The organism is Bacteroides stercorirosoris (assembly GCF_900142015.1).
GTDB lineage: Bacteria > Bacteroidota > Bacteroidia > Bacteroidales > Bacteroidaceae > Bacteroides > Bacteroides stercorirosoris.
On the sequence record NZ_FQZN01000018.1, the window covers coordinates 1 to 115343 of the forward strand.

A 115343-nucleotide genomic window follows, 5' to 3' on the forward strand; every position below is an offset into this window, starting at 1 on the left:
TTTCTTTTGTTTTCAGTGATCCGCCTGGGGCTCGAACCCAGGACCCCAACATTAAAAGTGTTGTGCTCTACCTGCTGAGCTAGCGAATCAAACCTCTGTTGCTGTTAAGCGGGTGCAAAGATAGATACATTTTTTGTAAATGCAAAAAGATTTCTCTTTTTTTGTTATCTTTGCCCAAGATTCGACTATTTGGGATGGAATATACATTATTAATATAATACACTTAAAAACTTTATGGCAACAGTTGACGATAAAAAGATTATCTTTTCTATGGTAGGGCTGAACAAGACCATTCAGCAGAACAACAAGCAGGTATTGAAGAACATCTACCTCTCGTTCTTTTATGGTGCAAAGATTGGCATCATCGGTCTGAATGGTTCGGGTAAATCCACCTTGCTGAAGATTATCGCCGGGTTGGACAAATCTTATCAGGGCGAAGTCGTGTTTTCACCGGGTTACTCAGTGGGCTATCTGGCTCAGGAACCTTATCTTGATCCTGCGAAGACCGTAAAAGAGATCGTAATGGAAGGCGTACAGCCCATTGTGGACGCACTCAACGAGTATGAGGAAATCAACCAGAAGTTCGGTTTGCCCGAATACTATGAAGATTCCGATAAGATGGATAAACTCTTTGCCCGTCAGGGAGAACTTCAGGACATTATTGACGCAACCGATGCCTGGAACCTCGACAGTAAATTGGAGCGTGCAATGGATGCTCTTCGTTGTCCGCCCGAAGATCAGCTTGTGGAACATCTTTCGGGAGGTGAACGCCGCCGTGTGGCTCTTTGCCGCTTGCTGTTGCAGAAACCCGACGTACTGTTGCTGGACGAACCTACCAACCACCTCGATGCAGAGTCCATCGACTGGCTGGAACAGCATTTGCAGCAATATGAGGGTACAGTAATCGCCGTAACCCACGACCGATACTTCCTTGATCATGTGGCAGGTTGGATTCTCGAACTTGACCGTGGCGAAGGTATTCCCTGGAAAGGCAACTATTCCAGCTGGTTGGAACAGAAGACCAAGCGCATGGAAATGGAAGAGAAAACAGCCAGCAAACGTCGCAAAACTCTGGAACGTGAGTTGGAGTGGGTTCGTATGGCTCCCAAAGCTCGCCAGGCAAAGGGTAAGGCACGTCTGAACTCTTACGATAAGTTGATGAACGAAGACATCAAGGAGAAAGAAGAGAAATTGGAAATCTTCATCCCCAATGGTCCGCGCCTCGGTAATAAGGTTATTGAAGCCAAGCATGTGGCGAAAGCCTATGGTGACAAACTTCTGTTTGATGATCTCAACTTCATGCTTCCGCCAAACGGCATTGTTGGTGTTATCGGTCCTAATGGTGCCGGTAAAACTACACTGTTCCGCTTGATTATGGGTCTGGAAACTGTAGATAAAGGCGAGTTCGAAGTAGGGGAGACTGTAAAAGTGGCTTATGTAGACCAGCAGCATAGTGACATTGATCCGAACAAGAGTGTTTATCAGGTAATCTCCGGTGGTACGGAGCTGATTCGTATGGGCGGTCGCGATATTAATGCCCGTGCTTATCTTTCGCGTTTCAATTTCTCTGGTGGCGATCAGGAAAAACTCTGCGGTGTGCTTTCCGGTGGTGAACGCAACCGTCTGCACCTTGCTATGGCATTGAAGGAAGAAGGCAATGTCCTGTTATTGGATGAGCCCACCAATGATATCGACGTTAACACTCTCCGTGCTCTTGAAGAAGGTCTTGAAGATTTTGCCGGATGTGCCGTAATTATCAGCCATGACCGTTGGTTCCTCGACCGTATCTGTACGCACATCCTTGCGTTCGAAGGTGACTCTAATGTCTTCTATTTCGAAGGCTCTTATTCAGAATATGAGGAAAATAAACAGAAACGTTTAGGAAAAGAAGAACCTACCCGCGTACGTTATAGAAAGCTGATGAATGACTGATAACAGTGAGAATCTGATAGCATAAATTATATTTTGATGACAAATAGAAAGCCCTGCAAAAAACTTGTAGGGCTTTTTTGTTATAAAAAGTTTCAATAACTCCTACTTACTCTGAAATTTTGTAGCAGAAATGTAATACAAATCTAAATCTTATTAATTATATTTGCGTCTTAAAACAGTATTTAATACTTAATTAACATTCGTAATTAACACATTTAATTAACAAAAAGCAGAATTATGAAAAAACATCTAATTCATTTCCTGTTGGTGGCTGTGCTGTCTGTATTCAGTGCTGCGGCATTTGCCCAGACTACAGTGAGGGGGCAGCTTGTTGACGCTGAGACAGGCGAACCGTTAGTGGGCGCTGCCATTATGGTGGAAGGCACTTCACAAGGTACTGTGACCGACATTGATGGTTATTTTAAGCAAGATGTTGCTCAGGGTGGAACCTTGGTGTTCAAGTATGTGGGTTTCAAAGACCTCAAGAAGAAAATAACGCAGAAGGGCGCTTCTGTTGATTTGGGGGCTATTAAGATGGAACCTGATGCAGTGATGCTGAAGGACGTGGTGATTACCTCCTCTGTAGCTGTGGCTCGTAAAACTCCGGTAGCGGTATCTACTATTAATCCTGTGTCTATTGAAGATAAAATAGGTTCTCAGGAGTTACCGCAACTTTTGAAGTCTACACCGGGAGTTTATGCTTCCAATGAGGGTGGTGGTTATGGTGATTCTAACATAAAGATTCGTGGCTTTAAATCAGAATATGTAGCTATGATGATTAATGGTGTGCCTATGAATGGTATGGAGAATCAGAAGGTCTATATGAGTAACTGGGGCGGACTGGTTGATGTCGCTAGCAGCATTCAGATTCAGCGCGGACTTGGTGCCAGCAAGGTGTCTACTCCTTCGGTAGGTGGCTCACAAAATATCGTCACTAAGACCACTGATGCCAAGAAGGGTGGATTCGTGTCTTATGGTATGGGTAATGATGGTTATAATAAGGTGATGTTTGGTGTGTCTTCCGGTCTTACAAAGGATGGTTGGGCTTTTACTTTGTTAGGAGCTAGGGATACACGTGATGGTTATATTCAAGGTACAGAATCTGAGGCTTATACTTGGTTTATCAGTGTGGCAAAACGTTTCAACGATAACCATCAGCTTTCATTTACTGCTTTTGGTGCTCCCCAATGGCATAATCAGCGTAATATGGCAAACGGTTTAAATATTAAGGAATATCAACGCGTGAAACAATGGATGGGCGAGGAAAGTCCTTATCGTTACAACTCTACTTTCGGTTATCGCAACGGACAAGTGATGAATTCTTCACGTAATGCGTATCATAAACCGCAGATGTCACTCAACCACCTGTGGCAGATTGACCATAAATCAAGTCTTAGTACGGCCGCTTATATGTCTATAGGTACGGGTGCAGGCTATAGTGGTACGGGTGTGACGGGCTACAGTAGTTCTTGGTATGGTACAGCTACCGATGGTACGGTGAACACTCAGTTCCGTTGTCCTGACGGTACATTTGATTATGATGCAGTAGACAAACTCAATGCTGATAATTATAAAAATCCTGTGTCTGTGAGTGGAATGCCTAATTATAACGGTTCGTTGATGATTATGAATAAAGCTTCCAATGATCACTTTTGGGCAGGTTTGATTTCTACCTATACTACTAAGTTTGGTGATGATTTTGATTTTTATGGTGGTATTGATTATCGTTATTATAAGGGACTGCACCAAAATGTGATTACTGACCTTTTCGGTGGAAAATACTATATAGACTCTTATAACCGTAAGAACGTTTTGGCTACGAATAGTGTGAATGGTGGAAATCCTGCCTGGGTAAATCAAAAACTGGGCGTAGGTGATGTGATTCGTCGCGACTATGACGGATTTGTAATGTATGAAGGCGGTTTTGCGCAGTTGGAATATAATAAGGATGCTGTGAGTGCTTTCGTGTCGGGCGGTCTGACCAACACTAGCTATTGGCGTCATGACCGTATGTACTACAGCGGTGATAAGCAAGATTCTTCTAAGAAACACTATTTGGGTGGAAATGTGAAAGCTGGTTTGAACTATAACCTTGATGAGCATAATAACGTATTTGTCAATGCCGGTTTTATCAGTCGTGCACCTATTTTCGACAATACGTTTATCAATTCTCAAAGTTCACACGAGCGCAATGCCGATGCTAAGAATGAAAAAGTTTATTCTTTCGAATTGGGTTATGGTTACCGTAGTCATTATATCAGCGCCAATGTGAATGCTTACTACACTATCTGGAAAGATAAGGCGTTGTATGATACCGGTTCATATGATGATGAAGACGGCAATTCTCAACGTTGGACCATGAACATGACTGGTGCGCAGGCAAACCATATGGGTGTGGAGTTCGACTTTTTAGCAAAACCTTTCCGCTGGATGGAAGTTACCGGTATGTTCTCTTGGGGTGACTGGCGCTGGAATGGGACTGCTACAGGCTTTATGATGAACACTCAAGGACAGATTATTAAGAGTACGCAAGGAGGTGTTCTGACTGATATGTCACAGGCCGACCAATACAAATACCGCATTAAGATGGACGATGTACATGTGGGTGGCTCTGCACAGACCACAGCTGCTTTGGGCTTAATACTTCGTCCGATGAAAGGGTTGCGTCTTAGTGCAGACTGGAATTTTTACGCTCGTAATTATGCTGACTATGACATTGATGCAAGCGATGCTAAGCAAGATACTCCTTACGTGGTTTCTGACCCTTGGGAAATTCCTTCATGGAGTACCTTTGACGTAAGTGCTGGTTATACTTTTGATTTCGGCAAGCTTCGTGCTACGTTGAGTGGCAATGTATACAACTTGTTTAATCAGGAGTATATTGCTGATGCACGCGATGGAAGCAATCATGACTGGGAAACAGCAACGCGTGTACTCTATGGTTTTGGCCGTACTTATAGTGTAAGATTGAAGTTTAATTTCTAAGCGAACAAATTTATGAAGAAACATATATTATTAGGAACCGCATTGTCTTCGTTGCTGATGCTCGGGGCATGTGATTATAATGAGGATAATTTCCCAGGATATGATGAACTTGCAACAATTACCAATGTTCAATCAGATACCCTTGATCTTACTGCTGCTGATTATAAAAAGATAGCAGGACTGAAAGCAAACGAAGAGTTGGCTCTTTCTAAAGATCCTGAAGGAGAAACTTATGTGACTGCATTAAAGCAGTTGGAAAAAGATTGCTTTTTTACGGAAATCATTACTCCGCAGGAGTTTTTGCCTGCCTATTTGGAAGATGTTTATCCCTATGTTACAGATAACTCTAAGTTTATAATCAATTATCGCATGGCGGAAAGTCTTCCTGAATATCTTACTGCTATTGCTGCCGCAAAAGAGTTTGATTTGGGCAGTGATAATTATAAAACGGTATGGGGAGAAAACCGAGTGGTGAAATATCTAACTCCTTCCACGTTAAAAGAAATTCCTACCTTACTGAAAGAGGGTGTAAAAAGTCCCAAAGAGGGCGATGTGATGCAGGTGAACTACGCTTATTCAGAAACTGAGCCTAGCACAGGAGGTGACGATGGGGGAGATGAACCTGTAGAACCTACTTATACCCCTCTTTCTGAGGTTATGGCTCAGAAGTCAGGTAACTATACTTCTAAAGGTGAGGTTGTGGGTGCCAGTGCTACATCATTGCTCATCAGTGATGGAACAGGTATTATTCGTATCCTTCGTAATACCTTGCCTACTTTTGCAGTGGGTGATGTGGTGGAAGTGAGTGGAGAGATTGAATTCAAGCAAGAATTAACTCGCTTTAGATCGGCTTCTGTCGTGAGATTCCTGGAACGTAAGTCAAGTTTCGCATATCCTACTCCTAAAACGATTGATGCTGCTGGGTTTGCTGATTATGTAAAAGCTCCTAAGGTGGAATACGTCAGCTATGAAGGCAAACTTACGATGAGTGGTACAAATTATAACATTGTGATAGGTGATGAGACTATTCAGCCTGGGTTGACCAATACTCTTTATGTAAATCCAGATTTGATAGATAAGGATGTGGTAGTTACCGGCTATCTTACAGGTGTAAGTGGTTCATCTACCAAGTATCCCAATACTTTTGTGACCTCTGTAGTCGCTAAAGAGGCTACCAATACTGTTACTCCCGCAGGTGTGCTTCAGTATATTGATGCCGGTAATTACGAGGCAGAAGGAGTTGTTTCGGCTATCTATACTCGTGGATTTATGCTTTCCGACTGTAGTGGAAGTATCTTGGTATACAAAAATGAACTTCCTACCGAGAAGGTGGGACAAATCGTTCGCGTAAAGGGTACTACTTCTATTCGTAACGGTGTAAAGCAGTTTGGAAATAAGGATCTTCAAGTCACAGTGCTTATGGAAGAACCCACTGACATTCCTACAAAAATGGTTCCACAAGTGTTGACGGCTGCTGAGTTTGATGCTTTGGCCGTTACTCCCCGTGTGGTGTATGCTACCATCGAAGGTCAGCTTAGCATTGAGGATAGTGGTAAAGGATTTAACTATTTTAACTTGTTGGTTAGCGGAGCTTCCACCACTGTGTCTATTTCTTATGTAGATGAGAAATCGTTTGATATGTCGCTTAAGGGTAAGACTGTGAAAATTACCGGTTTCTTGCTTGATTATAATAACGGTCGTGTGGCCATGATGTACTCGAAAGTGGAGGAAGCTGCTGCTACTGCCACCGTTCGTGCTATAACCCGCGCATCTGATGTAGAACCAAACGCTTCTGCTCTCTATCGGTATAATGGTTCAGTTTGGACTGTTTACAATGAGGAAGGTGGTGCGGAGATTGTAGTAATGCAACCCTCTGATTATGTTTCTCTAGGTTCTTCTTCATTAAGCAAGCCTGATGAAGTACTTCCTGTATACTTGAAAAATTCGTTCCCCTACGCACAGGTAGGAAACATCAGGACAGTGACTTATCGTTATAATACATCAGTGGCTGCCGATGAATATACATACGATGGTACTGCTTGGGTGAAAACAGTAAACTCTGTGCCTGGTACTATTGTATTTATGATGGCAAACGGTAAGTGGATTGAAGCAGTGGAATATTATTTCAATGACTTTGACGGATTGCTTCATGGAGGTGCTCATATTGTGGATGTAGATATTCCAGAATCTTTGAAAGAGAAAAAAGTATGGCGCGCTACTGATGGTTTCAATACAATCCTGGGTTCAAGTCATGATGGTAGCAAGGCATGTAAGGCGGAATCTTGGCTCATTACTGGAGAGGTTGACTTGAGTAAAGCGGTTTCTCCTAAGATTATGGTGACTGCAAAATGCAAATATCTCCCCTCTGGTAAGGTGATGACCGATTTTGTTAATGTGTATATTTCAGCTGTTTATAAGGAAGGTGATGAAATTATCAAAGAGGATAAAGATGTGAAGGATTGGGTGAAACTGGAGTTCCCCAAATGGCCGGTTAATGACACTTATGTGGATATGGAGACTATGGTGCCAGCTGGGCTTATTGGAAAGAAAGTATATATAGGTTTCCAATATGTAGGCGATGATGGTGGAGTTCCCAATATTCAGATGAAGAATTTCGTAGTGAAGGAATAGTTTTGGATAAATTCTGAGATTATATATTAGGCAATGTGGTAATGAACTTCAATGCTCATTACCACATTTGCATCTTATCCATTTCATTAATTTAAAAAGAAAAACAAAGATGAAACAACTATCTTACTTATTTCTTTTGCTGGCAGGTTTTTGGCTGGCAGCTTGTGATGATTCTTCAGATGCTTCGCTCATTCCCGAAATAATACCTACTGAGCAAGGTTCTGACACTTACGTGATGAAGGGCTATGAGCCGACTGGCAATGGTTTCAACGTTTATAAACCTAAGGCAATCGGTGCTCCTTTTTATATCAAGTCCCAGTCTTTTACCGGTCGTAACTACGCGTTTGCTCCTGTTAGTGGCGAGTCGCTCGAAGGGCTTACCTCCGTTCCATCTGCCAATGCTTTTAGCGAAAAAGTTGAGGTTAAACCTGCCACTTGTTATTGGGTACGTTTCAACCGTTACAATCATTATCAGATGGGTAAGCTTCGCGTGGCCTACATTAAGGGTAACGAAGTGGGTATAGAGTATGTGGCTTCTGATGACGTGGATGTGGACAATACTAATCCTGTCAACAGCAATAAAGCCGACAATCTCGAAATTCCCGCTCTCAATGCTACCAATCAGTATATCGAGTACTATGCTGGCATGTCTGATGAGGAGGGTGCCGAGCAGGTGCTAAATTTCTCTTTGGAATATATTGCTTCAAAAAAGCATTCGGCTTGGGTAGCATTTAGCTTTGACCCTGTCACTTCACAAGACAATATCAAACGTACCAACGAATGGAATCAAGACGATCCTAATATTGACAACAGCGTGGAGGTGACCGAATCAATGCACAAAAGTGACGGCTATGACAAGGGACATATTTGTGCCAGTGAGGACCGCGTGTACAGCGTGAGTGCCAATAAGCAGACGTTCTATTATAGTAACATTTCACCGCAGATAGGAAGTTTCAATCAGAAATATTGGGCGGCTCTTGAGAAACAGGTGCAGACTTGGGGACGTTCTACCATCAATGGGACGTATGATAAACTTTATGTGGTGAAAGGGGGGACTACCAATCGTTTGCTTACCAACTTCACAGGTGTGAAGAAAGCAAACGATGGACTTTATCCTACCACTAATGCTGCCGGACTGACTCCCGGTGGTCTTATTTGCCCCAGTTATTATTATATGGCTCTGTTAAGTGAGAAGGCAGGTGTTTATCATGCCATCGCCTTTTTGGTACCTCATTCGGAGCTGTTGCCTGAGAAACCGGATAAAGATGAGTTTATGGCTTATGCTGTTTCTATAGAGAATTTGGAGTATGAAACTGGCATTGACTTCTTCTGTAATCTACCCAATGAAGTAGAGAAAAAAGTAGAGGCTGTTTATAGTGAAGAAGACTGGGCTTGGTAAGAAGGCTTATTCGATTTTATAATATCTGAAAAAAGAGAGAGAATGCAATGGTTGTTTAAACTATGCATTCTTTCTCTTTTTTATAGCTGTCTGATAAGATTCGGTATGAGTAAAAATGTATGCCCAACTTCAGGTAAATCTTTAGATGACTGCTTTTTTATTTCTTTATTTTCATCTCCATCAGCACCGGATTATGGTCGCTGCACAGGTCCAAGTTGGGCGAATAGTAGCGGTATCCCTGAATGCTGGAAGAATGGAAGACATAATCGATACGTAGCAAGCGTTTAAAGTAGCGGTAAGTATACATATAGCCGCGACCGCAAGTCTTGAAGCCATCTTTGAGGATGTCGCTCAGTTCGGTATAAGTGTAGGATGAAGGCAGGGAATTGAAGTCCCCACAGGCCACTACGGGGTATGGGCTTGCAAGGGCAAGCTGGCGGATGCTGTCTGTTTGCTCGGCGCGTTTCACGAAATTATCGTGCAGGGAGGTGATGGCACCTTGCACAACTTCCGCTTCACGACGTGTGTCACTGGTGCTGGCAAGTCCACGTTCCCATTTACGGCGGTTTTGGCTGACGCTCGTAGTCTGTAAGTGGTTGTTAAGCAAGCGGACGGTGTCTCGTCCCAGAACGATGTCGCATTGCATACTACAGTTGGCGCTTTGGGCATAGGAAATGAATTGCGGATTGATAAGCGGATAGCGGCTGAACACGGCAATGGGGAGTACTCCACGGATGGAATCTTCGGTGGGTATTATGGCGTAACGCCAGTGTGAAAACACTTTGCGGATGCTGTCCATCGGAAAGTACTTGTTATCGCCGCACTCTTGGAAACAGAGGACATCGACTTTCTGTTCTTTCATATAGTTAGCTATTTCTTTGCAGGAATAACCGGTGATTTCACCACCGAAATTACCAACATTGTAAGTGGCTATTTTCAGGTAACCGTCGGCATAGTTGCTGCTGTAATGGCCTTCGGGAATCTGTCTGGTAAAGCTGTACTGAAAGATGGCAAGGATATAACTGTAGTTGAAGATTAAAGCTGCAAGGGGAACAAAAATCCAACGCCTGCGGGCAAAGGCCCAACAGATGGCAATTAACAGGTTGCATAGCAATAATGCGGGAAGTGCTAACCCAAGCACGGGCATATACCTTGAGTTGGCAGGGTCGAAGTTGCCTGAAAAAGCGGCAATCATTGTAATGAGAGCCAGGGCGATGGTTAGGAGGACCGGAATGCTGCGGAAGAGGCTTTGGATTTCTGATTTTCCCATGATGATAAAGTTACGAGCTAATTTATTTCACTACGTTTACCGGTTTCCCGTCAATATATGCTTTTAAGTTACTAACTGTGATATGTATCAGTCTTTGACGCGCTTCGAAGTTGGCCCAGGCTATGTGTGGGGTGATGAAGCAGTTCCGGGCGGTCAGCAGTGGATTGTCGGAGCGGGGCGGTTCTTCGGAGAGGACATCCAGTCCGGCAGCATAGATTTTTCCGGTGTTAAGGGCATCGGCAAGGTCTTGCTCGTTGACGAGAGGTCCGCGTCCGGTGTTGATGAGGATGGAGGTGGGTTTCATCAGTGAGAGGCGGTTGGCGTTTACCAGATTGCGGGTGCTGTCCGTCAGGGGGCAGTGCAAACTGATGATGTCACACTCGTGGAATACCTGGTCGAGGTCTGCTTTCCTGATTTCCGGTGGGAGTTGCAGACGCGATTTGGAGGTTACGGCCCAGACTTTCATGCCGAAACCGATAGCTATACGGGCGGTATTGTATCCGGTCTGTCCCAATCCGACGATACCGATTTTTTTTCCGAGCAGTTCGATGAGCGGGGTGTCGTAGAAGCAGAAGTCTGAACTTTTGCTCCAGTCTCCCTGAGTGACTTTCTCGGAGTAGTGGCGTACTTGTTGGGTGATGTTCAGGATATGGGCGAAAACCATTTGTCCGACGGAAGGAGTACTGTATGCGGGGATATTAGTCACGATGATGCCCCGCTCGCGGGCGGCGGCGATGTCAACTACATTGTAACCTGTGGCTAACACACCGATATATTTCAGATCGGGCAGGGCGGCTATCGTTTCGCTGTTGAGCACTACCTTATTGGTAAGGAGTACTTCGGCACCAGCGGCACGTTCAAGAACTTCGTCGGGAGCGGTGCGCTCGTAGATTGTGCACTTGCCTAACTCTTGCAATTTATCCCAGTTCAGATCGCCGGGATTGGCTGTGTAACCGTCTAATACAACAATGTTCATAATTAATATTTAATGATTAAAAATTATTTTCTTTCTCCCCACAGTGCCTTCATTCTTTCGGCATGTTTCTGTTCTGCAGCATTCTCCTGCGGTTCCCACAGACGACGATCTTTCAGTTCATCGGGTAGAAACTGCTGTTTGACAAAGTGGCCGGGATAATCGTGTGCATACTTATAATTATCGCCGTAACCTAACTGTTTCATCAGTTTGGTAGGGGCATTGCGCAGGTGGAGGGGGACGGGCAGGTTTCCGGTTTGCCGCACAAGTTCCAGAGCATTATTGATAGCCATATAAGCAGAATTGCTCTTGGGACTTGTGGCGAGGTAGACGGTGGCTTCTGCCAAAGGGATACGTCCTTCGGGCCAGCCCACTTTCATTACGGCATCGAAACAAGCGTTGGCGATGAGCAAGGCATTCGGGTTTGCCAGTCCGATGTCTTCCGAAGCGGAGATGACAAGGCGGCGGGCGATGAAGGCAGGATCTTCTCCGGCTTCCACCATGCGGGCAAGCCAGTAGATAGCGCCGTCCGGATCGCTACCACGGATGGACTTGATAAAGGCAGAGATGATGTCGTAGTGCATTTCTCCATCTTTATCATAGGCGAGGGGATTTTGTTGCAGACGCTCGGTGACGGTTTCATCAGTAATGACAACGGGGTCATTGGCTTCGGAAGAAACTACGAGATCCAGTATGTTGAGTAACTTACGCGCATCTCCACCACTGTAGCGGAGCATGGCTGTGGTCTCCTTCAGTTCAATTCTACGTTCCTTCAGGATGTGGTCGGTGGTGATGGCGCGTTGCAGCAATTCCATGAGGTCTTCTTTTTCAAGAGACTTCAAGACATAGAGTTGGCAACGGGACAATAACGGGCGGATGACTTCGAACGAAGGATTCTCGGTAGTAGCGCCTATCAGCGTCACCGTTCCCTGTTCCACAGCACCAAGCAGCGAGTCTTGTTGTGACTTGCTGAAGCGGTGGATTTCATCAATGAACAGGATAGGGCTGCCTTGTGAGAAGAAACGGTTACTCTTGGCACGCTCTATCACTTCGCGCACATCCTTCACGCCGCTGGTCACAGCGCTCAACGTGTAGAACGGAGTTTCCAGTTTATTGGCGATAATCTGCGCTAAAGTAGTCTTGCCTACTCCCGGAGGACCCCACAGGATGAATGAAGAAATACGTCCTGCGTCAATCATTTTGCGCAACACAGCACTCGGTCCCACTAAATGTTTCTGACCGATATACTCGTCTAATGTCTTAGGGCGAAGCCTTTCTGCTAATGGGGTCATGTGAATTTAAAATATCATTAATATCATGAAACGGATACCACCTTTCTTTACTCCCGGAATATCGGTGTAGGTGAGGCGGCGGACATATTCGATGTGCAACAACTTGAAGATGTTGTAAATGCCTACACTGGCTTCCAGGTAAGGAGTACTACCCATTACGTGACTGGTGGGCACACCGTCGCGCATCGGGAAGAGGAACAGTTCATCGTTGTGGCTCTTATACGGATTGTTCTTGTCGGTAAGTGTGCCGTACATACCGCGGATGCGGAACGTTTCACGCCATTTCAGCTTTTTCAGAAGCGGGATGCGATTGAAAAGCTTTCCGTTCATGTCATACGTCAGGGCAAGCGAGGCGTAACGGTCGTTCAGGAACTCCATGTTGTTGATAAGGCTGAATGACTCGTTGTGCTGGGTGATGTATGACAGGTTCGCCATAGGCAGGTTCAGCAAGGGGAACGGTACGGTGTTCCACTGCGCACCGGCACGGGCGGTGATGTCCAGTTTACCCCATGAGCCGAACCAGAAGCGTTTGCGGATGCTGGCTTCGGTGAGGTTGAAGTTATATTCGCCGCCCAGCACACCTTTCAGACCGATGGTGTGGGAGAGGGAGAATATCGGAGCATCCAACGATACGGGCACACGGCGTTGCTTGGTGTTTACGTACGTTTCACCGGGGGCGTAACGCAGGGTGACACCCAGCTCGGTGGTGGTGATGTCCTTGATGAAAGTATTTGTATCATCCCATGAACCGGCAATATTACCGTCATTTTTCCAATATTGCAGTACACCTCCGGCAGGTTCGTCATTGCGGTGGCGGGCCATGGCTTTGATGGAGAAACCGGCATTGGTTTCCAGTTCATAGGTCAGGGTAGCATCGCGCATATACGACATTTGGTCTACTTTGGTCCACTTCCAGCCGACGAACATATTATCCTTGTCGGTAGAGAGATACTTGTCCATAGGAGACATGACGTCGTAGCTGTAATCGAAGGCAATATAGTGTTTGGGGAATTCCCACAACACATATTCACGTTTGTTGAATGAGTAGGCGGCCTGTCCTTTGTAGAACCATTTCTTGTCCTTTGTACCGTAAGCGCCGTAACCGCTGAAGCTCCAGTGAGGGTCGAGGTTACCGGTGGTCATACCGCTGAGACGGAAACGGGTACCGTTCACAAAGTTGCTTGTGATGGTGGTATTGATGGGACCGAAGTCAAACTTACTTGGATGCTTTTTGGTTCCGGTCTCCACGAAGTTCTCAATCAGGGCTTTTGCGCCGAAAATGACGTATTTGAAGCCGGGAATCTGTTCGATGCGGTTCATGAACACATCCATGTTGCTCTCTTTCTTGGTGAGGGGAACCTGGCGGACTTGCGCCCAGTATTCATCGCTCTTGTTGAGCATGTTGGCTTCTTTGATAACGTTTCCTTTCAGGCGGAAAAGCCGTTGCTCTATCTCATCGAACTTGTAATCACTGTATTTTGTGGTACGTTGCACTTCAAGACCTTGCAAGCCTTTTACGAATTGCAGTTCCACGGTCATATCGTCGTCGGTCAGTACCCAGTTGCCGTCCGGCATCTGTTCGAATTGCTGCACGATGTCGAGGTTGTCTACGAAGTTGACCCCTGTCTTCTTGGGCAGGTTCATGGTACACTTCTTTACGGCGTAGGTGGAATCCTTCACTACGTAGAGGTGTCCCGTGAAACCGAAGTCCTGCGAATTTTGCGGGACGAAAGTGAGGTGTACACATTCCTGGCGGTCTACCATGATGGTATCCATGAGGTAGTATTTGTAGAAACTGATGGCACCGCGTCCAATGGGGCTGACGAAACGGCGTTGTAACAGGCGGATGTCGTCATCGTAGATGTTGACGTCGGAGAAGACATCGGTGAGGATGGTTCCCAGCATGTCGCCGGTATTGAAAAATTCTTCGATACCGCTGGAGTTCATACCTTCGATGATAGTCTTCTCGCTCTTGGGACTCTTGCGATAGATGGTGCGGGAGGCCGTCTCCTTGATGGAGATGGGGAGAATCATCTTGTTGGTCTTGGGAGATACTTCCACCTGGTCTTTGAAGAATGAGAATTTCTTGTAGATGCCTTTCTCCATCTTTTCAGGAGTGACGTCGTTCATGGACATCTTCATCTTCTCATACTTCTTATACTCGTAGTAATCATTGGTTTCCAGCTTCAGTTGCTTCTTGTTTTCAATGACTTTCTTCATGAACTCCACGGCAGGGTTGTTCTTGCGGGAGTATTTCTCTTTCTGTGGTTTCACCACTACTTCCGAGAGCATGACGTCGGCAGGCGCCATTTTCACGTTCAGCACTTTGGTGGTGGGTTGCAACCTGACCTTTTTGGTCACATATCCTATGGCCGAGAATGTAAGCTCATTCCAGCCTTTGCGGGTTTCTACTACGTATTCTCCCTCGGCATTGGTGATGGCACCCACGCCTTTCCCTTCGTATTGAACGGTGATGTACATTAACGGTTCGTTGGTCAGGGAGTCCGTAACGACGCCTTTTATCTGTGCGGATGCGCTGTGCGCGACGAGTAATGACAACAGAAAAAGGATAAAAGTTATATATCGTTGTTTCATATTTAAGTCAGTATGAGGCTGCAAAGGTAGCAAATTACAGCTAAATAAGAAGTAAATATACTCTAAAGAAATAAGAGGAATGTTTATTGCACTTTTCTTTTACCTTGATTCAATGGTTATTGTTTATGTAATGATTGCAGATAGATGCTCATTAGGATTCTTTGTATTTTGTATTATCTTTGCAGGAATGAATTAAATAAAGTCATGTGATGAAGCTTCATGTCGTTAGTTTTCAAGTTCCTTTTCCGCCGGATTACGGTGGGCTGATAGATGTGTATTATAAATTGAAAGCGTTGAAAAAGGCTGGATGTTCAATCGTTTTGCATACCTATAGATATGGGGTAGAGGAACAACCGGCTTTGTATGAAGTTGCTGATTCTGTGTATTATTATGAACGTTATACAGGGTGGCGTTCTATGTTTACTATTTTGCCTTATATTGTATATAGCCGAAGGGATGAGCTACTGTTGAAGCGTTTGTGTGCGGATGATTATCCTATTTTGTTTGAAGGATTGCATACTTGCTATTTTCTTCCGAACCAGCTTTTGAGGAACAGGCAGAAATGGGTACGGATGCATAATGTGGAGCATGAGTATTATCGTTTTTTGGGAAAATCAACTGTTTCTTGGTGGAAGAAATGCTACTATTATTTAGAGGCTTGGAGATTACGACAGTATGAGAGGGTGCTATTGCATGCCGATAAAATATTTGCAATCACAAACACAGATGCGGCATACTTTATTCGGAAGTATCCTCCGGTACTGACTTATTGTTTACCTTGTTTCTTCGACGATGCAGGATTGAAAGAAAATAATATTGAAAAATTAGATAAAGGGGGGTACATATTATATCATGGAAATCTTTCTGTTCTTGAGAATGTTCGGGTAGTCGATTATATTTTGGATAATCTGGTGGTTGGATTGGAGGCTGGCGTGCAAGTTCTTATTGCAGGGAAAAATCCTGATAAAAATATGCAAGAGAAGATTGCACGTATTCAGGGGGTGTCCCTTGTGGCAAATCCTTCACAGGAGGAAATGGAAACTTTGATAGCGTCCGCTCGTATCAATTTATTATTTACTTTTCAGAATACAGGGATTAAATTGAAATTGATTTATTCCTTAATGAAAGGGCGTGGACATTGTCTTGTAAACTCTATGATGATTCCGGATCGGAGATTTGCAGAATTATGTGTGATTGTTGATACGAAAGAAGCGCAAATAGCTGCCATTCGCGAATTATATGACAAACCCCTCTTGCCTGAAGCGTTGCAATGGCGGCAACAGGCTTTGAGGGGAATGGGATATAGTAATCAGGTTACTTCGATTCTCCGTTAATCAAAGTCTGCACAATACGTTCCGCCGTCCGTCCGTCCCAACGGTCGGGCAGGGTGGTATGTTTCCATTCGCCGTGCATCAACTTTTCCAGCATAGAGGCAAAGGCAACGGGGTCTTCGTTCACCAGTTCGTTGGTACCTGTACGCCAGGTTTCGGGGTGTTCGGCATACGAGTTGAGCGTGATGCAAGGCACATCGAGGAAAGTGGCTTCTTCAGCTATATTTCCGGAGTCGGTGATAATGCCTTTGGCGTTGTTGATGAGAAAGCCGAAGTGGAGATAACTTTGCGGTGGAAGAATGTGCAGGTTAGGCGCATTGATTTCCAGTGCCTTGATAGCTTTCTGCACGTAGGGATGCAGAGGGGCGATGATGGGCATACCTTCGGATTTCTCTATCAAGGTTTGCATCAGCGCATTGAGCACTTGCTTCTTTGTCAACAAGTCGTGGCGGTTGAGGGTCAGCAACAGGTAACCGCGCTTTTCCAACCCCATCGTGGAGAACCATACGGGTTGCAACAGGCGGTGACGGTTGTAGCGGACGGTATCTATCAATATATTGCCTACATAATGGATGTATTCGGGAATCATACCTTCCTGATTCAGGTTGCGGTTGGCAACCATGCCTGCTGTGAACAGATAATCGGAGATGGCGTCTACGATGGTGCGGTTCACTTCCCGGGGCATATTCATATCGAAGGAACGGGTACCGGCTATGAGATGGGCCACTTTCAAGCCACGTTTCTTGGCGACGATGGAACAGCTCATGGTGGCGGTGAGGTCGTCTACTACAAGGACCACCTGCGCTGGATGATTGTTCAGTTCCTTCTCGAAAGCGAGCATGATGGCGGCTGCCACTTCAGAGTGATCGTGGCCGCTGATGCCCAGGTAACCGTCGGGTTGCTTCATGTCCAGGTCGGAGAATAGGGAAGCGTCCAGGCTGGTGTCATCCTGACGTCCGGTGTAGACCAGGCGGTAAGAGATTCGCTTTCCTGCTTCCTGTGCGGCTTTGATGGCACGGGTGATAGGCGCTATTTTCATGAAGTTGGGGCGTGCTCCCGCCACAATTGTTATTTTCATCTTTGCTGTTTTTTTTAATTTCCAAGAGACAAATGTACGTTTTCTTAGGGAAATTATTCGTTACTTTGCCGATAATTTTGAGTGCTTCTTGAAAATAGCGATATTTTAATTATTCATTCTTTAATTTTAAATTTCAGTATGACGATGCCAACATTTGTTCAAATACTCGATTTTATAGGTACGTTCGCGTTTGCTATCAGTGGTATCCGCCTGGCGTCGGCAAAGCGTTTCGACTGGTTTGGGGCGTATGTGGTGGGATTCGTAACAGCCATCGGAGGCGGTACGATACGCGATGTACTGCTGGGGGTGACACCGGGGTGGATGACTGATCCTATCTATCTGATATGTACGGGACTGGCTTTGCTTTGGGTGATTCTTTTCGGTAAACATCTTATTCATTTGCATAATACATTCTTTATATTCGATAGCGTCGGTCTGGCACTGTTTACGGTGGTTGGTGTGGGAAAGAGTATAGCGTTGGGATATCCGTTTTGGGTAGCCATCATTATGGGTAGCATTACGGGTGCTGCGGGCGGTGTGATCCGTGATGTGTTTATCAATGAGATTCCGCTGATTTTCAGAAAAGAGATTTATGCGATGGCGTGCGTGGTAGGCGGTACGGCTTACTGGTTGTGTCATGCATTGGGGATGCAGTCTTACGGTTGTCAGGTGGTAGGTGGTGTGTCGGTGTTTGTGACGCGCATTCTGGCGGTGAAATATAATATATGTCTGCCTATTCTTTCGGGAAGCGGAGAGGAGGACAGTTCAATTAAAAATTAAAGAATTAAAAATCAAAGAATGGAGGGAGCGGCCGCTTTCAGTGCCTTTGCGCCTGCTGTCTTCGCGCACCTTTACATCCTTTGATTTTTAATTCTTTAATTTGTTTTGATTTCAGCGGCCTTTGCCGCTAAAGTCAGAACATTGCGTCTTTCGTGTTGAACAGTTTTCTTTCGTTCAATTTCACTACTTTGCCATATTTCTCAAGTTTCTTCAGATCAATATCTTTCGGGTTACCCATGATACCGATGCAGTAGGGTTTGCCTTTGACATGTTCTTCGTAATACTTCACGATATCATCGAAAGTCAAAGCATCAACTTTAGGCAGATTCTGCTTGGTGGGGTCATCGTTGTAACCTACACGTTGCAGTGATCTCATATATTCGGCTTTGTTGCGGAAAGAAGGATGAGTGGTTAGCATTTCCTGGCGCATATAACTCTTGATGTTATCTATACGGTCAGCATTTTTCGGCATGTTTGTAATCAGACCCATGAATACATCCAGTGCATCGTTGGCCTTGTCATTCTGCGTACCGATATTACCGAAGAGGTAAGTAGGGTTACCCGGCAATGTCGGTGTACCGATGTATGCACCGGCCGAATAAGCCATAGAACGTTTACCACGGATTTCGTCAAGTACCAGACCATTGAAACCGCCGGAGAAATATTGGTTGAATGCGTCACGAATCACGTCATCTTTCGTATCATACTTTTCCATTGGCATATAGAAGTAGATCTGTGCCTGTTCTGCCTCAGAGTTCGGCAGGAAGTAAACAGTGTTTTCCGTTACGGTAGCCATAGGCTTGTCTTGCGGTGAGGCAGACGGCTTTTCGTTGGCAACTAGCGGCAGGTTTTTACTGAGGATATCATAAGCATTGTTGAAAGGCATTGTTCCGCAATAGAAGATTTCAGCTTCATAATTGGCAGCACGGTTGATGTCGCCTGTCAGTTCGGAAATCTGCAATTCATAAACCTCCTTGTCGGTTAACTCGTCGATGTAGGCTGATTTATTCTGGTAAATCATGTATTGCATAAGTGCGCTAGACAAAGCGTTTACATTTTCTTTGCGTTGCTGGCGGCTACCTAACATAGAACCTTTGATACGGCTCAACTGTTTGTCATCCAGTTTCGGCATCAGGATCTGACGGGCAAGAAGTTGGCAAGCCTGCGGCAAAGTTTCTTCATACCCTTCCATTGTAATATAAAGGTAGTTGCTGTTGGCACTGACTTCGCAGGTTGCGTTCAGCTTACCGAGTTCTTCTTTCAACTGTTGTGGTTCGTATGCTCCCATGATACCGGCATTGTTCATCAGGTCTGCCGCAATACCCAGTTTGCGGAATTCACGTTCGCCGACGCCGTAGCGCAGGGTCAAGCTGAATACGTTGTTTTCCGGGTTTTGTGTGTAGTACATCTTAGAACGGTCGTTCAACTTCTTGCTTTGTACGTCGCTGAAGTTGATGAATTTTTCATCTACCTGTCCGATAGGCATGTTTTTGAATTGTGTGGCATACAATGATTGTTTGCCGACAGGAGGTTCGATGGGTTTATATCCCGGCTTTTTGATTTTAGCACTCTTGTCCAGCTTGCCTTTTTCAATGTAGATGGCAAGGTAATCGTTGGTAAGATATTGTTTGGCAACACGTTTAATGTCATCTGTAGTGATAGCCATCACCTCATCCTTGTAGTTGAGTACCTGTCCCAGGTCTTCTTCATTGATGAAAGCATTCATCAGCATGTGTGCCTTGTATGTGTTAGACTCCATGCTGCGGTCGAAATCACGGCACATATTGTTTTTGATAGAGTTGATCTGCCACTCTTCAAATTCACCGTTTGCCACTTTCTCAATAGCTTTCAATGCTTTCTTTTCAGCACTTTTGTTTGATTCGAAGCGGCGTTGGTTTTCATCGTAAAGAGGAACGCAGCGTACGATGTTACGGCCTTGTTCGCGACGACTGTCGGAATAGGCGAAACCCTGAGTCAGTTCACCGTCGATGGTCAGTTTGTCCAGTGTACCAGTATTGCTATTATTACTCAGCAAAGACATGGCGATGTCCAAAGGCTTTTCATCGGGATGTCCGGCAGGTACGCCTTTGTATACGAGGCATACATTGGGATAATAACCGACCTTGGCGTTATATTGCTTACGGCCTTTGATTTCCAGGTCGGGATAAGTCTTGCGTTCGGGAGTGGCTTTGGCTTTCAAGCGTCCGAATGTAGCATTGATACGGCCACTGATTTGTTTGGCATCAACATTACCTACAAGGATGAGCACCATGTTTTCGGGAGTGTACCAGTCGTTGTAGTAGTCGATAAGCTTGCTCAGACGCGGGTTCTTCAAGTGTTCGGGCAGACCGATGATGGGGCGTGCGTAGGGGTGCCCTTCGTATGCCTTGCTTGAGATGAACTCTTGTTGTACGCTGCTCGGATTGTCTTGATACATATTATATTCCTCATATACACTTTCCAACTCTGTCTGGAAGGTACGGAATATCGGGTTAATCATACGTTGTGAGTAGATTTCCAGCCATTTGTTGATCTGGTAGGGAGGGAATGAATTGTGATAGTAAGTCACGTCAAAGCTGGTTCCGGCGTTCAGTCCTTTGCCACCCATGCTTTCTATCAGGTTCATGAATTCGGTAGAAACACTCACTTTTGCGGCTTCTATGGTCAGCTCGTTGATTTCTTTTGCGATAGCCTCTTTCTTTGCGGGATCGGCTTCGTCGGCCATTTCGTCGTACTTGGCGATGATTTTCTCGTAAAGCGGTTTTTCTGTAGCCCAGTCCAGTGCACCGATCTTATCGGTACCTTTGAACATCACATGCTCCAGATAGTGCGCCAATCCGGTGTATTCTGCCGGATCATTGACCGAGCCTGTCCGGCAGGCTACGATACCGTACACATCCGATTTTGTGTTGTCTTCCCATATATATACGGAAAGGCCATTCTTCAGCTTGAATGCTTTTAACCCTTGACCGAAAGACGGCAAAGAGATAGCCACGGCAGCCAGAAGAATGAATAGTTTAAAAATTCGTCTCATAAAATTAAAGTGTTTTTTAAATAAAGTGTTTTTGCTATATGTAGGCAAAACTATAAAAAAATCACAAACACTTTACGAAATCTTCGGAAAAATATACGCTTTTTATCGAAAATAGGACCAGAAAACTCTCAATAAGGGGGTGAAAACTATCAAATGATAGTTTTTGCCCTAAAGAAAAACAAAACTCAACCCACAAAAAATTGGAAACTTCCCTATACTTGCAATCGTGAATTTAAAATATTTATTAACCATTTAAAAGAGCAAAGTATGAATACCTACAGTTTTAGGAAGGATTTGATTAGTGTGCAAGAAGAACTGCTTCGCTTTGCATATAAGTTGACAGCCGATAAAGAGGAAGCCAATGATTTATTGCAGGAAACCTCACTCAAAGCGTTGGACAACGAAGACAAGTACATGCCCGACACCAATTTCAAAGGGTGGATGTACACCATCATGCGTAATATTTTTATTAATAATTACCGCAGAATCGTTCGCGAACAGACTTTCGTGGACCAGACAGATAACCTTTATCATCTGAATTTACCGCAGAACTCCGGTTTTGCAAGCACCGAAGGAACTTATGACTTGAAAGAGATGCACCGCATCGTCAACTCTTTACCGCGTGATTATAAAGTACCTTTCTCCATGCATGTATCCGGTTTCAAGTACCGTGAAATAGCCGACCGGCTCGGATTACCTTTAGGAACTGTAAAAAGCCGCATCTTCTTCACCCGTCAGCGGCTACAACAAGAATTAAAAGACTTTGTTTGAAAACAGACGATGTAGATTGAAGATATTGAAAGATTCTAATCTTATAGCCCAGGGCAGTGCTCTGGGCATATTTTTGTGTGGGGGAATCTTAAGGTTAAGGTTGAACGGTGTAAAGGTGAGGTTGAACAACGTAAAGGTGAGGTTGAGCAACGTAAAGCTGAGGTTGGTACACTTGGTACAGATGTTCACCCCTTTCCTAAAACTCACACACACACGTGAGCGTACATAATTAATACGTGTACATTATTAATATACGTGCACATTATTAATATACGTGTGTGTGAGTTTAGGAAAGGGGTGAACCTCTGTACCAAGTGTACCAATCCGGTATGGTATTTCGGATTTGTTTTTTGTCCGGCCATTATGCCGAAAGGAACTTGTCATTTGCGCAGTTTGTAGTCTATTGTTGCAATATGATATAAAACATATCTTTTGACCTAAAGATTTCATGTGTGCATTTGACTATATGTCAGAATTAACCTTTATATTTGTACTTATTAAGTTAACCTATTAATTCATATATGTTAAACCGCTAACTACTGACTGCGATGAAAAAGGAAATTAAATTCAGTCTTGTTTACCGTGACATGTGGCAATCCTCCGGTAAATATCAACCCCGTGTAGACCAATTGGTACGTATCGCCCCATTGATTGTCGAGATGGGATGTTTCGCCCGTGTGGAAACTAATGGGGGAGCTTTTGAGCAAGTGAATCTGTTGTACGGTGAAAACCCCAACAAGGCTGTACGCGCTTTTACCCGACCTTTCAATGAAGCGGGTATACAGACGCATATGCTTGACCGTGGCTTGAATGCTTTGCGCATGTATCCAGTTCCTGCTGATGTGCGCCGTCTGATGTACCGTGTGAAACATGCCCAAGGCGTGGATATCACTCGCATTTTCTGTGGATTGAATGAAACGAGGAATATAATTCCTTCTATCAAATATGCGCTGGAGGCGGGGATGATACCGCAAGCCACGCTTTGCATCACACATTCGCCTGTGCATACAGTGGAATATTATGCCCGGGTTGCCGACCAGCTGATTGAAGCCGGAGCGCCCGAAATCTGTTTGAAGGATATGGCAGGCGTCGGTCGTCCGGGAATGTTGGGACGCCTGACGAAGACGATTAAAGAGAGGCATCCGGAAGTGATTATCCAGTATCACGGTCATAGTGGTCCGGGCTTGTCGATGGCTTCCATTCTTGAAGTTTGTGAGAATGGGGCGGATATTATTGACGTTGCCATGGAACCGATGTCCTGGGGTAAAGTACATCCGGACGTGATTTCGGTGCAAGCGATGTTGAAAGACCTGGGTTTCCAGGTGCCGGATATTAATATGAAAGCGTATATGAAAGCGCGTGCCATGACGCAGGAATTCATTGACGACTTCCTGGGTTATTTCATGGACCCGACCAATAAACATATGTCTTCTCTGTTGTTGAAGTGTGGCTTGCCGGGCGGTATGATGGGTTCCATGATGGCGGACTTGAAGGGCGTACATTCGGGAATCAACATGATATTGAGAGGGAAGAACGAGCAGGAACTCAGCCTTGATGACCTGTTGGTGATGCTGTTCGATGAGGTGGAATATGTATGGCCTAAGTTGGGTTATCCTCCGTTGGTGACGCCTTTCAGCCAGTACGTGAAGAATGTGGCGCTGATGAACCTCATGCAGTTGGTGAAAGGAGAGGAACGCTGGACGATGATAGATAATCATACCTGGGATATGATTCTGGGCAAGAGCGGGCGTCTGCCCGGCGAACTGGCTCCCGAAATTGTGGAACTGGCGAAATCAAAAGGATACGAGTTTGTGGACACAGATCCGCAGTTGAATTATCCGGATGCTCTGGATGAATTCCGGAAAGAAATGGACGAGAACGGTTGGGAGTATGGCGACGACGATGAAGAACTCTTTGAACTGGCTATGCACGACCGTCAGTATCGCGATTATAAGTCGGGTACTGCCAAGAAACGTTTCGAAGACGAACTGCAACGTGCCAAAGATGCTGCTATGGCGAAGAACGGATACTCGGAAGAGGAAATCAAGAAACTGAAACGTGCCAAGGCCGATCCGATTATTGCACCGGATAAAGGACAGGTGTTGTGGGAAGTATCTGTGGAAGGTCCTTCGGTAGCTCCGTTCATCGGTCGTAAATATCAGCATGACGAAGTGTTCTGCTATCTCTCTACCCCTTGGGGAGAATACGAGAAGTTGTTGACTGGATTTACCGGACGTGTCGTAGAAGTATGCGCCAAGCAAGGTGATACGGTGAATAAAGGCGATGTGATTGCTTATATTCAGAGAAGTGACATCTTTGCGTAAAAGAATGTATTAAAAGACTTTTGTATGCGGGCGAATAATTATTCGCCCGCATACAAAGCGCAGCACTTTCTCAAAGCATTTTCCTTATTTTATCCATTTCTTGATCGTCTCCTTCAACTTTTCCTGTGTGAAAGGTTTGGTCAGAAAGTCATTGCAACCGGCTTCGAATGCTGCTGTACGGTCGTTGTCGTAGGCAAAAGCGGTCAGAGCGACAATGGGTACGTCCGGTGACAGTTCGCGAATGATTCTTGTTGCATCCAATCCGTCGAGATTCGGCATTTTCATATCCATCAGGATGATGTCCGGGTTTATTTCTACGAACATGTTGACAGCTTCCATACCATCTTTGGCACGTTCCAGGTGGTATTCCTTGCTAAGAATAGCTTTGGTCAGGATGTAATTGCTGTCCGTGTCTTCGGCTATCAGGACGGTTTTCATCTCCGCGTCTTTGGGAGCCAGAGTTGGTGTGCTTTCTGCATTCTCTGTTAGTATACTTTGCTCTTCGGTGGTCAGTTCGTTGCTTTCGAGTGCATTTTTAAGCATTTCCTTTTCTTCCTCCCTGGCTGCATTGTCGGGTAGGGTAAAGGTGAAGGTAGTACCTTTCCCAAGTTCGGAAGTTACGGAAATTGTTCCGCCCAGACGTTCGATAATGGTTTTGCAAATGGCTAATCCCAACCCTGTGCCTTGTGCGAAGTTGTTTGCTTTCACAAAGCGTTCGAATACTTTTCCGATCTTTTCGGGAGCGATACCCGTACCGGTATCTGTCACATGAAATACTATTTTTTCTCCCTCCTGGCGATATCCGTAACTGATACTGCCTTTGGTCGTGAACTTGAACGCGTTGCCTATCAGATTTGAAATGACCTGGAAGATGCGGTTCTTGTCCGAGTCGATGCGGAGCTCTTCGTCCGAAGGCTCAAAAATCAGTTCGACACCCGCAGGGCAGCGGAATACGTGAGCATCATGTATTTCCTTGCACAGCGGATGCAGGCGTACTGTGGCGACACTGAATTCTACAATGCCGGCTTCTATCTTCGAGAGGTCGAGAATCTCATTGATGAGTTGCAACAGGCGCTCGTTGTTTGCCTCTACTATGTTATAATAACTTTTGCGTTCTTCGGTATCGTCGCTTTCGGCAATGATGCGTGAGAAACCGACGATGGCGTTGAGCGGTGTACGTATCTCGTGGCTCATATTGGCGAGGAATGCCGATTTGAGTTGGTCGGAAGTTTCGGCTTTCTCTTTGGCGACCATCAGTTCGCGTCTCATCAGTTCCATGTCGGTGATGTCCCATTCGATGCTTAATAAAATGGGAGGGAAGTCGTTACTTTCTATTTTCATCTTCCGCTTATCGAGGAAGAGGGGATTGCCGTTACCATCTCGTTCTTCCGCCACCCAATGCATCTCCTGTCCGGTGGCGGCTATTTCAATATCCTGTTTCCTCTTTTCTTCCGCTATTTCAAAACCATAAAAATCATAGTCGTCTTTTCCAAGGGCTTCCTGCATGGTGATGTCCCGATTGTATGATTCGCGATTGCGGTAGATATATTTATAGCCGTTCTTAATGTCTTTCACGACAACACCGGCGGGCAGGTTCTCAATGATTTTATCCAGAACCTGATTTAATTGCTTGATTTCCTGCTCTTGACGGATGCGTTGTGTTACGTCCCTACCGAATGTCCAGACCGTGCCTATTCCTTCGTCGCTGGTGACCCAATAAGAATTGCCTTCAATGGCAAGCACTTCGGGACGAAGTGGTAACGGGTTATGGACGATGTAGCCTTGACTGAACTCTCCCCGCTTGACGCTGGCGGCAAATTCTGCCCATGTCTGCCGGTCGCGGCCATACGATTGGAGGTCGTATATCTTCATTTGAGTAATGTCATCCGTATTGCTTATGTTGTGCCGTTCTTTGAAGCAGCGGTTGGCGAATATGAGTGTACCGTCTTCGCGGGCTGAGTAGATATCTTCCGTTGAATTGTTTATGGCATGGGTAAGCAGGTTGATGTCATTGCGGCGGCGCTGTATATCTGTGATATTTTGTATATAACCTTCCATAGTGGTGCTGCCGTCTTTATGGCGTTCGCGTGCAAAGGCTTTGAGGCGGATGTAGAAGATTTGGCCCTGATAAAGAATACGATAATCCACGCTGTTCTCCATATCACCTTGCAGATTTTGTTCCAGCCAGTTATTGAAAGTTTCCCTGTCTTCCGGAAGTATATATTGCAGGTATATGTCCATGTTGATATGCTGTGGCTCTTCGGTACACATGATATCGGTATGCCCACTGTAGCTGAAAAAGCGTGTGTCGGACTCATATTGCCAACTACCGATAAGGGCGGCTTTTTGAATCTCATAGAGTTCCCGATTGTTTTTTTCCAGTTCCAGCTTTCGTTGGCTACGTTCCGTAATGTCCCGATATTGGCATAATACCAGGTCACCGTACGGCTGCATGATACACTTGAAGAAATAGGTATCATCCTTCAGGCAGAGTTCGTAATTGCGGATCGATTTTTTCCTGTGCGACAGGACTTTCTTGAATTCCGGATAAAACTCGCTGTATGTTCTGGACGGCAGTATCGCCAGCAAGTTCTTTCCGAGCAGTTTTTCTTCTTTCAGAAACCAGAGATCCACGTTGTGGATGGCTATATCTACGCACACTCCATCCTTGTCCATGAGTATCAATGTATCTGATGTCATGTTCAGGAGCTTCTCGGAATTGTTCGTGTCTTTCAGAATGCTTTTCATTGTTTTCCTTTGTATTTAGATTTATTGGTGGGTGGCTTATCAGCCTGCCCTTCGTGCTTTTTCCCAGGCTCCGCTTTGGTTGCCTTTACGCTTACTCAGGTAGCGGAATCCCCTTATCACGTTTATGTTCATGAAGAGGAAGTAGTAAGGAATAAAGAGTATCTTGTTTTTTATGTGTCTTCGGGAGAGGACATAGCCCCAGATTCCCATCAGATAAAATAGAATTTGCAACCCCAAGATAATAGCGTAGAATAGCGGATAGGCAGTGGTGAAAAGCAACACTACGTTGAGGGGGAGCAACAGGAATAGCAGGATGGGAGTGATGGACCACCGCAGGACACGATGAGACACATATTGGAAGTTGAGCAGACCGTAGCGGAAAGGGTTCAGCAACGGACGCAGTCTCCAGATGGATTGCAAACCTCCGGCTGCAATGCGCACCTTGCGTTTTTCCTCTTCCTGCATATCTGCCGAACCACTTTCGGTGGCATAGGCGGCAGCGCAATAAGCGATGGTGTAGCCCCGCATGACGATGCGCAGGGAGAGGATGAAGTCATCGAGCAATGTATCCGTCCGCATATCCTCAAACAGTTCGCTACGGACGGCAAACAATTCTCCGGCAGCGCCTACGGTTGAGTAAAGGCGTGAGTCGAGTGCTTTCAGCGTAGACTCATATTTCCAGTAAATGCCTTCCCCGCCGGATACGGCATTATCCTTTGTCTGCATGGCAATACGCTTTTCGCCTGCCACGCAGCCCACTTTGGGATTGACAAAGGCATGAACAATTTCACGTAAGGCTTCCCGGTTCAGATGTGTATTGGCATCGGTGAATACGACAAGGGGAGTTTTTACAAACTTCATACCCCGGTTGAGTGCGGCGGTTTTTCCCTGGCGTTCGGGTTGGTGGAGTACGGTGGCTTGCGGCCAACGCGCAAGGCGTTCGTTGGTATGGTCGTTACTACCGTCTGTAACCCAGAATATCTGTAATTTCTCTGCGGGATAATCCAGCTCCAGGCAGTTCTGCATCTTCTCGTCCACAACGTCTTCTTCGTTGTAAGCAGCGATGAACAGGGTCAGTTCCGGCAATTCCTCGTCGGGAGGCATGGGGTAATGTACTGGTTTACGGAAAGTTTCTTTAATTTTGACCAGAATGTACAATACAATTCCATATCCTATATAAGTGTAGAATACGATAAACAGGCTTATCCAGAATACTATCTCGAAAGTTCTCATTATGTGATGTTCTCAGTTTTGTTTAAGGTAAACAAGATAATAAAGCCCAAAAATATGGATAATCTTTTACTGATGCAAGAGAATCGGTAAAAATAGTTGCTGGTTGTGAGTTCTAAATTGTCCGTTATGGGGTATTTTTTACATTGCATATACAAGACGGAAACAAATCATTCATTCATTAAAATGCTTCTGTCATGTTGAAGTAGAACAATGTTTGATTGTTGACTGTATTTTTACCCAAGTCGAGACGCACGTTCATGCGGGGTTGCACTTCGATACGTAATCCTATGCCATAATTGGGCAGTACACCTTCTATCTTGCCGATAGTGGGCCCCATGAAACCACAACCTGCCCATCCCACAAAACCTACATGGTTGAGCATGCGTTTCACCCAAGTACTCTTGTCGGTGTTTATCATCTGGCGATATTCTGCCATGACTACATGGGAGGATTTATCACGATACTGTCCCATATAATAACCGCGCAGGTCGAAAGGAGTTCCTGTAAGGACGTATTGCGTCAACGGCACGTCACCGAATACATTTTTACTCTGGGCCGTCCAGGCAAGTACCCTACGTTTACCCAGGCTCTTATACTGGCGGTAATCTATCTCCAGACGATAGAAGTTATCATCGCTTCCAAGGAATTTAGTGTACATCATACCCCGGAAATCAAGATACATGCCCCGATATGCGTTGGCAGGAATGTCACGACTATCGTAAGTCAGCAGGAAGCCGACGCCGGAGTTGAAGTTAGTATATCCTTTGCTGGTTCCGCCCGCCGCTTTATAGGAAGGTTCGTCTACCAGATGCTTGGCAGGTTCCGTGATGTCGTCATAGTTGATGTCTATCTGCGGACCGGCAAATATATTACTGTTGCCCAGCCGGAACAGGAACCAGGGGTTGAACTGTATGCCGCTGTAACGGTATTGGCTGGTGGTGTCGCTGCGGACATAATTTTTATTCGTATTGTAACCTAATCCATAGAAGTTGTCTTCCGTATTCTTGTAAGCAAACTTTCCGAAGATGCGGAAGCGGTCGCCTTTGAAGAAGAGCTGGGGTTTGGAGAAGAGGTTGATGCCGCCATTGAACAGGAAAGCAATGGCTACGGGGACTACAGAACGCAACTGTGTGGTGTCACTGGGGTTCATCCGGAAGGTCATCAGGGCACTTCCGCCAAGTACGGCACCAAAGTCGGGGGTGTAACTGGGGCCACCCAGAATGTTATAATGCAGATTTCGCTTTGCTACCTTTTGTTTCCGTAATTCACGTTTGGTCAATGCCGGAGTCGTGTCATTGCTGGTAGCCAAGTTTATCATTTCCTGAGCGGAAAGAACTGTTACTGAAAACAGTAACGTCATAATACCTATTATATATTTCTTCATATCATACGAATGAGGGTGCAAAGAAAACTAATTTATTTGGATAAGTTTTCAATCCAATTGACAATAAATCTAAAGAATTTACTAAAAGTTTCAAAAAAGCAATTAAATTTGCATCACCTCATAAGGTAAACAAAACCTATCCGGTCCGTATCTGCTCCGTATGTTATAGACACGGAGCAGATACGGACTTGCTACGGAGATTCTACGGGCCTGTCTTGGTCCGGATGTATTGAGAGGCAGATTTCTTGCTTGCAAAACTTGAATAAATAACATAAAACTATTATTTCATGAATAAACGAATTTTATCAGTTTTTGTTTTCAGTGCCGCTTTGTTTTCTATGCAGGCACAGGACGGGAAGGGTGGTATCAGCGAAACCATGCTGAATCAGATTAAACAGAGTTACCAGGGGACTACCGCCGATAAGGCCTTGCGCAACGCCATTGGCAACAATGACATCCGCAAACTGGCCCTCAACCAGGAAAATCTGACAGGTATGGATACTCATTTTTCTGTGAAAGTAAACTCCAAGGGGATTACAGACCAGAAATCTTCCGGCCGTTGTTGGCTCTTCACCGGGCTGAACGTGATGCGTGCCAAGACTATTGCCCAATACGGTTTCCAGTCTTTTGAGTTTTCGGAGATTTATCCTTTCTTCTGGGACCAGTTGGAGAAAGCGAACCTTTTCCTGCAAGGTGTAATCGACACAAGCAAAAGTCCGATGACCGACAAGACCGTGGAATGGCTTTTCCAGCATCCGTTGAGCGATGGAGGAACGTTTACGGGCGTTGCCGATATCGTCAGCAAATATGGTCTGGTGCCTAAAGAGGCGATGCCGGAAACGAACAGCAGCGATAATACGTCGCGCATGGCAAACCTCATTTCCCTGAAACTGAAAGAATACGGATTACAGTTGCGTGACCTTGCTTCCAAAGGAGCAAAACCCGATGCGCTGAATAAAGAAAAAACAACGATGCTCGGCACTATCTATCGCATGTTGGTGCTGAATCTGGGAGTTCCGCCCACGGAATTTGACTATGTACGCAAAGATGCCAAAGGCAATCCCGCAGAAACAGAACATCATACCCCGATGTCTTTCCTGAAAAAATATGGTGACGAAAACCTGCTGACCAACTATGTGATGGTGATGAACGACCCTACCCGTGAGTACTACAAATGCTATGAGATAGACTATGACCGCCACCGCTACGACGGCAAGAACTGGACATACGTCAACCTGCCTGTAGAGGATATCAAGGAAATGGCCATCGCCTCCCTGAAAGACAGCACCATGATGTATTTCTCCTGCGATGTGGGCAAGTTCCTGAACTCGGAACGTGGACTGCTCGATGTGAAAAACTATGATTACGAATCACTGATGGGCACCACCTTCGGCATGGATAAGAAACAGCGCATTCAAACCTTCTCCAGCGGCTCCAGCCATGCCATGACCCTTATGGCGGTGGACTTGAATCAGGACGGAAAGCCTGTGAAGTGGATGGTGGAGAACAGTTGGGGCCCCGCAAGCGGCTACCAGGGACACCTGATTATGACTGACGAATGGTTCAACGAATATATGTTCCGCCTGGTGTTGGAAACCAAGTATGTTCCTGCCAAAGTGATGGATGTATTCAAGCAGAAGCCCATCCGTCTGCCGGCATGGGATCCGATGTTTGCGGAAGAAAATTAAAAACAATTATTGCACGAGCTAATATAATTATTGCAAGGGCAAACCTAATTATTGCAGTGGCATACTATTTTAGCCCCTTTTCAGTAGCCCTATTATTGTCGTGCTCGTTAACGAAAGGAATTGCGGAAATTTATCCGTAATTCCTTTCTTTTTTGCTCTTTATTCACGTTCTTTTTTGCTACTTTTGCGGCAAATTAATGAAACCATTATTTTATATAAACGCATGGCAAATGTAATTAAGTTACGTAAAGGCCTTGACATCAACCTGAAAGGTAAAGCTGCTCAGGAGCTAAAGTCTGTGAAAGAGCCGGGATTCTACGCATTGGTTCCCGAAGATTTCACGGGTATCACTCCGAAAGTGGTGGTCAAAGAACAGGAATATGTGATGGCCGGAGGACCCTTGTTTATCGACAAGAATCATCCTGAATTGAAATTTGTTTCGCCCGTGAGCGGCGTAGTGACAAGCGTGGAGCGCGGTGCACGCCGCAAAGTGCTGAACATTGTCGTTGAAGCTGCTGCTGAGCAAGACTATGAAGAATTCGGAAAGAAAGACGTGAATGCCCTGAACGGTGAGTCAGTGAAAGCTGCATTGCTGGAAGCAGGTATGTTCGCTTTCATCCGTCAGCGTCCCTACGACGTGATTGCTGACCCTACGATGTATCCGAAAGCCATCTTCATTTCAGCCTTCGACAGCAACCCGCTGGCACCCGATTTCGAGTTCGCCCTGAAAGGCGAGGAAGCAAACTTCCAGACAGGACTTGACGCTCTTGCCAAGATGGCAAAGACGTATCTGAGTATTAGTGTGAAACAAAAGGCAACAGCATTGACGCAAGCCAAGAATGTGACGGTTACCGCATTTGACGGGCCGAACCCGGCTGGAAATGTAGGCGTACAGATTAACCACATTTCCCCTATCGTGAAGGGTGAAACAGTGTGGACAATCGGTGCGGAAGCAGTCATCTTCATTGGCCGTCTGTTCAATACAGGTCGTGTGGACATGACGCGCAAAGTAGCCGTGACAGGTTCCGAAGTGTTGAAACCTGCATACTGCAAACTGAAAGTAGGCGCCCTGCTGACAAACGTATTCAGTGGAAACGTGACCACAGGCAGAGACTTGCGCTACATCAGCGGTAATGTACTTACTGGTAAACAGGTAAGTCCGAACGGCTTCCTCGGTGCTTTCGACAGTCAACTGACAGTAATTCCCGAAGGTGACGACGTCCATGAAATGGCAGGTTGGATTATGCCGCGTTTCGATCAGTTCAGCGTAAATCATTCCTACTTTAGCTGGTTGATGGGCAAGAACAAGGAATATGTACTCGATGCACGTGTCAAAGGTGGCGAACGCCACATGATTATGTCCAACGAATACGACAGGGTATTCCCGATGGATATCTTCCCCGAATATCTGGTGAAGGCTATCATTGCAGGCGACATCGACCGCATGGAGGCCCTGGGTATCTACGAAGTAGCTCCCGAGGATTTTGCCCTTTGCGAATTTGTATGCTCTTCAAAGGTAGAGGTTCAACGTATTGTTCGTGCCGGGCTCGACATGCTTCGTGCTGAAATGGCGTAATTCAATTAAAAATTAAGAATTAAAAATTAAAAATGAAAGCGTTAAGAAATTATCTCGACAAGATAAAGCCGAACTTTGAAGAGGGCGGTAAATACCACGCATTCCAGTCTGTGTTCGACGGATTCGAGACATTCCTGTTCGTCCCCAACAGGACTTCGAAATCGGGAACGCACATTCACGACGCTATCGACAGCAAACGCATTATGTCGATGGTGGTCATTGCGTTGATACCGGCGTTGTTGTTCGGTATGTATAACGTGGGTTATCAGCATTTCACGAATACCGGTGCTACAGGTAGCTTCATTGAAATGTTTGCCTACGGTTTCCTGGCTGTATTGCCAAAAATCATTGTATCTTATATAGTAGGTCTTGGTATTGAGTTCGTAGTGGCTCAGTGGAAGAAAGAAGAAATCCAGGAAGGTTTCCTCGTTTCCGGTATCCTTATCCCTATGATTGTTCCGGTAGACTGTCCGCTGTGGATTCTGGCGGTAGCTACTGCGTTCTCTGTAATTTTCGCTAAGGAAGTGTTCGGTGGTACGGGTATGAACGTGTTTAACGTTGCCTTGATTACCCGCGCATTCCTGTTCTTCGCATATCCTACCAAGATGTCCGGTGATGCCGTATGGGTATCGGGTGATTCTATCTTCGGCATGGGACAGGCTGTTGACGGACTGACTGTAGCTACTCCGTTGGGTGAAGCTGCCACGACCGGCGCCGTTCCGCCTTTCTCCTGGGATATGGTGACAGGTTTGATACCGGGTTCTATCGGTGAGACCAGTGTAATTGCCATCGCTCTCGGTGCTATCCTGTTGCTGGCAACGGGCATTGCAAGCTGGAAGACGATGTTCTCCGTATTCGTGGGTGGTGCATTCATGGCTTGGGTGTTCAACACAGTTGGTCCTGATACTCCGATGGCTCAGATGCCTTGGTACGAACACCTCGTGCTGGGTGGTTTCTGTTTCGGTGCCGTGTTCATGGCTACCGACCCCGTAACTTCGGCACGTACCGAGACGGGTAAGTATATCTTCGGTTTCCTGATTGGCGTCATGGCCATCGTGATCCGTGTACTGAACCCCGGTTACCCCGAAGGTATGATGCTCGCCATCCTGCTGATGAATATCTTCGCTCCGCTGATTGACTACTGTGTAGTACAGGGCAATATCAGCCGCCGCGAGAAACGTGCAATCAAGTCTAACAATTAAAATACCCGAAGAAATGAATACCAATAGTAATAGTTATACTATCATTTATGCTTCGGTAATGGTTGTTATCGTTGCATTTTTGCTGGCATTCGTCAGTTCCTCACTGCGAAGCATTCAGAATAAGAACGTGGAACTGGATACGAAGAAGCAAATCCTCGCTGCATTGAACATCAAGAATGTTGCAGATGCCGAGGCTGAATATAATAAATATGTAAAGGGAGACATGCTGATGAACGTGGACGGTACATTGACCGAAAACACAGGTGCATTTGCTACCGGTTACGAAAAAGAAGCTAAAGAACACCAACGCCTGCACGTATTCGTGGCAGAAGTGGACGGAGAAACGAAATATGTATTCCCAGTTTACGGTGCCGGTCTTTGGGGTGCTATCTGGGGTTATGTTGCACTGAACAGTGATAAAGATACCGTTTACGGTGTTTATTTCTCTCACGCCAGTGAAACTCCGGGTCTGGGTGCTGAAATCGCAGGCCAACACTTCCAGAATGAATTCCTGGGCAAGAAGACATTGGATAACGGTGAAGTTGCCCTGGGTGTTGTGAAAAACGGCAAGGTAGAGAAACCTGACTTTCAGGTGGACGGTATCTCCGGCGGTACGATTACTTCTGTAGGTGTGGATGCTATGCTGAAAACTTGTCTGAATAGTTACAAGAGTTTTTTAACCAATAATGATGAGGAATAAGGATATGGGACAGTTATTTTCAAAGAAAAACAGAGAAGTATTCTCTAATCCGCTGGGTATGGACAACCCCGTTACCGTACAGGTGCTGGGTATCTGTTCTGCACTGGCTGTAACTGCCAAGCTGGAACCCGCCATCGTAATGGGGCTTTCGGTAACAGTGATTACGGCTTTTGCCAATGTGGTGATCTCGTTGTTGCGCAAGACTATCCCCAACCGTATCCGTATCATCGTTCAGTTGGTTGTGGTAGCCGCTCTGGTAACCATTGTGAGTGAAATCCTGAAAGCGTTTGCTTACGACGTAAGCGTACAGCTTTCCGTTTACGTAGGTTTGATTATTACAAACTGTATCCTGATGGGACGTCTGGAAGCATTTGCCATGCAGAACGGTCCCTGGGAATCCTGCCTTGATGGTATAGGTAACGGTTTGGGATATGCCAAGATTTTGATTATCGTAGCTTTCTTCCGTGAGCTGTTGGGTTCCGGTACGTTGCTCGGTTTCAACATCCTGAACCACGAATGGTTGACGAATATAGGTTATGTGAACAACGGCTTGATGCTGATGCCGCCGATGGCGTTGATTATCTGCGCTTGCATCATCTGGTATCAGCGTGCACGTCACAAAGAGTTGCAAGAAAAGTAATATAAATGAAGAATGAAGAATGATGAATGAAGAATTGGCGGCACTATGGCGCTGCATAGAAATTCTTAATTCTTAATTCTTAATTCTTAATTCAAAGAATTATGGAACATTTAATAAGTTTATTTGTCCGCTCCATCTTTGTGGACAACATGATATTTGCGTTCTTCCTGGGTATGTGCTCTTACTTGGCTGTATCCAAGAACGTGAAGACTGCCGTAGGACTGGGCATCGCCGTTACTTTCGTATTGGTGGTTACGCTTCCGGTCAACTATTTATTGCAGACCAAGGTGCTGGCTGCCGACGCTATCATTCCGGGCGTAGACCTCAGCTTCCTCAGTTTTATTCTTTTCATTGCCGTAATTGCAGGTATCGTGCAGTTGGTGGAGATGGTGGTAGAGCGTTTCAGCCCGTCGCTGTACGCTTCACTGGGTATCTTCCTGCCGCTGATTGCTGTGAACTGTGCCATCATGGGTGCTTCGCTCTTCATGCAGCAGCGCATCAATGTAGGTGAGAGCGATCCGAAATATATCGGTGATATATGGGATGCTATTTCTTACGCATTGGGTTCCGGTATCGGTTGGTTGCTCGCCATCGTAGGTTTGGCAGCTATCCGCGAGAAGATGGCTTACTCTGACGTTCCTGCTCCACTGAAAGGTCTGGGCATCACGTTCATTACAGTAGGCTTGATGGCAATGGCATTCATGTGTTTCTCTGGTTTGAACATCTAATAAAGAAAGGAATAAAACAATGGATATAAATTTAATATTAGCGAGCATTGGAGTATTCCTGGTGGTTATTCTGCTGCTTGTCGTTATCCTGTTGGTTGCCAAGAATTTCCTGGTACCCTCGGGTAATGTAAAACTGACTATCAACGGCGACAATGTGCTGGACGTAGAGTCCGGTTCCACGTTGCTGAATACGTTGTCTATGAACGGTGTATTCCTTTCTTCCGCTTGTGGTGGTAAGGGTTCTTGCGGACAATGCAAATGCCAGGTGCTGGATGGCGGTGGCGAAATCCTGCCGTCCGAGGTTCCTCATTTCAGCCGCAAACAGGTACAAGACCATTGGCGTCTGGGTTGCCAGGTGAAAGTGAAGAGCGACATGGGCATCAAGATTGACGAGTCTGTGCTCGGTGTAAAAGAGTGGGAGTGCGAGGTAATCTCCAACAAGAACGTGGCTACGTTCATCAAGGAGTTCATCGTTGCGTTGCCTAAGGGCGAACACATGGATTTCATTCCGGGTTCTTATGCACAGATCAAGATTCCTAAATACTCAATGGACTATAACAAGGACATTGATAAGAGTCTGATTGGTGACGAGTACTTGCCCGCATGGGAGAAATTCGGTTTGTTTACATTGAAGTGTAACAATGACGAAGAAACCATCCGTGCATATTCTATGGCTAATTATCCGGCAGAGGGCGACCGTATCATGTTGACGGTACGTATCGCAACTCCTCCGTTCAAGCCGAAAGACCAGGGACAGGGTTTCATGGATGTGCCTGCGGGTATCGCTTCTTCTTATATCTTCACGCTGAAACCGGGTGACAAGGTAATAATGAGTGGTCCTTACGGAGACTTCCACCCGATATTCGACTCTAAGAAGGAAATGATGTGGATTGGTGGTGGTGCCGGTATGGCTCCGTTGCGTGCACAAATCATGCACTTGACGAAGACGTTGCATACTACGGACCGCAAGATGACTTACTTCTACGGTGCACGTGCATTGAACGAGGTATTCTATCTGGAAGACTTCCTGCAAATCGAGAAGGATTTCCCGAACTTTACGTTCCATCTTGCATTGGACCGTCCGGACCCTGCAGCAGACGCAGCCGGCGTGAAGTATACTCCGGGCTTTGTTCATCAGGTAATTTACAACACTTATCTGAAAGACCACGAAGCTCCCGAAGACATCGAATACTACATGTGTGGTCCTGGTCCGATGTCGAAAGCTGTTGAGAAGATGCTCGACGATCTCGGCGTTCCGGCTCAGAACTTGATGTTCGATAACTTCGGCGGATAAGCTGAAACTTCAAAGTTTATAAAAGACTTCGATATTTTAGAAAACTCCTGCATGGCTACGGCTACGCAGGAGTTTTTTTATCTTCGGATAAGATAAACTGCATTCGGGCATATTTTTTTTATCAAGCATGAAAGTTCTGCACTCAAATTGCATTATCTTTGGCTCGTCATAGAAAAAAACATTATGGAAATTCAAGATATACTCAGAAATCTGCAAATAGAACAACTCACCCCAATGCAAGAGGCAACACGGGAGGCTTATCGTGAAAACAAAGATTTAGTATTGCTTTCGCCTACAGGTTCGGGCAAGACGCTGGCTTTTCTTCTTCCATTGGTGCAATCGCTGAAAGCAGAAATGCAAGGAGTGCAGGCCATTGTTTTGGTGCCTTCGCGCGAATTGGCATTGCAGATTGAAACAGTCTTTAAATCTATGGGAACTCCATTCAAGGCAATGAGCTGCTATGGTGGTCGTCCTGCTATGGAGGAGCACCGCACGATGAAAGGCATCAATCCCTCAGTTATCATCGGTACACCGGGACGAATGAACGACCACTTGCGGAAAGAGAATTTCGATGCAAGCAGCGTCACCACACTGGTGATAGACGAGTTCGATAAATGCCTCGAATTCGGTTTCCATGATGAGATGGCAGAAGTTATCGGGCAGTTGCCTTCCTTAAAAAAACGTGTGCTGCTTTCTGCTACCGATGCCGAAGAAATTCCCCTGTTCACCGGTGTAAGAGACGCTGATAACTCTCAACTTTCAACTCTCAACTCTCAACTTGTCAAGCTTGACTTCCTCGATCCGGAAGCCCTTGCTCCACGTCTGCGGCTTCATAAGGTTCTTTCTCCCGGGAAAGACAAACTGGAAACTTTGTATAATCTGCTTTGCACACTCGGACATCATTCAACCCTTGTTTTCTGCAACTATCGCGAAAGTGTGGAACGGGTAACAGCATATCTGCAATCAAAGAAATTTCCTTGTGATATGTTTCATGGCGGCATGGAACAGCCCGACCGCGAACGTGCACTCTATAAATTCCGCAATGGCAGTTGTGCTGTATTGATTTCTACCGACCTTGCTGCCCGCGGGCTGGATATTCCCGGCATTGAGAACGTAGTTCACTACCATCTACCGGTGAACGAAGAAGCCTATACACACCGCAACGGACGTACGGCACGCTGGGAAGCGGATGGGAATTCCTATATCATTTTGCATGCCGAAGAACGTATTCCCGAATATATCCCCGAAGACATCGAGGCTTTCGAGTTTCCTGAAGTGCTTCCGAAGCCTGCCAAACCTCGTTGGGCTACCTTATATATAGGTAAAGGCAAAAAGGATAAACTGAATAAAATAGATATCGTCGGTTTCCTATATAAGAAAGGTGGAATGGTGCGTGAAGATGTAGGGCAGGTAGATGTGAAAGAGCACTATGCTTTTGTGGCTGTCCGCCGCAGTAAAATGAAACAGTTGCTTACCTTGATACGCGGTGAGAAAATTAAGGGTATGAAGACGATTATTGAAGAAGCAAAGTAGTCTTTTCTTATAAATATTCACTTTTCTTGCGTTTATAGTTTTGAATGCGAAGTAATAAATCCGTATTACTTTTAGTTTCTCCAAAAGTAGTATTCTTGATAAGTATGGATAACAAAATGGTGCATATATCCTGTATAAACCATAAAAAAGTAAGCTAAATGCGGTGTAAAAATAGAATTTCATTATGAAAGGTTTGTTTTAAAGAAATATTTCCGTAATTTCGCAAAGTCGAAAGACATTAATGAACGAAATTGTATAACCAAAACAAACTTCAAATGAAAAAGCATAATTTCAATGCAGGACCTTCTATTCTTCCTCGTGAGGTAATTGAGGATACGGCAAAAGCTATTCTCGATTTCAATGGCTCAGGTCTCTCACTGATGGAAATCAGCCACCGTGCTAAGGACTTCCAACCCGTTGTGGACGAAGCCGTGGCACTATTCAAAGAATTACTCAATATCCCTGAAGGGTATTCGGTATTGTTCTTGGGCGGTGGTGCCAGTTTGGAATTCTGCATGATCCCCTTCAACTTCCTCGAAAAGAAAGCTGCTTACCTGAACACAGGTGTATGGGCCAAGAAGGCTATGAAAGAAGCCAAAGCTTTCGGTGAAGTAGTTGAAGTCGCTTCTTCCGCAGAGTCTACTTATACTTATATCCCTAAGGATTACACTGTACCTGCTGATGCTGATTACTTCCATATCACCACTAACAACACTATTTACGGTACTGAGCTCAAGGAAGATCTGGATGTAAATGTTCCTATGATTGCTGACATGTCTTCTGATATTTTCTCCCGTCCTATCGACGTGTCTAAATATATCTGTATCTATGGTGGTGCACAGAAGAATCTGGCTCCTTCCGGCGTAACATTCGTTATTGTGAAGAATGACGCTTTGGGCAAGGTATCCCGCTATATCCCGACGATGCTGAACTATCAGACACATATCGACAGTGGTTCTATGTTCAACACTCCTCCGGTAGTTCCTATCTATGCTGCATTGCAGACTTTGCGCTGGATTAAGGCACAGGGTGGTGTGAAAGAAATGGAACGCCGTGCCATTGAAAAGGCTGACATGTTGTATGCTGAAATCGACCGTAACAAAATGTTCGTCGGTACTGCTGCTCAGGAAGACCGTTCACGCATGAACATCTGCTTCGTGATGGCTCCCGAATACAAAGAACTGGAAGCTGACTTCATGAAGTTCGCTACGGAAAAAGGTATGGTAGGTATCAAAGGACACCGTTCAGTGGGTGGTTTCCGCGCATCTTGCTACAACGCTATGCCGAAAGAAAGCGTACAGGCTTTGATTGACTGCATGCAGGAATTTGAGAAACTTCATTAATAATATTTTATTCACCACAGAGGGCACAGAGTCCCACAGAGATTAAACTTATAAGAAGAAACTCTGTGGAACTCTGAGTACTCTGTGGTGAGTCTTTTTAATATCATAGAATCATGAAAGTATTAATTGCAACCGACAAACCGTTCGCTAAAGTAGCTGTAGACGGTATTCGCAAAGAAATTGAAACAGCAGGTTATGAACTTGCCTTGCTGGAGAAATATACAGAGAAAGTCCAGTTACTGGACGCTGTGAAGGATGCTAATGCCATTATTATCCGCAGCGACATCATAGATGCCGAAGTGCTGGATGCTGCCAAAGAACTGAAGATTGTGGTACGCGCAGGTGCAGGTTACGATAATGTAGACTTGGAAGCTGCCACTGCACACAATGTATGTGTGATGAACACCCCGGGACAGAACTCTAATGCCGTAGCCGAACTCGCTTTCGGTATGATGGTAATGGCTGTCCGCAATATGTATAACGGTACTTCCGGAACGGAACTGAAAGGCAAAAAACTGGGTATTCACGCTTATGGTAACGTAGGCCGTAATGTAGCCCGTATCGCTAAAGGCTTCGGTATGGAAATCTTTGCTTTCGATGCTTTCTGTCCGAAAGAGGTTATTGAGAAAGACGGTGTGAAGGCTGTTGACTCTGCCGATGAACTTTACTCTACTTGTGACGTGGTTTCACTGCACATTCCGGCTACTGCCGAAACGAAGAACTCCATCAACTATGCTTTGGTGAACAAAATGCCGAAGGGTGGTGTATTGGTGAACACAGCCCGTAAAGAGGTTATCAACGAAACAGAATTGATTCAGTTGATGGAAGAACGTGCTGACCTGAAATACATGACTGACATCATGCCTGCTGCCAACGAAACATTTGCAGCTAAGTTTGTCGGACGCTACTTCTCTACACCGAAGAAGATGGGAGCACAGACTGCCGAAGCTAATATCAATGCAGGTATTGCTGCTGCTCAGCAGATTGTAGGCTTCCTGAAAGACGGTTGCGAGAAATTCCGCGTTAACAAAAAGTGAGATGAATAGCAGGACTGCCTATAAATTTGCAGTACTCTATCTGACGATAGGTGCTGGTATATTTGCATTGAGCAGTATATTCAGAAAAGAACTTTCAGATTTCGCCCTCGGCTTTTGCGAGGGCGTATCTGTTGTGCTGATAGTAGGTAGTGCAATCTATTTGATAGTGCATTTCATGAAAAAGAAATCTCAATAATCCATTAAAAACACACCTTGACTTATGGCAATAATTAAACCTTTTAAGGGCGTTCGTCCTCCGCAGGACCTGGTAGAACAGGTTGCTTCCCGTCCGTATGATGTGCTGAACTCAGCAGAAGCGCGCGAAGAGGCGAAAGGAAACGAGAAATCCCTGTATCATATCATTAAGCCCGAAATAGATTTTCCGGTAGGCACTGACGAACATGATGAATGTGTTTATCAGAAAGCTGCTGAAAACTTCCAAATGTTCCAGGATAAAGGCTGGTTGGTGCAGGACGATAAAGAAAACTATTACGTCTATGCGCAGACCATGAATGGAAAGACGCAGTATGGTCTGGTAGTTGGCGCTTATGTTCCCGACTATATGAACGGTGTCATCAAAAAGCATGAATTGACCCGCCGCGATAAGGAAGAAGACCGCATGAAGCATGTTCGCGTGAACAATGCCAATATCGAACCGGTATTCTTTGCATATCCTGATAATGCTACTCTGGATACTATCATCGCTCATTATACTGCCGGAAAACCGGTGTACGACTTTATCGCTCCCGGCGATGGTTTCGGACATACTTTCTGGATTATTGATAAACAGGAAGATATTGATGCCATCACCCAGGAATTTGCTAAGATGCCTGCCCTCTACATTGCCGACGGACATCATCGTAGTGCTGCCGCTGCTTTGGTGGGAGTTGAAAAAGCGAAGCAGAATCCAAATCATTCCGGTGACGAAGAATACAACTACTTCATGGCTGTTTGCTTCCCTGCCAACCAACTGACAATTATCGATTATAACCGTGTTGTCAAAGACCTGAACGGTTTGACACCGGAGCAGTTCCTGGCTGCTGTCAGCAAGAACTTCACGATTGAAGAAAAGGGTGCGGATATTTATAAACCTACCGGTTTGCATAATTTCTCCCTTTATCTGGATGGCAAGTGGTATAGCCTGACAGCTAAACCGGGCACATATAATGATAATGACCCGATTGGCGTGCTGGATGTGACCATTTCTTCTAATCTTATTCTGGATGAAGTACTCGGTATAAAAGACCTTCGTTCCGACAAACGTATTGATTTCGTCGGTGGTATCCGTGGTCTGGGCGAGTTGAAGAAACGGGTGGATAGTGGCGAGATGAAAGTTGCTTTGGCACTTTATCCGGTCAGCATGAAGCAGTTGATGGACATTGCAGATACAGGCAACATCATGCCTCCCAAAACAACGTGGTTTGAACCGAAATTACGTTCGGGACTGGTTATCCACAAATTGGATTAAAACTATTATTTGAAAAAGAAAAACGAGGATGTCCGTTGAAAGGAACATCCTCGTTTCTTTTTAAGAATGATGCTTGTAATATCGTTTTCTCATCCATCGGTCGAACAGGACGAACAACGGAATTGTAATAAGTATCAGCACCCAGAATGCCGGTATCTGAATATTGTCAGGTTTCAGGTTTTCCGTAGGAGTGAAGGCCTCCCTGATGACATCACCAAAGTAAGTGGCTAATCCGGCAATGCAACATCCTACTAAGAATACAGAAGCAGCTATCGTAGCAAATAAAGTTCTTCGTTCCGATTTCTTTTCCCGCAGACGCATAGCCTCTTCCACCTTCCTCATGGTGCGGTAAGCAAAGTTGGAAGGCAGGCGAAATTCATTTTTCGCTTTTACGGCTCTTTTCAGTCCTTTATCTTTTTGTTCTTCGTTCATACTTCCTCTTGTTTAATGAGTACATATATCTTTTTGCGTACGCGATGCAATTTTACTTTTGCATTGCTCTCTGTCAGGCCCAGAATCAGGGCGGTTTCATTCATCGTCTTTTCTTCATAGTAGAATAGAGTAATCAAGGCACGTTCGTCGGAGTTCAGTTTTTCTATGGCTCTGTTTAGTTTGATAATCATTTCTTCGCTTTCGTCGTTCAGCGTCTCGTCAACCTGCTGCTCCGAAATGTTGGCGAGTAACGTATCATCCATGGCAAAGGTATCAAATTTCTTTTTACGGGCTGCCGAAATTGCCGTATTATAAGCGATGGAATATATCCATGTGGAGAAAGAACTTTCGGCTTTGAAAGAGGAGAGGTGCTGGAACGCTTTCAGAAAAACGTCTTGCGTCAGCTCTTCGGCATCTTCCTGATTGCAGATGATGCGGGCAATCAGGGAAAATACCTGTTGACCGTACTGATTCAGGAAGTTTTCGTACAGAGCAGTTTCTCCTTTCAATATTCGTCGGATAATATGTGTTTCGTTATTCTCCATTTTGCTCTTTAGACGCAACTCTCTATATAAGGTTACAGAATCTGGAAAGAAATATTTTTTTTCGCAGAATGTGTAACCTCACAAAGAAGCCTGCGTCTAAAGTGTACAAAGGAACAAAAATACTAATTTAAAACGAAACGAATATGATGGATTTTATTATGGTGCCTACGATTATGGCAATCATTACTTTAGGAATTTACAAACTGTTTGAATTGTTTGTATGTAAGAAGGAGCGCCTGATGCTGATTGAGAAGATGGGGGATAAGTATGTCCCGGATGCGGCTTGTATGCCGAAACTTTATGGCAATTTTTCTTTCTCGGCATTGAAATTAGGATGCCTGCTGGTGGGCATGGGATTGGGATTGTTGATAGGTTTTGTAATTTGCACTTCGGCAATTCCCGGATACTTGGATAAGGATGTGGACAACTGGCGTGTTTATCGTGAGACGGTATCTTTGGTTTATGGAGCTTGCGTGCTTTCGTTTGGAGGTATCGGGCTTATCACAGCTTTTATTGCAGAGTTGAAGCTCAGTAAGAAATAATAGCCGGAATTTAGGAATTTTCTTATGATAAAAAAGAGTTGTCAGTCATTGGCAACTCTTTTTTGCGTTAAGAGAGAACCTTAACGATTCTCCGTGTGTTACTATATTAGTAAATAACCTAACCAGATAAGAATATGGATAAAAAAGAAGAAAAAGCTCTCGAAAATAAGAGCAAGATGCAGAAAAGTGTTGAAGAAACATTACCAGGACGACAATTGGGTTTATATTCCAAAGTCGATAAGAAAGAAGTGCGCAATATGGTTTCTGAAATAAATCCGGATAAGAATAGCTTGGGCAGCAGAGGGTAGTTTCGTTTTAATTGACTATCTTTGCCCCGCATTTAAAGTTTATAGAACAATGAAAACGAAGAAACGCAGGGATGTCCTATCGGCATTCAAGGAAGCGAACCGTTCGATAGAGCTGGAACGCAATGGCGGGCGTTGGATTGCAAAAGACCGTCCGCATAAAAACAAGAAGAAGTATTGTCGTAAAGTTAGTAAGAAAGAGTTGTCACGTATCATCGATGGCAGCTCTTTTTGTTTTATATCACTCTTTTTGTTAACTTCGCCGTTTCTAAAATCAAAAAAACTATGTTTCGTAAACTTGTAGCAATAGAACCTGTAAGTCTGATTCCGTCAGCAGAAAAAGAACTGCACTTGTATGCAGATGAAGTTGTGATGTATTCTGATATTCCGGTAGGAGATGAGGAAATTATAGCCCGCATCGGAGATGCCGATGCTGTGCTCCTGAGTTATACTTCCCGGATAAACCGTGCGGTGTTGGAGGAGTGTACGGATATTAAATATATCGGGATGTGCTGTTCGCTGTACTCTCCCGAAAGCGCCAACGTGGATATCCGCTATGCCAATGAACGTGGAATAACCGTAACCGGTATCCGCGATTATGGCGACGAGGGTGTGGTGGAATATGTGGTCAGTGAGTTAGTGCGTTGTCTGCATGGATTTGGTCAGGAACCGTGGGAAGATATGCCGCGCGAGATTACCGGGCTGAAAGTTGGTGTTGTGGGTCTGGGTAAGTCCGGTGGCATGATAGCGGATGCATTGAAGTTTTTCGGTGCGGAGATTGCCTACTTTGCCCGTAGCGAGAAGCAGGAGGCGACAGTTAAAGGATATCGTTTCCTGCCGTTGAACGAACTTCTTGCTCAGAATGAGGTTGTTTTCTGTTGTCTCAATAAGAACACGGTTTTGTTGCATGAGGCGGAGTTCGGACAACTGGGAAACAAGAAGATTCTGTTCAATACCGGATTATCCCCGGCATGGGACGAACCGGCATTTGTCAAGTGGCTGGAAGGTGACAATCTTTGTTTTTGTGATACGGTGGGAGCTTTGGGTGGAGAGCAACTTTTGAGTCATCCCCATGTCCGTTGCATGCAAGTTTCCACTGGCCGCACCCGTCAGGCGTTTGACCGCCTGAGCGAGAAAGTGCTTGCCAATATAAAGGAATATATCCGGTAATCGAATCAGAAGAATACAATCGGTGATGTGATATTGAGCAGGGTGTTCACCACAGACCACCCTGCTATTTCAGCCGTGGCGCTGTACACATCGATTACGGCATGCACCTGCTCATTCTTTATTTCTACTCTTTGCGTATCTCCCACAAATCCGGGGGTGGACTGCATGGACATTTGCATATTTTCGGGCCCGACAGAAGCCAGTGAGGCGGCAACGGCTACATTGACTTTGGTAGGGAACATGGCGATGGCTTCGGTTGCATTGCCTGAGAAGACAACCCGTTGCTCGGTTTGCAGAGCCTCATCATATACGGCAGTTCCTTTCAAGGCATTAGGACCCTTTTCATTAAAAAACTTGGCGGTTGCATTTCCCATCAGAGAGGCTGTGCGCAGCACATCAAATCCGCCGGTAGCTCCGGAGACGATATACACACGTGTGCCATTTGCTTGGGCTGTCTTTATCACTTCCTGATAAAAAGCTGTGTCTGCCAGTGCACCGATAGAAAGGGTGACGATAGAAGTCCCGTTCTTCAATGCAGGCAGGGCAAGTTCTTTCATGGCGGCAGGAGAGGCCGCTTCCACTAAGTAATCGGGTTTCAATGCCAGTAAATCTTCTATGGTTGCGCAAGCCATACATGTTTTTCCATGTTGCTGCATTTTAGCAACGATACGTTCAGCTTTTTCTGCTGTACGAGAGTATACACCCACTAAATCATATTCAGGCAACAAGCCATTGACAGCTGCATCCGAAACTATTCCGGCGAGTCGTCCACATCCGACGATAACTAATTTTTTCATGGGGCAAAGATACGCCTTATTCGTATAAACTCCAAAATGCAGCTATGAGCTTCGTCTATTTTTTGCGGGACGATATAAATGTTGTACTTTTGTGATTGAAAAAGCAATAAGAAGTTTGAGTATATGGGACGAAAAGAAGAATATAAACTGCAAAATGAGCAATACTTGGAAGCGTTGCGTGCAGAAGAAGATATCAAAGAACTACCTTGCGGAATCCTCTACCGTGTATTGGAAAGCGGCAACGGTGATAATACTCCCCGTTTAAATAGCATTGTGACCGTGCACTATAAAGGTACCTTGATAAACGGTCGTGAATTTGACAACTCCTGGAAGCGCAATTGTCCTGAAGCATTTCGTCTGAACCAAGTTATCGAAGGTTGGCAGATAGCCCTGCAACGGATGCATGTAGGTGACCATTGGATAGTCTATATCCCTTACACAATGGGATACGGAACACGTAGCAGCGGTCCTATTCCCGCTTTCTCCACTTTGGTGTTTGAAGTTCAGCTATTAGGAATCGCATAATCATGTCATCATGAAAATTCTGATTATTAACGGAAGTCCCCGCAAGCAAGGCCATATCTCGAAGATGCTTCAACTTATGGAAACAGAAGCAAAAGACAATGGCGACGAAGTAACCGTCGTGAGAGTTGCCGACCTGGCAATCCGTCCTTGCATCGGCTGCATGAGTTGCCGTGAGAAACTGAAATGTTGCCTGCCGGAAGATGATGCACAGCGCATACTGAAACAGATAGAAGAAGCTCATGCCTTGATTATCGGTGCTCCCTGCTATTGGGGGAATTTGCCCGGACAACTGAAAGTAATGTTCGACCGCATCGTTTACGGAATAATGGGAGAGACATCGCGAGGCATTCCTATCGGGCTGCATAAAGGAAAAAAGGCCGTTATCGTCAGTACTTGCACCACCCCGTATCCTTTCAATATCCTTTTTAATCAGTCAAGGGGAGTGGTGAAAGCACTAAAGGAAATTCTGAAATGGAGTGGATTCAAAGTCATCTCTGCCATTGAGAAAGGCGGAACGAAGCAACATCCCGGACTGACGGAACGGGAAGTGAAACGCTGTCGCAAAGTGATACGTAAGCTGTAATCAGGAAATCATTGAAAGATAAATTTTAGAAGGAACGACAAATCTCTACCACCGTTTCTGAGATATTTGCGCGTGCAACTTCCGGTTGCATGGCCTGCTCCAACGTTATGGATGGTGGATTGATAGAATATACTCCCCGAAATCCCGCCCGATGCAGGTCGTCTGCATTTTCTACGCTACCGGCTATCAGTATAACCGGAATTTTCTGTTTGCGAGCTTTGTCAAGTATGCCGGAAGGAACTTTCCCCATTAATGTTTGTTTGTCGGCCTTTCCTTCGCCGGTGATAATCAAATCGGCACCTTTTATTTTATTGCTGAAATCAAGAGTCTCCAGCATCAACTGTATTCCCGGTTTCAATTCTGCATTCAGAAAAGCCAGTAAACTGCCCCCCATACCACCGGCGGCACCTGCTCCGGGATGATTGGAAATGTCTTTCCCCGTTTTGTGGAAGATGACTTCTGCAAAGTTTTTCATGCCTGCATCCAGCGCCTCTACCATTTTTCGGTCTGCTCCCTTCTGGGGGGCAAAGATATATGCGGCACCTTCCGGGCCATGAAATGGATTTTGTACGTCGCAGGCAACGGTAAAGTGGGATGTACGTAAACCGGGATGTACGAAGCTCGTATCAATGGAAGCAACTTCCATTAAAACTCCTCCGCATCCGGTTCTTAACACCTTCCCTTCTTTATCCAGAAACCGGAAGCCTAACGCCTGCAACATTCCCAGTCCTGCATCATTTGTTGCGCTGCCTCCAATGCCGATGATGAAGTTGCGGCAACCACGTTCCAGCGCATCACGAATCAGTTCTCCTGTTCCGTAAGAGGTTGTCAACATCGGGTTTCTTTTTTCCGGTGGAACCAGGGGCAGTCCGCTGATGCCCGCCATTTCTATACAGACTGTTCTCCCGTTTTTCAAAATGCCGTAGCATGCAGTGTGCCATTCCATAAGAGGATTATGGGCGGAAATATGTATTCTCTGCCCATCGGTTGCCTCAATCAGCACTTCTAACATTCCCTCGCCGCCATCGGCTATGGGCAGACAAAGAATTTCACATTCCGGATATATGGAACGGATACCCTCGGCAGCCGCTTTTCCTGCTTCTGCCGAAGATAAACATCCTTTGAAGGAGTCGATGGCGATGACTGCTTTCTTCATGTATTTCAGATTTCTTCTATGTCCTCTATATCTTCCAGTTGGCTTTCGGCTTTTGTTCCCGCTTTTGCCAGCTTCTTGGTGTTGTTGGCGATGACGGCCAGAGCACGGTATAATTCGGCAAGCAGGCGTGCGAACACCACAATCAAGAAACCGTATATAGGCATCAGGAAGAACATTCCGGAAGGTATCGGCAGCATGTGCCCGATTCCGTCGGCAGCGAAAATAGCAACAATCACCGAACACAGTGTACCGATGACACCGATATAAAGTCCGAGCCATTCACCCATCGTCTGCGTCAGGTGTGACACAACGGGAATGGCTACGAATTCATTCTCTTCACGGATAGCTTCTTTCAGCTTGTTTTTCCGGTTCATCCAAAGCAGATAACTGCCCCATGCTCCTGCACATAAGATGATAAATAGCAGAATGAAAGCAAGGATTAATTTTCCTTCGGCATATTTGAAGAAGTCCATCTCGATGACTTTTGCCAGTATAAAGATAGGAAACAGCAAGTTCAATACGGCAAAGATGACATAAAGCCAACGGAAAGGTTCACGGAAGAAACGACCGTTGTCGATGTAGCCTAGCAGAGGGTCGAGAAAGGTAAACAGCTTGTTGTTCATAGTGATAAATGTTACTTATGGGAGGACCTTGCATTCTAAGATTATAAGTATGAGGCCCTGATACATACTTATAATCAGAAGTTCTTCTATGGAATGCGGTTCTACTTTTGACAAACTTACGAAAAATCTATGGAATAACCTCGAAAAACGGGAGAAATGACGCTAAACGACTTAACATCAGAGTCGTTACGCTGTCAAATGATGACAAGCCGAAAAAACGGAAAACGCAATTAAAAGCGGATTTAAGAAGAAGAATGGTTTGCAAATCATTACCCGTGAAAGAGTAAGATTTAACACATGAGAGATGCTATTGCACCGTTTGTCACTGATTTGCGTATCAAGGTCTAATTCGTTGATATTTAACTTTGCAAACAAAAAAGCGAGTATGGCAAGAAGTACATTCAAAGTGCTGTTCTATGTGAACGGCAGCAAGGAGAAAGACGGTATTGTCCCCATCATGGGACGAGTGACAATCAACGGAACTGTGGCGCAGTTCAGTTGCAAGCAGAGCATCCCGAAGACCCTTTGGGATGCGAAAGGCAACCGAGCCAAAGGCAAGAGTGCCGAAGCACGGAACATCAATCAGACTTTGGATAACATCAAGGCGCAAATCATCAAACATTATCAGCGCATATCCGACCGTGAGACGTTCGTGACGGCAGAAATGGTGCGCAATGCCTATCAAGGGATAGGAAGCGAGTATGAGACACTGATAAAGGCTTTCGACAAGGATTGCGCCAACTTCCTGAAACGTGTGGGGAAAGACCGCAGCATTGGCACATACAAAGTCATGGTAAGAGCAAGGAACTATGTCGCAGCCTTTATCAAGTCGTTCTACAAACGGACGGACATGTCCATGTTGGAGCTTACGCCCGACTTCATCAAGGAGTTTGCTGCTTATCTTACAGCTGAACGGGGTCTGAAAAACGCCACCATATGGCTGAACTGCATGTGGCTGAAAGGCGTAGTTATGCGTGCGCACTATAACGGACTGATACCGAGGAATCCGTTTGCGCAGTTCCATATCAGCCCGAATGTTAAGGAACGGGAATATCTGACAGAGGACGAAATCAAAAGAATCATGGCGCACGAGTTTGACAACCACACCCTCGCATTGGTGCGAGACCTGTTTATTTTCGCCTGTTTCACCGCCTTGTCTTTCGTGGATATGAAAGAACTCACAACGGACGAAATAGTGGAAGTGAACGGTGAGAAATGGATATTGTCGAAACGGTACAAGACGAATGTCCCGTTCCAAGTGAAGCTGCTTGATATTCCCTTGCAGATAATTGAACGGTACAGACACCTGTCGGAAGACAAGCTGGTTTTCGGAAAAATCAACTATTGGACGATGTGCAAACAGCTGAAAAAGGTAATGGCGGAATGCGGAATAGAGAAGCAAATCTCCTATCATTGCGCAAGGCATACATTTGGAACGCTGGCTCTTAGTAAGGGGATGCCCATTGAAAGCGTGAGCCGTGTTCTGGGACACACGAACATTGTCACGACTCAAATCTATGCGAAGATAACCACGCAGAAACTTGACAATGACCTGACGATGTTCGGCAACAAGCTGAACGCATCATTTGGAAGTGTAACCCCATAACCAAGCGGAGCCATGAAACGAAGCATCATCACAACGGACGGTAACGGCAACATTATCATGCCGACCGATATTAGTGCAACCGCCATGAGCGAATGGGAACTTTGTGAACTGTTCGGAGTAACCGCTCCGACATTCGCTTTTCGGGAGTTTTTCCATTTGTACAACCCACCTCCTGCCCCAAACCATTGAAAGTTTTTGTTTCGGGGGCTATTTGTCACCATTCTGCTGTATTTTGCATAACAACCTGTCCAATAATTGATTATATTTTTGCGGCTGGTGATTTTCAAACTTAAAACCATTTGATTATGTCAGCTATCGAACAACAGGGCAGCCACAGACCGCCATCGGATGGCGGCATGGCAAAGGAAGAATTTATCCGTGTCGGGACAACGCTCTACAAGATTGTGGAGCAACCGAGACTGAACGGAGGGTATGTGAAGAAACGCATCGCATGGAACAACGAGACCCTGCGCCAAGACTACGGCAAGGATTACATCGGCAGCGTTCCCAAGTATGACGGCTTCTGCACCGTACCCGAACACATCGGCTACCGTTCCGTGGTCGGCAAGTTCCTTAACCTCTACGAACCGATATACCACCGACCGCAGGAGGGCGATTTATCGCATATCCAATCTTTGGTACGGCACATCTTCGGGGAACAATACGAGTTGGGGATGGACTATCTGCAACTGCTCTACCTGCAACCGATTCAGAAGTTGCCTATCCTGCTGTTAGTGTCGGAAGAACGCAACACGGGCAAAAGCACCTTCCTGAACTTTCTGAAGGCCCTTTTCCAGAACAACGTGACTTTCAATACCAACGAGGATTTCCGCAGCCAGTTCAATTCCGACTGGGCAGGCAAGCTCCTTATCGTGATGGATGAGGTGTTGCTCAACCGCAGGGAGGACAGCGAACGGTTGAAGAATCTTAGCACTACATTATCCTACAAGGTGGAAGGCAAAGACCGTGACGAGATTGCGTTCTTCGCCAAATTCGTGTTGTGCTCCAACAACGAGCATCTACCCGTAATCATAGACGCAGGGGAAACACGCTATTGGGTGCGCAAGATAGACCGCTTGCAGTCCGATAATACCGACTTCCTGCAAAAGCTGAAAGCGGAGATACCCGCCTTTCTCCATTTCCTGCAACACAGAAAACTGTCCACTGAAAAGGAAAGCCGGATGTGGTTCAACCCCACATTGCTGCATACAGAAGCCTTGCAGAAGATTATCCGCAGCAACCGCAATCGGCTGGAGATAGAGATGTCGGAACTGCTGCTCGACATTATGGTTGCAATGGATGTGGATAGCGTTTCATTCTGCCTTAACGACCTTGTCGTACTGCTGATGCACTCGCAGGTAAAGGCAGAAAAACATCAAGTGCGTAAGGTGGTGCAGGAGTGCTGGAAACTGATACCTGCACCAAACGGGCTTACCTACACCACCTATCAGGGCAATTACAACAGAAGTTGTCACTATGAGCCAGCCGATAAGGAGGGTGGGACGCTTCTACACTGTCACACGGGAACAACTTGAATCCTTGTAACACTTTTTTCTGTTGAATTGTTGAATATGGGTATAAATGCAATGACAATAAACGATATACATTCTCAACAAAATCTCAACAAGCCAAAAGAGAAGTTGAGAGACCACCGACACCCGTTTTGGATTTCTCTTTTGGCGAGTGGTTTGTTGAGAAGATGTTGAGAGTTTATAGGTCTGTATATAAACATATTACATCAACAGTTCATCAAATCAACAAATTTTCATCAACTTCAAAACCGCATGTAATATGACAATCCAAGATGTAAAGCAAATCAAACTGACAGACTATCTGCAAAGTCTGGGCTATACGCCTGTAAAACAACAAGGCAAGAACCTGTGGTATAATTCACCGCTACGGGAAGAAACGGACGCATCGTTCAAGGTAAACACCGAGCTTGAAAAATGGTACGACTTCGGCATCGGCAAAGGCGGAAACATCATCGCATTGGCAGCGGAACTCTACCGCTCGGAAGATGTAGTCTATCTGTTGAAACGCATAGAGGAGCGGACACCCTACATCCGTCCTGCATCGTTCTCTTTTGGCAGGCAGCATTCCGACAATCGGACTTATCAGGGGTTAAGGGTTGGTGAGTTGTCCTCTGCTGCTCTCATCGCCTATCTGCAAGAAAGGGGGATAAATATCGGACTTGCCAAAAGAGAATGCAGGGAACTTCGGTTTATGAATGCCGACAAGTCCTATTTCGCCATCGGCTTTCCGAACATGGCAGGAGGATATGAAGTGCGCAACAGATACTTCAAGGGATGTGTAGCCCCGAAGGATATCTCCCATATCCGACAGAAAGGTGAACAACGACGTATGTGTTATCTGTTTGAGGGGTTCATGGATTACCTTTCATTCCTTACCATCCGAGTGGGGAACAATCCGCAATACCCACGATTGGACACGCAGGACTATGTCATACTGAACTCCGTTTCCAATCTTGCGAAAGCGGAAAGCATATTGGAGACCTACACCCAAATCGGCTGTTTCCTTGACAACGACACGGCAGGACGGAACACCTGCAAGAAGCTGAAAGAGAAGTTCGGGGAACGGCTGCTTGACAAGTCGCTGTACTATCGTGGGTATAAGGACTTGAACGACTACCTGTGCGGTAAGCCCTTGTCACAATCGGCAGAGCCGATAAAGGAGAAAAAGCAAGTCCAATCCGCAAGGCGGGTGATGCAGCCATCGAAAAAGAAAAGGGGATTTCATCTGTAATATGCACGTTCGCTTTCCCAAAGGTATTTAGACAAAAATACCATAATTTATAGGGCGTTTTCTTCACGCATTACTCCGTAACGCTAAAAACACCCTATCGAGCCAAAGGGAAATCCCTTTGGAAACCCTGTGAACCAATGCCACAGGCAGAGAGAAGAAGCATAACAATAACCGCAAAATAGCAATAATATGGGATATTTTTCATTAGACATAAAGAAAGCAAAGGGTACATCGGACACCACGCAGTCCGACCATATAGAAAGAAAGATAATACCTAAAAACGCAGACCCGACAAGAACACATCTGAACAGGATGCTTGTCGAATACCCCGATGGCGTTCACGGCAGGGATGAAGCGATTGCCCATAGGCTGAACACGGCAGGCATCAAACGGAAAATCACACACGACCAAGTCCGTGTTGTCCGGATGGTATTGTCGGGTACGCACGAGGACATGATGAACATACAGGAAAAAGGAAAGCTCGATGAATGGTGCAGCGACAGCATCCAATGGCTACAAGCCACATTCGGCAAAGACAATGTGGTTGCCGCACATTTGCACATGGACGAGAAGACTCCGCACATCCACGCAGCCGTTGTTCCTATCGTGACGGGTGAAAGGCGCAAAGCCAAGAAAGAACAGACGGACGGTAAGCGCAAGTACCGCAAGAAAACAAATTCCGTCCTTTTGTGTGCTGATGACCTGTTCAACCGACAGACCCTGATTGCCTACCACGACAATTACGCAAGGGTGATGGCGAAATACGGATTGCAACGTGGGGTACGGGGCTCGGAAGCACGGCACACTACCACCATGCAGTATTATCGGGACTTGAAAAAGAAGAATGAAACCCTTGAAACCGAAACCAGACTGTTGCAGGAGAAAAAAGCCGAAGCGCAGGAGGAACTGAACAGGTAAAAGCAGAAATCCGCACCGACAAGCTCAAAAGCGCAGCCACCGATACGGCAACCGCCCTTGCGAGCAGTGTGGGTTCTCTTTTCGGAAGTGGACAAATGAAATCGTTGGAACGCAGGAACGAGGACTTGCAAGACCGCATACTTGAACTTGAAGACGGAGCCCGACAACGGGAACGGCAACAAGCCGAACAGATACAGGAGATAAGAAACGCTTACGAACAACAGCACCGCAAGCTGTCGGAGTTTACGGATTTTGTCAGACGCTACTTTCCGTATGTGGAGAAGCTGATGCCGACTATCAAGTTCCTGCGTGATACGCTGAACTTTGGCGATGCCATTATTCGAAAGTTATGTATGTTCAAGGATGTTTCCATCAAAGGCGAACTCTATTCTTGCGAGTTCAACCAGCATTTTAAGGCTGACAAAACGGTATGCTCACTTAAACAGGACACAGAGGGAAAATACAATCTCTACATAGATGGCGTTTCACATGTCAGTTGGTTCAGACGAAAGAAAGAGGAGTTTATGGAGAAGTTGGGAGCACAAGCAAGAAAGCAAAACAGAGGTATTAAGCTGTAAATCATAAAAAAAGTCCGTGATAGTAGAATATTACATCACGGATTTTTTTGTACTTTTGTGTTGCTTATAACATCATCGGTAATATAATTTGCAATACATATGGAAAAAATAAATGAAACTCACATCTTAGTTTTGAAAGAACATAATGGTATTTTTCAAGTTGCTTCAATACCAATAGACGATAGTTTTTTTATAATTAACGAAATAAAAGCTTCGGTAGATAATCCCAATAAAACATTGCTGGATGTGCAGTCTGAATTTCTCAATAACTTTCAAAGCATAAATAATGCTTATGGATATCTTTATCCGTATGCATATAGCTCTTCTTATGTGTCGGGAGCAATAAAACCGAAAAAATATACATATGCTGAGTATAAAACAGAGTTAGATAATAGAGTGAAAAACAAAGTTATAGGTGAGAATATAAATATAGATAAAATTATAGAGGATGAAAATAGAATCCTCAAACAGAGTTATGCTTCATTGTGTACTCGTTACATTAAACAACAGATGTTATATAAGGCATTCCAAAACGCAGCAAATGATTCCTCCTGTAAGATGTACTCTCGCGAGTTAATAGGATGGAGCAGTTTTGATTATGCAATAACTGATGATATAAAAGTTTGTATTTATACTAACTTAGGATTTGGATATGCAAGTTATTTTACTTTATCCATATCTTATAAAGATATTATAATAGCACCATTTTCACATATAGCAAAGTATTATAATGCTTGTATGACAGATATTATTCGTTGTACTAGAGATTATTATGTAGAAAAAGACAACTGGTATCCAATGTTTGAGCTTGTTAAGGATTTTGTAAATCATTCTTTAGAAGACCCCAAATCCTTTGTTGAAAGCTATATTATGAATGAAATAGACGAAATGATAAGATGTCTTAGAAATATCATGGCTAATCCATTTGCTATTATCAATATGTTCAAAAATCAGAACAATAACTTAGATTATCATCGTCTTAGATTTATCAATCCTATGTCTAATGATGAAAAACAACTATATAGTGTATATCCTATAGAAATGCCAACAATTTTTAAGAGTGAAAAATTGTCACAGGCGGTGAATACTTTAAAGCGTCTTGAAGAATTGCAAAAAATTCATTCTCAAATAAACGTATATATTGAAGAAATATTAAATATGATTATTGAGCTAAGCCCAGAAATAGATAAAACAATTAAATCTATTCAAGTAGATATTGAAAGATTGGTGGTTCAAAAGAAGCCTAAGGAAGAACTTGCAGAATCCTTGCAAACTCAAATAGACGGGTTCGTTTCAGAACTAAATAACGAATTAGAAAAACTGCCCAAAGACGCTGATTGGAAAAGAAAGGAAGATGTGCGTAAACAATTTGAAGAAAGGCATCCTATATACATAGATACTAAAAACAGATTGCAAGAAGTAAAAGATGAAATTTATGAAATAAACAAAAAAATATATTCAAGAAAGTCTCTTGTAGAGAGATTGTTTAATAGCAATAATAATTTAGCACCTTATATGGCTAGTGCCGTTTAATCACTTTCAAAGTCAAAAAAATTACTAATTCTGCGGAGTTAACCTGCGGGGATGTAAATACTAAAAAAAAGTAATTCTTTGGTGTTTGCGTCCCAATTCACTATTTTTGTACACCAATCGAGTTATTTGAAACGCAATTTAAGGCAGAACGCAGCAAATAGTACAGTTGCCAAGTCGTTACCTCAAAAACGGGTAATTCTCCCAAAGTCCTTTGTATAAGGTACTAACGAAAGTTTTCCAAAATTACTGAAAAACTTCTAAAGTCTGTCCATTTCGTCTGAAAAAGAGAGAGGATCAGAAACCATTTTCTCATAACGATAAGAATACGTATCTTTGCAGCATGAGTGAAGATACCTACAAAACCATCATTTATCCGCAACAATCCTCCCGATACCGAAAAATAAAAGAAATGAAGTATGAAAACTGAATATCAAAAATGTATGGATGGTGAACCTTTTGACGGTTCATCTCCGGAATTGGTTGAACTGACATTACAGACCAAAAGACTGCTTCGCCAACTAAGAGAAACTGACTATGCCGACGATGAAGCTAAAAAGGCTATTTATAAGCTGCTGTTCGGAAGCATAGGTAATCAAGTTTCGATTGATATTGACTTTCGATGTGAATATGGAAAGAATATCCACATCGGCAATCAGGTTATTATCAATATGAACTGCACATTCTTGGATAACGGAGCCATAAATATAGGCGACAATGTGATGATTGCTCCGGATGTGAAAATCTACACGGCGACTCATTCTGTGGTCTTTTCGGAACGTATGCCTGTCCGCTCCAATCCGAAGGCGTCGGTTTGCGACACCATTGCCTGTCCGGTCACTATTGAAAGCGGAGTATGGATTGGCGGAGGGGCTGTCATTCTTCCGGGTGTGACTGTCGGAAGAAATTCTGTCATTGGGGCAGGAAGCGTTGTCACCAAGTCAATACCTGCGAACAGTATTGCTGTTGGTAATCCGTGTCGTGTCATAAAAAGTATTGATAATGAAAAAACGTTGTGATGCCGATGATAAAGAATCTTGTTTTCGACTTCGGGAAAGTCCTTGTAAACCATGACTTACACGCTGTTCTTGAACGTTATTTCAAGGGAGATAAAGAGACAGAGGAATGTTTTTGCACTATTTTGGCCTCACCCGCATTTACCCAAGCCTGCGACCTCGGTCTTGTTCCATTTGGTGAATTGATAAGGAAAGCACAGTTCGAACATCCTCAGTTTGCTGGCGCTTTCCGGTTCTTTTATGAAAATTATCTGGATGAGGTGACGGGAGAAATAGAAGGAATGCGGGAAGTGTTGGTCTGCTACAAATCGAAAGGTTTCAAACTCTACGGACTGAGCAATTGGAGTGATGTGATTTATGAAGTGATGCGTCAATATGAAATTTTTAATTTGTTGGATGGACGGGTCATATCGTGCGAGGAGCATATTGTCAAGCCCGAAAAGGAAATCTATCTGCGTTTGTGCGAACGTTATGGCCTTGAACCCTCAGAGTGTCTGTTCACTGATGACAGAATGGAAAATGTAGAGGGTGCGAAGGCTGCCGGAATGGAAGCTGTCCTTTTCACTACTGTGGCAGACTATGCAAAAGATTTGGAAAAACTTCTAAAGGCCCTGCAGCATTTGTAGCGCTTCCACCAATGCTGATGATGGCTTTTGAGGTGAGAAAGATGCAATGTAAAAGCAAGCCATATAACATAAAATTCTTAATTTTGTATCAGGATTAATATTGTTTTATATGCAAAACTTAGCTTCTATACAGAAAGAAAACTGTAGAACGGGTATAACGAACCTACAGGATTTATCACCGTTTATTCCGGACGGGTGCACGTTGCTCCTTTGTACGGAAGGCAAAGCGGTTATTTCCACAAATACGCGGAAAAGGACGTTCTGCAAAGGCGATTTGCTACTATTGTTCTCTGATATATTGTTTACTCCGTTAAAGGTTTCCGCTACCTTTTCTGCGGAATATATTTATTTGTCACAGGTTCTGATGGAAGAAATTTTTTATAAAATGACCTCAGCCGAATTTTGGGCATGCGTGTACAACTATCCTGTTTGCCATTTGTTGGCAGAACAATATAGCATTGTGCAAGGTCTGTTTATGCAGATGCAATGGGCGCTGAAGAACTGTAATGATACTTGTCAGAAAACAATCTTGCAAAACTGTGCATATAATTTATTTCTTGGCATAGATACCGAATACAAGTCGGCATTGCCCTCGTTGATGCAGAATATTAGGAAAGACAGGGCTTGGATGCTATTCGGCAAGTTCATGTCGTTTCTTATTAAACATGGTTGTGAAAGAAGGGACGTGAAATTCTATGCAGACAGACTTTGTATCACTACAGACTATCTTTATAAAGTATGCAATAAGGTGGAGCAACGGACTCCCAAAGAGATTATTGACACATTTATCATCACGGAAATCAAAAGATACCTGAACAATACCAATCTGTCCATCGCTGATTTGGCTGTCTGCTTTCACTTTGAAGATTCGTCCTATTTATGCCGCTTCTTTCGCCGTATGACAGGATATTCCATTTCCGGATATCGTAACCGGACTTGACGATTTATGTACTTTTCGAGCCTCTCATCAAGTCACTGTACTCTACATTGCCACATTCCAGCTGTTTTTGCAAATAATCGAAAGCCGTCCACGGATTGACATTTGTTCCGCAAGTAAACAAGTCAACAGCGGCATAACGGCATTCCGGCCATGTATGTATGGTCAGATGAGATTCTTGGATGACGACAACACCACTCACTCCTATAGGATCGTACTTGTGGAAACTTTCTTGCACAATTGTTGCCCCGGCTTTTACTGCTGCTTCATGCATGCAGACTTGTATCTGTTCCACATCATCAAGTTTGTCGCCGCCACAATCATAGAAGTCTGCAAGAATGTGATGTCCTAAAGGAAGATGTTGCCGGATAATCGCATTTTTCTTTTTATGCTGGCGGTAGAAGATTCGGCATCCGCAAGCCGGGCAGCCATGCTCTTTCAATGTTTTAATTGTCAGGAAATCGCTATCATTGCCTACTGTATATGATTGTCCGCATTGTTTGCAACGATAGAGGTTTTGTTTCGGATGCCTGTCTGCCGTATAAATATCGCTGCGGCTTTTCTTCTCAGCCGGAAATAAAGCCCTGGTACGGTCTGTCGTTTCCAATACAAAGAGTTGTCCTTTGTTTCCTAATAGTGATGCTCCTTCATATTCATTGAACTGCGCAAGAATATCCTTGATGGACAAACCGTGGAGTTGAAAGCATTTTTGCAATAAATAACTTTCGTCTGTAGGCCTGTTTCCAAATGAAAAGAAAATCTTCAATCCACGTTCTTCTTTCAATGTGCTGATGGCGCGGGACAAAAACAGCGAAGCTCCTTCTTGTGTATAAGGCGGGTCTGTGAACAAGCAATCAAAACGTCCTGATAAATGCACAGGGAAAGGTAAACGCAAGTCTATTTGTTCACAATTTATGGGCAAAGCACATTGTTTCGCTTGTTGTTGCAAATACTCAATATAGCGTTTGTCCACATCAAGCACAAGGATATCCGTCGGATAGGTATCTCTGGCAGGGAAAAGCTCTTTCAATAAAAAACCGATAGCAAGGCAGACGAAATCATCGTCACCAAGGCAAAGTATATGTTTGCCGATCAGTGTACCGTAAGTCAGACAAAGTAAGGCACGGCGGAATGCTGTCTGAACTGTACATTGGGCTTGATCAAGGGTTACATCTACCGATGGACGGCTGTTGAATGCTGTCCGGTATTTTTCGCTCAGCCAATTCACATACCTTTCTTTTGCTTCTTCACTTTTCATCAATTGATGATATAGGCAACGGTTGATACCTTCATATCCAAGTATCTGTTCAACGTATTTCCGTCCTGCAATAGTCAATTCCATTCCACCTTTGCATTGTTCCCATACACCCAACCTGATACCCTCTTTTTTCAGGGCTGTTACCAATGGTATGGGTAGCGTTGTTCTTTGAGATAGTGTTTTATTCGAGAGTGGAGCATCAAAGTAAAGCTCCTGAAAAACTTTTTCAATAATTCCTCGTCCTTCTTTGATTGAACTACCTCTATGTATATCTTCTATATAATCCATTGTTCTTATAATGTATTGATTTTCAAAATGCAAAGATAGGTTGTATTTATTCCTTCTCTAATACCCGATTTCGGCAGTTTTGGGTACTTTTCAATACTTATTTGGGCATTTAAGTCCAATCAAAGCATTTTTAATAGGTTATTTTAAAGTAAAAAGAAGAAAATTGCCGATTGCAGGGCTATAAAGAATTGTTATCTTTGCACCATGAGTGAAGATACCTACAAAACCATAAACGCCCCTGCCGAAGGGATTTATACCGAGAAGCGTAGCAAATTCATTGCTATCGCCTTGCCTGTGCGTACTGTCGATGAGGTAAAATCGCATCTGGAAACTTATCAGAAGAAATATTACGATGCCCGCCACGTCTGCTACGCCTATATGTTGGGAGCCGAGCGCAAGGATTTCCGTGCCAATGATAACGGAGAGCCTTCCGGTACGGCAGGAAAACCTATCCTGGGACAGATTAACTCCAATGAACTGACCGATATACTGATTATCGTGGTCCGCTACTTCGGTGGCATCAAGTTGGGGACGAGCGGACTGATTGTAGCTTATAAAGCTGCTGCTGCCGAAGCGATAGCTGCTGCCGAGATTATAGAAAAGACGGTGGATGAGACGGTGGCTTTCCTGTTTGAATACCCTTTTATGAATGACGTGATGCGCATTGTCAAGGAGGAGGAGCCGGAGATACTGGAACAGTCGTACGATATGGATTGCCGCATGACGCTCCGCATCCGTAAGTCGATGATGCCGAAGCTGAAGGCACGCCTGGAAAAAGTCGAGACATTGCGCTTTGAAGAGGATGCGTAATGTCTCAACTCCCCAGAGAAAATTCCTCCGGTACGTCTATTTCAGAGATAAATCGTTATAGTGGATTTTTCTGTGCGTCCCGTCGCAGAAGGGTTGTTTATAAGAGCGTCCGCAGCGACACAAGGCGATTCTTCCTTTTCGTACCTCTGCTTTTCCCTCCCGGTCTATCAATTTGAAATTGCCTTCTACAATAAAAGGTCCGTTAGGTGTAGCCGTGATGGCTACTGTATTTTCTTCTGTTTCCATATCATTGTTTTTTTAATGTTATACGTTTCAAATAAAACGTTTGCGTATGGAAATAGTTTATCCATTCACTTTTTTTGTATGGATTTCCTTATCTTTGTGCGCACTTATAAATAATATATAGATATATGGCATTCGAAGCAACAAAGCGTGAGTTGGGCGAACTCTACACATTCTTTCGCCTGTTGGCAGACGGAAAGGTTTCATTGGGCACACCGCAAGTCCGGAAGGATGAAGCAAAGTGCTGGCCCATTGCGATGGTACAAAGGGAAGAGCATGACGGCACGCGCCGTTATTATATAGAACAGGAAAATATCCGTATCGTCAGCGGGACGGTGGAGAAAACGGGGACGTTTACTGTGGCTGGCAAGGAAGAACAGAACATTCCCCGCGAAGACTTTGGCGGGGCGGCAGAGATTATACTTGAATTGCTGAAAACGACTGCCGGTTCTGATACGATTGAAGTTCCTGAAGGTCTGGAAGGTTTTCTGGATGCCATCAATGTCTACGATTTGGAGGCGAAGACGGAAGACCGCACGGATTTCTCTGTTGCCTTCTGGCACGCTGAAGCACCGTTGACGGGATTTAATGTCCGTTGCCGCCTCAGTTCGATGAACCCGTTGCTGGATGGCGGACGCACGGCAAACCTGAAACTGGAACAGTCGGGCATCAAGTTTGCTACGCCTACGGTGAACAAGGTGAATGCTTTGCCGGAATCTCCGACGGAGGTTACGGAACGTATGCTGATGATTGAGCGTCTGGGCGGAGTGCTGAAATATTCGGATGTGGCGGACCGTGTGTTCCGTTGCAACCTGCTGATGATTGATTTACACTTCCCCCGTATGTTGGCGGAGATGGTGCGCATGATGCACCTCGACGGCATTTCCCGTGTCAGCGAACTGACGGAGTGTATCAAAGAGATAAATCCCCTGAAGATAAAAGATGAACTGATAAACAAACATGGTTTCTATGAGTTTAAGATGAAACAGTTCTTGTTGGCACTTGCTTTGGGCATGCGTCCGGCAAAGATATATAACGGTACGGACTCAGCCGTAGAAGGCATTCTGCTGGTAAATGCGGAAGGGGAGGTGCTTTGTTATCATAAATCGGAGCGCCAGGTATTTGTCGATTTCTTATATCAGAACACCCGTTTTGAGAAAGGCTCGGTAGATAAGGATAAGTACGGTTTCCTTGAAAAAGAGAACGGTGTGTATTATTTCAGACTGAATGTAAAGATTGGGTTGACAAAAAAATAATGAGTATGAATGAGATTTTAAAAAACATCAAGTCGCGTCGCAGTGTGCGCGCTTATACGGAACAACAGATTTCGCAGGAAGATTTAAGCACCATTCTGGAAGCGGCAACCTATGCCCCCAGTGGTATGGGACTCCAGACGTGGCATTTCACCGCTATTCAGAATGACGCTGTACTGGAAGAACTGAACGAAAAGATTAAAGGTGCTTTTGCCAAGAGCGATGAACCCCGTTTGCAGGAACGCGGACATAGCCGGACGTATTGTTGTTATTATCATGCTCCTACACTCGTCATTGTTTCCAACGAACCGACACAGTGGTGGGCAAGCATGGATTGTGCCTGTGCCATGCAGAATATCTTCCTGGCAGCCAAGTCTCTCGGCATCGGTTCCTGCTGGATAAACCAGTTGGGGCAAACTTGTGATGATCCTGATGTGCGTGCTTTCCTTACGAAGCTGGGCATCCCCGAAAATCACCGCGTATATGGTTGTGCCGCTTTAGGCTATGCAGCTGCTGCTCCGGTGAAGGAAAAGAAGTTGGCGGAAGGCACTGTGACAGTTATTAAGTGATACTGAACTTTCTTTAGCCCTTAACCTAACTTGTTTTTAGGTTAAACCAAACATTGCCCGAGTTGTACAACTTAGACATCCCGAGTTGTACTACTTGGGATGCTCAAGTTGTACAACTCGGGCATCCTTTGATTAAAGGAAAGAAATGCTTTGGTTACGAGTTCTTTTAGTTATCCCATATAGATTTACATCATGGCTTACTTCTTAATCTAAAAAATGCCCGCAGGGGAGACGGCAGTCAGGTAATTAATGAATTATACATGAAGCAATTTCGTATAATTCCGCCGCCTCGCCCTGTGGGCTCCCTCTTTTCACAAAGCGGGTTGAAATGAAGCCATATTCCGATAAGAATTTACTTCATTTATCTCTGCATATCAATGATACCGCTGTCCGTATCGCTATTGTTCAATCCCTTGTTTCCGGCTTTGTGTCTGCGACCGAACTCAAACGTATAGCCTACGCGGAGTATCAACATCTGTCCCGTTTCTTTCACAAAAGTTTCCGAACGGAAAGGCGCTACCTCACTGATACGTTCTTTTCCCACCTTATAATTATTGGTGAAAGGAAACAGAACACCAATCCCTGCCTGAAAGTTCTGCTTGGCATACATTGCCATAAATGCGGTCTGATTCTCATTCTTCTTGATGGTTTCACCGAAGAAGTTATTCTGCACCTTCCGGAACTGTCCGAGCAGTGAGAACCCTTTGTATTGCAATTGCGCCATCACACTGTAATAAAATTCATCGTACGTGTGACTGTATTCCAGCCCCTCCGACCAACTACGGGTATATCCTCCCGAAGCATAAAGCGTCAGGAAATCTTTCAGCCCGAACAGCGTTGCGCCATTGGTACCGATCATCAGTTCCGCATTCAGGCTTTGGAACGAGCGTTGGTTTTCATCTTTCAATATCAGTTTCCCGTCCTCAACGAAGATGCTTTCCATGATGGGACTGTCGTAATACTGGTGGCGCACGCTCAGATTGGCATTGAACTGCTTCTTCGAATAACTGTAGGACAAAGAGTTCGTGAACTGCTGGTATGTTTTCAGCAACGGATTACCACGAACTATCTGTATCGTATCTATAGCCTGCTCCACATCCGTTAACGAACCAAGCGACGGTATGGCGGGACTGATATTGAACCGGTAGCGCAGGAAGCCCGCTTTCTTCAAATTGTAACTCAATCGTACGGTAGGCGTGAAAGTATAGTAAGCATGGTCTTCGTCGCTTTCCTTGAACCAGGCACGCGTCATGCCCACACTACCCGCATAACTGAAATCCTTCACCTTGCCCTGCACCTCAAAGAAAGCGGAAGTCTGTGACTGGTCCATCTTCGAAGTAGTGGGATTGGAGCCTTTGTATTCATTCTCCGTCCTCATCTGATAGTGGCGGGCGCCACCGCTCAGCTTCACATCCTTGAAGCTCTTTTCGTAAATGGCCTCACCGATGACAGAGCGTTTATCACCATCCACCAGCGTCTGAATATCCGCCAACGGTGCATGCTCGTCCTTGTACTCCTTATATTTACGGTTGTTCTTGGTGTGGATAAGCGTTCCCGTCACGTTCATCTGTATACTCTGCTGATGGGGTAGGGTATGCTGGAAGTAAAGGTCGAGTGCCGGAGAATAGCTGGATGTGTGGTTATTGACGTATGAATAGATAGACTCCGTGCTGCCTACTGCCCACATCCGGTTCAGCTCGTTCTGGTAAGGAGTGTTGTTGAGGTTATTGCGGAAGATGGCGTTGAAGACATACTTGTCCGCTTTCGTCAGATTGTACGTCAGGTTCAGGTTATTGATGAAACTGAGTGCGGGGGATTCGTCTTCGATGCCTTCTTTGATACGGTCGATGGTACGGTCGCCCAGATAGAAAGTTTCGTGAGATTCGAGGCGGCTGTGATACTTGCCGTTCTTGTTGAAGTAGTCGATGCCCCATTCGGAGTTTTTGTAATTGAACTTCGCACTCAGGAAATTCTCTCCCCACAGGGTATGGGGTGAGTCGGAAAGTTGGAAGTTCACCACGCCACCCGTTTCACGGCGGCGCAGGATGATGTTCACCACAGCGCCCAGTTCGTCGTCGCCGTATTGTTTGCCGGGGTCTTCAATGAACTCCACGCGCAGCACGTCTTTGGCTCTGATGGCGGCTATTTCCTTGTCCGTCACCTTGATGCCGTTGATGCGGGTTTGCACGGCTCCACCGCCGCTGACGCTCATGCTGTTGGTGAAGTTATCCACCTGCAAGCGGGCGATGCCGAGATTGTTCAGTAGGTCGTAGGCGCCGAACGAGCGTTTCAATTGGCTTTCGGTGGGCAGGATAATCTGACGGTCCACCCGTTGAAGCACGTTACTAGCGGATACGGTTACCTCGCCCAGACTTACGGCATCTTCCTGCAACTGTACATCGCCCAGGTCGAGGTTGTTGTTCAGTTTCAGCAGGATGACTTCACTCTGATAGCCGATGAAAGTAATGGCGAGGCGGTAGTTGCCCGCCTTTATTTTACTGAGGGCGAACTTGCCCTGTGCATCCGATGTTACTCCGGTCACCAAGGTGGAGTCTGTGGCCCATAGTGATACGTTGGCGGCTATAATCGCCTCTTGAGAAGCGTCTGTGACACGTCCTTTGACGGAGAGGTTCTGTGCCTGCGCACTGAGTACGCAGAGGACAAGCAATAGTAAAAATAGTTTTGTTTTCATATTCGTTTCTGTTAATAGGTTACTAATCAATTAGGGATGCAGATTTCACTCCTCCCCATTGGGGAAGATTCTATCTATTGTATTTCAATTGTTTATACTTTCTTCGTTGAGACGGCGAAAGTTAGGATTATACGGCGGAATTCAGTTCGTACATCAGCGTAAAAACTTTGACTATGATGAGTACGAAGAGGAGTCCGAAAGTAATCCATAATGCTGTCTTTGCGTATCTCTTCATGAACTGCTGTTTTTAAGTTTATTATATCGTTCTGTTATTTCATCTATGCTGATGCCAAGCAGGTCCATAATGTTGAACAGGTCGGCAAGCTGGTTTTCAAAGAATTCTTTCTTCTGTATCTTCATCACTTTCTTCATGGCATCCTTTGAGAGATAGAAGCCCATGCCCCGCTCGGGATAGATGATGTCCTCCGCTTGCAGGTATTCGTAGGCTTTCAGCACGGTGCGCGAGTTCACGGCAAGCTGCGTGGAAAGCTCCCTGACCGAGACTATTCGTTCGCCCGCCGTCCACTCACGGGTGAGTATCTTGCTGAAACAGAAGTCCACAATCTGCTGGTATATCGGTTTGTTGGTCTTGAAGTCCATAGCTTACAGTTGTTTTTCTTTGAGCAGGAAGTAGCTCGATATCCATATCCCAATGCTGAACAGGACAGGGGTGCCGTAGTTGCAGAAAGCAATGATGGCTTCTGACGTGCTGCTTATCGGGAAATTATAGATGGGATAGGCTATGTTTGCTATCCAATATCCGTGGCTGTCGGCAGGTTCCCACAATGTCATTGAGAGTATAATCCCGAAAATGAGAATGAAGCAGGAACACAAAACGATGAAGGAATTTATCAGCTTCTGGCGTTTGAAGGCTATGCATCCGAGGAAGAAAATTCCTTGCATCAAGCTGCATGACAGTATCTGGTCTTTTTCTATCAGGTGAAATTCAATGTGGCTTCCGAAGTGTTGCAGGTAGTCAGTGCCTGAGAGTATTAGTAACCCTTTTATGCCTGTTATCAGCAAGAAACAGAACAGCGGGAGTACGAGTAGATACTTCATCCACAAGTGCAGGAACTTTTCAAAAACGGAAGCGGGCATCAACAGGTATAGAGTAGAGGTCTGTTTGGTGATATTTATCTCCAACAGACAGGGGGCGATGCAGAGGAACCACAACAGGTAGCGGCTGAGGGAGAAAGCCTGTGTATGTTCGATGTAATAGCTTGAGCCTTTGTTGATATCATACATCATGCAGAGAAGACAAATGCCTAGCACAATGCCGGCACTCCAAAGCAAGTGTTGGCCGGTTTCCTGTTTCTTGTACTGTTCCAGCAGGAAGAAACGTTTCAGGTTGAAGGTTGCATTCATAATTTCTTATTGTTATTTTATAAATGACAATTTACCAGCGTAGCGCTGGATCAAGGTTTCCTTTCGGCATACTCATTGACGTGATAGTGCTTGGTAGGCTGAAAGCCTTTTATCTTATAGCCCAGGGCAACGCCCTGGGGGATTGCCATGTGTTTCTCTTTGCGCCCTGTAAGGGCATAACAGCCCTTACAGGGCGTAAGATTGTGGGATCATTCATTACCCAGGGTGTTACCCTGGGCTATAAGATAAAAGCCTTACAGGCTTAGGAAATGCACGCTGTTAAATTATCATTTTTATCTTTTCCGGCACTTGCAGCACTGCCTTGTACAGCAGTTCTATATCCGGTGTATTTTCTTCTTCCTCTTCATTAGGCAACACGGAGAAATATCCGGGCAATTCCTGTTCGCTGTAAATGCTGTCTTCGGGCAGACTGTCTGTCCGGGCAAAGAGGAGGCGCTGGCTGATTTCGTCCAACGAACGGTTCAGCAAGATTTCGCCTTCGCCGAGGATGATGAGGTGATCCAGCAGGTTCTCGAAGTCGTGTGCCTGATGGGTGGAGATGAGGAGCGTACTGTCATCATCTATGCTGCGGCTGATGATACGTTTCAGGGCTTGTCGGGATGTGATGTCCAGTCCGTTTGTAGGCTCGTCGAGTATCAGGAGCGGGGTATGCAGTGCAAAGGCATACGCCAGCATCGCCTTCTTCTGCTGACCATAAGAAACTGCGGATAACTTCTGTTTCCTGTCGATCTTCAGTTCTTCAAGATTCTGTTCAAACTCTTTGTGGTTGAAGTGAGGATAGAAAGCGGAATGCCGTGTGGCAAAAGCGGAAATGCTTTCGGAAGGCATCTGCATTTCTTCGGGCAGAAAGAAGTAGCGGCTCAATAAGGCGGGTTCTCTTTTTGCCGGATTCATCCCATCAATGCTGCATTCTCCTTTCCAAGGAAAAAGTAGTCCGCAAAGGAGATGTATCAGTGTGGTTTTACCTACACCGTTCTCTCCCAGAAGTCCGTATATACCGCTGCCTATTTCCAAAGATATGTCATTGAAAATAGGACGGTTATACTTGTAGCCGTAGCTGATGTTTTCTATCTTTATCATAGCTTCTTAAGTGTTGCACTGATGTACAACACTGCAAACGTAAGGGAAGCTGAGGAGAAAAGCAAGGAAGGGGGAGGATTATTAATATATTTTAGCAGTGGGTGGTGACTATAAAATCAGCCACACCGCCATCATGTGGCACACCGAACCTCCCAATACGAAGAAATGAAATACAGAATGCATATAGCGTTGCCGGAAAGAGTAAAACACTGCTCCGGTGATGTAACAGATGCCTTCACCGATCATCCAGTAGCACGTTCCTGCGGCAACGGCATATAGAGGTTTGAAGGCAACCAGTACGGACAGCCCCATAACGATGAAGCAGATTGTCTCTACATTGCTATGTTCCTCCATTTTGCGGAAACTCACGATGGTGCCGATGATGGCACATAACCAGACGAAACCGAATAATCCCCATCCCCAGGCATTTTCGCTCCGTAGTGCTATTAACGTAACGGGCGAGTAACTGCCCGCAATATGCCAGTAAATGGCCGCATGGTCCCAATTCCGCAATCGCTTTTTCCAGGGATTATGGTATTTCAGCGCATGGTAGAGGGTAGAGGCAACGTAAGAGCCGAGCATGCCGAAGAGGTAGAGCCAGATGCCGAATACAGCCCAGAAGTTTCCACTCTGATAACTTTTTACGAGAAATATTGTACCGACAATAATCCCCATCAGGATGCCTGCAGCGTGCGAGAGGGTATTAATTCTCTCTTCGGCTTTTGTATAGAAAAGTCCGTTTTGTTTCTTTTTCCGGGTGATGCTCATTTATAAAAGTGCGATGTTTATACCTCCTCTGCTTTTACCATTTCCCATCCGCTGAATTGCATCACGATACAGTGCAACTGCGTGCCCTGTGCCAGTTGTTGTACCCTTGGCCCTTGGGCATAACCGTGTATCTGATCTACGGCATCCAGCCACTGTTGTCCACCTTTACTTTCATAGTCTTTTGCCGGCAGATACTTCAGTTCCAGGATATAGCTGTGAGCCACTTCGGGGTAACGTTGCAGGTCGGGCATGAGGAACATGTCGCAGAAGCCGTGGTTCAGTTCCACTTCAGGGGCAGTGAGGTAGTAAGCGCTGATACTGAGGTAGGCGGTGAAGAAACCTTGGATGTTTCGTTCACCTTCGATGAGACTGCGCACGGAGGAGTGATTCTTGTAGGCGCAGGCAATAAATTCGAGTGACTGCCGCCAGTTACCATGGTATGCCATATCTTTATAGATGGTACGCAGGTTGCTCAGGTCGATGTACTTTTCGCTTTGATAACCTTCGAGCAGGTATTCGTAATATTGCTTGCGCACATTATTGTTGGGGATGCTCAGCACCAGCTGGTCTCCGTCTGTTCCGGTGATGGTGAGCATGCCGTAGTAGAAGAGCAGGCTGGGAAATATCTCCGCCTTGGCGATTTGCTCGGCGGGAAAGGAGGTGGCGAGGTTGGTGATAATCTGCCCTTCCTCGGTGATACGGCGCAGCACCCCCTTGCGGTCACCGTCCAACTTGTCCAGTTGAATGAGTTTCTTCATCTTGTTGTAGTCGGTGCGGGTGTTGGGGTCAATCATCTGTTCGGGTGAAGTGCCATAATTCATGTAGTTGCGGAGGTAATAGAACACCATGTCGCAATTGAACATCTTCGGGTCGCGTTCCAGACTCGCTTTGGCGAAGCAGTAGTTGTCGTACCAGGGCTTCATTTCCGTAATCATGGTATCCACGTCACCGTTGTGCTCTCCGGCATCTTTATAATATTGCAGAATCGCACGTACATCTGTTTCGCTGAATCCCAGCATCATGTTGAATATGGGTTCGGTACTGATGTTCCATCCGATGTTGAATCCACTGCTCAAGTCATCCAGCGTAACGGGGCTGACACCTATCATGAATATGCGCTCGAACATACCCTTGAACTTCTTGAAGACTTCGCGATAGAACCCGCTGGCGTGGGTGATGGCATGATAAACGCCTTCGCCTTCTTCGTTGAGCACTACGTTGGTGAAATTGTCGTATTCGTCGATGATGAGGTAGAGGCGGGCACCCGTCTCTTTGGCTTTCATGTCCAGATAGTTCAGTTTATTCCTGAAGCCGGATTGTTCCTTCATTTCCCGGACAAACCCGGGATAGTAGTATGATTCATAAATGGAAGCGAAGTTATCCACACACATGCTGCAATAATCGTTGAAGTTCTGCGCCAGTCCTTCTCCTTGTCCGCCTATGCGCGAGAAATCCATGTACAGCACCTGAAAGGCTCCTTGCAGCGGCGTAGGTCGGCTGCCTATCCACAGGTTTCCGAAGCGGGCGGCGAACTTTTCCTTTTGGGCAAGGTCGTAGTAAGCCCGCAACATGCCCAGAAAGATGCTTTTGCCGAAGCGGCGGGGGCGGATGAGGAACAGATAATTGGGCTGCCGCTCCAGCAGGGGCAGGTACATGGTTTTGTCCACATAATATTGGTTTTGTTCCACCACTTCCACGAAGCTGGATACACCGTAGGGTATTCTCTTTATCTCTTCCATATCATTCTCTGTGTGTTATCGTTTCAATATGAGGCGTTATTTTTATCACTCGACACTGCCTGTGCCGCGCAACATCGCAAAAGTACTTTATTCTTCCCGAAAGAACAAAGGAAGCGGGCGGAAAGTTGTTGCCCTATAACTTGCCATGGCCTGTAAAATGAAAAAAAATATAGCGGAGGTGTCTCCGCTATAAAAAGGCTGTATGCCCTAACCATACAGCCCTGTATCGATTGTTTATACAGCTCTGTATCGACTGTTTATACAGCCCTGTATTGATTGTTTATACAGCTCTGTATCGATTGCCTATACAAATTTCCGGTCATCCCAGTGGATTTTCGTCCAGTCCTCCTCCTCCGGTGTTTCCGCTGTCGCCTCCTCCTGAGGGAGCTTCGCCCAGGTAGATGGTTTGCGAAACGCTTCGTGGCGTCTTGAGCAAGGTCTTGCCGTTGGTGCTGTATTGAGTGGTGACGGTGAGCGTGTACTCTCCGTTCTCCAGTTCGGCGGGGATGATGAAGACGAGCTTTGAGGGATCGTTCACCGCCCAGAGGTCTTCGGTGACTTTGGTGACTACGCCCGAGGCGGATGTCAGCGTGATGCCCACGGCTGGGTCGGTGCCCGCTATTTTCAGTTTCGAGCCGGTCAGGGTGAAGTTGCGTCCCGCGGTGGCGGTGGCGTTGGTGGCGCGGGTGGCGGTGTCCTGCGTGCCTGCCACGAACATGGTGCTTCCCTTTTCGCCGATGATGTTGACACCGGTGGCTCGGATGGCTTCACGCATGTCAGCGCCTTGGGTGAAGGCGACGTAGACCGAGTTGCGTTCTGGGTTCCACGCCTTGTTCAGCACCACGCCGGTGAATTGAGCTACGGCGTGATACAGACCCATATTGACGTTGTAGCCGCTGAGGGCCATTTTCTTTACCACCCGTTGCTCCAGATTGATGACTGCTTCCACAACCTCTCGTTCCAGACCCGGGTTTATTGCCATGATTTCGGAGATGACGCGCTGTTTGTCAGCGGTGCCGGCGGAAACGAGGGCTAGGATGCGGTCGTTCTTGTCGTCAACGGTGACGGAGTTGTCTGCCAGCTGGGCATTCAAGGTATACTTGATGTCGTTTGTTGCCATAATTTAAATGTTTTTTTAAAGTTGATGAATAATTATTTAGTGAAAACCTCCGCGATCCAGCGGTTAAGGACTGTCTTGCGGAGGTTTTCGGGGGTTATGCTTAGTTAGAATTTGGGAGTGCCCCAAGTTGAATAATCCTTGATATCTTCGGAATTTGACATTATGCAGCCTTTGAAGCAATTTGCCGTAGTCCAATTGCCCGAACCTTTCGCATAGCTCCACAGTGCGGGGGCGGTACCTGAATTGTTATGCAGATTGACTTGGTAGAAGCAATTCCTAAAGTCCATGTCTTTATCTATGAAGCGGTTTAATTTATCCTGTTCGGCCGCGGCGGGATCGACGAATATATTTGGATTGAACATCATATAGGTACACCCATAGAAGCAACTGTTGAAGTTTATAGCTTCTGCGTTCTTCGCGAAAAGCCCTTCCGGAATTGTCCGTAATCCGGTACACCCATAGAAGCAATAGCTGAAGTTTGTAGCCGCTGTGTTATTCGTGAAAAGCCCTCCCGGAATTTCCTTTAATGCGCGACACGACTGGAAGCAATTTCTGAAGTCTGTGGCCGCTTTGTTCTTTTCGAAAAGATTTCCCGGGATTGCGGTTAATCCATTACAATTAGCGAAGCAATAGTTGAAGCTTGTAGCCTCTGCGTTGTTCGCGAAAAGCCCTTCCGGGATTGTCTGTAATGCGGTACAGTCATAGAAGCAATAGTTGAAGCTTTTAATAGCTGTGTTGTTCGCAAAAAGATCTGTCGAAATTGTGGTTAATGCGATACAGCCATAAAAGCATCGAATAATGTTTATATTTGCGTTGTCCGCGAAAAGTCTTGCCTCGATTGTGGTTAAAGCGATACAATCGGCGAAGCATTGATCAAAATTTGTAGCCTCTGTGTTGTTCGCGAAAAGTGATTCCGGTATTGTGGTTAATGCCTTACAGCTACTGAAGCAATAGCTAAAGTTTGTGGCTGCTGTGTTGCTTGCGAAAAGCTCTTTAGGAATGCTTCCTAATAGAATGCAATTATAGAAGCAATAGCTGAAGTTTGTAGCCGCTTTGTTCTTTTCGAAAAGATTTTCCGGGATTGCGTTTAATCCTTTACAATTAGCGAAGCAATAGTTGAAGCCTCTAGCCTCTGTGTTTTTCGCGAAAAGCTCGCTAGGAATCTCTTTTAATAGATCGCAATTAAAGAAGCAACTGTTGAAGTCTGTAGCCGCTGTGTTGCTTGCGAAAAGCCCTCCTGGAATTGTCTGTAATGCTCTACAATAATAGAAGCAACCGCTGAAGTCTGTAGTCGCTGTGTTCTTTTCGAAAAGATTTCCCGGGATTGTGGTTAATTTTTGGCAACTGTAAAACGCTTTGCTCAAAGATGAGCAATTCATATTGAGCAATGGCGTTTCAAGGCTCACCAGTTTATTCGGGTTGTAAGAGCCGGCTCTTTGCTCAAAATTCAGCACCGGTATTTGCTGTTTGTCCGCCGTCACATCCGAGCCGATGGTGATGATGTATGTGCCCGCTGCGGCGTACGTGTACTCGAATTTGTCACCCGCTGCAAGCGTCGTGCCTTTGGGCACTACGACAGCGGGTGTACCGTCACCCCAACTTACCATGATAGCCGCGGGAGTAACGCCGGATTCGGGGAAGGGAATGTTGAATTTCAAATCGCCACTTTCCACCTTCACGGTGAACTGCATTGTTTCAACTGGAACCGTGGGGATAAGTGTGTACGATGCGGGATTCGTTTTCTCTTCAGTGGTAGTGGCGCTGCCGTAGCCCGCGAAGTTGTAGTAGGTGGGCTTTTGTTCCAGGAGTGTCTTATATGCGGTGGCCACTGCGGGATCGGTGATGGCAGGCAGGAATATTTTGATGTCCGGGTACGTTCCGGTTATGATGCCTGTCCCTAAGCTTATACCGCCGGTTCCGGTCGCTTTTGTGCCTTCGAATATGAGGGCTGTCATTGCCGTGCACCCTTCAAAGGCGCTGTTTCCTACGCTCTGTATATCGGCGTGCAGGAACATTTCGGTCATCGAGGTGCAATTTTTAAAGGCGCTGTTTCCTATTCTTTTTATGCTTTTGGAGATACTGGCGCGGGTGGCGGGTGCGGCATCGGCGGGCATCGGTTCGTTCTGGATGACTGTGGTCAGTGCCGTGCAGCCTTCAAAGGCATTGTCGCCAATGGCTTCCGCAGCGTCGGGCAGTATGACTTTTTCTAGCTTTGCGCAGCCTGCAAAGCCTGTCACGTCGGCTATGCCGCTGATGCCGGACAGGTCGATGGCGGTGATATTCTCAGCCTTGGTGGCTTTCAAGAAAGTGGCCAGGGCGGTGATGTCGTCGGCGTTTACCGCACCCGTCACGGCCAGTTCGGTTTGTTCCGAGGTCGGGGTTATATTGTTCAAGGCGTTTCCCAAACTTCCCTCCGTAGCGGGTGGCAGGCTGATGGTTTTGCCGAGCGTTAGCGTGGGTTCTAAGGTATAGCACAGGCCGGCTTTCAGCAAGGTGCCGGCTGCGGTTGTCAAATCGCCGGTGTAGGTATTGCCGCTTTCCGTGTTTACGGTGACGGTGAGCAGGTCGTTGCTCAGATCGCATGGAGGTATCATCATGTAGGCTTTCAGCGGCTCCGTGGAGGGGGTATGGTTAGTGATGTCGAGGCTGAGGCTTGACACCGGGGCGTATTCCGTATCCGCTTCGACGGTTAACTCGTCTATTGACGAGCCGGCGAGCAATGCGTACATCCGGGAGCTCAGTTTGTTATTGGCGGCAGCGAGGCTCACACGGGTGATTTTCTCTGTAGAAGGCACGTTTTTGAGGCTGAAGCGTATCATCGCGGCCTCGTGGCTGAATGTGAGTTTATCATACGAGCCCGGTGTCGCTGCTCGTCCCACCATAAGGTCGAAGCCTTTGAGGTGCGCCATGGGCTTGGCGCAGTCTTGTGTCTGGCCTGAGAAGGAGGTGTAGACGATTGGATCCGAAGCGTCGTTGTTGTAGTTGCAGTTATCAGCGGGATACATGGCAAAGTAGAGGCTCTTTGCATCAATGGTTCCTTCGAAGCTGATACTCGTTCCGTCCTGGCTGAGACTGCTTGGCAGGCTATTGAAATCTACCGAGTAACCCAGCTCATTTGCATTGACGCCGAATACTTTAATCCTCTCCACCGGTGCACCGTCTGTACTTCCGCCTTCCCACTTCACAGCTATGTTGTCTATATCGGCTATTCCCAGCTTGTCTTCATAGTCGGTGCGCGTCTGTGAGGCCGCGCCTTGTGTAGCCCGGATGGTCATGGTTATCTTCTCACCCGGTTTGGGTTCGTTGTACTCTTCCTTCAGTTCATTTTGGCAGGCTACTGTTGCCAGTGCCACGGCCATCAGAACGATGCTTTGATGAAATCCTCTTGTTTTCATGCTGCTCGTTTTTTAGTTATTTTTCGATGGTGAGGATATCATTAATCAGGTCTTCCAGCTCGCTTGAAGATGCGTTGCGGCTGCCGCGCGAACGTCCGTAGCTGCGGGAAGACGTGCCTATAGAGCCTCCGTTGCCGAATCCTCCTAAGTTGCCGCTTCCTGCAATTACACATGATGTTCCTTCTGTCTCCATCTGTATCACCTCTATTTGGGGAGCCAGATACTTTTCCTTTACTTGGTTTTTCATACTTATACTTTTTTTTAAGTTGATAATATATTCTCTACTATATCAGCGGTTACTATTGCTTCACATTCATATCCGACGGTGTTTGTTCCTCATCCGGGGCGAGCAGGTTGCGTACTTCGGTATCCAGGTCTACGCCTACCGGCAATTGCAGTTTACACCGCAGCCGGTACCGGTTTTTCAATACGGTGGAGCGGCTGACTCCCAGCAGATGGGCTATCTCTTCGTTATTCTGCTTCAAGAGGATGAGCATACAGAGCAACTCATCGACGCGGGTAATCCGCGGGGATATGGTGCGAAGGCGGTGTATAGCATTGGGATACAGTGATGTAAAGTGGTTGCGGAAATTGACTTCCACTTCAGCAGTGGTGAGTCGCGACTGAAAGCAGGCTGTCTGTGAAGAATGTGGACTTTCCGGATCGGAGAGTGACTGCTGTTCAGCTTGCTGTTCTATCTGCTGTTTCAGCGGACAGGTCAACGGATGTTTTTGGACTTCCTCTTCTATTTTGGAAAGCCGCATTTGGGTATGTCGTATGACGTTACGTTCAATGAAAGCGTAACGAATGAGGAATGTTACACCGAATAATAAAATGAGGAGGAGTCCTCCGATAATTTCGTTTGTTAGATTCATTGGTTTGTTTTGTCTATAGTCCGGCGTAAACGATGTATTTCGTTAAAGCCACTCAAATGTAAGAAATCAGAGTCGAATAAACCTAAAAAACGGTATGGACAAAACTAAGGACAAATATAAAAACCCTTGTATATGAGAGGTATACAAGGGGATGCGTTTTCGCATAAAAAAGGAAAGGGGAGGAAAAAGCTTTATTCCGGCAGCAGTAAGGCACGTACTTCAGAGTCAAGATCACACCCTTCGGGCAGGCCTAACTTGGTGCGCAGGCGGTATCGGTTTTTCAATACACTGCTACGGGTGATGCCCAATGTGCGGGATATTTCTTCGTTGTTTTGCTTCAATACGATAAGCATACAGAACAATTCTTCGGTACGGGTGATGCGCGGACAGATGGAACGCAAGCTATGCAGTACGGTGGGATAGAGCGAAGCGAAGGCGGTGCGGAACTGTTCTTCTTCTCTGTTGGTGAGCAGGCAAGGTTGCAGGCTCTCCATTACGTGCTCTAAGTCGCAGGTTTTGTCGTGTGTGGCTTGTATGTCGACCAATTGACGGAGGAGTTCTTCGTTGCGGTTGTTCAGCTCTTGCCTGGAAGCTATGAGTTGTTGCAGGCGTTGGCTCTGTTCGTGCAATTGCTGCTGTGAGAAAAGTTTCTCCCGTTCTTTCAGGCGAAGACGCATCCATAACCAGCCGCCTATGCCGACTCCTATAGCGAGCAGGAAGAGTCCGGTGAAGATAAATGTTTGCAAGCGACTGCTCTTCAGCTCTACTTCGGCGGAGAGCAAACGGTTCTCTTTCTCTTTCTGTTCTGTCTGATAACGGATATCGGCTTCTACTACCGCTTCGCGGGTCTTCTGTTCCAGGTAGACTTGTAAAAGCGGTTCGCGCAAGCGGGTGAGGTGGGCGATGACGGCATTGTCTTCCCGATGTATGTAATGGCTCATCAGTGTATCAAGGAAGTGGTAGCTGTCCGTAGAGTTATACTTTTTGATGGCAAGTATTGTTTTTCGGGCTTCGGCATCGCGTCCCAAGCGGAATAAAGCGATGGCACGCAGTGCTTCAACATTGTAATCGGATGCGGTGGAGGTGTTGGATCCGTAATACCTTTCTATATCTTCCAATCCTTTTGCCGATTCGTATGGCAAGATCATTATCCGGTCGATTGCTTTGTAAAAATGCGTCTGGGCCGTTTGCTTGATTTCGGAAAGAAGAAAACAAGAATCCGCCGTCGCCAGCAGTTTCAATCGCTCTTCCCGCCGGTAGCCCGGAAGTTTTTGTACAATGCTCCATTTGGTCAGATGATATGCTCCTTTGTCTTTCAGGTTGGTATTGGTGTTTTCCTGCCAGGCGAAAACTTTGTCAATGTAATATTGAGCCTGTGGATACATCCCCCATTTGTAATATAGATTGCTCAGTTCATGATAGCAACGTGCGCAAAATACATTGTCCTGCAACCTCAGACCGATTTCCAGTCCCTGATATTGTAATTGCACGGCTTCTTGAAACCGGTTTTGCCGGGAGTATATATTTCCGAGCAGACTCATGGCCCAATTGATACCCGGTATGTAGCGGTCTTTGCGTCCTTCAGAGATGGCATGTTTCAACAGGCGTTCCATATCATCTTTGCGGTGGGGAAGCGCATAATATACGCTGGCGGCAAAGGAGCAATCGCGGAAGGTGTTTTCTGCTGTCTTCCGATAGACGGGTAAAGCGTGGGCACTGTCCATTACAGCTTCTGCCCGCTCTTTTTGTCCGGCAAGTCCTCGCAGATAGCCCTCGAATATCATCATGTCGCGGCGACAGCATTCGTCGAGTAATGCAGGCGGGTTGGTGCGGAGTCGGTGGAACCATTCGGCGCCTTGGTCGGTACGGTTCGTGAAGTAGAAGATGTTGTTCACGTTGTTCATGGCACCTACGGCACGGGTACGGATGCCTTCATGCGCAAGGGTATCACCGGGCGTGGGCACCAAATCCATTATTTGCCGTGAAATGGCAATCGCTTTATCATATTGCTGCATGAATTGGTAGCAGCGGGAGCGTGTATAGAGATAATTGGCTTGGGTGGCGGGCAAGTCTTTGTAGCCGGGCATCCGCTCTGTTTCGTCTAGCATCTCCAGCACACGCGGGAAGTTTTTCTCGTTGAAATAAGAGTTGATGTAGTACTGGCGGGCAAGGAAATATTCAGGAGTTCCCGGTTGGGTGTGAGCCATGAAATTTTCAGCTTCGATGCGCAGTGAGTCGGTTTGCATGATCCGATCGTTACAGCGTACTTTCAGCGAATCGCTGAGGGCTTTTATTTCGGTGTCCTTTGGAGAAAGGCGAGAAGTACAACTGCTGAAGCAACTGGCATATAGCAATAGGAAGAAGATTAATTTCATGAGCGAGATATTTGTTGGTCTGTATTGACTGTTGTGCGAATATAAAGAATATATTAGAATTAGGTAAACATGAGGAAATATATTCTTTATTAAGAATCAAACGCCCGTTTTCGAAATCCGGAAACGGGCGTTTGCAGGAATTGGTATTATTTTTTTGTCTTTTATTCAAAACATCCGTAGCACGTCGGCAACAACTTACGGTCGCCCAACGTGTTATCCACGCGCGCCACATTTATCCAGAACTTGTTTTCGCGTACACTTTCTATCGGATAAGCCGCTTTTTCCCTTGTATAGCTATGTTCCCAATTATTGGCAACTACCTCATATTCGGGATGCGGGGCATTTATTAGAACGTTATCTTCCTTATCCGCTTTTCCTTCTTTCACTTCCTGGATTTCCTCCCAGATGGTCAACATCACGTTCACGAAGTTATCCAGTTCGGCAAGGCTTTCGCTTTCTGTCGGCTCTATCATGAGTGTGCCGTGAACAGGGAAGGAGAGAGTAGGAGCATGATAACCATAATCCATCAGTCGTTTGGCGATATCATTTTCGCTGATACCCGTCTCTTCGTGTACCTTGCGGCATTCCAATATCATTTCATGACCAACAAAGCCAGTGGCACCACGATATACGATACCATACGTATCTTTCAGACAGGCTGCCAGATAGTTGGCGCTGAGGATAGCTATTTTTGTAGCACGTGTCAATCCTTCCGTACCCATCATGCGGATATATCCGTAAGTGATAGGCAAAATACCGGCGCTACCGAACGGAGCGGCAGACACTGTGTTGACGGGAGTACCGAACAGCGGATGTCCCGGCAGGAACGGAACCAGATGTTCCGCAACGCAGATAGGACCTACGCCCGGACCACCGCCGCCATGAGGCGAAGCGAACGTCTTATGCAGGTTCAGGTGGCAAACGTCCGCACCGATAAAGCCGGGATTCGTCAGGCCAACCTGGGCATTCATATTGGCACCGTCCATATATACCTGTGCACCGCAATCATGGATGATGCGGCAGATTTCTACGATTTCCGTCTCAAAAATACCGTGTGTAGAAGGATAGGTAATCATCAGTGCGGCAAGGTCGTCTTTGTTCTCTTCCGCCTTGGCACGAAGGTCGTTCATATCCACATTGCCCTGTGCGTCGCAAGCGCAAGTCACGGTAGTGAAACCTGCTTGGATGGCAGATGCCGGATTTGTGCCGTGGGCGGAAGCAGGAATCAACACTTTGTTGCGGTGTCCCTGACCGATGTTTTCCAGATAAGCGCGGATAACACGTAGTCCTGTATATTCACCTGCCGCACCGGAGTTCGGTTGCAGACTGACTCCTGCAAAGCCTGTGATGACTTTCAGTTCTTCGCTGAGATTGTTTATCAATTCACGATAACCCTCTGCCTGGTCCTCGGGAACAAGCGGATGCATGCACATAAATTCCGGACGGCTGAGAGGCAGCATTTCCGCTGCAGCGTTCAGTTTCATGGTACAGGAACCGAGGGAAATCATGGAATGGGCGAGGGAGATGTCCATACGGTCGAGACGCTTGATGTAACGCATCATCTCCGTTTCCGTATGATATTTATTGAAGACTTCGTGTGTCAGATAAGCACTCTGGCGTTTCAGAGTCTTATTAATAGTATTGCTTACGGGAATATCATCCACTTTGGTGTAGTCTTTTCCTGCGGCAATGGCAAAGATGGAAAGCAATACATTGGCAGCGGATACGTCAGTTGTTTCGTCAATACTCATACCTACGTCTCCATTATCAAAGTAGCGCAGATTGACTTCCTTGCTCAATGCGATGGTACGTACCTGTTGGGCAGATACACTGTCGGGCAACACAAAGCGAAGGGTGTCGAAGTATTGGTCATTCACTTGTTTGTATCCCAGTTTCTTGATACACTTTTCCAGATATGCGGCGATGCTGTGGATACGTTCTGCAATGGCGTGAATACCTTCCGGACCGTGGTACACGGCATAAAAGCCCGCCATGGTTGCCAGCAAAGCCTGTGCGGTACAGATATTTGAAGTAGCCTTTTCCCGTTTGATATGTTGCTCGCGGGTTTGCAGTGCCATACGGTAACAGAGTTTTCCGTATTTATCTTTTGACCAACCGATGATACGTCCCGGAATATTACGTTTGTATTCGTCGCGCGTAGCGAAGTACCCGGCTGACGGTCCGCCATAGAACATCGGTGTACCGAGGCGTTGGGTGGTACCGAATACAATATCAGCTCCCCATTCTCCGGGAGGGGTGAGCAGGGCAAGGCTCAGGATATCGGCGGCAACGGCTACTTTGCAGTTGGCAGCATGGGCTTTTTCTACAAAGGCACGGTAATCTTCTGCGTTTCCGCTCGCATTCGGATATTGCAGTATACAGGCAAAAATATCCGGTGTCAGTTCCAGTTCGGAATATTTACCTGTGCGTATCTGAATACCTTGCGGGATAGCACGCGTAGTCATTACGGCCAGTGTCTGTGGGAAAATGCTCTCGTCCACAAACACTACGTTTGCACCGGACTTCTGCATATCACGCGGACGCAGGGCGTACATCATACTTACGGCTTCGGCAGCAGCCGTAGCTTCATCCAACAGAGAACAGTTGGCAAGTGGCATACCCGTCAGGTCGCATACTGCGGTCTGGAAGTTCATCAACGCTTCGAGGCGCCCTTGCGAAACTTCTGTCTGGTAGGGGGTATAAGAAGTGTACCATACCGGATTCTCGAATACATTCCGTTGAATAACGGCGGGGGTAATGGTGTTATACCAGCCGAGGCCGATATACGTTGTGTAAAGTTTGTTTTTGCACGCCAACCGGGTGATGTGTTGTCCGAACTCATATTCAGTCATAGGCGCGGGCAATGCCAACGGTTCTTTCAGACGAATGTTTGCAGGGATGGTTTTGTCTATTAACTCATCCAGACTGCCGACTCCTATTTTCCGGAGCATTTTCTCTTCGTCTTTTTCGCTGATGCCGATGTGGCGGCACGCTAATAGGTCGCTTTTCATGATAGTATCTGTTTTTAAAGTTTATCTGAAGAATGGATTTTCCGCCTTTTCAATACCGATAGTGGTCGGGGCGCCATGTCCGGGATAGACAATCGTTTCATTGGGCAGTATGAACAGGCGGCTACAAATGTGCTCTTTCAGTTCGTCGAAATTACCACCGGTAAGGTCGGCACGTCCGATGCTGCCCTGGAAAAGTACGTCACCGGAGAACATGCAATGATCTGCGGCACAGTAGTAAACAAGGCTACCCGGTGAATGTCCCGGTACGTGGATAGCTTCCAACGTAGTGTTACCGAAGTTGATGATATCTCCGTCATGAAGATAGTGTCCTATCGGTGCGGGCAGTTCGTTCCAATGAAAACCGAACATGCGGCTTTGTTTCGGAGCTTCGTCAATCCAGAATTCATCGGCTTTGTTGGCTTCCACCGGCAGACCGAATTCTTTGACCATGAAAGCATTTCCAAAGATATGGTCCAGATGCAGGTGCGTATTAAGGAGGTGCTTTACGTTCAGGCCATTTTTGTGAATGAAGTTTTTCAACGCTTGTTTTTCCTCCTCATAGTAGCAACCGGGATCTATCACGGCAGCTTCAAGAGTGTCGTCCCACAAAACATAACAGTTTACAGGGAACATATTAAACTCAAACCTTTTTATTTTCATGATAGGTATATGTTAGTCATTATTTCTGTGATTAAGGCGTCACGTAAACCACTTTCTTCGTTTCAAAGAATTCTTCTTCGAAATAGTCTTTCAGATCATACATCATGGTCTTATTCTTGAAAGGCATGGCTTCATTTGCCAGCTCACCACCTTTCAGGCAGATCAGTCCGTTGGGCATAGCATTGTGTTGCTCGGAAGCGATGTTTTTGCGGATGATTTTCAGCAAGTCGGCCAACGGCATCACGGCACGGCTTACAACGAAATCGAAGAGTTGCTTTTCCTCCTCAGCACGTGCATGGCGGAAAGTCACGTTTTTCAGTCCGATGCTGTTGGCTATTTCCGTTGCTACACGTACTTTCTTCCCGATGCTGTCAACAAGATGGAACTTCACCTCGGGGAATAAGATGGCAAGGGGAATACCCGGAAAACCACCGCCCGTTCCAAGGTCCATGATTCGGGTGCCGGGAGTAAAGCGAATCACTTTAGCTATACCCAATGAATGGAGTACGTGGTGTTCGTACAGGTTTTCGATGTCTTTACGTGATATGACGTTTATTTTTGCATTCCAGTCCGTATAGAGATCATAGAGGGACGCAAATTGCTGCTTCTGCGCCTCTGTGAGGTCTGGGAAGTACTTTAGAATGATTTCCATGTGAATAATTTATGATTTATTAATTCTCGTTTCTTATTTCGTTCAATGCCATAGTATCATCACTCAGCAGATGTGACATGATCTCATAAGGCAAGGTAATTTCTACCGGGCCCATCACATAAGGAGCAATTTCATAAATGTTATAATAGAAGGTGATACCTTTGGGGCTTAGGTAGAAGTTCTCAGTCGGTTCCAGGTCTCCTGTACTTGTATAGCCCATATCCTCCACTTCCTGGCGTGTAGTAACTTTATTGTCTGCCATGAGCTGGTTCCATAATAAATCGGTGAGAGCTTCTTGATATTCTCCTACAAAAATATCATCCAGACGTATCGGGCTCAAGGTGCGCAGGTCCATATTCAGGAAAGTAGACATATAAATACCATGTGCGCCTCCGGTATATTCATTGTAGTCGATGCGGTAAACCAGCAGATGTTTTTTATAATACTGCACGTGGCTTTCAATACCTTTATAATAAGAATACCAAGCTAATATTGAAGCAGAGTCTTCCTTTTCAGCTTCATCTTTGGCATACATCGGTTCCAAATCTTTCAGGTAATCCTTGATATAGGTTTCCTTGTAAAGCTTTACCGCCTCTTCAGGTTTCAGAGTCATGTATTTATCTCCGAAACAGGCTGAAAGGAAATAGGTGTTCAGACTGTCTTTCAGCTTTTCGTCGGACGACTTATTAGCGTATGCAAAGTTGATGATGATGTTGCAGCCGGGCTTCGCAGTGTCTCCGAAGAGGTGGGCTACCTCATTTACCTGTATACTGTCGAACTCCAGCGCACCTGCGCTTTTGTTCACAGTGTTACCGCAAGAAAATAAAAAGCCACTTGCCGCAAGTAGAATGACAAGTAGGCTGACATATTGCTTTTTCATTTGGACTTTCTTCGTTAAATTCAACATTTCGATATCAGTTCGTTATCGACAAATATAGAACATATTAACGAATAGAACATATAAAAAATGAAAAAAGATAGGTATGAATGCTTTTATCTGGCTATCTTTGCACCGGATATGAAGAGACTTCGTTACATATTGGCAGTTTTATTGTCTCTGGTGGTTGTTTATGCAGGGGCAGGAGTTTCTATTGTCCATTATTGTTGTGCCCGCTGCGAGACAGCGCAAGCATGTTGCACCAATGGCTGTGCCAAATGCCATAAATCTCATAAAACTTCTCATAAACCGGAAAAATCTTGCAAAGACGAAGGCTGTACGGCTACTTTTTATAAAGTGGATTTGGTGAAATATTCATGTGAAAGTCCTGTTATAACCGTACCTGTCATTCAACTTTTCTGCGAAGTATTGCCGGATTTTCAATACTCCTTGCCTACGAGGGAATTGAAAGAGGTGTCGTATGCCGTACCTCCGCATCCTGATAGTTCGAGGCAGTATCTGGCCTTATATTCTGTTCTCATTATTTAAAATCAATTGGTGTGCAGGAGAAGTGTTTTTCTTCCTGCCCGGTTCTATCCAAAGCTATATCTGAACTGTGTCTGGTCCGTAGTTTGTCCGTATCTAAGAGTACGGAGATGATATGGAGGCAATAAGGAGATAGTACGGACGAAATGGAAGATTCTTTGCACGTTCTCTTTTAAAAAATTGATAGCTGGATGGTCTTGCAACCTTGTTGCACGACATATATCCTATTTTTGTACCCTTAATAAATGAATTCAGATATATGAAATATATATTCTTATTAATTTCACTTTTTACTTTTAATTTTTTGCAGGCGCAAGTAACAGGTGTCGTAAAAGATGCTGCCGGAGAACCTATTCCGGGAGCGAATGTGTTTTGGATGAATACAACCAATGGAGTAACTACCAATGAAGACGGTAACTTTTCCATTCATAAGCCTGCTCGTAGCCACATGCTTGTGGTTAGTTTTATTGGTTTTGAGAATGACACGATACATGTAGACAAAGGAAACCAACAACTTGATATTGTTCTCCGTGAAGGAGTGGAACTGAGTGAAGTAAATGTAGTGACCCGCAAACTGGGAACTATGAAACTGCGTACCAGTGTGATGAATGAAGATATGATCAGTAGTGCCGAACTGACACGTGCGGCTTGCTGTAATCTGGGAGAGAGCTTTGTGACGAATCCTTCCGTGGATGTCAGCTACTCGGATGCAGCTACGGGAGCCAAACAAATTAAGCTGTTAGGACTTTCCGGTACATATGTGCAGATGATGACCGAGAATATCCCCAATTTCCGGGGAGCGGCAGCTCCTTATGGTTTAGGATACGTACCCGGGCCGTGGATGCAGAGTATACAGGTCAGCAAAGGAAGTTCGTCCGTGAAGAATGGATATGAGTCCATAACCGGACAGATCAATGTAGAATTCAAGAAGCCTCAATTGCCGGAAGCGGATTGGGTGTCGGCAAATCTCTTTGCCAGTAGTACGAACCGCTACGAAGCCAATGCGGATGCTACGGTAAAATTGTCGAAGCGGTGGAGCACTTCTTTGTTGGCACATTATGAGAATGAGACGAAATCTCATGACTCTAATGATGATGGTTTTGTGGATATACCTCGTGTGGAGCAATATAATGTCTGGAACCGATGGGCATATATGGGTGACCACTATGTATTCCAGGCAGGTATAAAGGCGTTGCATGAAACTCGAAACAGCGGTCAGATTGCACATGGAAATACTCCTTCGCATGACCTGTATGAAATAGGTATCAAAACAAATCGTTACGAAGCGTTCACGAAGAACGCTTATATCTTCGACAAAGAGAAGAATACGAATCTTGCTTTGATTTTACAGGGAACGTTGCATAATCAGGATGCCAATTACGGGCGTAAACTGTATGATGTGGATCAGAGTAATTTTTATGCTTCGCTGCTGTTTGAAACGGAGCTCAGTAAACAGCATAGCCTGTCTGCCGGATTAAGTTTCAACTATGACGGCTACGATCAGAACTATCGGCTGACGAATCAGGCAGAAGAAGGGCTGACGAAGAAATTTGTGAAGGAGTCTGTTCCGGGAGCTTATGTCCAATATACATTCAATCTGAACGATCAGTTGATGCTGATGGGGGGTATTCGGGGAGATTACAGTAGTGAATACGGCTTTTTTGTGACACCGCGTGCCCACGTCAAGTATAATCCGAATGAATATCTGCACTTCCGCGTGTCTGCCGGCAAGGGATATCGTACGAATCATGTATTGGCGGAGAATAACTATCTTCTGGCAAGTAGCCGCAAGATGAAGATTGCTTCTCATTTGGATCAGGAGGAAGCGTGGAATTACGGTGCGAGTGTTTCGACTTATATTCCCCTTTTCGGTAAGACGCTGAATGTGAATGCAGAATATTACTATACGGATTTTCTGAAACAGGTAGTAGTGGATATGGACAGCAATCCGCATGAAGTGGCTTTTTACAATCTGGATGGGCGTTCTTATTCGCACGTATTCCAGGTAGAAGCCAATTATCCGTTGTTTAAAGGCTTCACTCTGACGGCAGCTTACCGTCTGACGGATGCGAAAACTACCTATAATGGTAAATTGATGGAGAAGCCGCTTACTGGTAAGTATAAAGGCTTGTTGACCGCTTCTTATCAGACTCCTCTGGGCTTGTGGCAATTTGATGCTACCTTACAGTTGAATGGTGGTGGAAGAATGCCCGATCCTTACGAACTATCCGACGGAAGTCTTTCGTGGGAACGTCGCTACGGTAGTTTCCAGCAACTCAGTGCACAGGTGACGCGCTATTTCCGTCGCTGGTCTGTTTATATCGGTGGTGAGAACCTGACGAACTTTAAGCAGAAGAATCCGATAATCGATGCGTCTAATCCGTGGGGAGAAAACTTTGATGCCACTATGGTGTGGGGGCCGATGCATGGGGCGAAAGCGTATATCGGGCTGAGATTTAATCTGGCAAGAAATTAGTAGCTCGTAACTTAAATATTATTAACCAATAAATAAGGAGGTATTTATGAAAACAAAGAGAATGATGGCTGCCCTTGTAGTAGCTTTACTAAGTGTAACGGCGGTAATGGCGAAAGACATCCGTACTGCTGTCTTTAAAGTTTCACAGATGCATTGCGAGAATTGCGAAAAGAAAGTGAAGAGCAACATTAAATTTGAGAAAGGAGTAAAAGAATTCTCTACAGACTTGAAAACCAAAACAGTTTCTATCACATACGATGCTGAAAAGACAAATGTGGACAAACTGAAAGCCGGTTTCAAGAAGTTCAACTATGAAGCCGAATTCGTGAAGGAGACGAAGCAAGAGGATAAGAAGTAGTCGAACAAACGGCCTGTAGAGATTGTTTATAACACTGGGTAGAACACAAATTTCGCGAATTATACGAATCTCCTTCGCGCTTGTAGCGAAACCTGCATTTGTGTGATTCGTGTAATTTGTGTTCTGTTGTTTTCAGAACTTCTAAAAAAACAATATATATATGGGTAATTTAAAGAAACAGACGTTTCCCGTGCTGAACATGCATTGTGCGGGATGCGCCAATAACGTAGAAAAGACAGTTCGCAAGTTGGTGGGCGTTGCAGATGCTTCGGTCAACTTTGCTTCCAATACACTGTCTGTCTCTTATGAGACGGATAAGCTGACATCCGGAGAAATTCGTGCTGCCGTACTGGCTGCGGGCTACGACCTCATTATTGAGGAAGAGCATGTTGAAGAACGTCAGGAGGAAGAACAACAGAAACGCTATCGCCGCCTGAAAACGCGGGTGATAGGAGCGTGGATTTTTGCTGTTCCCCTGTTGTTGCTTTCCATGGTATTTATGCATGTACCTTATTCTAACGAGATACAGATGGTACTTGCTATTCCTGTACTGGTATTGTTCGGTACACCGTTCTATACCGGTGCCTGGAAACAAGCACGTCTGGGACGCAGCAATATGGATACACTGGTGGCACTAAGTACATCCATTGCTTTCCTATTCAGCGTCTTTAATACTTTCTTCCCCGGTTTCTGGTATAACCGTGGATTGGAGCCTCATGTCTATTACGAAGCTGCTGTGGTTATCATCGCCTTCGTTTTGACAGGTAAACTCATGGAGGAACGTGCGAAGGGAAATACTTCCACTGCTATCCGCAAACTGATGGGTTTGCAACCTAAGAAAGCCCGTGTAGTACGCGACGGTAAAGAACTGGATATACCTTTGGACCAATTGAACATCGATGATCTGGTGAGCGTCCGCCCCGGCGAGCAAATCCCCGTGGATGGTTTTCTGACTGAAGGTGACTCTTATGTAGATGAAAGCATGATAAGCGGTGAGCCTATTCCGGTAGAAAAGAAGATTGGCTCGCATGTGTTGGCCGGAACCATCAATCAGAAAGGATCGTTCATTATCCGTGCCGAGAAAGTGGGTGGGGAGACGGTGCTGGCGCGTATCATCCGCATGGTGCAGGAAGCGCAGGGCAGCAAGGCTCCCGTGCAGCGTATTGTAGATAAGGTTACAGGTATCTTTGTTCCTGTCGTCTTAGGCCTGTCCGTTCTGACATTCTTTATCTGGATGTTCTTTGGGGGTGTAGATATGCTTTCTCATGCTATGTTGTCGGCAGTCTCCGTATTGGTGATTGCCTGTCCCTGCGCATTGGGACTGGCTACTCCTACGGCTTTGATGGTGGGTATCGGTAAGGCTGCCGACCACCATATCCTGATAAAAGATGCCGTCGCTTTGGAACAGATGCGGAAGGTGAATGTTGTTGTGTTGGATAAGACCGGTACACTGACCGAAGGCCATCCCACCGTAACCGGCTGGCTTTGGGCGCAGCCGCAGGAAGAACATTATAAAGATGTGCTTCTGGCAGCCGAACTCAAATCAGAGCATCCGCTGGCTGGTGCCATTGTCACTGCTTTGCAGGAGGAGGAACAAATCGTTCCCGCCACTTTGGACGGTTTTCAAAGTATCACCGGTAAAGGTATCAAAGTATCCTATCAGCATACTGAGTACTGGGCAGGCAGCCATAAACTCCTGAAGGATTATCACGCCGGTCTTACCGATGTGTTGGGTGAAATGTTGACTCAATACGAATCTGATGGTTGCAGCATTGTCTACTTTGGACGTGAGAACGAACTTCTTGCGATTGTTGCCATCAAGGACCAGATAAAGGCGACTTCTGTTGAGGCCGTCAAGGAACTCCGCAATCAGGGCATTGAAGTCTATATGCTGACGGGAGACGGTGAACGCACCGCTTCCGCTGTTGCCGCTCGACTGGGTAATATCCGGTATATCGCCGATGCTTTGCCGGATGATAAGGAAGAGTTTGTACGCCAGCTTCAACTTCAGAGAAAAACGGTAGCTATGGTAGGTGATGGCATCAACGATTCACAGGCTTTGGCTTGTGCCGATGTCAGTATTGCCATGGGTAAAGGAACGGATATTGCCATGGATGTGGCGATGGTCACTCTTATGACTTCGGATCTGTTACTGTTGCCGAAAGCGTTCAACCTTTCCCGGCAGACGGTACGCCTGATTCATCAGAATTTGTTCTGGGCATTCATTTACAACCTGATAGGTATTCCTATTGCTGCCGGACTACTTTATCCGATCAACGGATTATTGCTGAATCCTATGTTGGCAAGTGCCGCTATGGCATTTTCCAGTGTATCGGTAGTCTTGAACAGTCTTCGTTTAAGATACTAGCTATTTCTATATTCCAACGGACTCATCCCCATGTGCCTCTTAAAGTACTTTCCGAAGAAAGAGGCACTGGGGAAGTTCAGTGAATAGGCTATTTCCTGAATAGTCATATCAGTGGACTTCAGCCGTGCTTTGACGTCCGTAATCACCACATGCGAAATAATTTCGAGTACATTCCTTCCTGTTACTTGCTTTACGGTAGTGCTGAGATGCTGCAATGAAATTCCCAGCTTGTCGGCATAGAATTGAGCGCGTCTCTCAGTCATATAATTTTCAATAACCAGTTGTACGAATTTCTGGCAGATTTCCTCTTTGCGGCTTTTGGCAAGAATGCTTTGCGGGCGATTGGCATAAAGAGCATTAATTCCAAGCAGAATGCTGTGGAGTGAGCTTTGCGCCATTGCTGTGCTGGTAGCGGTGGGGTGGGAAATGGATATACGTGTCAGCAGTGCGAAATAATCTACGAAATAGGAGGCTACTAAATCTGTGACGCTGATAATCGGGTTATCCCATATTTTAGAGAACGATCCCATAGTAGCTTGCAACAGATTGATACCATTGACGCAGTGAGAGGAGAAGCCTACAAAGCAAAGCCGTACTTTTTCTACTTGCTCATTAAGCTGTATAATGGTACCCGGCATCAGAATGATCAGATCATTCTTTTTGATTTCGTGTTCCATCAGATTGATGGATGCCGTGATCGTCCCTTCTGTGCAAAGTGCAAAAATGCATGCCTTCAATCGGCATGACTGGCGATAGAGATTCAGAATATCTTCTGTTACATCTCTCCATGCCAGCATTTCGACTGGCAAATCTACTTGTGGGAAGTTATGTTTCATCTTTATTCATTTTGCTGTTGGCAAATATACGATTTTATCCCTAAAATCTTAACTTTGTCGGCATGAAACTGAATATAACAGACTGGAATATCATTCCGTATGCCGAGGCATGGACCCGGCAAACGGAATGTTTTGATGCCCTTATCCGTGCCAAACAGGCGGGGCAGGAGTACGAGAATCACATCATTTTGTGCGAACATCCGCATGTCTACACCTTAGGCCGCAGCGGTAAAGAAGGCAATATGCTGCTGGGTGAGGACCAGCTTCAAAGGATAGGAGCGACGCTTTATCACATAGACCGGGGCGGGGATATTACCTATCACGGTCCGGGACAACTGGTTTGTTATCCTATCCTGAATCTTGAAGAATTCTCGTTGGGACTGAAAGAATATGTGCACTTGCTTGAAGAGGCTGTAATCCGTGTATGTGCCTCTTATGGTATCGCTGCGGGTCGCCTGGCGAAAGCAACAGGTGTCTGGTTGGAAGGTGATACGCCCCGTGCCCGTAAGATTTGCGCTATTGGTGTGCGCAGCAGCCACTTCGTCACTATGCACGGGTTGGCGCTGAATGTGAATACTGATTTACGATATTTCAGTTATATCAACCCCTGCGGATTCATAGATAAAGGAGTAACTTCGCTGCAACAGGAGCTGAAACGGGAGGTGCCGATGGAAGAAGTAAAACAACGTTTATGCCTTGAATTACAGGGTTTGATGCAGAGATAAAAAACAGACCATCTATTCACTGCGAATAGATGGTCTGTTCGTATCAAATAGACGGTCTGTTTATCCCTAACAGATGGTCTGTTTCAGGAGCCTTCAATCGTCTGTTTTTTTATTTCAACCACTTGTCCAGCCATTCAAAGAATGTGCGCTGCCACAGGATGCCGTTCTGAGGTTTCAATACCCAGTGATTTTCATCCGGATAAATCAGCAATTCGGCAGGAACACCACGCATTACGGCGGCATCAAAAGCAGCCATTGCCTGGTTGGCAAGGATGCGGTAGTCTTTTTCGCCATGAATGCAGAGGATAGGTGTGTCCCACTTGTCTACAAACTGGTGTGGAGAATTGGCGAATGTGCGTTGTGCCACCGGATTTTGTTTCTCCCAGTATGCGCCGCCCATATCCCAGTTGGCAAACCATTTTTCTTCTGTTTCCAGATACTGCATTTCCATGTTGAAGATGCCATCATGTGCAATGAATGCTTTGAAGCGCTTATCATGATGTCCGGCAAGCCAGTAAACGGAGAAGCCACCGAAGCTGGCACCTACGCAACCGAGACGATCATTGTCGACAAACGGCTCTTTCGCCATTTCATCAATCGCTGTGAAGTAATCTTTCATACACTGGCCACCATAATCTCCACTGATGGCCTCATTCCATTCCACTCCGAAGCCCGGAAGTCCGCGGCGGTTGGGAGCTACGATGATATAATCGTTGGCAGCCATAATCTGGAAATTCCAGCGATAGCTCCAGAACTGGCTTACGGGGCTTTGCGGGCCACCTTCACAGAACAGGAGGGTAGGATATTTCTTATTCGGGTCAAACTGCGGCGGATAGATAACCCATGTCAGCATCTGTTTGCCGTCCGTAGTCTTCATCCAGCGGGCTTCTACTTTACCCATTTCCAACTGGTCGTAAATCTGCTTGTTTTCGAAGGTCAGTTGCTTTGCTTCGGCAAAAGCGTCACCGTTGCGGGTGGCAGATACGGCATAGATTTCATCACCCATACTCATGGAGTGGCGTAAAGCGATTACTTTATCTCCCGCGAGGGCGAGGGAAGCATAGTCATACATACCGTCTGTCAACTGCGTAACCTTATCGTTGGCAGCAAGATCGACATTGTAAATCTGTGTTTCACCATGCCAGACACCGATGAAATAAATATTCTTAGAGTCTCTATTCCACAAGAAACCATCTACGTTCGATTCAAATTCCTTGCTGACGAAACGTTTCTCACCTGTTTCCAGATTCATGATGAAGAGGCGGTTCAGGTCAGCTTCATAACCGTCACGTTCCATGCTCTGCCAGGCAATGTATTTACCATCGGGAGAGTACTGGGGATTCGTGTCATAGCCTTTGTTTTCTTCGGTGATATTGTCTGTCTTCTTGGTTGCAAGGTCGTAGATATAAATATCCGAGTTGGTGGAGATGGCGTATGCCAGACCGGTCTTCTTGCGGCAGGTATAAGCCACTTTATCTCCGGCAGGACTCCATGCCAGTTGCTCGATGCCACCCCAAGGTCTCATTGGGCTTTCGTAAGGTTCGCCTTCCAGTATATCCTTTATATTGTTGATACCGTTTCCATCAAAATCCGCCACAAAAGGGTGCGGGGCACCGGTCACCCATTCATCCCAATGCTTATACATCAGGTCGGTGACGATGATACCCGTCGCTTTCGGCAGGTCGGGATATTTCTCGGCAGTGCTTTGTTTGGTCTGCACCTGTGCTATGAAAAGCAACTTCTTGCCGTCGGGGGAGAAAGAATAACCTTCGATGTCACCGTCATATTGCGTCAACTGTTTGCGTCCGCTGCCGTCAGGATTCATTTCCCATAGTTGGCTGCTGCCGCTTTCGTTAGAGAGGAATGCCAGCTTGGTACCACCCTTTATCCAGGTCACTTCGTTTTCCTGCCAGGGGGTACGAGTGATTTGTTTGTTCGCTGTTCCATCTGCGTTCATTACGAAAACCTCGCGGTTACTTTTGTTCTCCGGTACGCTGTAATAAGCTACCGTGTAAGCAATTTGCTTTTCGTCGGGTGATACGGCAACGCCACCGATGCGTCCCATAGCCCAAAGGGCTTCGGGAGTCATGCGCTTGCCTTCAATCTGGATGTCCGACCGCTCGATAAGCGGTGCTTCGGCTTGCCCTGCGTCCTTTGTCCCGCCGCAGGCAGCCAATGTCATAGCTGCTGACATAAGCAATAAATTTACTTGTTTCATATATGTTGTTCGTTACGGTTATTTGCAGCAAATATACAAATTATATACGTTTCTCTTGCCATTGTCCTCCTTTTATATACCACCAGCAGAATAGCAGGATAAAAATGGAGTAAACCATTTCAGATGTCCAGCACAAAGCTACATCCAGGCGTAAGTAAAGGATGGTATAGGTGATATAAGCTACATAGATCACCAGTGTCGCCAATTCCATCACCAGTGCTGTACGTGTATTTCCAGTTCCTGACACTGACTGGAAGTAAACATTGGCGGGCACAAGGAACAAGTATGCGGAGCACATCACCCAAAGTGAATGTACCGCTGCATCCTGCAAGTCCGGCATATCTGTATAGATGCCAAGCACTACTTTGGGAAATAACGAGAATAGCAATGCCAGCGGCAGCACAAATACATAGGCGATGCGTATATGTTGCCGGATGGTTCCCGCTACGCAGTCTTTTTCACCTGCACCGATGAGATTGCTGACCAGTGAACCGCAAGTAGATGCGAATGCCATCATCACCATGAACAATATGCCGGATACACTCCGGACGATGTTTGTAACGGCAAGCGACCGTTCTCCCAAGTGTTCCACATAGAGGAAGAACAGGAACCAGGTGGACAGTGAAATGACGTTCTGTATCATAGTCCAGAAGGAAACGTTCAATATTCGTTTCAATACTTCACTGCAGAATTTAGGTATGCGGTCGAGTCCGTACTTACGACAGTCTATGCGGCTGCGGGTGTAGAGGATGAAGAACACCAGGGAAACCAGTTCGGCAAGGGATGAACCGATAGCCGCACCGGCAATGCCGAGAGCCGGAAAACCGAATTTTCCGAAGATGAGAATGTAGTTGAATACCACATTGCTCAATACCATTACTATGGAGTTCAGCGTCAGTGTCTTTGTCTGCGTGGTTCCCAGGAAGAACGCACGGAACATGACTCCGCTGAACGAGAAGAACGCGCCGAATACACGCCAGTTCAGGTAACTGATGGCTGCTTCGTAAATGTGTTCCGAAGCCACAATGCGTTTCAGAATCAGCGGAGACAGGAAGTAGGAGAGGAAGAACATGACCGCCGCCAATCCTACCTGGAAATAGATACCCTGATAAAACAGGTTTCCGATTTCTTTGTACTGGTGTTCACCGTTGCGCCGTGCAATGAGTATCTGTGCTCCGATACTGAAACCGAAAGCAGCCATGAATATTACCATGTAGAAGACACCGGCAATGGCGGAAGCTCCTAATTCCACTTCGCCTACCCGTCCCAGGAAAGCGGTGTCTGTCATACCTATCATTTGCTCCATCAGCAGACTGATGAGGATGGGATAGGCTATCATCCATATCTGTTTGTATGTATATTTAGTCTTCATTTTTTAGTATAGTTTTAGTATAGTTATAGTAGTTATAAGAGAAAGAAAGCCGGACAATTACATCAATTGCCCGGCTTCTATTATCAAGTGATGAAAAGCGGAGACTTACTTTTTATTCTGTCTCTCTTTCAACAACTGTTCCTGTTGTTTCTGCATTGCCTCCAGGCGGGCGGCAAAGCCGGTTTTCTTAGCTTTCTTCGGATCTTTCTTTCGTGCTTCCAATTGGGCAAGGAGCTTCTCTTCATTCGTAGTTTTGCGCAGAATGAGAGTAGTCACCACACTAATCAATGTCGATATGAAGTAGTAATAGTTCAAGCCTGACGGATAGCTGTTCAATATGAACAACATCATGACGGGCATGAGATACGTCATCCACTTCATTGCTGCCATTTGCGGGTTAGCACCGGTGTCCTGTTGCTGCATCATAAACTTTGAGTTCAGAATATTCACAACCGTCATCAGCAGACAGAACAAACTCAAGTGGCTGCCCAGAAACGGAATATTGAACGGGAAGTTGATGAAAGCATCGTATGTCGAGAGGTCATCGGCCCACAAGAAGCTTTGCTGACGCAACTCAATAGCACTCGGCACGAACATGAACAATGCAATCAGAACCGGGAATTGCACCAACATCGGCAAGCAACCGCCCATCGGGCTTACACCATACTGGCTGTACAGTCCCATAACCTCCTGCTGTTTCTTCATCGCATCTTCCTGCTTGGGGTACTTCTTGTTGATTTCGTCTATTTTCGGTTTCAACACACGCATCTTGGCAGAAGATATATACGTTTTCCAGGTGGCGGGGAATACGACTGCTTTTACAATCAATGTCATCAGCAACAGTACTATACCCATGCTTAAACCCCAGCCGGACAACCAGTCGAAGATGTTGATGGTAAACCATTTGTTGACCCAGCGAATCAACGGCCAACCCAGGTAAACCAAGCGGTTCAGTTCCCATTTTTCTTCGCGTCCCTTATCCAGTGCGGTCAGCGTCTTGTAATGGTTCGGACCAAAGTAGAAGAACATTTGCGTTGCTTTCTGGCCGGTCGGGTCGAAAGTGGTGCTCATTTCAGCAGAGTAGTCCTTGATGTATCCGCTGCCTTCCCGTTCCATTTTAGAGACTAACTTTGTTTTCTCAAAGTCGGCATCCGCAATGAATACCGAAGAGAAGAACTGGTTCTTGAATGCGATCCAGTCCAGGCGTTCGGGCACTTCTTTTTCATCATCTTTGTTGGCTGACAAATAGTCCGTACCATCTCCTAAGAACTTATAAGTCAATTCAGACAAGCGGTTCTCATATACATAACCTTTCTCGATCTGGCGGGCGCGTTGTGCCCATTCGATATCGACGTAGTTGTTGCTTGCCGCCAGCTTATCTGCCATGCCTTTAGCTTCAATGCTGAAGTCTACCAGGTAAGTGTTGGGATGCAATGCATACTTGAAGTCTATATAACTTGCACTGTCGGCCACCAGACGCATCGTTACGGTGCTGTCTGTACGGTGTACTGCGGTGAAGTAATAGTCCTTTGTCTGTATGGTTTCCTTCTTATTATAGAAAAGGAAATTCATGGAAACATCGTTTCCGGTGAATAAGGTTACAGGAGTCTTCTTGTCCTGTTCCATATACTCTTTCAATACAGCGGAGAATATGGAGCCGCCTTTGGTGCTGAGGGTTAACTCGGCCACATCGTTCTGAATGGTAATCAGCGAGTCTGTTCCTTGGCGGGCATTGAAGAAGAGTGAAGTGGAATCCACTGTTTCCACATCTTTTTCATTTGCCAATGCTGCATCCGCTTTGGCTTTCAGTGCCTCTTCACGTTGCTGTACCAGCGCAATGGAATCATAATATCGCTGTTGTGCTTCCAATTGCTCTTTGCTGGGGCGACTCAGAAAACTGAAGCCGACTAACAAAATTGCTATTAAAACAAGACCTGTAATGGTGTTTTTATCCATGAATAATTTCTAATTTACAATTTTATAATTATTGAAATAATCTTATTTCTTTGCTTTTTCCTTTTCTTCGAAACTTTCGACAGATGCTTTGATGAATGCTACAAACAACGGGTGTGGTTTCAATACCGTACTGCTGTATTCGGGATGGAACTGTGTTCCGATGAACCATTTCAGTTTCGGTATTTCTACGATTTCCACCAAGTCGGATTCCGGATTGATACCTACGCATTTCATGCCGGCAGCCTCATATTCAGCTTTATATTGGTTATTGAACTCATAGCGGTGGCGGTGACGTTCCTGAATGTGTTCTGTCCCGTAAGCCTCGTATGCCTTGCTGCCTTTATGCAAGATACATTCGTAAGCTCCCAGACGCATGGTTCCACCCATATTGGTGATGGATTTCTGCTCTTCCATGATGTCGATCACATTGTGCGGAGTTTTCTCGTTCATCTCGCGTGAATCAGCGTCAGCATATCCAAGCACATTGCGTGCAAATTCGATAGCAATACACTGCATACCCAGACAGATACCGAAAGTCGGAATATCGTGTGTGCGTGCATATTTGATGGCAACGAATTTACCGGCAATGCCACGTTCGCCGAATCCCGGGCCAATCAATACACCTGCCATACCTTCTAATGCTTCGGCAACGTTGTCTTCGGTCAGCTTCTCACTGTTCACAAAATCCACGGACACTTTACGGTCGTTATAAGTACCGGCTTGTGAAAGGGCTTCGCGGATAGACTTGTAAGCATCCTGCAAGTCATATTTGCCCACTAATGCAATATGCAGAGGTTCTGTATCTTCTGCTTTATGACGACGTTCGAGGAAAGCACGCCACGGACCCAGTCCCGGAGTGTCGCCTACGGGCAATCCCATTTTCTTCAAGATTGTTTCGTCCAGTTTCTGAGCCTGCATCAGGATGGGCACTTCGTAGATGGTAGGAGCATCGATGCTCTGTACTACTGCATTTTCATCCACATTACAGAATAATGCTACTTTCTTGCGAAGGTTGGTGCTCAGTTCGTATTCCGTGCGCAGAACCAATACATCCGGCTGGATACCTGCACTTTGCAGTTCCTTTACGGAGTGTTGTGTCGGCTTGGTCTTCAATTCGCCGGCGGCAGCAAGGTAGGGTACATAAGTAAGGTGTACACATAAAGCGTCACGTCCCAGTTCCCATTTCAACTGACGGATACTCTCCAGATACGGTAATGACTCGATGTCACCCACCGTACCGCCGATTTCCGTAATTACGAAATCGAATTTGTATTTGTTGCCCAGCAACTTCACGTTCCGTTTGATTTCGTCCGTGATGTGAGGGATTACCTGGATGGTCTTACCTAAATAATCACCGCGGCGTTCCTTGTCGATAACGCTTTTGTAAATACGTCCGGTCGTGATGTTGTTGGCCTTGGTTGTCTGGATGCCCAGAAAACGTTCATAGTGACCTAAGTCGAGGTCGGCTTCATGACCATCTACGGTCACGTAGCATTCTCCGTGTTCGTAAGGGTTCAGAGTACCCGGGTCAATGTTGATATACGGGTCAAACTTCTGAATGGTTACTTTATAACCTCTTGCTTGCAGCAATTTACCGATGGAGGATGAGATGATACCTTTACCCAATGAAGAGGCAACGCCACCGGTGACGAAAATATACTTTGTTTCTCCCACAGCTATACTGTTTTAATATTATTGTTTTGCTTAGTCTGATGTACACACTTGTGTATCTGAATTATACTACGTGTGAAACTTAAAAAGCGCAAAATTACAAAAAAAAGAGGAAGTATATCAAGTTTCAGCGAAACAATTCTTAAAAAACTTGATTTCTTTTCTTTTGCTTTTCTATGTTTTCTAAACATTTTAATTTACTTTTGCACTCAAAACATAGATTTTAGGGCGTTATGAAGAATAGATACTTATCATTGTGGGCTATTGCCGCACTATTTTCTTCGTCGGTAATGGCGCAGAATTCGGTGAAGCCTGTCTTGAAAGCCGCTGGGGAACCGGCTGCCGTACAAGCGGATACCTTGTCGGACTTGATGAAGCAATATTTTGTCTTAAAGTTAAAACCAGGAGGTGATACTCTGCATTTGGACACAGTTTCCATGTTGCATGAGAAATACTTTGGAGTATTGAAATATCTGAATGATCCTTCTACTCCGGAGCGTTATATCGCAGAGAATCCTAATTATTATCGTTTGTTCATCCCGTTGACTTATTATAATTCTCCAATGGAGAGCATTTCTACATTGAAATGGAAGTTTCAGCCTTCAGATACGGTTAAATCTCCGGCAAAGGAACTTTTGCCTTTTGATGAAAAGCCTTTCACTTCGAAGAAGCGTGCCAATGAAACGGTAGACCGCGCGTTGCTCTACCTTTATGTGAATGAGGATCCGCGTAATATTGTAGCGTGGGAGGATGAGATTATGCAGGTGAAAGTCTTCAAAGATAATATCGAGAAAGAAGTCTCTTCCAAACCTTCTGTGATAAAACTGTTCTCGCAGGAAAGCATGGCGAATGTGAAAGAGGATGTGGAAGTGGTCATCCGTAAGCCCAACTGGTGGGTAACGGGTGGAAGCGGTTCTTTGCAGATCACCCAGAACTATATTTCTGATAACTGGTATAAGGGTGGCGAGAGCACAAATTCTGTCCTGGCGAACTTGCAGTTGTTTGCCAATTATAATGATAGGGAAAAGATACAATGGGAGAATTTGCTGGATGCGAAGTTAGGCTTTTCATCTGCACCTTCGGATGAATTCCATGATTATTTGGTAAATACGGACCAATTCCGTTTGTATAGTAAGTTAGGTGTTCAGGCTGCGTCTAATTGGTATTATACCATTTCAACTGAGTTCAAGACTCAGTTCTGTCATGGTTATAAAGCCAATAAAGAGCCGTTGGTATCAGCTTTCTTGGCTCCGGCTGATTGGTCGGCCAGTATCGGTATGGACTATAAACTGAAAAAGAAGAAGTTTAATTTATCTGTTTTCATTGCTCCGTTGACGTGGACTATGCGCTATGTGGGCAATAAAGAAGTAAATGAGGTTGATTTTGGTTTGGAAGAAGGCAAGACTGTACGCCATAACTTCGGTTCGCAAGTGCAGCCGACTCTGTTCTGGCAGATTATTCCTTCCATTACATTAGATTCCCGTTTGGATTATGTGACCAGTTATGAATGGGTGCGTATCGAGTGGGAAAATACTTTCAATTTTGTGCTTAACCGTTATCTTTCAACTAAACTCTATATCCATGCCCGTTTTGATGACAGCAGCAAGCCGACTACGGGTAGTAGTCATTTCCAGGTAAAAGAGTTGCTGAGTTTCGGTATCAATTACAAATGGTAATCATATAATCTGATATAAATGCAAATAAGGCTGCTTCTTTACGGGAGCAGCCTTATTTGTATAATATCATTTTGTCATTTTGCGCTTGTCTAAGGTTTCACTCCTTATTAATATATAAGGACAGATTCTTCATTATGCTTTAATTGGTGGTGCAAAGTGATATATTAATCTGTGTTTAAAAACAGCTTTTCCCGGTTTTTTCATTAAAAAAGCGAAGAAAAATAGTTAAAACGGGAAAAAGTGCGTTAGCGTACACATAAAAAAACAGGCGAATGCCTTGCAGTTCGCAAATAATGCGTAAATTTGCCGCAATTTGTAATGCACAGTTTGCAAAATGGCAGATATTATAAAACATCAAGGTATTGTGGAAAACATAAACGGTTCTCATGTGAAGGTGAGAATTGTCCAGACGTCAGCTTGTGCGGCATGTAGCGCTAAGGGGCATTGCGCATCAGCTGATACCAAAGAAAAATTAATCGACGTAACCACCGGTGATGCGTCTTCCTATCAGCCCGGAGACCGGGTGATTGTTTTCGGAGAACTCTCTATGGGAATGATAGCGGTGCTGCTGGCTTTTATTGTACCTTTCTGTATTTTGGTTATTTCCCTCTTTATATTTATGGCTGTCTGGAATGACGAACTTCGCTCTGCGCTTTGTTCGTTGGCGCTCCTTATACCTTATTATTATATATTATGGCTGAATAGAACACGCATGGGAAAGAAATTCTCTTTCTCCATAAAGCCGATAGACTAACTATTGATACATTAAAACAAATAATTAAATAAATAACTAACTTATGAATGTAATTCTGATTGCAGTGATTTCATTGGGAGCCATAGCGCTGGTTTCGGCTGCTATTCTTTATGTAGCTTCCAAGAAATTCGCCGTGTATGAAGACCCGCGAATTGCACAGGTAGGAGAAGTGTTGCCTCAAGCAAATTGCGGTGGATGTGGTTATCCGGGTTGTAGCGGTTTTGCCGATGCTTGTGTAAAGGCAGGTTCGCTGGATGGCAAGTTCTGTCCGGTGGGTGGACAACCCGTTATGACGAAGATTGCTGAGATCCTTGGTTTGGATGCTGCTGCTGCCGAACCGATGGTTGCAGTGGTGAGATGTAATGGAACCTGCGCCAATCGTCCCCGTACGAATAGTTACGACGGTGCGAAGAGTTGTGCTATTGCAGCTTCTCTTTATGGGGGTGAAACAGGTTGTAGTTTTGGATGTCTGGGCTGTGGCGACTGTGTAGAAGCCTGCCAGTTCGATGCTATCCACATGAATCCCGAAACAGGGCTTCCGGAAGTGGATGAAGCTAAGTGTACGGCTTGTGGTGCCTGCGTCAAAGCCTGTCCGAAGAGTATCATTGAAATTCGTCCGCAAGGCAAGAAGTCACGCCGCGTCTATGTGCAGTGTGTAAACAAAGATAAAGGCGGTGTAGCACGTAAGGCTTGTACGGTCGCTTGTATCGGTTGTGGCAAGTGTGTGAAAGTTTGTCCGTTCGAGGCTATTACGCTGGAAAATAATCTGGCTTATATCGACCCGAATAAATGTAAATCATGTCGTAAGTGCGAAGAAGCTTGTCCGCAGAACACTATTATCGCACTCAATTTCCCGCCGCGTAAACCGAAGGCGGAGGCTGCCGAAACGGCTGCTGCTCCCAAAGTCGCTGCTACTGTGAAAACTGAGACTCCTAAGGCAGAGGCATAATAATCAAGAAGTAATAAACGACTAAAATACAGAATTGTATGTTGAAGACATTTTCAATCGGTGGTGTTCATCCACACGAAAATAAACTTTCAGCACATCAGCCCATCATTAAGGCGGAAGTTCCTGCCAAAGCTGTGATTCTGCTGGGACAGCACATTGGTGCGCCTGCAAAACCGGTTGTGGCTAAAGGAGATGTGGTGAAAGTCGGCACAAAGATTGCCGAACCCGGTGGTTTCGTATCCGCAGCCATCCACTCGTCTGTCAGCGGCAAGGTTGCTAAGATCGATACGATTATCGATGCCAGCGGCTACCCGAAACCTGCTATCTTTATTGATGTAGACGGTGATGAATGGGAAGAAAGCATTGACCGCACTGAAACATTGGTGAAGGAATGTACCCTTACCTCAGAAGAAATAGTGAAAAAGATTGCCGATGCCGGTATCGTGGGCTTGGGTGGTGCATGTTTCCCTACTCAGGTGAAGCTCTGTCCGCCGCCTGCATTCAAGGCTGAGTGTGTCATTATCAATGCCGTGGAGTGCGAGCCTTATCTGACTGCCGACCACCAGTTGATGCTGGAGCACGCTGAAGAAATTATGGTGGGCGTATCCATCCTGATGAAAGCAGTAAAGGTGAATAAAGCATTTATCGGTATCGAAAATAATAAGCCCGATGCTATCCAGTTGATGACGAAAGTGGCATCCAGCTATGCAGGCATCGAGGTGGTAGCTTTGAAAGTGCAATATCCGCAAGGAGGTGAAAAGCAGTTGATTGATGCTATTACCAACCGTCAGGTGGGAAGTGGCGCACTGCCCATCTCTACGGGTGCAGTGGTACAGAATGTAGGTACTGCATTTGCTGTCTATCAGGCTGTACAGAAAAATAAGCCATTGTTTGAGCGTGTGATTACAGTGACTGGTAAATCAGTGGCAAAACCTTCCAACTTCCTGGCACGTATCGGAACGCCGATGAAGCAGCTGATTGACGCTTGTGGTGGTTTGCCCGAAGATACCGGTAAGATTATCGGTGGTGGTCCGATGATGGGTAAAGCATTGGTGAATACGGATGTCCCGACTGCCAAAGGTAGTTCCGGTATTCTGATTATGAATCAGAAAGAGGCTAAGCGCGGTGAAGTTCAACCTTGCATCCGTTGTGCAAAATGTGTAGGCGCTTGTCCGATGGGGCTGGAGCCTTATCTGCTGTCGGCACTTGCCGAACACACAGAATTCGAGAGAATGGAGAAAGAAAGAATTATGGATTGTATCGAGTGCGGTTCTTGCCAGTTCACCTGTCCTGCCAACCGTCCGTTGCTGGACTACTGTCGTCTGGGTAAAGGTAAGGTAGGAGCAATCATCCGTGCACGTCAAGCTAAAAAATAACGAAGTATGGAAAATAAATTAGTAATATCACTTTCGCCCCATGTTCATGGTGGCGACAGCGTGAAGAAGAATATGTATGGCGTGCTCATCGCGTTGATTCCTGCATTTCTTGTATCACTCTATTTCTTCGGACTGGGTGCGCTGATTGTCACGGCTACTTCTGTGGCTGCCTGTTTGTTCTTCGAATGGGCTATTGGCAAATTCCTTATGAAGAAAGAAACTACCACCATTTGCGACGGTTCCGCCATAATCACAGGTGTGTTGCTGGCATTCAACTTACCTTCCAACCTGCCCATCTGGATTATTATTCTGGGTGCGTTGTTCGCTATCGGTGTAGGTAAAATGTCTTTCGGTGGATTGGGCTGTAACCCGTTCAATCCTGCATTGGCAGGCCGTGTGTTCCTGTTGCTTTCTTTCCCGGTGCAGATGACGAGTTGGCCGGTTGTAGGACAGCTGACTTCCTACACGGATGCAACGACGGCTGCTACACCGCTCAATCTGATGAAGCAGATTGCGGGTGGTAATATAGAGGCTTTGAAAGACCTGCCGTCTTCTTTTGATTTGCTGATTGGAAACAATGGCGGTTGTCTCGGTGAAGTAAGTGCATTGGCCCTGTTGCTCGGATTGGCTTATATGCTCTGGAAGAAAATCATCACTTGGCATATTCCTGTGTCCATTTTGGCTACGGTATTCGTATTCTCCGGCATTATGCACCTGGTAGATCCGGAACTTTATGTTTCTCCGGTGCTTCAGTTGCTTACGGGTGGTCTGATGCTGGGTGCTGTCTTTATGGCTACGGATTATGTTACTTCTCCGATGAGTAAGAAAGGTATGCTGATCTATGGTGTTTGTATCGGTCTGCTGACAGTGATTATCCGTCTGTTCGGTGCTTATCCCGAAGGTATGTCGTTTGCTATTCTGATTATGAATGCCTTCACTCCGCTGATTAATACATATTGTAAACCTAAACGCTTTGGGGAGGTAGCGAAGAAGAAATGAAAAAGTTAGAATCATCCTTGAAGAATATGTTGCTGGTACTCACGGGCGTTACTGCTATATCCGTGGCATTGCTGGCGTATGTGAATGAACTGACTAAGGAACCTATTGCACAGGCCAATGCAAAGACATTGAGCGATGCTGTCAGTGCGGTGGTTCCCGGTTTTGATAATGACCCGATTGCAGAAAAGAAGATGCAGACGGTGAATGATGTAGATTATGCCGTTTATCCCGCTACGAAAGGCGGCCAGTTTATCGGTGCTGCCGTAGAAGCCGGTGCAATGGGATTCGGTGGTGAGCTGAAAGTGCTGGTAGGCTTTGATGCGGAAGGAAACATTATAGATTACTCCTTGTTGTCGCATGTGGAAACCCCGGGATTGGGTTCCAAAGCTGCCGACTGGTTTAAAGAAGGCAATAAAGGGAGCATCAAAGGTATGAATCCGGGTAAGGCTCCTCTGTCTGTGAGCAAAGATGGCGGTCAGGTAGATGCCATTACCGCTTCTACTATTACCTCACGTGCTTTCCTGAATGCTGTAAATGCCGCTTATGCCGCTTATGCCGGTCAGAATGTGTCTGATGCTGCTACGGGCGCTACGCAAAAAGTTGTTGAACCTGCTGAAAATGCAGCCACTGAGGCTACAGATTCTATCAGCGCTAAATAAAAGAAAGGAGTAGAAGATATGAATAATTTTAAAGTTATGATGAACGGGATTATCAAAGAGAATCCTACATTTGTGCTCCTGCTTGGTATGTGTCCTACGTTGGGTACCACTTCCTCTGCCATCAATGGTATGGGTATGGGGTTGGCTACCATGTTCGTGCTTATTTGTTCCAACGTGGTAATTTCAGCTATCAAGAACCTTATTCCTGATATGGTACGTATCCCGTCCTTTATTGTAGTAATCGCTTCTTTCGTGACTTTGTTGCAGATGGTGATGCAGGCTTATGTTCCGGCTCTGTATGCTACATTGGGTCTGTTCATACCCTTGATCGTTGTGAACTGTATTGTATTGGGACGTGCGGAAGCGTTTGCTGCCAAGAATAGTCCGATGGCTTCTTTCTTTGATGGTTTGGGTATGGGACTTGGTTTTACGCTGGCTCTTACCCTGCTGGGGGCTATGCGCGAATTCCTGGGTACAGGTAAAATCTTCAATCTGACCATTCTTCCCGAAGAATACGGTATGCTGGTGTTCGTACTCGCTCCTGGTGCCTTCATCGCGTTGGGTTATCTGATTGCATTGATTAATAGCCTGAAAAAGAATTAAAGAATGAAAAATGAAAGAATGAAAAAATGGAATGGCGTCTGAAACGCTTTTCATTATCAATTCTTTAATTATTAATTTAGAACTATGGAATATATATTGATATTTATTTCGGCAATCTTTGTCAATAACATCGTGTTGTCACAGTTTCTGGGTATCTGTCCGTTCCTCGGCGTATCTAAGAAAGTAGAAACAGCGTTGGGTATGTCCGCTGCAGTGGCATTCGTGCTCACTATCGCCACTATCGTAACGTTTCTGATTCAGAAGTTCGTGCTCGATGCTTTCGATTTAGGCTACTTGCAGACCATCACTTTCATTTTGGTAATTGCTGCATTGGTTCAGATGGTGGAAATCATTCTGAAAAAGGTATCACCTTCTTTATATCAGGCATTGGGTGTATTCTTACCCTTGATTACGACTAACTGCTGTATTCTGGGTGTAGCTATTCTCGTTATCCAAAAAGATTATGACCTGCTGACAGGTGTGGTTTATGCATTCTCCACGGCTATCGGTTTTGGTCTGGCACTGACTCTTTTTGCCGGTTTGCGCGAACAGATGAGTTTGGTAAATATCCCGAAAGGAATGAAAGGAACTCCGATCGCCCTGATCACTGCCGGGCTTTTGGCTATGGCTTTCATGGGTTTTTCAGGCGTGGTGAAAATCTGAAAAAAAGAACATGCAATACGGGTGAGGGGTAGAAGAAATTCTACCCCTTTCTTTTTTCAACTAAAAAAAATACACTTTTTGCTTTTTATCTAAATAAATTTCCTTAAATTTGCCGCCACAAACAAATGATAACCTAATAAGAATAAATCACTGATGAAAGAAAAGATATTAGTTACAGGTGGAACGGGTTATATCGGTTCACATACTGTAGTCGAACTTCAAAACGCAGGTTATGAAGTAGTGATAATAGATAATTTGTCAAACTCCAGCGCTGATGTTGTCGATAACATCGAAAAAGTATCGGGTATCCGCCCTGCATTCGAAAAGTTGGATTGCTTGGATTACGCCGGTCTTGACGCTGTGTTTACTAAATATAAAGGCATTAAAGCCATCATCCACTTTGCGGCCAGTAAGGCTGTAGGAGAGTCGGTTCAGAAACCGTTGCTTTATTATCGCAACAATTTGGTTTCATTGATTAATCTGCTCGAATTGATGCCGAAGCACGGAGTGGAAGGTATTGTGTTCTCATCTTCTTGTACAGTTTACGGTCAGCCGGACGAATTGCCGGTAACGGAGAATGCCCCGATTAAGAAAGCGGAATCTCCTTACGGTAATACGAAGCAGATCAATGAAGAAATTGTTCGCGATACTGTGGCTTCAGGTGCTCCTATCAATGCAATCCTGTTGCGCTATTTCAATCCGATCGGTGCGCATCCTACAGCATTGCTTGGTGAGTTGCCCAATGGTGTGCCTCAGAATTTGATACCTTATCTGACCCAGACCGCTATCGGTATCCGTGAGAAACTGAGCGTGTTCGGTGATGATTATGATACGCCCGACGGCTCTTGCATACGCGACTTCATTAATGTGGTCGATTTGGCAAAAGCACATGTGATCGCTATCCGCCGCATCTTGGAAAAGAAGCAGAAAGAAACAGTGGAAGTGTTCAACATTGGAACGGGGCGCGGTCTTTCAGTATTGGAATTAATCAATGCTTTCGAGAAGGCAACCGGCGTGAAGCTGAATTATCAGATTGTCGGTCGTCGTGCGGGAGATATTGAAAAAGTATGGGCCGACCCTAAATTCGCAAACGAAGAGTTGGGTTGGACAGCTGTTGAAACCATCGAAGATACGTTGCTTTCTGCCTGGAATTGGCAGTTGAAGCTTCGCGAAAGAGGTATTCAATAAGCGACTAAAGAGATTTTTGTTTTTATTAACAAATAGGGAATGAACAAATGCTTCCCCGCATTTGTTTATAAGTTGCAAATCAGCCTGACGCTGTTTATGTATATGTGAATATCCGTAACTAGTACTTATGCCTCCCCGGCATAGACAGGTAAGATTGCATAGTAGTTTTGTCGTGTTTTATTTTGTGTTTGTGTTGTGAATAAGCCTTGTCGGGAGACAGGGCTTATTTTTTGTTCATTAGTGAACAAAAAAAGAGGCTTGGAATTAGCCTCTTTGATGGTATATGCAAGATTTATCCGTCTGCTATTTCAGTATGCCCCGATATACAAATGCTTTTTCCCCGAAATCTTTTTCCGCTGTTTTCTTATCTTCCGGTTTGAACAAACCAAATACAGATGAACCGGAGCCTGTCATTGCCGCGTATATGGCTCCTTCCTGATAAAGCTTATCTTTAATCTCTTTGATAGCCGGGAATTTGGGGAATACACTTTCTTCGAAATCATTCACCATTAGCTCTTTCCATTCCTCTATAGGATGCTTTATAACTTCCTTCAATGGGATATTTTGCCGATGCGGTTTTATTTGCGCAAAAGCATCGCGGGTGGAAACAAAAATATCAGGTTTGACTAACACAATCTGATACCCTTTTAGAGATAAGGAGATAGGGGAGAAGAGGTTTCCTATCCCTTCGGCGTATGTTGGGGTATTCCGGATGAAAAAGGCGCAGTCTGCTCCCAGTTTTGCGGCATATTCTTCTAAGGTTTCATCTGTTAGTTCCAAATTGAATTTTTCATTCAGTAATTTCAGCATATATGCTGCATCGGATGATCCGCCGCCCAAACCGGCACCGGAAGGGATGTGCTTGAACAGGTGAATATCCACGGGCGGCAGATTGAACTTTTCATCCAGCAGCTTGTAGGCTTTTACCACGAGATTGTTTTCTATTTCTCCTTCGATTTCTAATCCTGCCTGGTACAGACGAAACTTCTCGTTACTTTCGTTCAGCACGTTAATCTCCAGCGCGTCTTCCAAGGGAACAGGATAGAATACTGTTTCCAGATTATGATACCCGTCGGGGCGTTTCTCTACAATGTTCAGTCCCAGGTTTATTTTAGCATTCGGAAATGTTATCATGATATTTAAAACGATTTATGTGTAGCAAATATACGAATTTGTTTAGAGTGAAAAGCAATTTGAGAGAGTATTTGTTTGGAACGGAAAGCAAATAGCCGAATTGAGTCAAAGAGGTTTACTCTGGAGGGAGAAATACCTCTTTGACCTATTGTACTGACCAGCCTTTAGTTTTGGAGTAGCTTCAGAATATATTTTCCCGGCATTACAATCCTTGCTTTCATCTGCGGTGAGTTGTTGATGTCATAGAGTATTTTCCATATCTTTCCTTTCAGTTTTCCGAAATCCGTGAGTCTTAGGATGGCATTGATTTCCTTGACGGCCGTCACTTTTTGGCGTTGCAGCTCTTCCATCAGCCCTTCATAGTTGTGCGTATTTTTGTTGAGTGCATACTCCGGCGGAACAAGAATAATCTCCCCATTCTTTCCCGTCTCCCCTTGGGGAGATATAGAGGGGGAGTTATTTCTCTTATTAGTCTTATTGATAGGTAAAGCGTCGCTTGCCATTCCTTCCCTGATTCTCTGTTGGTTAGCCAGTCCTCCACGTCTGCCCGACTCTCTGTTCGCTTCGCGCTTGGCTTCCAGTGGTTCCATGCGGCGTGTGAGTCCGGGTGATGAAAAGGTTGTGCCGTTCACTTCAAATAGTCCTGAATCGAAGATGATTCTCTTCAAGGTTGCTACTGTCACTCTCATTTTTCTTGCCAGTACGGGCAGTATTCTTACGTCTGCTTTATATCCGTTCTGTACCCTAAGAAACTCCAGTATCATCCAGTAGATACCGTATCCTTTCATTCCTTCTTTCTGTGTCATCATCATTATTTTAAAATTACTGCTTGCATTGGCGTCATGCAATAGATATGATTCCATAATTCTTCGTTCTTAATTCTTCATTCTTCATTTTCCATTTAAACTACCGGTCTCCATTCCAGAAAATTCTCTATCTGGAATGTTCTCCATCCCTGCTGTTCTATATCCCAGTATACCACATGGTTCTGGATGCGTTCAATGTCGTATTTTCGATGGAAACAGGTTTCATAATATATGAGTGTTGCCCTTGCCATATAAAAATCTCCATTCTGTTTACGATAGGCTATTAATGCACATCCGTATGCCATATACTCTGTCAATAGCCTAATTCGTCTTGTCATCCATGCGATGGTTTCATCTGATAAATCAGTTTCCTGTCTGATAAGTTTCTTCCATAGATTTTCCACTCTTTCGCTTTTCGTTACATGATTCGATTGGTGCCCCAACGTTTGTTTCTTCATTTTAATGAATTTACTAGTTTATAAATGATTAATAATCAATCTTCTGCGATGGCTACACCCTTTGCCTTGGATGGCTACACCCTTTTGTGGTTAGAGCTACACCATTCGGGTGAAAGGGTGTAGCCCTTCCACAGTCAGATTGACGGGGGCAAAGTTATGCCCTTTCTTTGGAGTAAACTATCAATGAATTATTGTTACATCATATCCGTATGGGTCCATGTGCTCGGTGTCTTCCTTTTGTATCACGGCCCACATCTTTCTTAGTTCTGTCATAAAGCTGCTCATTTCCATGAAGGTATCTTCTCCTTTCTCGTGTTTTAAGGCGTCTCCCGATTCGTATAAATGCATTCCCAAATCGCTTACGGTATCAATATTTTGGCCTTTATAATAGCCCAATTTGAAGCTTCTTAGAGCTCCTACACACAGGTGAGTTTTTATGCCTGCATAATACCGTTCAGCCAATAAATCCTCATTGACTATGCTGATTTTACTTACTGTTCTGATGCTGCTTGTACTCTGATTCTCAGCCTGATGAGACATTTCTTTTGGATCAGATTCATTCTGAACCTCTTTTTTTTAAATCTTTCATACTACTATAAATTTTAATTGTTTATTTAACTGATATTCACAGTTAAAAATGTCGCAAAAATAGGAAATTAAAATTAGAGGTAATGATGGAGTAGGGGAAAATACAATAAATACATTCCTTTGTTAGTAGTAAATAATTGTATACTAGATATATATACTTTATTTTGAAGAGTGTTCAAAAAACGTTCGTTTAATGGGCGCAAAGATATAGGTGTTTTTTTGAATGACAAAATGTTTGATAAAAAAACTTCTTTAAATAGGGTAAAAATGATGCTAACTATTTGATTATAAACGATAAATGAAGACTAAAAATATCTGTTAATATTTACCCATTTTATTCTTTTTCTTTCTTTGTCTTTTTTTTAAATCTTGACGCCCATTAAACGAACGATTAAAAAATACTTTTTTGTTGTAATCTGTTCGTTTATAGCTTTTTACCTATAAAGCATTGAACTGCTGTAGAAAACTCGTTGACAAGAGGAGCACAAAGCTTGTCGTATTTTACATAAAGTGTTCGCAAGTGATTGAATTTCAAGTGTATGCAAGAAGTTCAAAGCCCCATAGGAATGCACTTTTCTGAAATAATCATAGAATGGAAGTAGAGAAAGAAAGCCCAATATGGTATGCCATGCGTGCCACTTACCGTAGAGAGCCTGATGCGATGCGTCTGCTTGAAAAGGAGAAAATGGGTTGTTTCGTTCCCATGCAATACAAGATCAGTATAAAGAAAGGTAAGAAAGTGCGTGTTCTGGTTCCTGTTGTTCACAATTTACTTTTTGTTCATGCTTGTCCCTCTGAGGTGAAACGTATTAAATCACAGGTAACCTATTTACAATACATAACCGATACCCGTAGCGGTCAGAAGATCATTATCTCTGATAGTGAGATGCAGCGTTTTATTGCCGTTGCCGGTACCTACAATGATCATCTCATGTACTTTCAACCTGATGAACTGAATTTGTCCAAAGGTACAAAAGTTCGTATCACGGGTGGTGACTTCGAGGGTCAGGAAGGCATTTTCCTGAAAGTAAAAGGTGCACGTGATCGTCGTGTGGTTATAGAGATACAAGGTGTTATTGCCGTTGCGCTTGCTACCATTCATCCGGATCTTATAGAAGTAATCAAATAATTGACGATCGGCCGTTGCCATTGAACAGCTGATAAATCATAAATTATAAATCATAAATCATTATGTCTCTTTCTGAAGAAACACTTGCTCTTCAGCGTGCAGCGCACGATCTGATGTATTTAGGTATGGACGGGAATCCGGTTTATAGCGATGACCTTTCCCGCCGTAACGGTGAAGTTTATCGTCTTACTACGGCTTTGTATAATTCCGGTGTCAAAGGTTCTACTGTGGAAGAACAGGCTAATGTTTGTCTTGCTCTTCTGATGGGTTACGGTGCCTCATTTGTAGATCACGGTGAAAAACAGAAACATATCCAGGAGGTCTTGGATCGTTGTTGGGATATTCTTGATGTTCTTCCTGCTTCGTTGCTGAAACTTCGTCTGCTTACCGCCTGCTATGGTGAGGTGTTTGATGAACCTTTAGCTGATGAAGGTCGCGCTATCATCGCTTCGTGGGATTCGGCATCACTTACTTCCGAACAGCAGGAAGCTATTGATGAATTTCAGAATGTAATTGATAATCCCTATCCTTGGGAAGAATTAGAAAATTAACTGGTATTTATTGTCTTCAAGCGTCTCCTGTGAATTTTTATGGGACTTATCGTTTTATTTAAATAATGCCTTTATGACATCTATTGATAGTCTATATATTTATCTGAATAATAATATTTTATGTTAATATGTTAAATAATAAATCTGTATTGATAACTGGAGGAACAGGTTCTTTCGGTAAGAAATTTGTGGAGACCATCCTTCGTGATTATCCACAAGTGAAGAAAATCATTATCTACTCTAGAGATGAATTGAAACAATTTGAATTAAAACAGAAGTATTCGGAGCAGAAATATCCTCAAATGAGATATTTCATTGGTGATGTCCGTGATTTAGAGCGTTTAGTACGTGCCTGTGAAGGGGTGGATGTTATAATTCATGCTGCTGCTATTAAGCAGGTTGATACTGCTGAGTACAATCCGGAAGAATGTATTAAAACTAATATACATGGTGCACAAAATGTAATTAAAGCAGCATTGGCAACAGGTGTGAAGCATGTAGTTGCACTTTCTACGGATAAAGCATGTGCACCTATTAATCTATACGGTGCAACGAAATTGACATCAGATAAACTATTTACAGCAGCTAATAATATCAGTGGTTCCAAAGATATTAAATTTTCTGTGGTTCGTTATGGTAATGTGATGGGATCTCGTGGATCTGTAATACCTTTTTTTATAAACAAACGTGATAATGGTGCAAAAGAATTGCCTATTACAGATATGCGTATGACTCGCTTCAATATCTCATTGGAAGCTGGTGTGGCATTGGTTATGTATGCAATAGGTCATCATTTAGGTGGTGAGATTTTTATTCCGAAAATACCTTCTTATCATATTAAAGATATTGCTACTGCTATTGCACCTAATCTCCCTCAAGTAGAAATAGGCATTCGTCCGGGAGAAAAGTTACATGAAGAGATGATTACTATTACTGATGCTCTTGATACTATTGATTTGGGTGAATATTATGTGATTCTTCCTTCTGTATCTTATAAACATACACGAGAAGAGTTTATACAACATCATAATGCGGTACTCGTGCCTGAAGGTTTTCATTATAGTTCTGATAATAATACAGAATGGGAAACAGTAGAAACAATGCGTGAAAATATAAAGAAATATGTAGATCCAAATTTTGTGGTGAAATGAAAATAGTTGCAGTTACCCAGGCTAGGTATGGTTCAACTAGATTACCTGCTAAAGTCTTGAAAAAAGTAGGTGATGAGACACTTTTGGATATACATCTACAAAGAATTCTGAGAGCTGCAAAAATCACAACATTAGTAGTTGCGACAACTATCGAGGAGGGCTCTGATGAAATTGTACGTATTGCACAGCGGAATGGTACGGAATGCTATAGAGGTTCAATAAATGATGTTCTTGAACGTTTTTATTTTGCAGTAAAGGATATGAATCCTGATTATGTTGTGAGAGTAACATCTGATTGTCCTTTGATTGATCCACAGGTTATAGACCATGTGATTACTACTTGTATTTCTACTGGTTGTGATTATGCTTCAAATACTTTGAAACCGACTTATCCTGATGGTATTGATACAGAAGTTTTTCGTTTTTCAGCCTTGGAGAGAGCCTACAATGAGGCGATACTCAAAAGTGAACGAGAACATGTGACACCATATATTAAAAAGAATTCTTCTTTTAATGGAGGAAATCTATTTACATCAGTTAATGTTGAATCATCGGTCGATTGCTCTGAATATCGTATTACTGTGGATACTCAAGAAGACTTTATGGTGGTGAAGGAACTTTTGGAAAATGTTGGTAAAGAAGCTGGTTGGATAGATTATATTAAATATTTGGATTCTAATCAAAGAGTCAGAGACTTGAACAATAGTCATATGAGAGATGAAGGATATGCAAAATCATTATTAAACGATTAATAGTATGGGAAAAGGACAAGAATTATACAAGAGAGCCAAACAAATAATTCCTGGTGGAACGATGTTGCTTTCAAAAAGACCGGAACAGTTTTTGCCGGAAAATTGGCCGGCGTACTATAGCCGTTCTAAAGGATGTCAAGTATGGGATCTTGATGGAAAAGAGTATATCGATTGCTCAATGATGGGTATCGGTACGAATACCTTAGGGTATGCAAATGAGGAAGTTGACGAGGCGGTTATGAGGGTAATTCGTGATGGAAACTTAACTACATTTAATTGTCCAGAAGAAGTCTATTTGGCAGAAAAACTTATAGAACTTGATCCATGGGCTGGTGGGGTACGTTATACTCGTGGCGGTGGTGAAGCAAATTCCGTATGTATACGCATAGCTAGAGCGGCTACAGGGAAAGATAAGGTTGCTATTTGTGGCTATCATGGTTGGCATGATTGGTATGTTTCTGTTAATTTGGGTGATAGTGATGCGTTAGCTGGGCATCTACTTCCTGGTATTCCACCAGCGGGTGTTCCAAAGGGATTACGTGGGTCTACTATTCCTTTTCGGTATAATAATTTTGAGGAATTGCTTGATATCGTAAATCATAATGAGTTAGCGGCAATTAAAATGGAAGTCTGTCGTAACTTTGGTCCTGAGGATGATTTTCTGCAGAAAGTCCGTGATTTGGCAACTGAACGTGGTATAATTCTTATT

The 115343-nt window shown here is 45.1% G+C and carries 95 protein-coding genes, 1 tRNA gene and 2 pseudogenes (1 of these 98 running past the window's edge); 57 read left to right on the forward strand and 41 right to left on the reverse strand.

The window, feature by feature from the left end:
• Positions 1–16 precede the first annotated feature (16 nt).
• A tRNA-Lys gene (locus BUC01_RS14195) sits at positions 17–89 on the reverse strand.
• 145 nt (positions 90–234) lie between these two features.
• On the opposite strand from BUC01_RS14195, the gene ettA reads away from it, so the two are divergent.
• The 4 genes from ettA to BUC01_RS14215 all read left to right on the forward strand — a co-directional run bounded on the left by ettA (position 235) and on the right by BUC01_RS14215 (position 8947).
• Positions 235–1932: an energy-dependent translational throttle protein EttA gene (gene ettA, locus BUC01_RS14200; protein ID WP_025832011.1), complete on the forward strand. Its 1698-nt coding sequence runs from the start codon at positions 235–237 to the stop codon at positions 1930–1932.
• Positions 1933–2169: 237 nt separating this feature from the next.
• The gene (locus tag BUC01_RS14205) at positions 2170–4917 is read left to right on the forward strand and encodes a TonB-dependent receptor (RefSeq protein WP_073314021.1); all 2748 of its coding nucleotides are present in this window, start codon (positions 2170–2172) and stop codon (positions 4915–4917) included.
• A gap of 12 nt (positions 4918–4929) precedes the next feature.
• Positions 4930–7548, forward strand: a complete 2619-nt coding sequence (locus BUC01_RS14210; protein WP_073314023.1) for a hypothetical protein — start codon at positions 4930–4932, stop codon at positions 7546–7548.
• A 109-nt stretch (positions 7549–7657) separates the two neighbouring features.
• Positions 7658–8947, forward strand: coding sequence for a DNA/RNA non-specific endonuclease (locus BUC01_RS14215; protein WP_073314024.1), 1290 nt, complete (start codon positions 7658–7660; stop codon positions 8945–8947).
• Between the two features lie 157 nt (positions 8948–9104).
• Here BUC01_RS14215 and BUC01_RS14220 read toward each other — a convergent pair whose 3' ends face one another.
• From BUC01_RS14220 to BUC01_RS14235, 4 genes are read right to left on the reverse strand one after another with little or no spacing between them, the layout of a single operon-like run.
• On the reverse strand, positions 9105–10217 hold the full coding sequence (locus tag BUC01_RS14220; RefSeq protein ID WP_025832013.1) for an endonuclease/exonuclease/phosphatase family protein: 1113 nt from the start codon (positions 10215–10217) through the stop codon (positions 9105–9107).
• Between the two features lie 22 nt (positions 10218–10239).
• Positions 10240–11193, reverse strand: coding sequence for a D-2-hydroxyacid dehydrogenase (locus BUC01_RS14225; RefSeq protein WP_073314026.1), 954 nt, complete (start codon positions 11191–11193; stop codon positions 10240–10242).
• A 23-nt stretch (positions 11194–11216) separates the two neighbouring features.
• The gene (locus BUC01_RS14230; protein ID WP_073314028.1) at positions 11217–12482 is read right to left on the reverse strand and encodes a replication-associated recombination protein A; all 1266 of its coding nucleotides are present in this window, start codon (positions 12480–12482) and stop codon (positions 11217–11219) included.
• Between the two features lie 6 nt (positions 12483–12488).
• Positions 12489–15077, reverse strand: coding sequence for a DUF5686 and carboxypeptidase-like regulatory domain-containing protein (locus tag BUC01_RS14235; RefSeq protein ID WP_025832015.1), 2589 nt, complete (start codon positions 15075–15077; stop codon positions 12489–12491).
• 206 nt (positions 15078–15283) lie between these two features.
• On the opposite strand from BUC01_RS14235, the gene BUC01_RS14240 reads away from it, so the two are divergent.
• The gene (locus BUC01_RS14240; protein ID WP_175560884.1) at positions 15284–16411 is read left to right on the forward strand and encodes a glycosyltransferase family 1 protein; all 1128 of its coding nucleotides are present in this window, start codon (positions 15284–15286) and stop codon (positions 16409–16411) included.
• Here the strand turns inward: BUC01_RS14240 and BUC01_RS14245 are convergent.
• Positions 16392–17486 carry a UDP-N-acetyl glucosamine 2-epimerase gene (locus BUC01_RS14245; protein WP_025832017.1) on the reverse strand — a complete coding sequence of 365 codons (1095 nt, stop codon included), beginning with the start codon at positions 17484–17486 and terminating at the stop codon, positions 16392–16394. The genes BUC01_RS14240 and BUC01_RS14245 overlap by 20 nt on opposite strands.
• 144 nt (positions 17487–17630) lie before the next feature.
• On the opposite strand from BUC01_RS14245, the gene BUC01_RS14250 reads away from it, so the two are divergent.
• Positions 17631–18266, forward strand: a complete 636-nt coding sequence (locus BUC01_RS14250; protein ID WP_025832018.1) for a trimeric intracellular cation channel family protein — start codon at positions 17631–17633, stop codon at positions 18264–18266.
• A 133-nt stretch (positions 18267–18399) separates the two neighbouring features.
• Here the strand turns inward: BUC01_RS14250 and BUC01_RS14255 are convergent, their stop codons facing one another.
• The gene (locus BUC01_RS14255) at positions 18400–21300 is read right to left on the reverse strand and encodes a M16 family metallopeptidase (RefSeq protein WP_073314033.1); all 2901 of its coding nucleotides are present in this window, start codon (positions 21298–21300) and stop codon (positions 18400–18402) included.
• A 267-nt stretch (positions 21301–21567) separates the two neighbouring features.
• Between BUC01_RS14255 and BUC01_RS14260 the strand changes: the two genes are divergently transcribed.
• A complete protein-coding gene (locus tag BUC01_RS14260; protein WP_025832020.1) occupies positions 21568–22071 on the forward strand; it encodes an RNA polymerase sigma factor in 504 nt (167 codons plus the stop codon).
• Between the two features lie 548 nt (positions 22072–22619).
• Complete coding sequence (locus BUC01_RS14265; protein WP_073314035.1) at positions 22620–24395, forward strand: biotin/lipoyl-binding protein; 1776 nt, start codon at positions 22620–22622, stop codon at positions 24393–24395.
• Positions 24396–24479: 84 nt separating this feature from the next.
• On the opposite strand, the gene BUC01_RS14270 is transcribed toward BUC01_RS14265, so the two are convergent.
• From BUC01_RS14270 to BUC01_RS14280, 3 genes are all read right to left on the reverse strand, one after another.
• Complete coding sequence (locus tag BUC01_RS14270; RefSeq protein ID WP_025832022.1) at positions 24480–27143, reverse strand: ATP-binding protein; 2664 nt, start codon at positions 27141–27143, stop codon at positions 24480–24482.
• A gap of 39 nt (positions 27144–27182) precedes the next feature.
• Positions 27183–28376: a glycosyltransferase family 2 protein gene (locus tag BUC01_RS14275; protein ID WP_025832024.1), complete on the reverse strand. Its 1194-nt coding sequence runs from the start codon at positions 28374–28376 to the stop codon at positions 27183–27185.
• Positions 28377–28554: 178 nt separating this feature from the next.
• Positions 28555–29760: a BamA/TamA family outer membrane protein gene (locus tag BUC01_RS14280; RefSeq protein ID WP_073314078.1), complete on the reverse strand. Its 1206-nt coding sequence runs from the start codon at positions 29758–29760 to the stop codon at positions 28555–28557.
• A 287-nt stretch (positions 29761–30047) separates the two neighbouring features.
• Between BUC01_RS14280 and BUC01_RS14285 the strand changes: the two genes are divergently transcribed.
• From BUC01_RS14285 to BUC01_RS14340, 12 genes are all read left to right on the forward strand, one after another.
• Positions 30048–31448: a C1 family peptidase gene (locus tag BUC01_RS14285; protein ID WP_025832026.1), complete on the forward strand. Its 1401-nt coding sequence runs from the start codon at positions 30048–30050 to the stop codon at positions 31446–31448.
• Positions 31449–31671: 223 nt separating this feature from the next.
• Positions 31672–33024 carry a Na(+)-translocating NADH-quinone reductase subunit A gene (locus BUC01_RS14290; protein WP_025832028.1) on the forward strand — a complete coding sequence of 451 codons (1353 nt, stop codon included), beginning with the start codon at positions 31672–31674 and terminating at the stop codon, positions 33022–33024.
• A 32-nt stretch (positions 33025–33056) separates the two neighbouring features.
• On the forward strand, positions 33057–34226 hold the full coding sequence (locus BUC01_RS14295; protein ID WP_025832030.1) for an NADH:ubiquinone reductase (Na(+)-transporting) subunit B: 1170 nt from the start codon (positions 33057–33059) through the stop codon (positions 34224–34226).
• Between the two features lie 13 nt (positions 34227–34239).
• Positions 34240–34926, forward strand: a complete 687-nt coding sequence (locus tag BUC01_RS14300) for a Na(+)-translocating NADH-quinone reductase subunit C (protein ID WP_025832032.1) — start codon at positions 34240–34242, stop codon at positions 34924–34926.
• Between the two features lie 4 nt (positions 34927–34930).
• Positions 34931–35566 (forward strand): NADH:ubiquinone reductase (Na(+)-transporting) subunit D, encoded by a 636-nt coding sequence (locus BUC01_RS14305; protein ID WP_025832034.1) that lies wholly within the window; start codon positions 34931–34933, stop codon positions 35564–35566.
• Positions 35567–35667: 101 nt separating this feature from the next.
• Positions 35668–36294, forward strand: coding sequence for an NADH:ubiquinone reductase (Na(+)-transporting) subunit E (gene nqrE / locus BUC01_RS14310; RefSeq protein ID WP_009128507.1), 627 nt, complete (start codon positions 35668–35670; stop codon positions 36292–36294).
• 19 nt (positions 36295–36313) lie between these two features.
• A complete protein-coding gene (nqrF, locus tag BUC01_RS14315) occupies positions 36314–37588 on the forward strand; it encodes an NADH:ubiquinone reductase (Na(+)-transporting) subunit F (protein ID WP_073314037.1) in 1275 nt (424 codons plus the stop codon).
• Positions 37589–37771: 183 nt separating this feature from the next.
• Positions 37772–39121, forward strand: a complete 1350-nt coding sequence (locus BUC01_RS14320) for a DEAD/DEAH box helicase (protein WP_025832039.1) — start codon at positions 37772–37774, stop codon at positions 39119–39121.
• A 275-nt stretch (positions 39122–39396) separates the two neighbouring features.
• The gene (gene serC, locus BUC01_RS14325) at positions 39397–40464 is read left to right on the forward strand and encodes a 3-phosphoserine/phosphohydroxythreonine transaminase (protein ID WP_025832041.1); all 1068 of its coding nucleotides are present in this window, start codon (positions 39397–39399) and stop codon (positions 40462–40464) included.
• Between the two features lie 113 nt (positions 40465–40577).
• Entirely contained in the window at positions 40578–41501 is a 924-nt protein-coding gene (locus BUC01_RS14330) for an NAD(P)-dependent oxidoreductase (protein WP_073314040.1), read from the forward strand.
• Position 41502: 1 nt separating this feature from the next.
• Positions 41503–41697 (forward strand): hypothetical protein, encoded by a 195-nt coding sequence (locus BUC01_RS14335; protein WP_073314042.1) that lies wholly within the window; start codon positions 41503–41505, stop codon positions 41695–41697.
• Between the two features lie 24 nt (positions 41698–41721).
• Positions 41722–42969 carry a DUF1015 domain-containing protein gene (locus tag BUC01_RS14340; RefSeq protein WP_025832044.1) on the forward strand — a complete coding sequence of 416 codons (1248 nt, stop codon included), beginning with the start codon at positions 41722–41724 and terminating at the stop codon, positions 42967–42969.
• Positions 42970–43029: 60 nt separating this feature from the next.
• On the opposite strand, the gene BUC01_RS14345 is transcribed toward BUC01_RS14340, so the two are convergent.
• Together BUC01_RS14345 and BUC01_RS14350 are read right to left on the reverse strand one after the other, a co-directional pair.
• Positions 43030–43401 carry a hypothetical protein gene (locus tag BUC01_RS14345; RefSeq protein ID WP_025832046.1) on the reverse strand — a complete coding sequence of 124 codons (372 nt, stop codon included), beginning with the start codon at positions 43399–43401 and terminating at the stop codon, positions 43030–43032.
• A complete protein-coding gene (locus tag BUC01_RS14350) occupies positions 43398–43946 on the reverse strand; it encodes an RNA polymerase sigma factor (RefSeq protein WP_025832048.1) in 549 nt (182 codons plus the stop codon). The genes BUC01_RS14345 and BUC01_RS14350 overlap by 4 nt, the downstream gene beginning before the upstream one ends.
• A gap of 143 nt (positions 43947–44089) precedes the next feature.
• Here BUC01_RS14350 and BUC01_RS14355 point away from each other — a divergent pair, with 143 nt between their 5' ends.
• From BUC01_RS14355 to BUC01_RS14365, 4 genes are all read left to right on the forward strand, one after another.
• Entirely contained in the window at positions 44090–44488 is a 399-nt protein-coding gene (locus BUC01_RS14355) for a DUF6249 domain-containing protein (protein ID WP_025832050.1), read from the forward strand.
• 134 nt (positions 44489–44622) lie between these two features.
• Positions 44623–44796, forward strand: a complete 174-nt coding sequence (locus tag BUC01_RS25520) for a hypothetical protein (RefSeq protein WP_175560886.1) — start codon at positions 44623–44625, stop codon at positions 44794–44796.
• A 49-nt stretch (positions 44797–44845) separates the two neighbouring features.
• Positions 44846–45097, forward strand: a complete 252-nt coding sequence (locus BUC01_RS14360) for a hypothetical protein (RefSeq protein WP_073314045.1) — start codon at positions 44846–44848, stop codon at positions 45095–45097.
• Complete coding sequence (locus BUC01_RS14365; protein WP_025832052.1) at positions 45079–45963, forward strand: NAD(P)-dependent oxidoreductase; 885 nt, start codon at positions 45079–45081, stop codon at positions 45961–45963. The genes BUC01_RS14360 and BUC01_RS14365 overlap by 19 nt, the downstream gene beginning before the upstream one ends.
• 5 nt (positions 45964–45968) lie before the next feature.
• Here BUC01_RS14365 and BUC01_RS14370 read toward each other — a convergent pair whose 3' ends face one another.
• Positions 45969–46760: an aspartate dehydrogenase domain-containing protein gene (locus BUC01_RS14370; protein WP_025832054.1), complete on the reverse strand. Its 792-nt coding sequence runs from the start codon at positions 46758–46760 to the stop codon at positions 45969–45971.
• Positions 46761–46883: 123 nt separating this feature from the next.
• Here BUC01_RS14370 and BUC01_RS14375 point away from each other — a divergent pair, with 123 nt between their 5' ends.
• Together BUC01_RS14375 and BUC01_RS14380 are read left to right on the forward strand one after the other, a co-directional pair.
• Positions 46884–47285 (forward strand): BamJ family beta-barrel-assembly machinery protein, encoded by a 402-nt coding sequence (locus BUC01_RS14375; protein WP_025832056.1) that lies wholly within the window; start codon positions 46884–46886, stop codon positions 47283–47285.
• A 10-nt stretch (positions 47286–47295) separates the two neighbouring features.
• Positions 47296–47868 carry a flavodoxin family protein gene (locus BUC01_RS14380; protein WP_025832058.1) on the forward strand — a complete coding sequence of 191 codons (573 nt, stop codon included), beginning with the start codon at positions 47296–47298 and terminating at the stop codon, positions 47866–47868.
• Positions 47869–47893: 25 nt separating this feature from the next.
• Here BUC01_RS14380 and BUC01_RS14385 read toward each other — a convergent pair whose 3' ends face one another.
• Both BUC01_RS14385 and BUC01_RS14390 read right to left on the reverse strand, forming a co-directional pair.
• Positions 47894–49024, reverse strand: a complete 1131-nt coding sequence (locus BUC01_RS14385; protein ID WP_073314047.1) for a glycerate kinase family protein — start codon at positions 49022–49024, stop codon at positions 47894–47896.
• A gap of 5 nt (positions 49025–49029) precedes the next feature.
• Entirely contained in the window at positions 49030–49647 is a 618-nt protein-coding gene (locus BUC01_RS14390; RefSeq protein ID WP_025832060.1) for a hypothetical protein, read from the reverse strand.
• Between the two features lie 385 nt (positions 49648–50032).
• Here BUC01_RS14390 and BUC01_RS14395 point away from each other — a divergent pair, with 385 nt between their 5' ends.
• The 9 genes and pseudogenes from BUC01_RS14395 (at position 50033) to BUC01_RS14435 (ending at position 59624) form a co-directional block, all read left to right on the forward strand.
• Entirely contained in the window at positions 50033–51253 is a 1221-nt protein-coding gene (locus BUC01_RS14395) for a site-specific integrase (protein ID WP_073314049.1), read from the forward strand.
• 12 nt (positions 51254–51265) lie between these two features.
• Positions 51266–51442 (forward strand): hypothetical protein, encoded by a 177-nt coding sequence (locus BUC01_RS25525; RefSeq protein WP_175560887.1) that lies wholly within the window; start codon positions 51266–51268, stop codon positions 51440–51442.
• Positions 51443–51558: 116 nt separating this feature from the next.
• Positions 51559–52798: pseudogene (locus tag BUC01_RS14400) on the forward strand (primase-helicase family protein).
• A 246-nt stretch (positions 52799–53044) separates the two neighbouring features.
• Positions 53045–54016 (forward strand): toprim domain-containing protein, encoded by a 972-nt coding sequence (locus BUC01_RS14410; protein WP_025832062.1) that lies wholly within the window; start codon positions 53045–53047, stop codon positions 54014–54016.
• A gap of 189 nt (positions 54017–54205) precedes the next feature.
• Positions 54206–55512: pseudogene (gene mobV / locus BUC01_RS14415) on the forward strand (MobV family relaxase).
• A gap of 99 nt (positions 55513–55611) precedes the next feature.
• Complete coding sequence (locus tag BUC01_RS14420) at positions 55612–57045, forward strand: hypothetical protein (protein WP_025832064.1); 1434 nt, start codon at positions 55612–55614, stop codon at positions 57043–57045.
• Between the two features lie 416 nt (positions 57046–57461).
• Positions 57462–58061 (forward strand): sugar O-acetyltransferase, encoded by a 600-nt coding sequence (locus BUC01_RS14425; protein WP_025832067.1) that lies wholly within the window; start codon positions 57462–57464, stop codon positions 58059–58061.
• 5 nt (positions 58062–58066) lie between these two features.
• The gene (locus BUC01_RS14430) at positions 58067–58684 is read left to right on the forward strand and encodes an HAD family hydrolase (protein WP_073314080.1); all 618 of its coding nucleotides are present in this window, start codon (positions 58067–58069) and stop codon (positions 58682–58684) included.
• A gap of 109 nt (positions 58685–58793) precedes the next feature.
• On the forward strand, positions 58794–59624 hold the full coding sequence (locus BUC01_RS14435; RefSeq protein WP_034524309.1) for a helix-turn-helix domain-containing protein: 831 nt from the start codon (positions 58794–58796) through the stop codon (positions 59622–59624).
• Between the two features lie 4 nt (positions 59625–59628).
• On the opposite strand, the gene speD is transcribed toward BUC01_RS14435, so the two are convergent.
• Positions 59629–61167: an adenosylmethionine decarboxylase gene (speD, locus tag BUC01_RS14440; RefSeq protein ID WP_025832070.1), complete on the reverse strand. Its 1539-nt coding sequence runs from the start codon at positions 61165–61167 to the stop codon at positions 59629–59631.
• 204 nt (positions 61168–61371) lie between these two features.
• Between speD and BUC01_RS14445 the strand changes: the two genes are divergently transcribed.
• Positions 61372–61977, forward strand: a complete 606-nt coding sequence (locus BUC01_RS14445; RefSeq protein ID WP_025832073.1) for an IMPACT family protein — start codon at positions 61372–61374, stop codon at positions 61975–61977.
• A 36-nt stretch (positions 61978–62013) separates the two neighbouring features.
• Here BUC01_RS14445 and BUC01_RS14450 read toward each other — a convergent pair whose 3' ends face one another.
• Positions 62014–62223 (reverse strand): CDGSH iron-sulfur domain-containing protein, encoded by a 210-nt coding sequence (locus BUC01_RS14450; protein WP_007663338.1) that lies wholly within the window; start codon positions 62221–62223, stop codon positions 62014–62016.
• Positions 62224–62348: 125 nt separating this feature from the next.
• Between BUC01_RS14450 and BUC01_RS14455 the strand changes: the two genes are divergently transcribed.
• Both BUC01_RS14455 and BUC01_RS14460 read left to right on the forward strand, forming a co-directional pair.
• Entirely contained in the window at positions 62349–63476 is a 1128-nt protein-coding gene (locus BUC01_RS14455; protein WP_073314053.1) for an HpaII family restriction endonuclease, read from the forward strand.
• Positions 63476–64042 carry a nitroreductase family protein gene (locus BUC01_RS14460; protein WP_025832077.1) on the forward strand — a complete coding sequence of 189 codons (567 nt, stop codon included), beginning with the start codon at positions 63476–63478 and terminating at the stop codon, positions 64040–64042. Before BUC01_RS14455 ends, BUC01_RS14460 begins: the two co-directional genes overlap by 1 nt.
• Before the next feature lie 361 nt (positions 64043–64403).
• On the opposite strand, the gene BUC01_RS14465 is transcribed toward BUC01_RS14460, so the two are convergent.
• The 15 genes from BUC01_RS14465 to BUC01_RS14540 form a co-directional block, all read right to left on the reverse strand.
• Positions 64404–66734: a TonB-dependent receptor gene (locus BUC01_RS14465; protein WP_025832078.1), complete on the reverse strand. Its 2331-nt coding sequence runs from the start codon at positions 66732–66734 to the stop codon at positions 64404–64406.
• A gap of 231 nt (positions 66735–66965) precedes the next feature.
• Entirely contained in the window at positions 66966–67334 is a 369-nt protein-coding gene (locus BUC01_RS14470) for a GntR family transcriptional regulator (RefSeq protein ID WP_025832080.1), read from the reverse strand.
• A gap of 3 nt (positions 67335–67337) precedes the next feature.
• Positions 67338–68099, reverse strand: coding sequence for a hypothetical protein (locus tag BUC01_RS14475; RefSeq protein ID WP_025832081.1), 762 nt, complete (start codon positions 68097–68099; stop codon positions 67338–67340).
• A gap of 279 nt (positions 68100–68378) precedes the next feature.
• The gene (locus BUC01_RS14485; protein ID WP_073314057.1) at positions 68379–69200 is read right to left on the reverse strand and encodes an ABC transporter ATP-binding protein; all 822 of its coding nucleotides are present in this window, start codon (positions 69198–69200) and stop codon (positions 68379–68381) included.
• 108 nt (positions 69201–69308) lie between these two features.
• Positions 69309–69968, reverse strand: coding sequence for a PAQR family membrane homeostasis protein TrhA (trhA, locus tag BUC01_RS14490; RefSeq protein ID WP_025835925.1), 660 nt, complete (start codon positions 69966–69968; stop codon positions 69309–69311).
• 17 nt (positions 69969–69985) lie between these two features.
• A complete protein-coding gene (locus tag BUC01_RS14495; protein WP_073314059.1) occupies positions 69986–71707 on the reverse strand; it encodes an ATP-binding protein in 1722 nt (573 codons plus the stop codon).
• Positions 71708–72026: 319 nt separating this feature from the next.
• Positions 72027–72827 carry a DUF4469 domain-containing protein gene (locus BUC01_RS14500; RefSeq protein ID WP_034524824.1) on the reverse strand — a complete coding sequence of 267 codons (801 nt, stop codon included), beginning with the start codon at positions 72825–72827 and terminating at the stop codon, positions 72027–72029.
• 104 nt (positions 72828–72931) lie between these two features.
• Positions 72932–76222: a leucine-rich repeat protein gene (locus tag BUC01_RS14505; protein WP_073314061.1), complete on the reverse strand. Its 3291-nt coding sequence runs from the start codon at positions 76220–76222 to the stop codon at positions 72932–72934.
• A 16-nt stretch (positions 76223–76238) separates the two neighbouring features.
• Positions 76239–76469 carry a hypothetical protein gene (locus BUC01_RS14510; protein ID WP_025836161.1) on the reverse strand — a complete coding sequence of 77 codons (231 nt, stop codon included), beginning with the start codon at positions 76467–76469 and terminating at the stop codon, positions 76239–76241.
• Positions 76470–76521: 52 nt separating this feature from the next.
• Positions 76522–77097 (reverse strand): helix-turn-helix transcriptional regulator, encoded by a 576-nt coding sequence (locus BUC01_RS14515; RefSeq protein ID WP_025832999.1) that lies wholly within the window; start codon positions 77095–77097, stop codon positions 76522–76524.
• A 191-nt stretch (positions 77098–77288) separates the two neighbouring features.
• A complete protein-coding gene (locus tag BUC01_RS14520) occupies positions 77289–79472 on the reverse strand; it encodes a tetratricopeptide repeat protein (RefSeq protein ID WP_025833000.1) in 2184 nt (727 codons plus the stop codon).
• Between the two features lie 161 nt (positions 79473–79633).
• Complete coding sequence (gcvP, locus tag BUC01_RS14525; RefSeq protein ID WP_025833001.1) at positions 79634–82483, reverse strand: aminomethyl-transferring glycine dehydrogenase; 2850 nt, start codon at positions 82481–82483, stop codon at positions 79634–79636.
• Positions 82484–82504: 21 nt separating this feature from the next.
• Positions 82505–83143, reverse strand: coding sequence for an MBL fold metallo-hydrolase (locus BUC01_RS14530; RefSeq protein ID WP_025833002.1), 639 nt, complete (start codon positions 83141–83143; stop codon positions 82505–82507).
• Positions 83144–83174: 31 nt separating this feature from the next.
• On the reverse strand, positions 83175–83795 hold the full coding sequence (gene rsmG / locus BUC01_RS14535) for a 16S rRNA (guanine(527)-N(7))-methyltransferase RsmG (protein ID WP_025833003.1): 621 nt from the start codon (positions 83793–83795) through the stop codon (positions 83175–83177).
• Positions 83796–83814: 19 nt separating this feature from the next.
• Entirely contained in the window at positions 83815–84675 is an 861-nt protein-coding gene (locus BUC01_RS14540; protein WP_025833005.1) for a DUF3298 and DUF4163 domain-containing protein, read from the reverse strand.
• 87 nt (positions 84676–84762) lie between these two features.
• Here BUC01_RS14540 and BUC01_RS14545 point away from each other — a divergent pair, with 87 nt between their 5' ends.
• The 4 genes from BUC01_RS14545 to BUC01_RS14560 all read left to right on the forward strand — a co-directional run bounded on the left by BUC01_RS14545 (position 84763) and on the right by BUC01_RS14560 (position 90420).
• Positions 84763–85221, forward strand: coding sequence for a hypothetical protein (locus BUC01_RS14545; RefSeq protein ID WP_007217937.1), 459 nt, complete (start codon positions 84763–84765; stop codon positions 85219–85221).
• Positions 85222–85477: 256 nt separating this feature from the next.
• Positions 85478–87694 carry a TonB-dependent receptor gene (locus BUC01_RS14550; RefSeq protein WP_025833012.1) on the forward strand — a complete coding sequence of 739 codons (2217 nt, stop codon included), beginning with the start codon at positions 85478–85480 and terminating at the stop codon, positions 87692–87694.
• 46 nt (positions 87695–87740) lie between these two features.
• Positions 87741–88052 (forward strand): heavy-metal-associated domain-containing protein, encoded by a 312-nt coding sequence (locus BUC01_RS14555; protein WP_007217939.1) that lies wholly within the window; start codon positions 87741–87743, stop codon positions 88050–88052.
• A gap of 160 nt (positions 88053–88212) precedes the next feature.
• On the forward strand, positions 88213–90420 hold the full coding sequence (locus BUC01_RS14560) for a heavy metal translocating P-type ATPase (protein ID WP_073314063.1): 2208 nt from the start codon (positions 88213–88215) through the stop codon (positions 90418–90420).
• On the opposite strand, the gene BUC01_RS14565 is transcribed toward BUC01_RS14560, so the two are convergent.
• Positions 90417–91256 carry a helix-turn-helix domain-containing protein gene (locus BUC01_RS14565; RefSeq protein ID WP_025833019.1) on the reverse strand — a complete coding sequence of 280 codons (840 nt, stop codon included), beginning with the start codon at positions 91254–91256 and terminating at the stop codon, positions 90417–90419. The two genes, BUC01_RS14560 and BUC01_RS14565, sit on opposite strands and share 4 nt — an antisense overlap.
• Positions 91257–91318: 62 nt before the next feature.
• Here BUC01_RS14565 and lipB point away from each other — a divergent pair, with 62 nt between their 5' ends.
• Positions 91319–91981: a lipoyl(octanoyl) transferase LipB gene (lipB, locus tag BUC01_RS14570; RefSeq protein WP_025833021.1), complete on the forward strand. Its 663-nt coding sequence runs from the start codon at positions 91319–91321 to the stop codon at positions 91979–91981.
• A 109-nt stretch (positions 91982–92090) separates the two neighbouring features.
• Here lipB and BUC01_RS14575 read toward each other — a convergent pair whose 3' ends face one another.
• The 4 genes from BUC01_RS14575 to BUC01_RS14590 form a co-directional block, all read right to left on the reverse strand.
• Positions 92091–94199, reverse strand: a complete 2109-nt coding sequence (locus BUC01_RS14575; RefSeq protein ID WP_025833023.1) for a dipeptidyl-peptidase Dpp5 — start codon at positions 94197–94199, stop codon at positions 92091–92093.
• 40 nt (positions 94200–94239) lie between these two features.
• Positions 94240–95571, reverse strand: coding sequence for an MATE family efflux transporter (locus BUC01_RS14580; protein ID WP_025833025.1), 1332 nt, complete (start codon positions 95569–95571; stop codon positions 94240–94242).
• 105 nt (positions 95572–95676) lie between these two features.
• Entirely contained in the window at positions 95677–97527 is a 1851-nt protein-coding gene (gene yidC / locus BUC01_RS14585; RefSeq protein ID WP_025833027.1) for a membrane protein insertase YidC, read from the reverse strand.
• A 42-nt stretch (positions 97528–97569) separates the two neighbouring features.
• Positions 97570–99201 carry a CTP synthase gene (locus BUC01_RS14590; protein WP_025833029.1) on the reverse strand — a complete coding sequence of 544 codons (1632 nt, stop codon included), beginning with the start codon at positions 99199–99201 and terminating at the stop codon, positions 97570–97572.
• A gap of 230 nt (positions 99202–99431) precedes the next feature.
• Here BUC01_RS14590 and BUC01_RS14595 point away from each other — a divergent pair, with 230 nt between their 5' ends.
• From BUC01_RS14595 to galE, 9 genes are all read left to right on the forward strand, one after another.
• A complete protein-coding gene (locus tag BUC01_RS14595) occupies positions 99432–100874 on the forward strand; it encodes a DUF3078 domain-containing protein (protein ID WP_025833042.1) in 1443 nt (480 codons plus the stop codon).
• A gap of 334 nt (positions 100875–101208) precedes the next feature.
• The gene (locus BUC01_RS14600; RefSeq protein WP_025833043.1) at positions 101209–101628 is read left to right on the forward strand and encodes a SoxR reducing system RseC family protein; all 420 of its coding nucleotides are present in this window, start codon (positions 101209–101211) and stop codon (positions 101626–101628) included.
• Between the two features lie 43 nt (positions 101629–101671).
• Positions 101672–102577, forward strand: a complete 906-nt coding sequence (locus BUC01_RS14605; RefSeq protein ID WP_025833044.1) for a Fe-S cluster domain-containing protein — start codon at positions 101672–101674, stop codon at positions 102575–102577.
• Between the two features lie 38 nt (positions 102578–102615).
• Positions 102616–103953 carry an electron transport complex subunit RsxC gene (rsxC, locus tag BUC01_RS14610; RefSeq protein WP_025833045.1) on the forward strand — a complete coding sequence of 446 codons (1338 nt, stop codon included), beginning with the start codon at positions 102616–102618 and terminating at the stop codon, positions 103951–103953.
• Positions 103954–103959: 6 nt separating this feature from the next.
• Positions 103960–104952, forward strand: coding sequence for an RnfABCDGE type electron transport complex subunit D (locus BUC01_RS14615; RefSeq protein WP_025833046.1), 993 nt, complete (start codon positions 103960–103962; stop codon positions 104950–104952).
• Entirely contained in the window at positions 104949–105611 is a 663-nt protein-coding gene (locus BUC01_RS14620; RefSeq protein WP_025833047.1) for an RnfABCDGE type electron transport complex subunit G, read from the forward strand. Before BUC01_RS14615 ends, BUC01_RS14620 begins: the two co-directional genes overlap by 4 nt.
• 18 nt (positions 105612–105629) lie before the next feature.
• Positions 105630–106214 carry an electron transport complex subunit RsxE gene (gene rsxE / locus BUC01_RS14625; RefSeq protein WP_025833048.1) on the forward strand — a complete coding sequence of 195 codons (585 nt, stop codon included), beginning with the start codon at positions 105630–105632 and terminating at the stop codon, positions 106212–106214.
• Positions 106215–106298: 84 nt separating this feature from the next.
• Positions 106299–106877: an electron transport complex subunit RsxA gene (gene rsxA, locus BUC01_RS14630; protein WP_007213702.1), complete on the forward strand. Its 579-nt coding sequence runs from the start codon at positions 106299–106301 to the stop codon at positions 106875–106877.
• A gap of 153 nt (positions 106878–107030) precedes the next feature.
• Positions 107031–108065, forward strand: a complete 1035-nt coding sequence (gene galE / locus BUC01_RS14635) for a UDP-glucose 4-epimerase GalE (RefSeq protein ID WP_073314064.1) — start codon at positions 107031–107033, stop codon at positions 108063–108065.
• A 303-nt stretch (positions 108066–108368) separates the two neighbouring features.
• Here galE and ispE read toward each other — a convergent pair whose 3' ends face one another.
• From ispE to BUC01_RS14655, 4 genes are all read right to left on the reverse strand, one after another.
• A complete protein-coding gene (gene ispE, locus BUC01_RS14640) occupies positions 108369–109199 on the reverse strand; it encodes a 4-(cytidine 5'-diphospho)-2-C-methyl-D-erythritol kinase (protein WP_025833050.1) in 831 nt (276 codons plus the stop codon).
• Positions 109200–109363: 164 nt separating this feature from the next.
• Positions 109364–110062 (reverse strand): DUF4373 domain-containing protein, encoded by a 699-nt coding sequence (locus tag BUC01_RS14645; protein ID WP_073314066.1) that lies wholly within the window; start codon positions 110060–110062, stop codon positions 109364–109366.
• Between the two features lie 38 nt (positions 110063–110100).
• Positions 110101–110463: an SH3 beta-barrel fold-containing protein gene (locus BUC01_RS14650; protein WP_025833052.1), complete on the reverse strand. Its 363-nt coding sequence runs from the start codon at positions 110461–110463 to the stop codon at positions 110101–110103.
• Positions 110464–110643: 180 nt separating this feature from the next.
• Positions 110644–111003: a hypothetical protein gene (locus tag BUC01_RS14655; RefSeq protein ID WP_025833053.1), complete on the reverse strand. Its 360-nt coding sequence runs from the start codon at positions 111001–111003 to the stop codon at positions 110644–110646.
• Positions 111004–111643: 640 nt separating this feature from the next.
• Here BUC01_RS14655 and BUC01_RS14660 point away from each other — a divergent pair.
• The 5 genes from BUC01_RS14660 to BUC01_RS14680 all read left to right on the forward strand — a co-directional run.
• On the forward strand, positions 111644–112180 hold the full coding sequence (locus BUC01_RS14660) for a UpxY family transcription antiterminator (RefSeq protein ID WP_025833054.1): 537 nt from the start codon (positions 111644–111646) through the stop codon (positions 112178–112180).
• A 62-nt stretch (positions 112181–112242) separates the two neighbouring features.
• A complete protein-coding gene (locus BUC01_RS14665; RefSeq protein WP_025833055.1) occupies positions 112243–112731 on the forward strand; it encodes a UpxZ family transcription anti-terminator antagonist in 489 nt (162 codons plus the stop codon).
• A 128-nt stretch (positions 112732–112859) separates the two neighbouring features.
• Positions 112860–113882 (forward strand): UDP-N-acetylglucosamine 4,6-dehydratase (inverting), encoded by a 1023-nt coding sequence (gene pseB, locus BUC01_RS14670; protein ID WP_025833056.1) that lies wholly within the window; start codon positions 112860–112862, stop codon positions 113880–113882.
• A complete protein-coding gene (locus BUC01_RS14675) occupies positions 113879–114634 on the forward strand; it encodes a cytidylyltransferase domain-containing protein (protein WP_034524453.1) in 756 nt (251 codons plus the stop codon). Before pseB ends, BUC01_RS14675 begins: the two co-directional genes overlap by 4 nt.
• Before the next feature lie 4 nt (positions 114635–114638).
• A protein-coding gene (locus tag BUC01_RS14680) for an aminotransferase class III-fold pyridoxal phosphate-dependent enzyme (protein ID WP_073314068.1) crosses the window boundary here: on the forward strand, positions 114639–115343 show its 5' portion. Its footprint extends 600 nt past the window's final position; the window shows 705 of its 1305 coding nt (coding positions 1–705); its start codon is at positions 114639–114641; its stop codon lies off the right edge, out of view.

Coding starts and splice junctions, on each gene's coding strand:
- ettA (WP_025832011.1), top strand. CDS start 235: ATGGCAACAGTTGACGATAAAAAGATTATCTTTTCTATGGTAGGGCTG.
- BUC01_RS14205 (WP_073314021.1), top strand. CDS start 2,170: ATGAAAAAACATCTAATTCATTTCCTGTTGGTGGCTGTGCTGTCTGTA.
- BUC01_RS14210 (WP_073314023.1), top strand. CDS start 4,930: ATGAAGAAACATATATTATTAGGAACCGCATTGTCTTCGTTGCTGATG.
- BUC01_RS14215 (WP_073314024.1), top strand. CDS start 7,658: ATGAAACAACTATCTTACTTATTTCTTTTGCTGGCAGGTTTTTGGCTG.
- BUC01_RS14220 (WP_025832013.1), bottom strand. CDS start 10,217: ATGGGAAAATCAGAAATCCAAAGCCTCTTCCGCAGCATTCCGGTCCTC.
- BUC01_RS14225 (WP_073314026.1), bottom strand. CDS start 11,193: ATGAACATTGTTGTATTAGACGGTTACACAGCCAATCCCGGCGATCTG.
- BUC01_RS14230 (WP_073314028.1), bottom strand. CDS start 12,482: ATGACCCCATTAGCAGAAAGGCTTCGCCCTAAGACATTAGACGAGTAT.
- BUC01_RS14235 (WP_025832015.1), bottom strand. CDS start 15,077: ATGAAACAACGATATATAACTTTTATCCTTTTTCTGTTGTCATTACTC.
- BUC01_RS14245 (WP_025832017.1), bottom strand. CDS start 17,486: ATGAAAATAACAATTGTGGCGGGAGCACGCCCCAACTTCATGAAAATA.
- BUC01_RS14250 (WP_025832018.1), top strand. CDS start 17,631: ATGCCAACATTTGTTCAAATACTCGATTTTATAGGTACGTTCGCGTTT.
- BUC01_RS14255 (WP_073314033.1), bottom strand. CDS start 21,300: ATGAGACGAATTTTTAAACTATTCATTCTTCTGGCTGCCGTGGCTATC.
- BUC01_RS14260 (WP_025832020.1), top strand. CDS start 21,568: ATGAATACCTACAGTTTTAGGAAGGATTTGATTAGTGTGCAAGAAGAA.
- BUC01_RS14265 (WP_073314035.1), top strand. CDS start 22,620: ATGAAAAAGGAAATTAAATTCAGTCTTGTTTACCGTGACATGTGGCAA.
- BUC01_RS14270 (WP_025832022.1), bottom strand. CDS start 27,143: ATGAAAAGCATTCTGAAAGACACGAACAATTCCGAGAAGCTCCTGAAC.
- BUC01_RS14275 (WP_025832024.1), bottom strand. CDS start 28,376: ATGAGAACTTTCGAGATAGTATTCTGGATAAGCCTGTTTATCGTATTC.
- BUC01_RS14280 (WP_073314078.1), bottom strand. CDS start 29,760: ATGAAGAAATATATAATAGGTATTATGACGTTACTGTTTTCAGTAACA.
- BUC01_RS14285 (WP_025832026.1), top strand. CDS start 30,048: ATGAATAAACGAATTTTATCAGTTTTTGTTTTCAGTGCCGCTTTGTTT.
- BUC01_RS14290 (WP_025832028.1), top strand. CDS start 31,672: ATGGCAAATGTAATTAAGTTACGTAAAGGCCTTGACATCAACCTGAAA.
- BUC01_RS14295 (WP_025832030.1), top strand. CDS start 33,057: ATGAAAGCGTTAAGAAATTATCTCGACAAGATAAAGCCGAACTTTGAA.
- BUC01_RS14300 (WP_025832032.1), top strand. CDS start 34,240: ATGAATACCAATAGTAATAGTTATACTATCATTTATGCTTCGGTAATG.
- BUC01_RS14305 (WP_025832034.1), top strand. CDS start 34,931: ATGGGACAGTTATTTTCAAAGAAAAACAGAGAAGTATTCTCTAATCCG.
- nqrE (WP_009128507.1), top strand. CDS start 35,668: ATGGAACATTTAATAAGTTTATTTGTCCGCTCCATCTTTGTGGACAAC.
- nqrF (WP_073314037.1), top strand. CDS start 36,314: ATGGATATAAATTTAATATTAGCGAGCATTGGAGTATTCCTGGTGGTT.
- BUC01_RS14320 (WP_025832039.1), top strand. CDS start 37,772: ATGGAAATTCAAGATATACTCAGAAATCTGCAAATAGAACAACTCACC.
- serC (WP_025832041.1), top strand. CDS start 39,397: ATGAAAAAGCATAATTTCAATGCAGGACCTTCTATTCTTCCTCGTGAG.
- BUC01_RS14330 (WP_073314040.1), top strand. CDS start 40,578: ATGAAAGTATTAATTGCAACCGACAAACCGTTCGCTAAAGTAGCTGTA.
- BUC01_RS14335 (WP_073314042.1), top strand. CDS start 41,503: ATGAATAGCAGGACTGCCTATAAATTTGCAGTACTCTATCTGACGATA.
- BUC01_RS14340 (WP_025832044.1), top strand. CDS start 41,722: ATGGCAATAATTAAACCTTTTAAGGGCGTTCGTCCTCCGCAGGACCTG.
- BUC01_RS14345 (WP_025832046.1), bottom strand. CDS start 43,401: ATGAACGAAGAACAAAAAGATAAAGGACTGAAAAGAGCCGTAAAAGCG.
- BUC01_RS14350 (WP_025832048.1), bottom strand. CDS start 43,946: ATGGAGAATAACGAAACACATATTATCCGACGAATATTGAAAGGAGAA.
- BUC01_RS14355 (WP_025832050.1), top strand. CDS start 44,090: ATGATGGATTTTATTATGGTGCCTACGATTATGGCAATCATTACTTTA.
- BUC01_RS25520 (WP_175560886.1), top strand. CDS start 44,623: ATGGATAAAAAAGAAGAAAAAGCTCTCGAAAATAAGAGCAAGATGCAG.
- BUC01_RS14360 (WP_073314045.1), top strand. CDS start 44,846: ATGAAAACGAAGAAACGCAGGGATGTCCTATCGGCATTCAAGGAAGCG.
- BUC01_RS14365 (WP_025832052.1), top strand. CDS start 45,079: ATGTTTCGTAAACTTGTAGCAATAGAACCTGTAAGTCTGATTCCGTCA.
- BUC01_RS14370 (WP_025832054.1), bottom strand. CDS start 46,760: ATGAAAAAATTAGTTATCGTCGGATGTGGACGACTCGCCGGAATAGTT.
- BUC01_RS14375 (WP_025832056.1), top strand. CDS start 46,884: ATGGGACGAAAAGAAGAATATAAACTGCAAAATGAGCAATACTTGGAA.
- BUC01_RS14380 (WP_025832058.1), top strand. CDS start 47,296: ATGAAAATTCTGATTATTAACGGAAGTCCCCGCAAGCAAGGCCATATC.
- BUC01_RS14385 (WP_073314047.1), bottom strand. CDS start 49,024: ATGAAGAAAGCAGTCATCGCCATCGACTCCTTCAAAGGATGTTTATCT.
- BUC01_RS14390 (WP_025832060.1), bottom strand. CDS start 49,647: ATGAACAACAAGCTGTTTACCTTTCTCGACCCTCTGCTAGGCTACATC.
- BUC01_RS14395 (WP_073314049.1), top strand. CDS start 50,033: ATGGCAAGAAGTACATTCAAAGTGCTGTTCTATGTGAACGGCAGCAAG.
- BUC01_RS25525 (WP_175560887.1), top strand. CDS start 51,266: ATGAAACGAAGCATCATCACAACGGACGGTAACGGCAACATTATCATG.
- BUC01_RS14410 (WP_025832062.1), top strand. CDS start 53,045: ATGACAATCCAAGATGTAAAGCAAATCAAACTGACAGACTATCTGCAA.
- BUC01_RS14420 (WP_025832064.1), top strand. CDS start 55,612: ATGGAAAAAATAAATGAAACTCACATCTTAGTTTTGAAAGAACATAAT.
- BUC01_RS14425 (WP_025832067.1), top strand. CDS start 57,462: ATGAAAACTGAATATCAAAAATGTATGGATGGTGAACCTTTTGACGGT.
- BUC01_RS14430 (WP_073314080.1), top strand. CDS start 58,067: ATGATAAAGAATCTTGTTTTCGACTTCGGGAAAGTCCTTGTAAACCAT.
- BUC01_RS14435 (WP_034524309.1), top strand. CDS start 58,794: ATGCAAAACTTAGCTTCTATACAGAAAGAAAACTGTAGAACGGGTATA.
- speD (WP_025832070.1), bottom strand. CDS start 61,167: ATGGATTATATAGAAGATATACATAGAGGTAGTTCAATCAAAGAAGGA.
- BUC01_RS14445 (WP_025832073.1), top strand. CDS start 61,372: ATGAGTGAAGATACCTACAAAACCATAAACGCCCCTGCCGAAGGGATT.
- BUC01_RS14450 (WP_007663338.1), bottom strand. CDS start 62,223: ATGGAAACAGAAGAAAATACAGTAGCCATCACGGCTACACCTAACGGA.
- BUC01_RS14455 (WP_073314053.1), top strand. CDS start 62,349: ATGGCATTCGAAGCAACAAAGCGTGAGTTGGGCGAACTCTACACATTC.
- BUC01_RS14460 (WP_025832077.1), top strand. CDS start 63,476: ATGAGTATGAATGAGATTTTAAAAAACATCAAGTCGCGTCGCAGTGTG.
- BUC01_RS14465 (WP_025832078.1), bottom strand. CDS start 66,734: ATGAAAACAAAACTATTTTTACTATTGCTTGTCCTCTGCGTACTCAGT.
- BUC01_RS14470 (WP_025832080.1), bottom strand. CDS start 67,334: ATGGACTTCAAGACCAACAAACCGATATACCAGCAGATTGTGGACTTC.
- BUC01_RS14475 (WP_025832081.1), bottom strand. CDS start 68,099: ATGAATGCAACCTTCAACCTGAAACGTTTCTTCCTGCTGGAACAGTAC.
- BUC01_RS14485 (WP_073314057.1), bottom strand. CDS start 69,200: ATGATAAAGATAGAAAACATCAGCTACGGCTACAAGTATAACCGTCCT.
- trhA (WP_025835925.1), bottom strand. CDS start 69,968: ATGAGCATCACCCGGAAAAAGAAACAAAACGGACTTTTCTATACAAAA.
- BUC01_RS14495 (WP_073314059.1), bottom strand. CDS start 71,707: ATGGAAGAGATAAAGAGAATACCCTACGGTGTATCCAGCTTCGTGGAA.
- BUC01_RS14500 (WP_034524824.1), bottom strand. CDS start 72,827: ATGGCAACAAACGACATCAAGTATACCTTGAATGCCCAGCTGGCAGAC.
- BUC01_RS14505 (WP_073314061.1), bottom strand. CDS start 76,222: ATGAAAACAAGAGGATTTCATCAAAGCATCGTTCTGATGGCCGTGGCA.
- BUC01_RS14510 (WP_025836161.1), bottom strand. CDS start 76,469: ATGAAAAACCAAGTAAAGGAAAAGTATCTGGCTCCCCAAATAGAGGTG.
- BUC01_RS14515 (WP_025832999.1), bottom strand. CDS start 77,097: ATGAATCTAACAAACGAAATTATCGGAGGACTCCTCCTCATTTTATTA.
- BUC01_RS14520 (WP_025833000.1), bottom strand. CDS start 79,472: ATGAAATTAATCTTCTTCCTATTGCTATATGCCAGTTGCTTCAGCAGT.
- gcvP (WP_025833001.1), bottom strand. CDS start 82,483: ATGAAAAGCGACCTATTAGCGTGCCGCCACATCGGCATCAGCGAAAAA.
- BUC01_RS14530 (WP_025833002.1), bottom strand. CDS start 83,143: ATGAAAATAAAAAGGTTTGAGTTTAATATGTTCCCTGTAAACTGTTAT.
- rsmG (WP_025833003.1), bottom strand. CDS start 83,795: ATGGAAATCATTCTAAAGTACTTCCCAGACCTCACAGAGGCGCAGAAG.
- BUC01_RS14540 (WP_025833005.1), bottom strand. CDS start 84,675: ATGAAAAAGCAATATGTCAGCCTACTTGTCATTCTACTTGCGGCAAGT.
- BUC01_RS14545 (WP_007217937.1), top strand. CDS start 84,763: ATGAAAAAAGATAGGTATGAATGCTTTTATCTGGCTATCTTTGCACCG.
- BUC01_RS14550 (WP_025833012.1), top strand. CDS start 85,478: ATGAAATATATATTCTTATTAATTTCACTTTTTACTTTTAATTTTTTG.
- BUC01_RS14555 (WP_007217939.1), top strand. CDS start 87,741: ATGAAAACAAAGAGAATGATGGCTGCCCTTGTAGTAGCTTTACTAAGT.
- BUC01_RS14560 (WP_073314063.1), top strand. CDS start 88,213: ATGGGTAATTTAAAGAAACAGACGTTTCCCGTGCTGAACATGCATTGT.
- BUC01_RS14565 (WP_025833019.1), bottom strand. CDS start 91,256: ATGAAACATAACTTCCCACAAGTAGATTTGCCAGTCGAAATGCTGGCA.
- lipB (WP_025833021.1), top strand. CDS start 91,319: ATGAAACTGAATATAACAGACTGGAATATCATTCCGTATGCCGAGGCA.
- BUC01_RS14575 (WP_025833023.1), bottom strand. CDS start 94,199: ATGAAACAAGTAAATTTATTGCTTATGTCAGCAGCTATGACATTGGCT.
- BUC01_RS14580 (WP_025833025.1), bottom strand. CDS start 95,571: ATGAAGACTAAATATACATACAAACAGATATGGATGATAGCCTATCCC.
- yidC (WP_025833027.1), bottom strand. CDS start 97,527: ATGGATAAAAACACCATTACAGGTCTTGTTTTAATAGCAATTTTGTTA.
- BUC01_RS14595 (WP_025833042.1), top strand. CDS start 99,432: ATGAAGAATAGATACTTATCATTGTGGGCTATTGCCGCACTATTTTCT.
- BUC01_RS14600 (WP_025833043.1), top strand. CDS start 101,209: ATGGCAGATATTATAAAACATCAAGGTATTGTGGAAAACATAAACGGT.
- BUC01_RS14605 (WP_025833044.1), top strand. CDS start 101,672: ATGAATGTAATTCTGATTGCAGTGATTTCATTGGGAGCCATAGCGCTG.
- rsxC (WP_025833045.1), top strand. CDS start 102,616: ATGTTGAAGACATTTTCAATCGGTGGTGTTCATCCACACGAAAATAAA.
- BUC01_RS14615 (WP_025833046.1), top strand. CDS start 103,960: ATGGAAAATAAATTAGTAATATCACTTTCGCCCCATGTTCATGGTGGC.
- BUC01_RS14620 (WP_025833047.1), top strand. CDS start 104,949: ATGAAAAAGTTAGAATCATCCTTGAAGAATATGTTGCTGGTACTCACG.
- rsxE (WP_025833048.1), top strand. CDS start 105,630: ATGAATAATTTTAAAGTTATGATGAACGGGATTATCAAAGAGAATCCT.
- rsxA (WP_007213702.1), top strand. CDS start 106,299: ATGGAATATATATTGATATTTATTTCGGCAATCTTTGTCAATAACATC.
- galE (WP_073314064.1), top strand. CDS start 107,031: ATGAAAGAAAAGATATTAGTTACAGGTGGAACGGGTTATATCGGTTCA.
- ispE (WP_025833050.1), bottom strand. CDS start 109,199: ATGATAACATTTCCGAATGCTAAAATAAACCTGGGACTGAACATTGTA.
- BUC01_RS14645 (WP_073314066.1), bottom strand. CDS start 110,062: ATGGAATCATATCTATTGCATGACGCCAATGCAAGCAGTAATTTTAAA.
- BUC01_RS14650 (WP_025833052.1), bottom strand. CDS start 110,463: ATGAAGAAACAAACGTTGGGGCACCAATCGAATCATGTAACGAAAAGC.
- BUC01_RS14655 (WP_025833053.1), bottom strand. CDS start 111,003: ATGTCTCATCAGGCTGAGAATCAGAGTACAAGCAGCATCAGAACAGTA.
- BUC01_RS14660 (WP_025833054.1), top strand. CDS start 111,644: ATGGAAGTAGAGAAAGAAAGCCCAATATGGTATGCCATGCGTGCCACT.
- BUC01_RS14665 (WP_025833055.1), top strand. CDS start 112,243: ATGTCTCTTTCTGAAGAAACACTTGCTCTTCAGCGTGCAGCGCACGAT.
- pseB (WP_025833056.1), top strand. CDS start 112,860: ATGTTAAATAATAAATCTGTATTGATAACTGGAGGAACAGGTTCTTTC.
- BUC01_RS14675 (WP_034524453.1), top strand. CDS start 113,879: ATGAAAATAGTTGCAGTTACCCAGGCTAGGTATGGTTCAACTAGATTA.